Annotated in this window: 114 protein-coding genes and 8 pseudogenes (2 of these 122 cut by a window edge); 49 read left to right on the top strand and 73 right to left on the bottom strand. The window is 70.4% G+C overall.

All coding sequences use genetic code 11. The features are described from left to right. A protein-coding gene (locus tag JNO44_RS05045; protein WP_205361772.1) for a Mut7-C RNAse domain-containing protein crosses the window boundary here: on the top strand, positions 1 to 248 show its 3' end. 478 nt of this gene lie to the left of the window's left edge; the window shows 248 of its 726 coding nt (coding positions 479–726); its start codon lies beyond the left edge, outside the window; it ends in the stop codon at positions 246 to 248. A gap of 16 nt (positions 249 to 264) precedes the next feature. On the opposite strand, the gene JNO44_RS05040 is transcribed toward JNO44_RS05045, so the two are convergent. Further along, positions 265 to 660: an HAD-IA family hydrolase gene (locus tag JNO44_RS05040; protein ID WP_205361770.1), complete on the bottom strand. Its 396-nt coding sequence runs from the start codon at positions 658 to 660 to the stop codon at positions 265 to 267. A gap of 775 nt (positions 661 to 1435) precedes the next feature. Between JNO44_RS05040 and JNO44_RS05035 the strand changes: the two genes are divergently transcribed. Both JNO44_RS05035 and JNO44_RS05030 read left to right on the top strand, forming a co-directional pair. Continuing rightward, positions 1436 to 2191 (top strand): hypothetical protein, encoded by a 756-nt coding sequence (locus JNO44_RS05035; RefSeq protein ID WP_205361768.1) that lies wholly within the window; start codon positions 1436 to 1438, stop codon positions 2189 to 2191. Between the two features lie 177 nt (positions 2192 to 2368). Beyond that, positions 2369 to 3067, top strand: coding sequence for a class F sortase (locus tag JNO44_RS05030; protein WP_205361766.1), 699 nt, complete (start codon positions 2369 to 2371; stop codon positions 3065 to 3067). A gap of 153 nt (positions 3068 to 3220) precedes the next feature. On the opposite strand, the gene JNO44_RS05025 is transcribed toward JNO44_RS05030, so the two are convergent. Then, positions 3221 to 3934 carry a hypothetical protein gene (locus JNO44_RS05025; RefSeq protein WP_240167420.1) on the bottom strand — a complete coding sequence of 238 codons (714 nt, stop codon included), beginning with the start codon at positions 3932 to 3934 and terminating at the stop codon, positions 3221 to 3223. A gap of 156 nt (positions 3935 to 4090) precedes the next feature. Here JNO44_RS05025 and hemC point away from each other — a divergent pair, with 156 nt between their 5' ends. Then, positions 4091 to 5026, top strand: coding sequence for a hydroxymethylbilane synthase (hemC, locus tag JNO44_RS05020; RefSeq protein ID WP_205361764.1), 936 nt, complete (start codon positions 4091 to 4093; stop codon positions 5024 to 5026). 458 nt (positions 5027 to 5484) lie between these two features. Then, positions 5485 to 5958 carry a carboxymuconolactone decarboxylase family protein gene (locus tag JNO44_RS05015; protein WP_067355734.1) on the top strand — a complete coding sequence of 158 codons (474 nt, stop codon included), beginning with the start codon at positions 5485 to 5487 and terminating at the stop codon, positions 5956 to 5958. A gap of 60 nt (positions 5959 to 6018) precedes the next feature. Here JNO44_RS05015 and JNO44_RS45450 read toward each other — a convergent pair whose 3' ends face one another. Then, complete coding sequence (locus JNO44_RS45450) at positions 6019 to 6096, bottom strand: 50S ribosomal protein bL37 (RefSeq protein ID WP_466870480.1); 78 nt, start codon at positions 6094 to 6096, stop codon at positions 6019 to 6021. A gap of 287 nt (positions 6097 to 6383) precedes the next feature. Between JNO44_RS45450 and JNO44_RS05010 the strand changes: the two genes are divergently transcribed. The 3 genes from JNO44_RS05010 (at position 6384) to lpdA (ending at position 11232) form a co-directional block, all read left to right on the top strand. Further along, positions 6384 to 6938, top strand: a complete 555-nt coding sequence (locus JNO44_RS05010) for a MarR family winged helix-turn-helix transcriptional regulator (RefSeq protein WP_067355735.1) — start codon at positions 6384 to 6386, stop codon at positions 6936 to 6938. Further along, positions 6935 to 9514 (top strand): MFS transporter, encoded by a 2580-nt coding sequence (locus JNO44_RS05005; RefSeq protein WP_205361763.1) that lies wholly within the window; start codon positions 6935 to 6937, stop codon positions 9512 to 9514. Before JNO44_RS05010 ends, JNO44_RS05005 begins: the two co-directional genes overlap by 4 nt. 317 nt (positions 9515 to 9831) lie before the next feature. Next, the gene (lpdA, locus tag JNO44_RS05000; RefSeq protein WP_205361762.1) at positions 9832 to 11232 is read left to right on the top strand and encodes a dihydrolipoyl dehydrogenase; all 1401 of its coding nucleotides are present in this window, start codon (positions 9832 to 9834) and stop codon (positions 11230 to 11232) included. 1432 nt (positions 11233 to 12664) lie between these two features. Here the strand turns inward: lpdA and JNO44_RS04995 are convergent. Both JNO44_RS04995 and JNO44_RS04990 read right to left on the bottom strand, forming a co-directional pair. After that, positions 12665 to 12886 carry a GntR family transcriptional regulator gene (locus JNO44_RS04995; protein ID WP_240167939.1) on the bottom strand — a complete coding sequence of 74 codons (222 nt, stop codon included), beginning with the start codon at positions 12884 to 12886 and terminating at the stop codon, positions 12665 to 12667. A gap of 483 nt (positions 12887 to 13369) precedes the next feature. Then, a complete protein-coding gene (locus tag JNO44_RS04990) occupies positions 13370 to 13591 on the bottom strand; it encodes a CarD family transcriptional regulator (protein ID WP_205361760.1) in 222 nt (73 codons plus the stop codon). 213 nt (positions 13592 to 13804) lie between these two features. Here JNO44_RS04990 and JNO44_RS04985 point away from each other — a divergent pair, with 213 nt between their 5' ends. Continuing rightward, a complete protein-coding gene (locus tag JNO44_RS04985; RefSeq protein WP_205361759.1) occupies positions 13805 to 14821 on the top strand; it encodes a DNA-directed RNA polymerase subunit alpha in 1017 nt (338 codons plus the stop codon). Between the two features lie 207 nt (positions 14822 to 15028). Here the strand turns inward: JNO44_RS04985 and JNO44_RS04980 are convergent, their stop codons facing one another. From JNO44_RS04980 to JNO44_RS04965, 4 genes and pseudogenes are all read right to left on the bottom strand, one after another. After that, on the bottom strand, positions 15029 to 15403 hold the full coding sequence (locus tag JNO44_RS04980; protein WP_205361758.1) for a GntR family transcriptional regulator: 375 nt from the start codon (positions 15401 to 15403) through the stop codon (positions 15029 to 15031). Further along, positions 15400 to 16161 carry a hypothetical protein gene (locus JNO44_RS04975; RefSeq protein WP_205361757.1) on the bottom strand — a complete coding sequence of 254 codons (762 nt, stop codon included), beginning with the start codon at positions 16159 to 16161 and terminating at the stop codon, positions 15400 to 15402. Before JNO44_RS04975 ends, JNO44_RS04980 begins: the two co-directional genes overlap by 4 nt. 149 nt (positions 16162 to 16310) lie before the next feature. Further along, positions 16311 to 16571: pseudogene (locus tag JNO44_RS04970) on the bottom strand (transposase family protein); the annotation flags it as partial. 2 nt (positions 16572 to 16573) lie between these two features. Then, positions 16574 to 16672: pseudogene (locus JNO44_RS04965) on the bottom strand (aldo/keto reductase); the annotation flags it as partial. A 266-nt stretch (positions 16673 to 16938) separates the two neighbouring features. Between JNO44_RS04965 and JNO44_RS04960 the strand changes: the two are divergent. The 6 genes from JNO44_RS04960 (at position 16939) to JNO44_RS45040 (ending at position 19114) form a co-directional block, all read left to right on the top strand. Continuing rightward, entirely contained in the window at positions 16939 to 17145 is a 207-nt protein-coding gene (locus JNO44_RS04960) for a hypothetical protein (protein WP_240167419.1), read from the top strand. Positions 17146 to 17150: 5 nt separating this feature from the next. Beyond that, positions 17151 to 17504 (top strand): ArsR/SmtB family transcription factor, encoded by a 354-nt coding sequence (locus JNO44_RS04955; protein ID WP_205369389.1) that lies wholly within the window; start codon positions 17151 to 17153, stop codon positions 17502 to 17504. A 5-nt stretch (positions 17505 to 17509) separates the two neighbouring features. Continuing rightward, on the top strand, positions 17510 to 17989 hold the full coding sequence (locus tag JNO44_RS04950) for an ATP-binding protein (RefSeq protein ID WP_240167418.1): 480 nt from the start codon (positions 17510 to 17512) through the stop codon (positions 17987 to 17989). A 202-nt stretch (positions 17990 to 18191) separates the two neighbouring features. Then, entirely contained in the window at positions 18192 to 18371 is a 180-nt protein-coding gene (locus tag JNO44_RS04945; protein WP_205371442.1) for a DUF6126 family protein, read from the top strand. 42 nt (positions 18372 to 18413) lie between these two features. Then, complete coding sequence (locus JNO44_RS04940; protein WP_240167417.1) at positions 18414 to 18926, top strand: hypothetical protein; 513 nt, start codon at positions 18414 to 18416, stop codon at positions 18924 to 18926. 53 nt (positions 18927 to 18979) lie between these two features. Beyond that, positions 18980 to 19114, top strand: a complete 135-nt coding sequence (locus tag JNO44_RS45040) for a pyridoxamine 5'-phosphate oxidase family protein (protein WP_420882738.1) — start codon at positions 18980 to 18982, stop codon at positions 19112 to 19114. Positions 19115 to 19537: 423 nt separating this feature from the next. Here JNO44_RS45040 and JNO44_RS04930 read toward each other — a convergent pair whose 3' ends face one another. The 8 genes from JNO44_RS04930 to JNO44_RS04895 all read right to left on the bottom strand — a co-directional run bounded on the left by JNO44_RS04930 (position 19538) and on the right by JNO44_RS04895 (position 27796). Continuing rightward, positions 19538 to 19924 carry a BlaI/MecI/CopY family transcriptional regulator gene (locus JNO44_RS04930; RefSeq protein ID WP_205361754.1) on the bottom strand — a complete coding sequence of 129 codons (387 nt, stop codon included), beginning with the start codon at positions 19922 to 19924 and terminating at the stop codon, positions 19538 to 19540. A gap of 193 nt (positions 19925 to 20117) precedes the next feature. Next, positions 20118 to 21635, bottom strand: coding sequence for a hydrogenase large subunit (locus JNO44_RS04925; RefSeq protein ID WP_240167416.1), 1518 nt, complete (start codon positions 21633 to 21635; stop codon positions 20118 to 20120). 3 nt (positions 21636 to 21638) lie between these two features. Continuing rightward, entirely contained in the window at positions 21639 to 23156 is a 1518-nt protein-coding gene (locus JNO44_RS04920; RefSeq protein WP_205361753.1) for a proton-conducting transporter transmembrane domain-containing protein, read from the bottom strand. Further along, positions 23156 to 23857, bottom strand: coding sequence for a hypothetical protein (locus JNO44_RS04915; RefSeq protein ID WP_205361752.1), 702 nt, complete (start codon positions 23855 to 23857; stop codon positions 23156 to 23158). Before JNO44_RS04915 ends, JNO44_RS04920 begins: the two co-directional genes overlap by 1 nt. 5 nt (positions 23858 to 23862) lie before the next feature. Next, positions 23863 to 24816 (bottom strand): respiratory chain complex I subunit 1 family protein, encoded by a 954-nt coding sequence (locus tag JNO44_RS04910; RefSeq protein ID WP_240167415.1) that lies wholly within the window; start codon positions 24814 to 24816, stop codon positions 23863 to 23865. Continuing rightward, a complete protein-coding gene (locus JNO44_RS44345) occupies positions 24813 to 26846 on the bottom strand; it encodes a proton-conducting transporter transmembrane domain-containing protein (protein WP_205361751.1) in 2034 nt (677 codons plus the stop codon). The genes JNO44_RS04910 and JNO44_RS44345 overlap by 4 nt, the downstream gene beginning before the upstream one ends. After that, positions 26843 to 27325: an NADH-quinone oxidoreductase subunit B family protein gene (locus tag JNO44_RS04900; protein WP_205361750.1), complete on the bottom strand. Its 483-nt coding sequence runs from the start codon at positions 27323 to 27325 to the stop codon at positions 26843 to 26845. The genes JNO44_RS44345 and JNO44_RS04900 overlap by 4 nt, the downstream gene beginning before the upstream one ends. A gap of 111 nt (positions 27326 to 27436) precedes the next feature. After that, positions 27437 to 27796: an ArsR/SmtB family transcription factor gene (locus JNO44_RS04895; RefSeq protein ID WP_205369385.1), complete on the bottom strand. Its 360-nt coding sequence runs from the start codon at positions 27794 to 27796 to the stop codon at positions 27437 to 27439. 166 nt (positions 27797 to 27962) lie between these two features. On the opposite strand from JNO44_RS04895, the gene JNO44_RS04890 reads away from it, so the two are divergent. The 3 genes from JNO44_RS04890 (at position 27963) to JNO44_RS04880 (ending at position 28859) form a co-directional block, all read left to right on the top strand. Then, positions 27963 to 28163, top strand: coding sequence for a hypothetical protein (locus JNO44_RS04890; RefSeq protein ID WP_205361749.1), 201 nt, complete (start codon positions 27963 to 27965; stop codon positions 28161 to 28163). Further along, positions 28160 to 28402 carry a hypothetical protein gene (locus JNO44_RS04885; RefSeq protein ID WP_205361748.1) on the top strand — a complete coding sequence of 81 codons (243 nt, stop codon included), beginning with the start codon at positions 28160 to 28162 and terminating at the stop codon, positions 28400 to 28402. Before JNO44_RS04890 ends, JNO44_RS04885 begins: the two co-directional genes overlap by 4 nt. Before the next feature lie 112 nt (positions 28403 to 28514). Next, positions 28515 to 28859 carry a YunG family protein gene (locus JNO44_RS04880; protein WP_205361747.1) on the top strand — a complete coding sequence of 115 codons (345 nt, stop codon included), beginning with the start codon at positions 28515 to 28517 and terminating at the stop codon, positions 28857 to 28859. Between the two features lie 30 nt (positions 28860 to 28889). Here JNO44_RS04880 and JNO44_RS04875 read toward each other — a convergent pair whose 3' ends face one another. The 4 genes and pseudogenes from JNO44_RS04875 to JNO44_RS04865 all read right to left on the bottom strand — a co-directional run bounded on the left by JNO44_RS04875 (position 28890) and on the right by JNO44_RS04865 (position 32066). Continuing rightward, on the bottom strand, positions 28890 to 29285 hold the full coding sequence (locus JNO44_RS04875) for an STAS domain-containing protein (protein WP_205361746.1): 396 nt from the start codon (positions 29283 to 29285) through the stop codon (positions 28890 to 28892). 304 nt (positions 29286 to 29589) lie between these two features. Continuing rightward, a complete protein-coding gene (locus JNO44_RS43095) occupies positions 29590 to 30138 on the bottom strand; it encodes a pyridoxamine 5'-phosphate oxidase family protein (RefSeq protein ID WP_420882737.1) in 549 nt (182 codons plus the stop codon). After that, a pseudogene (locus JNO44_RS04870) lies at positions 30112 to 31653 on the bottom strand (SulP family inorganic anion transporter); the annotation flags it as partial. The gene JNO44_RS43095 and the pseudogene JNO44_RS04870, both read right to left, overlap by 27 nt. A gap of 71 nt (positions 31654 to 31724) precedes the next feature. Then, the gene (locus JNO44_RS04865) at positions 31725 to 32066 is read right to left on the bottom strand and encodes an ArsR/SmtB family transcription factor (RefSeq protein ID WP_205361742.1); all 342 of its coding nucleotides are present in this window, start codon (positions 32064 to 32066) and stop codon (positions 31725 to 31727) included. Between the two features lie 158 nt (positions 32067 to 32224). On the opposite strand from JNO44_RS04865, the pseudogene JNO44_RS04860 reads away from it, so the two are divergent. Further along, positions 32225 to 32533: pseudogene (locus JNO44_RS04860) on the top strand (zinc ribbon domain-containing protein YjdM); the annotation flags it as partial. A 188-nt stretch (positions 32534 to 32721) separates the two neighbouring features. Here JNO44_RS04860 and JNO44_RS04855 read toward each other — a convergent pair. Then, a complete protein-coding gene (locus tag JNO44_RS04855) occupies positions 32722 to 34293 on the bottom strand; it encodes a DUF2079 domain-containing protein (protein WP_205361741.1) in 1572 nt (523 codons plus the stop codon). A 204-nt stretch (positions 34294 to 34497) separates the two neighbouring features. On the opposite strand from JNO44_RS04855, the gene JNO44_RS04850 reads away from it, so the two are divergent. The 4 genes from JNO44_RS04850 (at position 34498) to JNO44_RS04835 (ending at position 37535) form a co-directional block, all read left to right on the top strand. Next, positions 34498 to 35196 (top strand): response regulator transcription factor, encoded by a 699-nt coding sequence (locus JNO44_RS04850; RefSeq protein WP_205361740.1) that lies wholly within the window; start codon positions 34498 to 34500, stop codon positions 35194 to 35196. Beyond that, positions 35177 to 36748 carry a sensor histidine kinase gene (locus JNO44_RS04845; RefSeq protein ID WP_205361738.1) on the top strand — a complete coding sequence of 524 codons (1572 nt, stop codon included), beginning with the start codon at positions 35177 to 35179 and terminating at the stop codon, positions 36746 to 36748. The genes JNO44_RS04850 and JNO44_RS04845 overlap by 20 nt, the downstream gene beginning before the upstream one ends. A 305-nt stretch (positions 36749 to 37053) precedes the next feature. Then, positions 37054 to 37368: a transposase gene (locus JNO44_RS04840; protein ID WP_205361736.1), complete on the top strand. Its 315-nt coding sequence runs from the start codon at positions 37054 to 37056 to the stop codon at positions 37366 to 37368. Next, on the top strand, positions 37365 to 37535 hold the full coding sequence (locus JNO44_RS04835; RefSeq protein ID WP_205361732.1) for a hypothetical protein: 171 nt from the start codon (positions 37365 to 37367) through the stop codon (positions 37533 to 37535). Before JNO44_RS04840 ends, JNO44_RS04835 begins: the two co-directional genes overlap by 4 nt. 448 nt (positions 37536 to 37983) lie before the next feature. Here the strand turns inward: JNO44_RS04835 and JNO44_RS43090 are convergent. Further along, a pseudogene (locus JNO44_RS43090) lies at positions 37984 to 38111 on the bottom strand (glutathione-dependent formaldehyde dehydrogenase); the annotation flags it as partial. Between the two features lie 291 nt (positions 38112 to 38402). Here JNO44_RS43090 and JNO44_RS04830 point away from each other — a divergent pair. Together JNO44_RS04830 and JNO44_RS04825 are read left to right on the top strand one after the other, a co-directional pair. Beyond that, positions 38403 to 38642, top strand: coding sequence for a hypothetical protein (locus JNO44_RS04830; RefSeq protein ID WP_205361731.1), 240 nt, complete (start codon positions 38403 to 38405; stop codon positions 38640 to 38642). 45 nt (positions 38643 to 38687) lie between these two features. Further along, positions 38688 to 39476, top strand: coding sequence for an SAM-dependent methyltransferase (locus JNO44_RS04825; RefSeq protein ID WP_205361730.1), 789 nt, complete (start codon positions 38688 to 38690; stop codon positions 39474 to 39476). Positions 39477 to 39569: 93 nt separating this feature from the next. On the opposite strand, the gene JNO44_RS04820 is transcribed toward JNO44_RS04825, so the two are convergent. Next, a complete protein-coding gene (locus JNO44_RS04820; RefSeq protein WP_205361727.1) occupies positions 39570 to 40085 on the bottom strand; it encodes a GNAT family N-acetyltransferase in 516 nt (171 codons plus the stop codon). Between the two features lie 41 nt (positions 40086 to 40126). Here JNO44_RS04820 and JNO44_RS04815 point away from each other — a divergent pair, with 41 nt between their 5' ends. Together JNO44_RS04815 and JNO44_RS04810 are read left to right on the top strand one after the other, a co-directional pair. Beyond that, complete coding sequence (locus JNO44_RS04815) at positions 40127 to 40714, top strand: methyltransferase family protein (RefSeq protein ID WP_205361725.1); 588 nt, start codon at positions 40127 to 40129, stop codon at positions 40712 to 40714. Between the two features lie 212 nt (positions 40715 to 40926). Beyond that, the gene (locus tag JNO44_RS04810) at positions 40927 to 41094 is read left to right on the top strand and encodes a tyrosine-type recombinase/integrase (RefSeq protein WP_240167414.1); all 168 of its coding nucleotides are present in this window, start codon (positions 40927 to 40929) and stop codon (positions 41092 to 41094) included. Between the two features lie 315 nt (positions 41095 to 41409). Here JNO44_RS04810 and JNO44_RS04805 read toward each other — a convergent pair whose 3' ends face one another. From JNO44_RS04805 to JNO44_RS04790, 4 genes are all read right to left on the bottom strand, one after another. Continuing rightward, the gene (locus JNO44_RS04805; RefSeq protein WP_268825815.1) at positions 41410 to 42396 is read right to left on the bottom strand and encodes a 1-phosphofructokinase family hexose kinase; all 987 of its coding nucleotides are present in this window, start codon (positions 42394 to 42396) and stop codon (positions 41410 to 41412) included. After that, a complete protein-coding gene (locus JNO44_RS04800; RefSeq protein ID WP_205361721.1) occupies positions 42393 to 42830 on the bottom strand; it encodes a type I glyceraldehyde-3-phosphate dehydrogenase family protein in 438 nt (145 codons plus the stop codon). The genes JNO44_RS04805 and JNO44_RS04800 overlap by 4 nt, the downstream gene beginning before the upstream one ends. 544 nt (positions 42831 to 43374) lie before the next feature. Then, positions 43375 to 45228, bottom strand: a complete 1854-nt coding sequence (locus tag JNO44_RS04795; protein ID WP_240167413.1) for a molybdopterin-dependent oxidoreductase — start codon at positions 45226 to 45228, stop codon at positions 43375 to 43377. Between the two features lie 492 nt (positions 45229 to 45720). Further along, positions 45721 to 46596, bottom strand: a complete 876-nt coding sequence (locus tag JNO44_RS04790) for a universal stress protein (protein ID WP_205361718.1) — start codon at positions 46594 to 46596, stop codon at positions 45721 to 45723. A 430-nt stretch (positions 46597 to 47026) separates the two neighbouring features. Here JNO44_RS04790 and JNO44_RS04785 point away from each other — a divergent pair, with 430 nt between their 5' ends. Together JNO44_RS04785 and JNO44_RS04780 are read left to right on the top strand one after the other, a co-directional pair. Beyond that, complete coding sequence (locus tag JNO44_RS04785; RefSeq protein ID WP_205361716.1) at positions 47027 to 47926, top strand: pyridoxamine 5'-phosphate oxidase family protein; 900 nt, start codon at positions 47027 to 47029, stop codon at positions 47924 to 47926. A gap of 337 nt (positions 47927 to 48263) precedes the next feature. Next, positions 48264 to 48710, top strand: a complete 447-nt coding sequence (locus JNO44_RS04780) for a universal stress protein (RefSeq protein WP_205361715.1) — start codon at positions 48264 to 48266, stop codon at positions 48708 to 48710. 265 nt (positions 48711 to 48975) lie between these two features. On the opposite strand, the gene JNO44_RS04775 is transcribed toward JNO44_RS04780, so the two are convergent. Next, positions 48976 to 49119, bottom strand: coding sequence for a hypothetical protein (locus JNO44_RS04775; protein ID WP_205361713.1), 144 nt, complete (start codon positions 49117 to 49119; stop codon positions 48976 to 48978). Beyond that, positions 49116 to 49427, bottom strand: a complete 312-nt coding sequence (locus JNO44_RS04770; RefSeq protein ID WP_205361711.1) for a hemerythrin domain-containing protein — start codon at positions 49425 to 49427, stop codon at positions 49116 to 49118. The genes JNO44_RS04775 and JNO44_RS04770 overlap by 4 nt, the downstream gene beginning before the upstream one ends. A 301-nt stretch (positions 49428 to 49728) precedes the next feature. On the opposite strand from JNO44_RS04770, the gene JNO44_RS04765 reads away from it, so the two are divergent. Continuing rightward, positions 49729 to 50208, top strand: a complete 480-nt coding sequence (locus JNO44_RS04765; RefSeq protein WP_205361709.1) for an Hsp20/alpha crystallin family protein — start codon at positions 49729 to 49731, stop codon at positions 50206 to 50208. A 137-nt stretch (positions 50209 to 50345) separates the two neighbouring features. Here the strand turns inward: JNO44_RS04765 and JNO44_RS04760 are convergent, their stop codons facing one another. From JNO44_RS04760 to JNO44_RS04750, 3 genes are all read right to left on the bottom strand, one after another. After that, entirely contained in the window at positions 50346 to 51008 is a 663-nt protein-coding gene (locus JNO44_RS04760) for a CBS domain-containing protein (protein WP_205361707.1), read from the bottom strand. A gap of 157 nt (positions 51009 to 51165) precedes the next feature. Further along, on the bottom strand, positions 51166 to 51414 hold the full coding sequence (locus tag JNO44_RS04755; protein ID WP_205361706.1) for a CBS domain-containing protein: 249 nt from the start codon (positions 51412 to 51414) through the stop codon (positions 51166 to 51168). 225 nt (positions 51415 to 51639) lie between these two features. Next, complete coding sequence (locus tag JNO44_RS04750) at positions 51640 to 52071, bottom strand: DUF2267 domain-containing protein (RefSeq protein ID WP_205361701.1); 432 nt, start codon at positions 52069 to 52071, stop codon at positions 51640 to 51642. Positions 52072 to 52580: 509 nt separating this feature from the next. On the opposite strand from JNO44_RS04750, the gene JNO44_RS04745 reads away from it, so the two are divergent. Continuing rightward, positions 52581 to 53993: an RtcB family protein gene (locus JNO44_RS04745; RefSeq protein WP_328285821.1), complete on the top strand. Its 1413-nt coding sequence runs from the start codon at positions 52581 to 52583 to the stop codon at positions 53991 to 53993. Positions 53994 to 54340: 347 nt separating this feature from the next. Here JNO44_RS04745 and JNO44_RS04740 read toward each other — a convergent pair whose 3' ends face one another. Then, a complete protein-coding gene (locus JNO44_RS04740; RefSeq protein ID WP_205361697.1) occupies positions 54341 to 54778 on the bottom strand; it encodes an archease in 438 nt (145 codons plus the stop codon). A gap of 487 nt (positions 54779 to 55265) precedes the next feature. On the opposite strand from JNO44_RS04740, the gene JNO44_RS04735 reads away from it, so the two are divergent. Next, on the top strand, positions 55266 to 56669 hold the full coding sequence (locus JNO44_RS04735) for an AAA family ATPase (RefSeq protein ID WP_338058556.1): 1404 nt from the start codon (positions 55266 to 55268) through the stop codon (positions 56667 to 56669). Between the two features lie 289 nt (positions 56670 to 56958). Here JNO44_RS04735 and fdhF read toward each other — a convergent pair whose 3' ends face one another. From fdhF to JNO44_RS04710, 5 genes and pseudogenes are all read right to left on the bottom strand, one after another. Beyond that, positions 56959 to 59667 carry a formate dehydrogenase subunit alpha gene (fdhF, locus tag JNO44_RS04730; protein ID WP_205361693.1) on the bottom strand — a complete coding sequence of 903 codons (2709 nt, stop codon included), beginning with the start codon at positions 59665 to 59667 and terminating at the stop codon, positions 56959 to 56961. Further along, positions 59664 to 61349: an NAD(P)H-dependent oxidoreductase subunit E gene (locus tag JNO44_RS04725; RefSeq protein ID WP_205361691.1), complete on the bottom strand. Its 1686-nt coding sequence runs from the start codon at positions 61347 to 61349 to the stop codon at positions 59664 to 59666. The genes fdhF and JNO44_RS04725 overlap by 4 nt, the downstream gene beginning before the upstream one ends. Positions 61350 to 61412: 63 nt before the next feature. Beyond that, positions 61413 to 61961, bottom strand: a complete 549-nt coding sequence (locus tag JNO44_RS04720; RefSeq protein WP_240167411.1) for a CBS domain-containing protein — start codon at positions 61959 to 61961, stop codon at positions 61413 to 61415. Between the two features lie 286 nt (positions 61962 to 62247). Then, a pseudogene (locus JNO44_RS43085) lies at positions 62248 to 62837 on the bottom strand (NAD-binding protein). A gap of 242 nt (positions 62838 to 63079) precedes the next feature. Continuing rightward, positions 63080 to 64135, bottom strand: a complete 1056-nt coding sequence (locus JNO44_RS04710) for an NAD-dependent epimerase/dehydratase family protein (protein ID WP_205361681.1) — start codon at positions 64133 to 64135, stop codon at positions 63080 to 63082. Between the two features lie 253 nt (positions 64136 to 64388). Here JNO44_RS04710 and JNO44_RS04705 point away from each other — a divergent pair, with 253 nt between their 5' ends. Further along, a complete protein-coding gene (locus tag JNO44_RS04705) occupies positions 64389 to 65699 on the top strand; it encodes an APC family permease (protein ID WP_205361679.1) in 1311 nt (436 codons plus the stop codon). 76 nt (positions 65700 to 65775) lie between these two features. Beyond that, complete coding sequence (locus tag JNO44_RS04700; protein ID WP_205361677.1) at positions 65776 to 66273, top strand: DoxX family protein; 498 nt, start codon at positions 65776 to 65778, stop codon at positions 66271 to 66273. Between the two features lie 159 nt (positions 66274 to 66432). Here the strand turns inward: JNO44_RS04700 and JNO44_RS04695 are convergent, their stop codons facing one another. The 3 genes and pseudogenes from JNO44_RS04695 to JNO44_RS04685 form a co-directional block, all read right to left on the bottom strand. Continuing rightward, positions 66433 to 66741, bottom strand: a complete 309-nt coding sequence (locus tag JNO44_RS04695; protein ID WP_205361675.1) for an Rv3488 family transcriptional regulator — start codon at positions 66739 to 66741, stop codon at positions 66433 to 66435. A 305-nt stretch (positions 66742 to 67046) separates the two neighbouring features. Continuing rightward, positions 67047 to 67667, bottom strand: a pseudogene (locus JNO44_RS04690) (phosphoribosyltransferase); the annotation flags it as partial. A 248-nt stretch (positions 67668 to 67915) separates the two neighbouring features. Further along, entirely contained in the window at positions 67916 to 68143 is a 228-nt protein-coding gene (locus tag JNO44_RS04685; protein WP_205361671.1) for a DUF1918 domain-containing protein, read from the bottom strand. A 304-nt stretch (positions 68144 to 68447) separates the two neighbouring features. Between JNO44_RS04685 and JNO44_RS04680 the strand changes: the two genes are divergently transcribed. Continuing rightward, positions 68448 to 70202, top strand: coding sequence for a sensor histidine kinase (locus JNO44_RS04680; RefSeq protein WP_205361669.1), 1755 nt, complete (start codon positions 68448 to 68450; stop codon positions 70200 to 70202). Between the two features lie 49 nt (positions 70203 to 70251). Here JNO44_RS04680 and JNO44_RS04675 read toward each other — a convergent pair whose 3' ends face one another. The 3 genes from JNO44_RS04675 to JNO44_RS04665 form a co-directional block, all read right to left on the bottom strand. Continuing rightward, on the bottom strand, positions 70252 to 70923 hold the full coding sequence (locus JNO44_RS04675) for a CBS domain-containing protein (protein ID WP_205361667.1): 672 nt from the start codon (positions 70921 to 70923) through the stop codon (positions 70252 to 70254). Between the two features lie 457 nt (positions 70924 to 71380). Beyond that, positions 71381 to 71800 (bottom strand): CBS domain-containing protein, encoded by a 420-nt coding sequence (locus JNO44_RS04670; RefSeq protein ID WP_205361666.1) that lies wholly within the window; start codon positions 71798 to 71800, stop codon positions 71381 to 71383. 340 nt (positions 71801 to 72140) lie between these two features. Next, positions 72141 to 72755 (bottom strand): Rv1733c family protein, encoded by a 615-nt coding sequence (locus JNO44_RS04665; protein ID WP_205361664.1) that lies wholly within the window; start codon positions 72753 to 72755, stop codon positions 72141 to 72143. Positions 72756 to 73420: 665 nt separating this feature from the next. Here JNO44_RS04665 and JNO44_RS04660 point away from each other — a divergent pair. The 3 genes from JNO44_RS04660 to JNO44_RS04650 all read left to right on the top strand — a co-directional run bounded on the left by JNO44_RS04660 (position 73421) and on the right by JNO44_RS04650 (position 75241). Next, positions 73421 to 74299, top strand: a complete 879-nt coding sequence (locus JNO44_RS04660) for a universal stress protein (RefSeq protein WP_205361662.1) — start codon at positions 73421 to 73423, stop codon at positions 74297 to 74299. Positions 74300 to 74391: 92 nt separating this feature from the next. Then, positions 74392 to 74820 carry an SPFH domain-containing protein gene (locus tag JNO44_RS04655; protein ID WP_205361660.1) on the top strand — a complete coding sequence of 143 codons (429 nt, stop codon included), beginning with the start codon at positions 74392 to 74394 and terminating at the stop codon, positions 74818 to 74820. 76 nt (positions 74821 to 74896) lie between these two features. Continuing rightward, positions 74897 to 75241 carry a hypothetical protein gene (locus tag JNO44_RS04650; protein WP_205361658.1) on the top strand — a complete coding sequence of 115 codons (345 nt, stop codon included), beginning with the start codon at positions 74897 to 74899 and terminating at the stop codon, positions 75239 to 75241. Here the strand turns inward: JNO44_RS04650 and JNO44_RS04645 are convergent. Further along, a protein-coding gene (locus tag JNO44_RS04645; protein WP_420882600.1) for an IS3 family transposase occupies positions 75208 to 76394 on the bottom strand; the annotation gives its coding sequence in 2 pieces (ribosomal slippage) (positions 75208 to 76121 and positions 76121 to 76394; 1188 coding nt in all). The two genes, JNO44_RS04650 and JNO44_RS04645, sit on opposite strands and share 34 nt — an antisense overlap. Positions 76395 to 76608: 214 nt before the next feature. On the opposite strand from JNO44_RS04645, the gene JNO44_RS04640 reads away from it, so the two are divergent. Further along, positions 76609 to 76962: a hypothetical protein gene (locus JNO44_RS04640; RefSeq protein WP_205361656.1), complete on the top strand. Its 354-nt coding sequence runs from the start codon at positions 76609 to 76611 to the stop codon at positions 76960 to 76962. Between the two features lie 192 nt (positions 76963 to 77154). Here the strand turns inward: JNO44_RS04640 and ppsA are convergent, their stop codons facing one another. Then, entirely contained in the window at positions 77155 to 79593 is a 2439-nt protein-coding gene (gene ppsA / locus JNO44_RS04635; protein WP_205361654.1) for a phosphoenolpyruvate synthase, read from the bottom strand. 396 nt (positions 79594 to 79989) lie between these two features. Next, complete coding sequence (locus tag JNO44_RS04630; protein ID WP_205361652.1) at positions 79990 to 80874, bottom strand: universal stress protein; 885 nt, start codon at positions 80872 to 80874, stop codon at positions 79990 to 79992. A gap of 492 nt (positions 80875 to 81366) precedes the next feature. Between JNO44_RS04630 and JNO44_RS04625 the strand changes: the two genes are divergently transcribed. Then, complete coding sequence (locus JNO44_RS04625) at positions 81367 to 81804, top strand: Hsp20/alpha crystallin family protein (protein ID WP_205361650.1); 438 nt, start codon at positions 81367 to 81369, stop codon at positions 81802 to 81804. 147 nt (positions 81805 to 81951) lie between these two features. Here the strand turns inward: JNO44_RS04625 and JNO44_RS04620 are convergent, their stop codons facing one another. Next, on the bottom strand, positions 81952 to 82227 hold the full coding sequence (locus JNO44_RS04620; RefSeq protein WP_205361649.1) for a DUF1876 domain-containing protein: 276 nt from the start codon (positions 82225 to 82227) through the stop codon (positions 81952 to 81954). A 315-nt stretch (positions 82228 to 82542) separates the two neighbouring features. Here JNO44_RS04620 and JNO44_RS04615 point away from each other — a divergent pair, with 315 nt between their 5' ends. After that, on the top strand, positions 82543 to 83421 hold the full coding sequence (locus JNO44_RS04615; protein ID WP_205361641.1) for a universal stress protein: 879 nt from the start codon (positions 82543 to 82545) through the stop codon (positions 83419 to 83421). Between the two features lie 48 nt (positions 83422 to 83469). On the opposite strand, the gene JNO44_RS04610 is transcribed toward JNO44_RS04615, so the two are convergent. The 11 genes and pseudogenes from JNO44_RS04610 to JNO44_RS43080 form a co-directional block, all read right to left on the bottom strand. Beyond that, entirely contained in the window at positions 83470 to 84099 is a 630-nt protein-coding gene (locus JNO44_RS04610; RefSeq protein WP_205361639.1) for a V-type ATP synthase subunit D, read from the bottom strand. Then, complete coding sequence (locus JNO44_RS04605; RefSeq protein ID WP_205361637.1) at positions 84096 to 85496, bottom strand: V-type ATP synthase subunit B; 1401 nt, start codon at positions 85494 to 85496, stop codon at positions 84096 to 84098. Before JNO44_RS04605 ends, JNO44_RS04610 begins: the two co-directional genes overlap by 4 nt. After that, entirely contained in the window at positions 85493 to 87241 is a 1749-nt protein-coding gene (locus JNO44_RS04600) for a V-type ATP synthase subunit A (RefSeq protein ID WP_205361635.1), read from the bottom strand. The genes JNO44_RS04605 and JNO44_RS04600 overlap by 4 nt, the downstream gene beginning before the upstream one ends. Then, positions 87229 to 87762 (bottom strand): V-type ATP synthase subunit E, encoded by a 534-nt coding sequence (locus tag JNO44_RS04595; protein WP_205371440.1) that lies wholly within the window; start codon positions 87760 to 87762, stop codon positions 87229 to 87231. Before JNO44_RS04595 ends, JNO44_RS04600 begins: the two co-directional genes overlap by 13 nt. Then, positions 87759 to 87989, bottom strand: a complete 231-nt coding sequence (locus JNO44_RS04590; RefSeq protein WP_235092262.1) for a hypothetical protein — start codon at positions 87987 to 87989, stop codon at positions 87759 to 87761. The genes JNO44_RS04595 and JNO44_RS04590 overlap by 4 nt, the downstream gene beginning before the upstream one ends. Beyond that, entirely contained in the window at positions 87986 to 88408 is a 423-nt protein-coding gene (locus tag JNO44_RS04585; RefSeq protein ID WP_205361633.1) for an ATP synthase subunit C, read from the bottom strand. Before JNO44_RS04585 ends, JNO44_RS04590 begins: the two co-directional genes overlap by 4 nt. Continuing rightward, entirely contained in the window at positions 88405 to 89793 is a 1389-nt protein-coding gene (locus JNO44_RS04580) for a V-type ATPase 116kDa subunit family protein (protein ID WP_205361631.1), read from the bottom strand. The genes JNO44_RS04585 and JNO44_RS04580 overlap by 4 nt, the downstream gene beginning before the upstream one ends. Further along, entirely contained in the window at positions 89780 to 90700 is a 921-nt protein-coding gene (locus JNO44_RS04575) for a hypothetical protein (RefSeq protein ID WP_205361622.1), read from the bottom strand. The genes JNO44_RS04580 and JNO44_RS04575 overlap by 14 nt, the downstream gene beginning before the upstream one ends. Next, positions 90697 to 91176 carry a hypothetical protein gene (locus JNO44_RS04570; protein WP_205361620.1) on the bottom strand — a complete coding sequence of 160 codons (480 nt, stop codon included), beginning with the start codon at positions 91174 to 91176 and terminating at the stop codon, positions 90697 to 90699. Before JNO44_RS04570 ends, JNO44_RS04575 begins: the two co-directional genes overlap by 4 nt. Before the next feature lie 94 nt (positions 91177 to 91270). Beyond that, positions 91271 to 92125: a universal stress protein gene (locus JNO44_RS04565; RefSeq protein ID WP_205361618.1), complete on the bottom strand. Its 855-nt coding sequence runs from the start codon at positions 92123 to 92125 to the stop codon at positions 91271 to 91273. A gap of 22 nt (positions 92126 to 92147) precedes the next feature. After that, positions 92148 to 92363: pseudogene (locus tag JNO44_RS43080) on the bottom strand (DUF1918 domain-containing protein); the annotation flags it as partial. Between the two features lie 377 nt (positions 92364 to 92740). Here JNO44_RS43080 and JNO44_RS04555 point away from each other — a divergent pair. Together JNO44_RS04555 and JNO44_RS04550 are read left to right on the top strand one after the other, a co-directional pair. Beyond that, positions 92741 to 93202 carry a cyclic nucleotide-binding domain-containing protein gene (locus JNO44_RS04555; protein ID WP_067343307.1) on the top strand — a complete coding sequence of 154 codons (462 nt, stop codon included), beginning with the start codon at positions 92741 to 92743 and terminating at the stop codon, positions 93200 to 93202. A gap of 373 nt (positions 93203 to 93575) precedes the next feature. Beyond that, on the top strand, positions 93576 to 94022 hold the full coding sequence (locus JNO44_RS04550; RefSeq protein WP_205361613.1) for a CBS domain-containing protein: 447 nt from the start codon (positions 93576 to 93578) through the stop codon (positions 94020 to 94022). Positions 94023 to 94072: 50 nt separating this feature from the next. Here JNO44_RS04550 and JNO44_RS04545 read toward each other — a convergent pair whose 3' ends face one another. The 4 genes from JNO44_RS04545 to JNO44_RS04530 all read right to left on the bottom strand — a co-directional run bounded on the left by JNO44_RS04545 (position 94073) and on the right by JNO44_RS04530 (position 97155). Beyond that, positions 94073 to 94798 (bottom strand): helix-turn-helix domain-containing protein, encoded by a 726-nt coding sequence (locus JNO44_RS04545; protein WP_205361610.1) that lies wholly within the window; start codon positions 94796 to 94798, stop codon positions 94073 to 94075. Next, positions 94795 to 95331: a universal stress protein gene (locus tag JNO44_RS04540; protein ID WP_205361609.1), complete on the bottom strand. Its 537-nt coding sequence runs from the start codon at positions 95329 to 95331 to the stop codon at positions 94795 to 94797. Before JNO44_RS04540 ends, JNO44_RS04545 begins: the two co-directional genes overlap by 4 nt. Next, positions 95328 to 96044: a CBS domain-containing protein gene (locus JNO44_RS04535; RefSeq protein ID WP_205361607.1), complete on the bottom strand. Its 717-nt coding sequence runs from the start codon at positions 96042 to 96044 to the stop codon at positions 95328 to 95330. Before JNO44_RS04535 ends, JNO44_RS04540 begins: the two co-directional genes overlap by 4 nt. 250 nt (positions 96045 to 96294) lie before the next feature. Further along, entirely contained in the window at positions 96295 to 97155 is an 861-nt protein-coding gene (locus JNO44_RS04530; RefSeq protein WP_205361605.1) for a universal stress protein, read from the bottom strand. Between the two features lie 253 nt (positions 97156 to 97408). On the opposite strand from JNO44_RS04530, the gene JNO44_RS04525 reads away from it, so the two are divergent. Continuing rightward, the gene (locus tag JNO44_RS04525; protein WP_205369381.1) at positions 97409 to 97873 is read left to right on the top strand and encodes a universal stress protein; all 465 of its coding nucleotides are present in this window, start codon (positions 97409 to 97411) and stop codon (positions 97871 to 97873) included. 317 nt (positions 97874 to 98190) lie between these two features. On the opposite strand, the gene JNO44_RS04520 is transcribed toward JNO44_RS04525, so the two are convergent. Next, positions 98191 to 98844, bottom strand: a complete 654-nt coding sequence (locus JNO44_RS04520; protein WP_205361603.1) for a hypothetical protein — start codon at positions 98842 to 98844, stop codon at positions 98191 to 98193. A gap of 185 nt (positions 98845 to 99029) precedes the next feature. Then, a complete protein-coding gene (locus tag JNO44_RS04515; RefSeq protein ID WP_205361601.1) occupies positions 99030 to 99920 on the bottom strand; it encodes a universal stress protein in 891 nt (296 codons plus the stop codon). A 251-nt stretch (positions 99921 to 100171) separates the two neighbouring features. On the opposite strand from JNO44_RS04515, the gene JNO44_RS04510 reads away from it, so the two are divergent. Further along, a complete protein-coding gene (locus JNO44_RS04510) occupies positions 100172 to 100591 on the top strand; it encodes a CBS domain-containing protein (protein WP_205369380.1) in 420 nt (139 codons plus the stop codon). A gap of 32 nt (positions 100592 to 100623) precedes the next feature. Here JNO44_RS04510 and JNO44_RS04505 read toward each other — a convergent pair whose 3' ends face one another. The 6 genes from JNO44_RS04505 to JNO44_RS04480 all read right to left on the bottom strand — a co-directional run bounded on the left by JNO44_RS04505 (position 100624) and on the right by JNO44_RS04480 (position 106709). Continuing rightward, positions 100624 to 100869: an acyl carrier protein gene (locus JNO44_RS04505; protein WP_205361599.1), complete on the bottom strand. Its 246-nt coding sequence runs from the start codon at positions 100867 to 100869 to the stop codon at positions 100624 to 100626. Continuing rightward, entirely contained in the window at positions 100866 to 102275 is a 1410-nt protein-coding gene (locus JNO44_RS04500) for a 2-oxo acid dehydrogenase subunit E2 (protein WP_205361597.1), read from the bottom strand. Before JNO44_RS04500 ends, JNO44_RS04505 begins: the two co-directional genes overlap by 4 nt. Before the next feature lie 2 nt (positions 102276 to 102277). Then, the gene (locus JNO44_RS04495; protein WP_205361595.1) at positions 102278 to 103273 is read right to left on the bottom strand and encodes an alpha-ketoacid dehydrogenase subunit beta; all 996 of its coding nucleotides are present in this window, start codon (positions 103271 to 103273) and stop codon (positions 102278 to 102280) included. 2 nt (positions 103274 to 103275) lie between these two features. Further along, positions 103276 to 104304, bottom strand: a complete 1029-nt coding sequence (gene pdhA / locus JNO44_RS04490) for a pyruvate dehydrogenase (acetyl-transferring) E1 component subunit alpha (RefSeq protein ID WP_420882614.1) — start codon at positions 104302 to 104304, stop codon at positions 103276 to 103278. Continuing rightward, positions 104301 to 106094 (bottom strand): acetate--CoA ligase, encoded by a 1794-nt coding sequence (gene acsA / locus JNO44_RS04485; RefSeq protein ID WP_205361593.1) that lies wholly within the window; start codon positions 106092 to 106094, stop codon positions 104301 to 104303. The genes pdhA and acsA overlap by 4 nt, the downstream gene beginning before the upstream one ends. 159 nt (positions 106095 to 106253) lie before the next feature. Further along, positions 106254 to 106709 (bottom strand): pyridoxamine 5'-phosphate oxidase family protein, encoded by a 456-nt coding sequence (locus JNO44_RS04480; RefSeq protein ID WP_205361591.1) that lies wholly within the window; start codon positions 106707 to 106709, stop codon positions 106254 to 106256. Positions 106710 to 106967: 258 nt separating this feature from the next. On the opposite strand from JNO44_RS04480, the gene JNO44_RS04475 reads away from it, so the two are divergent. Next, positions 106968 to 107840: a universal stress protein gene (locus tag JNO44_RS04475; protein ID WP_205361589.1), complete on the top strand. Its 873-nt coding sequence runs from the start codon at positions 106968 to 106970 to the stop codon at positions 107838 to 107840. A 186-nt stretch (positions 107841 to 108026) separates the two neighbouring features. Here JNO44_RS04475 and JNO44_RS04470 read toward each other — a convergent pair whose 3' ends face one another. Further along, entirely contained in the window at positions 108027 to 108794 is a 768-nt protein-coding gene (locus JNO44_RS04470) for a SpoIIAA family protein (protein WP_205361587.1), read from the bottom strand. Between the two features lie 368 nt (positions 108795 to 109162). Between JNO44_RS04470 and JNO44_RS04465 the strand changes: the two genes are divergently transcribed. The 3 genes from JNO44_RS04465 to JNO44_RS04455 all read left to right on the top strand — a co-directional run. Next, positions 109163 to 109954 carry a slipin family protein gene (locus JNO44_RS04465; RefSeq protein WP_205361585.1) on the top strand — a complete coding sequence of 264 codons (792 nt, stop codon included), beginning with the start codon at positions 109163 to 109165 and terminating at the stop codon, positions 109952 to 109954. Positions 109955 to 110120: 166 nt separating this feature from the next. Next, the gene (locus JNO44_RS04460) at positions 110121 to 110981 is read left to right on the top strand and encodes a universal stress protein (RefSeq protein ID WP_205361583.1); all 861 of its coding nucleotides are present in this window, start codon (positions 110121 to 110123) and stop codon (positions 110979 to 110981) included. Positions 110982 to 111038: 57 nt separating this feature from the next. Beyond that, positions 111039 to 111361: the 5' end (the start) of an MBL fold metallo-hydrolase RNA specificity domain-containing protein gene (locus JNO44_RS04455; protein WP_205361581.1), read on the top strand. Its footprint extends 1114 nt past the window's final position; the window shows 323 of its 1437 coding nt (coding positions 1–323); it begins with the start codon at positions 111039 to 111041; the stop codon falls past the right edge of the window.

Here is a 111361-nt window from a genome sequence, read left to right as displayed (position 1 = left end):
ACCAACTCCGGGACGTGCTGGGTCGGTTCGCCCCCACGCTCGCCCCCTGGACCCGCTGCACCGCGTGCAACGGCCGCCTGGCAGCCGCCGACAAGGACGCCGTCCAGGAGCAGCTCCAACACGGCACCCAGCGCACCTACGACGTCTTCGCGCAGTGCACCGCGTGCGGCCGGGTCTACTGGCGCGGCGCCCACCACGCCCGCCTGGAGGCGATCGTCGAAGAGGCGCTGCGGGCCGCCACCGGCTGAACCGCGCGCCCCCGCCTCACCCCGCGCCCACCGCCCGCACGAATTCCTCGATCCGGGCGAGCGCGCCCCCGGTGTCGATGTGCAGATGACCGGCCATGCCCAGCGCCCGCGCGGTGCGCACATGGCCCGCGGTGTCGTCGACGAACAGGGCGCGCGCCGGATCCGCCACGCCCGCCCGCCGCAGCGCACCGGCATAGACGCGGGGGTCGGGCTTGGCGCATCCGACCTCGCAGGACAACACGGTGCCGGCGACGACGTCCAGCACCCCGGAGGCGGCCAGGGCGGGGCGCGTCTCGGGCCAGGCATTGCTCACCAGCACGGTCCTGGCCCGGCCGCGCAGCGCCCGCACTCCGGCCACCAGGTCGGCATCCCAACGCCGGCGGGCCGCCAGATCCCGCCGGAGCTCCGCCATCAGGCCGCTGTCGGCCCCCAGTCGCCGTCGGACGAGGCGCTACCAGCCTTCCTGCCCCATCCTGCCGATCAGCACCTGGTCGTCGTTCCCCGCGAACAGCGCCGCGAGAAAGGCGTGTTGGGGAATTCCCAGTCGGTGGCCCCACTCGGCGGCGGCCGCCGGCGGGTGATCCGGCGCGAGCGCGCCGCCGATGCCGATCAGGATCGCGGGTGGGTCCGGATCTCCGGATCTCCCGGACGTCCGATGGCCATGCTCCGTCCTCCGGCGTTGATGTCGCGTCGGCACCTGGTGCGCCCGGCCCCAGTCTCTCCCGGACTGTCCGACCGGCTTGCCAGTTGACGTCACATCAGGAGACGCCCGGTCAGGCGTCCCACGGCGTGGACGTCGGTGATCCCGCCCGGCCGGTGACTGGCACGCCGTGCCGACGCCCGACCCGGTCCCGTCCGCCCGCGACGACGGGGCGTGGCGCGACCGACGGGCGGCGGGCACCCGCACCGCCCCCGCCGCGGGACCCGTCGCGCCGGCCGGCCGCCCGCTCCGGGCCCCTTTAGACCCCCTCTAGCCCACCTTGATGACGACACGCCGGAGCCACGCGCCGTCCAACGGGTGAATACCTCGTCTCCCGCCACCCGAAGAGCCGACGTTGTCCCCCGAATGCGGCGTTCTCCGGTGGTGCCGAGCCCGATTCCGACTGACGGTGATCACGTCGCTACTGCGATCCGATGTGCCGACGAAGTGTCAGCCTTCGCAGTCGCGCCGAAAGGAACATGACTCCATGCGCACTGCCCGCACTCTGTTCGCATCCGCCGCCATCACGGCGGTGCTCACTATCACCGCACCCACCGCGAGCGCCATGGGCCTGGTCCAGGACTTCGCGCCGGGCAGCGGTACCTCTGTCAGCGGCGACGACCACGGCCGGGGCGACAACGACCACGGCCGAGGTGGGGGCCGCGACCACGGCCGCGGCGGCTACGGCCGCGGTGACGACGGCTACGGCCGTGGCGATGGCGGCTATGGCCGCGGTGACGGCGGCTACGGCCGTGGTGACGGCGGCTACGGCCGTGGCGATGGCGGCTACGGCCGCGGTGGCAACCACTGGGGCCGCCGTCCGCACGGTGGCGTGCACACCGGTGGAGGCGCGCTGGCCACGTCCGTGATCGGTGACTGGGACAACGAATCCGGCGACGACCACGGCCGGGGCCGCGACCACGGCCGCGGCGGCCACGGTCACGGTCGCGGTGACGGTGGCTATGGCCGTGGTGACGGTGGCTACGGTCGCGGTGACGGTGGCTATGGCCGCGGTGATGGTGGCTATGGCCATGGTGACGGCGGCTACGGCCGCGGTGACGGCGGTTGGGGCCGTGGCGGCGACCACTGGGGACGTCGCCCGCACGGCGGTGTCCACACCGGTGGCGGCGGCATGGCAATGTCCGGCAGCGGCCTGGCCGCCGGCTCCGTCCTGATGCTCGGTGGTCTGGGTGCTGGTGCCTACATGCTGCGTCGCCGCAACACGTCGGGCACCGCGGCCTGATAAGGCTGCCCCTCCGGAGGTCGATGTGCAGTCGCGGCCACCGTCCTCGCCGGACGGTGGCCGCGGCGATTCCGGGTCCGCCGCCGAGGTGCCGCGCGCCCCGCGATGACCCGCGTGTCGTCCGACGACGCCGCCCCCACGCCGCACCGTGCCCCACCCGCTCACGAAAGGCCCCTCATGACCGCCCAGCAGTCGCCCCAGCCGAATCCGAACCCCGATCCCGCTCCACCCAAGAAGACCGCCACAGCCCTCCCCGTGGGACGCGGTGCGATCTGGGCCGCGGGAGCCTTTCTGCTGGGTGCCTTCCTCATCTACAACTCCGTGGACACCTCGGCGGACGCCAAACCGCAGTCCCACCACGCGCCCGCCGCCACCGGGCACCACACCAGACCAGCCACCGACCTGACGCTGCCCCGCTCCGTACCGAAGCGGCTGACGATTCCGGAGATCGCCGTGGACGCGCCGTTCACACCGCTGACCCTGGCCGAATCCGGGCAGCTCAACCCGCCCCCGGCCGGCGAGAAGAACCTGGTCGGCTGGTACCAGGACGGCGCCTCGCCGGGCGAGCGCGGCGCGGCGATCGTCGCCGGGCACGTGGACACCAAGACCGGACCGGCGGTGTTCCTGCAGCTGGAGACGCTCAAGCCCGGCGCCACCGTCGAGATCACCCGTGAGGACGGCATCGTCGCCACGTTCCAGGTCGACTCCGTGGAGACCTTCAGCAAGGCGAGTTTCCCGAACGACAGGGTCTACGCGGACACCCCGGACGCCCAGCTCCGCCTGATCACCTGCGGCGGCTCGTACGACCGGAAGGTGAAGGACTACATGGCCAACGTGGTGGCCTTCGCCCACCTCGTCTCGTCGAAGCGCGCCTAGCCGATCCACCGCGTCGCGGGGCCGCCCGCAGCCCGACGGCCGGGAGCCCGGGCCGGTCCACCGCCGGTCCGGGCTCCCGGCCGTCGGGACGAGCGGTCAGGGCGCACCAGGCTTCGACGGACACGCGGCCGCAGCGCCGCGGCGGCCCCGTCGTCACGACCGTACGCGGCCGTCCCAGCGCCACTGCGTGCGGCGCGGATGCCCGGGGAGCGCGGTGCGCCCGGTGGCCCAGAGCAGCGTCGGCCAGGGATCGGCGCCGACCGGGGCGTCCGGGAACAGCCGGGCCAGGACCCGCGCGCACACCCCGGCCGGCGGATCCCAGTCGAGCCCCAGCCCCGCGGCCAGATCGTGGGTGTGGACGACCGTCTCGACGATCCCCATCGCCGCGAAGCCCTCCGGGTCCGAGACGCCGAAGACATGGTGGGCGCGCACCTGCGGGGGAGTGGTGCGCACCATGGCCACCAGCAGCGCGCCGCACGCCTCCAGGGTCTGCAGGAGCCCGGCGGCACGATCGGCGTGCACCGCGTTCGCCGGGCCACCGGGGCGCTTGCGGTGCCAGGAGAACGGCACCTCGCGGTCCAACGGCGGTGTTCCGGGCCCCAGTTGGGCGGCGTAGGAGAACAGGTCGTCACTGAGGTGCTCGACGGTTTCCCAGCAATCCCAGTGCAGCGAGCCGGCCTTGGCGCCGTTCTCCCAGGCAGAGGTGGGCGCGCCGCGCAGGAGTTCCACCGCGAGCCGCACGGCGTCGGCGAGGTCGTCGGCGGTCACCGGGCCGTCGGCGGTGACGGGAGCCGGGGCGAGGGGATCCGGGCGGACGGGAGACGACGGTTGATCTCCTGCGGTCCGGCCGCTACTTGAACGAGACATGCCGGGACGGTACCGCGGGTGACTGGCGCGGGGCGGACCGGGCCACGTGGCCCCGCAGGTCGCCCGTCCGCATACCGGAGCAGGGGTGGCGCGACGCACTCGAACTCCGACGCGCTGTCGGTAACTGTCCGTATTTGACGGTCTATCATCGGCGCCATGCCCGCCCCAGAACTGATTCGCATCGTCTCCCGTGACTCGCCGATGGCCCTGGCCCAGGTGGAGCGCGTCCGCACCGAACTGGCCGCGCTGCACCCCGGCGTCGCCACGGAGGTCGTCCCCGTCAAGACGACCGGGGACCGGTGGATGGGGGCGCTCTCCCAGGTGGAGGGGAAGGGGGCGTTCACCAAGGAGGTCGACGCCGCCCTCCTGGCCGGCGAGGCGGACCTCGCGGTGCACTGCGTCAAGGACATCCCGGGCGACCGCCCGCTGCCGGCCGGGACGGCGTTCGCCGCCTTCCTCAAGCGCGACGACGTCCGTGACGCGCTGATCCACCCGGGCGGGCTCACCCTCGACGAGCTGCCCGCCGGCACCCGGATCGGCACCTCCGCGGTACGCCGGATCGCCCAGCTCGCCGCCTCGCACCCGCATCTGGAGTGTGTGCCGATGCGCGGCAACGCCAACCGCCGCATGGAGAAGCTGGCCGCCGGAGAGGCCGATGCCCTGCTGCTGGCCGTCTCCGGACTGGAACGGATCGGCCGCACCGACGCGATCACCGAGATCCTGCCGGTGGACGTGATGTGCCCGCCCATCGGCGCGGGCGTCCTGGCCCTCCAGTGCCGCGAGGACGACACCGCCACCATCGACGCCGTCAGCGGCCTCGGCGACCCCGCGACGTACCGGGAGACCATGGCGGAACGGATGCTGCTGCACGTCCTCCAGGGCCACTGCAACAGCCCGATCGCCGGGTTCGCCGCCACCGACCGGAGCGGTGAACTCTCCCTGCGGGCCAGTGTCTTCACGCCCGAGGGCAAGACCGTCCTGAAGGCGCACGAGTGGGTTGGCCCGCTGACCCCCGAGACGCTGGGGACCTCCGTCGCCGTGGCGCTGCTGCGCCAGGGCGCCCGCGAACTGATCGACGGCATCGCCCACTGACTGTCACTGACTGTCGTACCCGCTCGGCATCGAGCGGGGTACGACCTCTGGATGCGGCACCCGGGCATCGGGGCGGCGCCGTGACCCTGCGTGTCGGCCGGCAGCTGCGCTCGCACCTGCCGGCGGTGCGACCGGCTGGTCACGGTCGAGGCGGGAAGCCGTAATTCCTTTCTGTGCGCGGGGTGTTGGCGCCTTCGCGCCCGTCGCCCGCCGCCGGGCCCTGCTGGGGGGCGGCTCACATCCGGCGACGAGCGTTCGCGCGTGCGATTCTGGGCTTAGCGCGCGCTGCGGTGGATCCGGTCGGTGGCCGGCCGGCAGTGGGCCCGAACGCCGGCGGCGTCGGCGGCCCCGGCTGCGGCGCAGACGGGGAGACGCAGCTCACATTCTCGACGGTGTCACAACATGCGGGAGCGAGGGGTCTAAGGGGCGTAACCGCGAACATCGACAAGGAGTGCACCATGGAAGCTCGGTTGAACGTCATGGCCAGCCCGGTCGCGGCCAAGGCCATGAAGCACATCATCGCGGCGCACAAGGCGCTCGACGATTCGACCCTGCCGGCCTCGACGCGTGAACTGGTGATGCTCCGCGCCAGCCAGATCAACGGCTGCGCCGGATGCATCGACATGCACACCAAGGATGCCGCCGCGGCCGGGGAGACCTCGGTGCGCCTCAATCTGGTCGCGGCCTGGCGCGAGGCCACGGTCTTCACCGACGCCGAGCGCGCCGCGCTGGAGCTGGCGGAGGAGGGCACCCGCATCGCGGACGCGGCCGGCGGTGTCGGCGACGAGGTCTGGGCGAACGCCGCCAAGTACTACGACGAGGACCAGCTCGCCGCCTTGGTGACCCAGATCGCCGTGATCAACGCCTTCAACCGCGGGAATGTCATCACCCGGCAGCCCGCAGGTGACTACCAGGCCGGTCAGGTCCACTGACGGGGCGCCGCGGCCGGCGGTGCGGCCCGACGCCCCGCCCTCGTCGGTCGTGGACCCGGTTCAGGACTGTGGGCGCTTGCCGTGGTTGGCCGCGTGCTTGCGTCGGGTCTTCTTCTTGCGGCGACGCTTCGACGACATGGGATTCTCCCTTCCGTTCGAGGGGGCCGATTTGGGTATTTCGGCATATCTACCACTTCGCCGAGATTTTCCATCGGGGGAGCGGTGAGGGTGTCGGACGGTGCGTGACGGGCGGTCCGCGCTGTCGTACCCCGCGATGCTGTCGCACCCCGCGAAGAAGTGGACCCGTGGTCAGAGGTACACTCGCGCAGCCCGCTATGCTTGCTGGATACAAGCAATGTATCCGGTGGTTTCGACTGGATCACGACAATCACGCATGCACGTATGTAGTGCGAAGGATCACGACGATGAGCAACGGCGCGGTCCATGCCTGCGATGGGGCGGGGGTCTCGGAGATCACCGTCGCGTCGAGCCTGGATGAGGCGGCCGCAGGGCTGGGGACGGAAATGGTCCGTTTCACCCGGCTGATCGCGGCCTGGAAACAGCGGGTCAAGCACGACGCCGGCGCCGCCGACCGGGTGCTGCTGGCCAGGTTGGTGTGCGGAGGGGACCAGCGGGCGACCGATCTGGCCGCCGACGCGTTCCTGGACCTGTCCACGGTCAGCCGGCAGGTGCGCTCGCTGGTGGAACGGGGGCTGGTCGCCCGACGCCCGGACCCGGAAGACCGGCGCGGTTCGCTGCTGACCGCCACCGAGGCGGGGCGGGCCCGCTTCGAGGACTACCGGCGTCAGCGCGACGCCGAGCTGGCCGGGATCCTCGAATCCTGGTCGCCGCAGGACCGGGCCGACCTGATCCGGCTGATGAGCCGGCTCAACGCGGACCTGGCAGAACGTCAACACGCACGGCCGGGCCCCGGGGGAGACCAGGGCACCACCGTGGAACAAGGAGAGATACGTAGATGAGCACAGCCACCTCTCCGCCAGGGGCGCAAGCCAAGGCGATACCGGGGGCGGGGGTCCTCAGCCACCGCCAGATCCTCACCATCCTCAGCGGTCTGATGCTGGGGATGTTCCTTGCCGCGCTCGACCAGACGATCGTCAGCACCTCCATCCGCACCATCGCGGACGATCTGCACGGACTCAGCCAGCAGGCGTGGGCGACCACGGCGTACCTGATCACGTCGACGATCGCCACCCCGCTGTACGGCAAGCTGTCCGACCTCCACGGCCGCAAGCCCTACTACCTGGCCGCGATCAGCATCTTCGTGGTGGGCTCGGTGCTCTGCACCTTCTCCACCTCGATGACCGAACTCGCCGCGTTCCGCGCCATCCAGGGCCTGGGCGCCGGCGGTCTGATGTCGCTGGCGCTGGCGATCATCGGTGACATCGTCCCGCCCCGCGAGCGCGCCCGGTACCAGGGCTACATGCTCGGTACGTTCGCCACGTCCAGCGTCGCCGGCCCGCTCATCGGCGGCGCGCTGGCCGGCCAGGCCACCCTGCTCGGCATCACCGGCTGGCGCTGGGTCTTCCTGGTCAACGTGCCGATCGGCATCATCGCGCTGTTCGTCGTCGCCAGGGTCCTCAACATCCCGCACACCCGCCGGAACCGCCGCATCGACTGGTGGGGCGCGCTCACCATCACCCTCGGCGTCGTCCCGCTGCTGCTCGTCGCCGAGCAGGGCCGGGAGTGGGGCTGGACCTCGACGCGGTCGATCACCTGCTACGTCGTCGGCGTGGTCGGGATCATCGCCTGGGTCCTCGTGGAGCGGTGGATCGGCGACGACGCGCTGATCCCGATGCGGCTGTTCCGCAACGGCACCTTCAGCAAGACCAGCCTGCTGTCCGTGCTGATCGGCATGGGCATGTTCGGCGGGATGCTGATGATCCCGCAGTACCTCCAGATCGTGAAGGGCGCCAGCCCCACCAAGTCGGGCCTGGAGATGCTGCCGCTGATGGCGGGCATGATGATCGCCTCCATCGTGTCCGGCCAGATCACCGCCAAGACCGGTCGCTACAAGATCTTCCCGATCGTCGGCACCGCCCTGATGGTCGCCGCCATGCTGCTCTTCCACTACCGGGTCCAGTGGGACACCGCGCTGTGGGAAACCATGGTCTACATGCTGGTCTTCGGCCTCGGCCTGGGTGGCTGCATGCAGACCCTGGTGCTGGCCGTGCAGAACGCCGTCCCGCCGCAGGACATGGGCGTGGCCACCGCATCCTCCACGTTCTTCCGCCAGATGGGCGCCACCGCCGGTACCGCGATCTTCCTCTCGGTGCTGTTCAGCACGGTCGGCGACAAGATCGGCGACGCGTTCAAGAGCGCCGCGTCCACCGCGCGCTTCCAGGGCGCGCTCAAGGACCCCGCGGTCCTGCAGGACCCGGCCAACAAGCCGGTGCTGGACATGCTCAAGCACCCCAGCGGCGGTGGCTCCTCGGGCGTGCTGAGCGACTCCTCGTTCATCCAGCACCTCGACCCGCGGCTGGCCGAGCCGTTCAAGCGCGGCTTCGCCGACTCCATGCACACCGTCTTCCTGATGGGCGCCGTGGTCGTCGCGCTGGCCTTCGTGCTGATGTGGTTCATCAAGGAGGTGCCGCTGCGGCAGATCTCCGGCCTCCAGGCACGGGCCCAGGCGGAGGCCGAGGCCAACGGTGAGGTTCCGCCGGCGGCGGAGACCGCGCCGGCCACCGCACCGGCCACCGCGTCGGAGCCGGCGGCGGTCGCCCCCGCTGCTGTGGCCGCAGTCAGTGCCCCGGACGCCGGAGTGAACGTGTCCGGTCCCCTGATCAGCGGCACCGTGCGCGACAGCGGCGGCCGGCCGGTGCCGCAGGCCGCGGTCACCCTGATCAGCGTCGGCGGGCGACAGCTCGGCCGCACCACCACCGACGCGGACGGCGGCTACGCGCTGCCGACCACCGGCGCCGGCACCTACGTCCTGATCGGCTCCGCCGGCGCCCGCAAGCCGCAGGCGCTGACCGTCGTGGTGGGCGCCGAACCGGTCGTCTTCGACCTGACCCTCAGCGGCGCGGCCGGGCTGTCCGGCGAGGTCCGCGAGGAGAAGAACGACGACCCGGTGCCCGGTGCGCTGGTCGTCGCCACCGACGTCCGCGGTGAGGTCGTGGCCTCCGGCGTCGTCGGCCAGGACGGCGGCTTCGCGTTCGACGAACTGACCCCGGGCAGCTACACCCTCGCGGTCAGCGCGGAACGCCACCGTCCGTCCGCCCTCCAGGTGGAGGTGACCGCCGGCAGCCGCAACTGGTACGAGATCCGGCTGACGCTGGGGGCCCAGGTCCGCGGCACCGTCCGCACCGCGCAGGGCGGCGCCGTCAACGACGCCCGGGTGACCCTGCTGGACCCCACGGGCAATGTCGTGGGCACCGCCACCAGTGGCCAGGACGGCGAGTACGTCTTCGCCGACCTCGACAGCGGCGAGTACACGCTGATCGCCAGTGGCTACCCGCCGGCCGCCGCCCCGCTGAGGCTGTCCGCCTCCGGGCAGGCCCAGTGCGACATCGAGCTCAGCCACGACTCGGTGAACTGACACCTGGCGCAGCGGCACCGGCCGTCACGGCACCAGCCGTCATGGCCCCTGCCGCACTGGCACCGGCCCAGGCCCGGCGACTTCGGTCGCCGGGCCTTCGGCGTAGGGAGGCGGGTCACCGACGCGTGCATGTCGTCGACCGACTCCGGCCCGGCCCCACAGACACCGCGCCGCGCCCCCCGCCTGGACCGCGACGCGCTGCGGGCCCGCCCGCCCCCGCCTAGGCTGCCGAGCATGAGCCAGCGAAGCCAGCAGAGCGAGCGAACGGGACGATGCACGCCCCGCGCGTGCGTGGGCGAGCGAAGCGGACCCGCGGCATGAGCACGCACTTCGACGTGGTGGTCCTGGGCGCGGGCCCAGGGGGATATGTCGCGGCCATCCGCGCCTCCCAGCTCGGTCTGCGCACGGCGATCGTCGAGGCCAAGTACTGGGGCGGTGTTTGTCTCAACATCGGATGCGTGCCGTCCAAGGCCCTGCTCCGCAACGCCGAGATCGCCCACATCGTGGGCCGTGAGGCGAAGACGTTCGGGATGCGGGCCGAGGGGCAGGTCACGTTCGACTACCGCGAGGCGTTCCTGCGCAGCCGCAAGGTGGCCGACGGCCGCGCCAAGGGCGTGCACTTCCTGATGAAGAAGAACAAGATCGAGCAGTTCGAGGGCGTCGGCGCCTTCATCGATCCGCACACCCTGCACGTCACCCTGGGCGACGGCCGCACCGAGACGCTGTCCTTCGGCCACGCGATCATCGCCACCGGCTCGGTCACGCGACTGTTGCCAGGCACCTCCCTCAGCCGCCGGGTGGTGACGTACGAGGAGCAGATCCTCTCCGACGAACTGCCGCGCAGCATCGTCATCGCCGGGGCGGGCGCCATCGGCGTCGAGTTCGCCTACGTCCTCCACAACTACGGCGTCGAGGTCACCCTCGTGGAGTTCCTCGATCGCGTCGTACCACTGGAGGACGTGGAGGTCTCCACCGAACTGGCCCGCCGCTACCGCAAGTTGGGCATCAACGTGCTGCCCTCCACCCGCGTCGAGGGGATCGACGACTCCGGGGAGCGGGTGCGGGTGACGGTCACCACCGGCGGCCAGCGCCAGACACTGGAGACCGACCAGGTCCTCCAGGCCATCGGCTTCCAACCACGGACCACGGGCTTCGGACTGGAGAACACCGGCGTCCGGCTGACCGAACGCGGCGCCATCGACATCGACGGCCGGTGCCGGACGAACGTGCCGCACATCTTCGCCATCGGCGATGTCACCGCCAAGCTGATGCTGGCGCACGCCGCCGAGGCGATGGGCATCGTGGCGGCGGAGAGCATCGCCGGCGCGGAGACCATGGAACTGGACTACGTCATGATCCCGCGGGTGACGTTCTGTCAACCGCAGATCGCCAGCTTCGGCTGGACCGAGGCGCAGGCCCGCGACCGGGGCTTCGACGTCCGGGTGGCCAAGTTCCCCTTCACCGCCAACGCCAAGGCGCACGGCATCGGCGAGACCGCGGGCTTCGCCAAGATCATCAGCGATGCCCGCCACGGGGAGATCATCGGCGCCCACCTCATCGGCCCCGAAGTGACCGAACTGCTCCCGGAATTGACGCTGGCTCAGAAATGGGACCTGACCGTCCACGAGGTGGCACGGAACGTCCACGGCCACCCCACCCTCGGCGAGGCGATCCAGGAAGCGGTACACGGCCTCGCGGGCCACATGATCAACATGTGAGCGCAGCGTACCTTCCCCATCGCGCTGACCAGCGAAAAGCCGGCTTACGGGAGGGGCGGAGAGGGCCTGTGGGACTTCTCTGGGAGATTGGGACGATACGTGCGGCGTCCGCAGCCCTGACGCCGCCTCGGCTTCACGTGCGCCGCGCTCCCGTACGGCGCAGGCGACGGCACAGGCGAGGCCGAGTCCCTGCGCATGAAGCGCGCTCCCTGCATGAGGTCCGGTAGGAGCCCGCCAGGGCGCCTGTCGTAGCAAGGTGTCGTGGACGTTGTGCGGAGCCAAGCGCAGTCACGTCCTGCTGGCAGCAGTTCCTGAACAGTCGTAACGAGCGGCTTTCCTGCCGGCTGGTGCGCCATCGGGTGTGCCAGAAGCAGGTTGCTCTCACCAGACTCTCTTGTCTTATGGCAGCGAGAAATCATTGGCACCTCAGAGGCAGCTGCGAAACATAGCCGACGATCGCCGGTTAGCCAAACCGGCGTTTCCTCAGACGACGGGACGGTCGCCGCCTACTCGGTGCGGCAACAGTCGGTTGACCTGTTCTTCGATGCCCGCGGAGGCCCCTCCATGACTGCTTTCTCGTCAGTTTCTTCCCTGGTCGAGGGTGACTGTGTCTCCGGAAAGAATGCCGCCACGCCGAGAGGATTCCTGACCGTGAGAGGCGCGGCGTCATATCTCGGCCTCTCTCCCCGGACGCTCTATGTCTGGCGACATCGGCGCCAGGGCCCCCGAGCTTTCGTATGGGGCCTCGGGGTCCGCGGTGACGAACCGTCGGCCGTCAAACCCAAGGTCATAGACATAGTCCGCCGACGAATCAGGCACCTCGTCCCGCACGTGCCGAACGTCCTCGATCACCTGCTGACAGACGTCGCATAACGCATCACCTGCTGCCACCCCACGTGCCTACCCGAACAGACTCGCCAGCCACCCGGCAATCACCGAACGAGGGACGTTCCGTGGGCTCGGAGTCGGCGATGGCCGCCGCCGGGCCGTCGGCATCCACGCAGAACAGCGCACACCGAATCGAAACGATCGCCCGCAGAACTTCGGTCGTCGGTCTTCGTCGGACAGCTGCGCGTTCCCACGGTGCAACAGAACATGGGCCCGCGGCTTTGGCAGCGGGCCCGATCCCGATGGGTGTTGCGGAGATCAAGGTACCGTCGCTCCGCTGCACATGCGCACGGCTGAGCTGATGGAGCCCCAGCGTCATCCAGGTGGGGCTGAACATCCCCCTACAAGCTTCCAGATGACTGCAGCGCATCGACTGCACCAGTCGTTCACATCCGGTGGAAACGGGAAGCCCGGTTCGGGCGGCGGCCGGATGAGCTGACCCGCGTTCTCTCAGAGACGAGCTCGGCCGAGTACCAACGGCCTCGTTGGTACTCGGTCGCCCCGCACCTGAGGGCTATCCAGTGAGGCTGTTCTCGGAAAAATCCTAGTGCGGTGATCCGGCTGAACCGGTCGGGGGTCCGCCGGCCACGTATGACCCTCGCCCCCACTCGGCGACGATGAGCCCGCGCTCCCGCGGTACCCGCACCGCCCGGCGGACAGTCTCCCGCGCCGCATTGAACCGGTCGCATAGCTCGGGCTCAGAGGGGATGCGATCACCGGGCTTGTACCGCCCACCTCGAATGTCTGTGGTTAGTGCATCCAACACCCGCACATAGGGGGGCGTACGGGGTGTGCGGGCCGTTGAGGCGATCGGGCATGGCAACGAGCACAGACCGGCGACTGGACCGGCGGTAGTGGTTCCTCCCGGACCGCGCCATTGCGCCCGCGCGGGCAGACTGCTGCGGCCGCGACGGGCCGCAGGCGGAGTCAATCCCCTTGCAGACTCGGCCGGCCGAGCGAGGCTGTAGCAGGCGGCCCGCAAACGCGTCGGCGACCAGTGCGGTCCGCAGGCGATCTGCGGTGGCCCAGCCCACAACGCGGCGGGAAGCGATGACGATGACAGTGGCCAAGGAGCGAAGACTTTGATACCTGCGGCCAGTTGGATCACCTCCGGGCAGGCGGCAGGCGGCAGGGAGCTTGGGCAGGAGCTCGTGTTGCTCGGCCTTGAGGTTGTCGGGTCTGGTGAGCAGTATCCGGGCGTGCCGGCGCGGGGTGATGTGGCGATGGCGATCGTGTACGTGTTGCGGCCCTACAGCTTGGTCATCCTGTCGTACGGGCTCAAGATTCGCATTTGCGCGGTGCCGAAATCCACGAGCGCCGCGGTTCCGTCCTCGATGCCGATCACCCGGCCGAGGCCGTACATGTCGTGTGTGACCTGGTCGCCCACGGCGAAGTGCTTGGGAGCCGGGGCGATCGGTGCTTTGAAGGGGCTGGTGGGCAGATGACGCTTCGGTGCGGCAGGCTTTGTCATTGCCCCCAGTATGCATCTGCGAACTGCGCTGGTTGACCCTGGAGGCCAGAAGTGGCTGACGTCGGACTCCGCTGCAGCAAGAGCCGTGCCTGCCGAACGGCCAGCAGGCGGCGGCATACGGGTGGTTCGGCCTCTCGGAGGCCGAACCACCCGTACCCTTCGTGGTGTCTACGGCGTCACATAGCGGGCGCCAAACACTGGAGGCAATACCTCGTGCTGATTGCTCAGCGTCCGTCACTGACCGAAGAGGTCGTCGACGAGTTCCGCTCCCGGTTCGTGATCGAGCCGCTGGAGCCGGGCTTCGGCTACACCCTCGGCAACTCCCTCCGCCGCACCCTGCTCTCCTCGATCCCGGGTGCGGCGGTCACGTCCATCCGCATCGACGGCGTGCTGCACGAGTTCACCACCGTGCCGGGTGTCAAGGAGGACGTCACCGACCTGGTCCTCAACATCAAGCAGCTGGTCGTCTCCTCGGAGCACGACGAGCCGGTCGTGCTGTACCTGCGCAAGCAGGGCCCGGGTCTGGTCACCGCCGCCGACATCGCGCCGCCGGCCGGTGTCGAGGTGCACAACCCCGACCTCGTCCTTGCCACGCTGAACGGCAAGGGCAAGCTGGAGATGGAGCTGACCGTCGAGCGCGGTCGCGGCTACGTCTCCGCCGTGCAGAACAAGCAGGTCGGCCAGGAGATCGGCCGGATCCCGGTCGACTCCATCTACTCGCCGGTGCTCAAGGTCACGTACAAGGTCGAGGCGACCCGTGTCGAGCAGCGCACCGACTTCGACAAGTTGATCGTCGACATCGAGACCAAGCAAGGAATGCGGCCGCGTGATGCCATGGCCTCCGCCGGCAAGACGCTGGTCGAGCTGTTCGGTCTGGCCCGTGAGCTGAACATCGAGGCCGAGGGAATCGACCTGGGCTCGTCACCGACAGACGTTGCCCTGGCCGCCGACATGGCGCTGCCGATCGAGGAGCTGGAACTCACCGTCCGCTCCTACAACTGCCTCAAGCGTGAGGGCGTCCACTCCGTGGGCGAGCTCGTCGCGCGCTCCGAGGCGGACCTGCTCGACATCCGCAACTTCGGTGCGAAGTCGATCGACGAGGTCAAGGCGAAGCTGGCCGGGATGGGTCTCGCGCTCAGGGACAGCCCGCCCGGATTCGACCCGACTGCCGCCGTCTTCGATGCCGATGACGATGTGAGTACCGGTTTCAAGGGGCCCGAGCAGTACTGAACCCTGCTCTGGGGCATGGGGCGGGTCACTGTGCGTCAGCAGGTGTGATGTGGCCCGAGGTTCTCTGTATGGGCGAGACCGTGGCCGCCGTGCTGGATCAGCCCGGATCACGTCGCCCTCCCTCCTCCAACCTCGACCGCTTCAGGGCAGGGCGCATCTTCGACGGACTGCTGGGTGAGGGGGCGTTCTCCGGTAGGGTTTTCCGCCCTAGTCCAGGGCCTTGCGGACGGCGGCCAGGATGGCCTGGGTGTCGGCGCCGAGACCTCGGGCAGCTGAGGTGAAGTGCCGGGCCAGCGTGGCGAGTTGGTCGGGGTTTGGATGCTTGGGTTCGGAGGGTAGCTCCGCGACCCGGGTGCCCGCGCCACGGCGGGTGCGGATCAGCTCGGCGGCCTCCAGCTCGCGGTAGGCGCGCGCCACGGTGCCCGGGGCCAGGCTCAGGTCGGCAGCTAGCTGACGCACGGTCGGCAGACGTTCGCCCTCGGTGAGTCGGCCAGTGACGATCAGGGCGGCGAGCTGGGCGCGGATCTGTTCGTACGGCGGTACCGGGCTGGTGGTGTCGACGCGGATGACGGGGCCAGTCACCGTTGGGCCGCCCGGGGGGCCACCACGGTGAACAGGCACCAGGCCAGGGCAGCCAAGCTCAGCAGGCCCAGAGGGTAGATCAGCAAGGCAGTGACGGTGCCCAACGTGCCGGCGCAGCTCGTGTGCATCAGCACGGTGGCCATCATGAGAACGACGAGGAGAAACTGGGGCGCGACCAGCAGTCCCCAGGCCGCCGTGATCGTCCAGGAGCGGTCGCGGCGCTGCTGGTCGCTTCCGGGGCGGTAGGCGATACGGCGCAAGGCCCAGGCGCAGGCGGCGGTTCCGAGGATGAGTGAGGCCAGGATGGGCGTGGCGTAGAAGATGCCGGGCCAGGGGCCGATGGGCCTGGTCGCGCCGTCGCAGGTGAGAGTGAGGGCCCGGCCCGTCCGGCCTATGGCGTCGGGGGAGGCTGTGGCCAGCCCGATCACCAGCAGCACGACGAGGGACACCGCCAGGAGGAGAAGCAAAGGGGCCATACGCGGCGGCACATGGTCTCTGACCTGGCGCGGGGCGAGGTCGGCGGTGCGTACCGCCTTGTGAGGGCGGGGAGTGAGGGCGTCACCGAGCAGGACACCGCCCACCGCGCAAAGGCCGAAGCCGGTGATGGCGAACACGATGGGCATGCTGTAGTCGTCGCCGAAATATCTGGTGGGCATGGTGGCCAACAGTGGCGCGGCCACGGCACCCGAGGCCAGGCCGGACCAGCGGGCGTAGCGGTCGGCACGGCGGGGGGATGCGGGTGGGGCCGTATCGAGCATGTGGGGACCTCGGTGAGTGGTGTGGGCTGCGCGGGATGTACCCAGCGGGGCGCTGCTCTGCCGCATGCCGCGATTGAATCAAGTGGTTGGTACAAGATGCCGCCACCAGGATCTTGTGTCAAACGCTCGATACAAGTCGAGGCGAGCGGCTACGGCCAGTGGGCAGGCCAGGGGCGGGTTGGTGCCGGGCCTGTTCCTTTGGCGAGGGCAAGGTTGTGCAGGTGCGCAACGGCCTGGACTGCCTTCTGGAGGCCGTTGCCGCGCTGCCGGCAGTCGCGGAGGATCTTGTAGTGCTTCATGCGGGCGAAGGTGTGCTCGACCCGGGCATGCACCCGGCGATGCTCGGCGTTGTCCGCTTCCGCAGCTGGCAGAAACCGGCGTCCTGGGCGTTTGCGGTGCGGGACGACGAGCCGAGGGCCCCGAAGTGCTCGCTGATCGAGTCCTGGCCCATGAGGCGCAGGTTGACCGCGTCGAGGTGGTCGCGGCCGAGCTGACGCAAATTCGCTTCCGGCGGACCTTGGGCGTCGTGCCGACGACGGGGGCCGGCTGCTGGGCCGTCGGGTGGTGGGGGCGGCAATTGGCCATCAGGGAGCAGGGTTCGGTCGTCGTCGAGAACGGCGGTCGGGTCGTCACGGCGCTCCTGAAGGTCCGCAGGCGGTGCCCGTGTCGACTTCCGCTGCGGAGATGTCCCCGTATGTGTCCCACGCGGGGGTGCCGCAGCCTAGACTTGCAGAGTTCTTCAATTCGCTAGTTGTCGTTGCAGTGAACCGTTTGCGTGTGGAGGTTTGGGTGGGCGGCTTCGCCGAAGCAGTGCTGGAGCGGGTGCGTCGGGCGCGGGCCGCAGTCGCGGAGGCGCGCGAGGCCGAGGACGCGTACGCGGTGGCGGTTGCTGAGGGCGAGCTGGACGATGCGCTGCGCATAGCGCGCGGCCTCGGTGTGGAACCCGGTGTCGCTTCGGAGGGTGAGGACGGGGGCGCGGCATGAATGGGGTGCAGGTTCCGCTGTATCAGGCGAAGGCGGAGTTGTTCCGGATGCTGGGGCATCCGGTGCGTATCCGTGTGCTGGAGTTGCTGCAGGACGGGGCGATGCCGGTGCGCGACCTGCTGGCGGCGATCGAAATCGAGCCGTCCAGCCTTTCGCAGCAGCTGGCGGTGTTGCGCCGGGCGGGGATCGTGACCGCGACGCGGGGCGGCTCGACCGTGGTGTATGAGCTGGCGGGTGGGGATGTGGCGGAGCTGCTGGGGGCGGCGCGGCGGATCCTCGTGGAGTTGCTGGCCGGGCAGCAGGACCTCGTCGCCCAGTTGAGGGAGTCCGGCGCGGGTGTGCAGGAGGGGGCGTCGTGAGGTGGGTGGGTCGCTTCCTGCCGCGGCGGCGGGAGATCTCGCCCACCGCTGCCTGCGAGCACACGTTGCCGCAGGTGCGGCGGCATGTGTTCACCGTGCCCGTCGAGCCCGGTGCAGTGCGCATGGCCCGGCGGGAGGCGGACGCGAAGCTCGCCGAGTTCGGTATCGCCAAGAATTCGGTGCTTTCGGATACGGCGCTGCTGGTGGTCAGCGAGCTGGTGGCCAATGTGCTGCGGCACGCCGCGAACCGGTCGCCCACGGCGGATGTCGGGGTCACGGTCGGCGCCGGGCAGCTCGTGATCGGCGTGGCTGATCGAGACCCTCGGATCCCCGACGTGGAAGGCGATGGGGTGGGCGCGGGGCTGCGGACTGTTGCCGAGCTGACCGCGCGATTCGGCGGCACGCTCACCGTCGAGCCCGACTGGGCCGGCCATGGCAAGGACGTCCTGGCTCGCTTCTTCATCCCCGATGCTGATGCCCGATGAACCACGGTGAAAAGAAACCCGGGGTTCCGGCACTGTGAGATCACGTACCTGCATGCTGGCGGCGACTGCCCCTCACAGGGGACGGGCCTCGACGAGATCGCCCTGTTGGCCGAGCGGGCGGGCCGGACGGGAGTGCCGGTCCACATGCACTCCGTCACCGGACTACCGAGCCGTGATACCCGACACACCCAGGAGGGCATCCATGCCTGACGACCAGGTCAACGACCAGTCCATACCCGAACCGTCCTTCGGCGGTGGGATGTCCGAGGAGCGGAAGGAGCGGGGGGCGTCCTTGCGGGTGTTCCTCTACATCGCGGGCAGTCATCTCCTGCTGGGGTTCATGGCGCTGCTGTTCTATCTGGGCAGTCACGCTGGCAAGTAGGCAGCCGATGCCAGTCGTACGGGAGAGGGGAAGGGGAGGACGGTGATTGCCGTCGTGGGCCATGTGGATCTCACTCCGCAGACGCTGAAGCCGCTGGAGGCCGAGCTGAGCGGCAGACTGAACCGTCTGGCCGAGCCGGGGTCGATGGTCCTGATACGGGCCGGTCGGGGCCTGCCGGTCGTGGCTGGTCGGGCAGCGCGCATGGCCGGTCTGCCGCTGGTGGTCGTGCTGCCCTCGCAGGGATCGGTGCCCGCACTGCTCCCGGGCCCCGACCGGGCGGCGGCCGGGGAGTTGCTGTTCCTCGCCGCGCATGTGCGCCTGGTTCCGTACGACCCAGCGGACCGAGGCGCATGTAGGAGCGCGGATGAACGTCTCGTGTGCTCCAGTCGCCGACTGCTGGTGGTCCGGGACGGGTCGGCGTCCCATGGCCAGGACGTCACAGCGCACTTGATCGCCTACGCCCGCAGCCGTGGCATCGTGACTGAGACTCTCCGAGCTCCCGACTGCCGCCGTCGCGACGCGCAGCCCCCGGCCTTCCCTGGTGAGTCCTCGTGAACTCCGCGCCGACCGGCTCTGCCCGCAGGATCACACTCTCCCGTGCGGAGTGCATGGAGGCGCTGGCCGGGGTCACGGTGGGTCGGGTGGCCTTCTCTCAGCACGCGCTGCCCGCCATTCGCCCGGCCAACCACCTTGTCGCCGACGGCTGGTTGGTGATCCGCACTCGGCAGGAAGCGTCCCGTTAGGATCGGACGCGGTTTCCGGTGCTGTCGCGGATGAGGCCGACGAGATCTACCAGGCCGCCTGGGCCGGCTGGTGCGTGGTCGTTACCGGTACGGCGAGTTTGGTGAGTGGCCTTGCGGAACTGGCCCGCTACCGAGCCTGTTGACTCGGTGGGGCGACAGCGACGGTGGCATGGACCAGGTCGTGCGCATCAGCCTGGACATCGTCACCGGCTGTCAACTGGTCCGTACCAGGCCCGCGCAGGCATAGCGATCCAACGGCGGCAAGCTCACAGCCATATCTAGAACCCCTGGGTTCGCCGATCTTACGAATGACCAGACCAGGCCAACGTTTGGCAGGTCGGACAAGCTTTGGCGCAAGCTATTGGCCTCGGCTCGCGAATCTATTTTCCGAGCCTATTTCCCGTCTATTTTCCGGGCGCTGCCTTACTTTCCCTTTGCTTCGGCCTGATCGTCGGCTTGTGCCACCCTTATGGCGTCGCGGAGGGCTTGTCGTTGTTCTGGCGACATCATGCCGAAGAAAGCGACGAGCGCGACTGCGGGGTTGTCGCTGGTGGACCATGCTTCGTTCATCAGCGCGGCAGCGTAGGCGGCGCGAGTGGAGACCGCCTTGTACCGATAGGCGCGGCCTTCGACTTCGCGATGGACCGAGCCCTTCTGGCGCAGGTTGTCCAGTACGGTCATGACCGTGGTGTAGGCGATCGGCCGTTCCTTCTGGAGATCCTCCAGAACTTCTCGAACGGTGGCCGGGCGGTTCCACTCCCAGATCCGCGTCATTGCCGCGCCTTCCAGTTCACCCAAGGGTCTCGGCATGCACGGAGAATGGTTGGAGGCGTCGTGAATTCCGATTATTTTCGTTGTGTTTGGCCCGGAGGGAAGTGGAGTCTGGGGTGGTGAATCTCAGGCTGCACGGAGAGGAAACGATGTCTTGAGCCTCGCCGATGCCCAGGGCGTGATCGTCTGCGGAGTTCTTCGGTGTGCGCCCGCGCACCCGCTCGTGTCGTGGTCACAGGTCGTTGCCGGCGTAGGAGAGGTTGAAGCTTTTGTTGGTCAGGGGGAAGTCGGGGACGATGGTGTCGGCCAGGGCCAGGGGCAGGGCGGGCCAGTTGAAGAAGGACGGGTCGACGGGTTTAACGCGGGCCAGGGTGTGGTCGGCGTTGAGTTCCACGCGGGTGGTGATGGTGCCGCGCCAGCCTTCGACGATGCCCACGCCGGACCCCGGTGCCTCGGTGCTGGAAAGTGGAGGCCAGGTGGTGGTCGCGCCGGGGTGCAGGCCGGCGGTCAGATCGGTGATCAGGGCTGTGGAGGTGTCGATTTCCTCGGCGCGGACGAGGAAGCGGGCCAGGACGTCGCCGTGGGTGTGGACGGGTGGCGAGGGTGGCTGGTCGTGGGTGTGGAAGGGGTGGGCGGTGCGGGCGTCGGTCGGCAGGCCGCTGGCGCGGGCGATGTAGCCGAGGCAGCCGAGGTCGCGGGCGGCGTCGGTGGTCAGTTGGGCGGTGCCGGTGAAGCGGTCGCGGATGGTGGGGTGGGCCAGGGCGAGGTCGGCGATCTGGCGGAGGTCGTCGCGTACGGCGCGCATCCGGGCGGGGTCGGGGATTGCGCGGAGTACGGCGCCGCCGGGGATGACTCCGCCGCGCAGGAGGCGGTGGCCGGTGATCTCGTCGTTGAGGCGCAGGAGTTGTTCGCGGACGCGTTGGGCTTGGGCGTTGAGGATGGAGTGGCCGACGTCGTTGCACAGTGCGCCGAGGTCGGCGGTGTGGTTGTGGAGGCGTTCGAGTTCCAGGAGGAGGGCGCGGGCGCGCTGGGCGGGCTCGGGGACGTGGGTACCGGTGGCTTCTTCGATGGCGAGGCAGTAGGCGAGGGCGTGGCCGACGGCGGTGTCGCCACTGATGCGTTCGGCAAGGGGGAGGCCGTGCTCGACGGTGCGGCCTTCGAAGAGTTTCTCGATGCCTTTGTGGACGAACCAGAGGCGGGCTTTGAGGCGGAGGATGGTCTCGCCGACGACGGAGAAGCGGAAGTGGCCGGGTTCGATGAGTCCGGCGTGGACGGGGCCGACCGGGATCTCGTAGACGCCGTCGCCCTCGACCTCTAGGAAGGGGTAGGGGCCTTCCTGTTCGGCGAAGGGCGGTGGGGGGCCGGCGTCGGGGCGCATGGGGTACCAGCCTTTGGGCCAGTGGAAGTGGCGGACCAGGCGCTGGGGCAGGGGGTGGTCGAGGGGGACGATGCCGTGCAGGTCGCGCATCTCGCGTTCGAACCGGCCGGTGGGAAAGGAGAGGTGGGCAAGGGTGGGCAGCTCGGGCCGGTCGGCGTCGAGGCGTACCTGGAGTTCGGTGCGGGTGTCGGGTGGGCCGGAGGTGAAGAGGTAGACCACGCGGACGGCCCGGCCGCCGGGGGCCTGCTCGGTGTCGTGGTGGGCGGCGACCAGGGCGATGCGATGACCTGCTGCGAACAAGTCGCCCGCGTATTTGGGCAGTTCGGATGCGGTGATGTGGGTGATCTCGCGGATGGCGGGGTGTTGTGGCACCGGTCAGTGCCCTCCAAGGATCGTGGTGGCGGCGGTGAGCAGGTCGGTCAGCGGCCCGGCGGATACCCCCAGGGCGGCGCAGGCCAGCAGCCCTACGGCGAGCGGCAGTCCGGCTGCGGGCCCCAGGCGTACGGGGACAGCTGGGGTGCCCGGCGCGAGGGGAAGCGGGCCCAGCAACATCCGGGTGGTGCGCAGGGCGAGGGCGGCGAAGGCGGTCAGCACCAGGAGTAGGGCGAGGGCGGTGAGCCAGCCCAATCCCGCGGTGAATCCGGCTCGTACGATGCCCAGTTCGGATGCGAAGAGGCTGAAGGGAGGGAATCCCAGCAGCGCAACGACGGCCAGGCCGAAGGCGGCGCCCAAGCCGGGTGCACGGGCCAGCAGGCCCCGCACCCGGCCGATCCGTGTGGTGCGCCGCAGGTGGAGGATGTGGCCCGAGGAGCAGAAGGCCACGGTCTTGGCCAGCCCGTGCCCGGCGATGTGCAGGAGCACGGCGGCTCGCGCGAGTGGGGTGCCGATGGCGGCACCGAGTGCAATCAGGCTCATGTGTTCCATGCTCGAATACGCCAGCATCCGCTTGTAGTCGCGCTGGCCGAGCAGCAAGGCCGCGGCCAGGGCCAGGGTGAGCAGGGCGGCGAGGGACAGCAGGGTCTGGGCGTAGCCGGGGCCCAGTGCCGCATCCGCGATGACCTTGCCGCGCAGGACGGCGGCGAAGGAGACGGCGAGCAGGACCCCCGACATCAGGGCGGATACGGGAGCGGGGGCCTGACTGTGGGCGTCGGGGAGCCAGGCGTGCAGCGGCACGAGACCGGCCTTGGCGCCGAAGCCGAGGATCAGCAGCGCGATGCCCAGGCGGGTGACCGCGGGGTCCAGACGGTCTGCGTGGGCGACGAGGGTCGGCCAGTCCAGGGCGGTCGCTTCGGGGATGCCTGCTGCTCGTGCCGCGTAGTAGAGCAGGACGATGCCCAGGAAGGCCAGCGCGATCCCGGCCGAGCAGATCACCACGTACTTCCAGGCGGCTTCGACGGATGCGCGGGTGCGGCGGTGGCCGACCAGGAAGGCGGTGACGATGGTGGTGGCCTCGATGGCCACCCACAGCACCCCGAGGTTGCCGGCCAGCACCGCCGCGCACATCGCGCCCAGAAAGGCGTGCACGAGCAGGTGGTAGGCGCGGGCGGTGCCCTGTGTGGCGTGCCCGGTGGCACGCTCGTGCGCCAGGTAGGCGGGACCTGCGGCGCAGGCGACGGCCGCGACCGCGCCGACCACCAGCAGCATCCACACCGTCACCGCGTCCGCGCGCAGCACACCGCCGTAAGCGTTGACCGCACCGCCGCCGGGCATCGCATGGGCCAGCACGACGCCGGAGGCCAGGATCGCGGCGGGTGAGACCAGGCTCAACCAGTCAGTCGGCGCATACCGCCGGATGGCGGCGTAGGTGGCGCCGGTGGCCAGGGGCACCGCGATGGGGACGGCAAGGATGAGCGCGGAGGCGGTCGTTCCCAGTGAACTCGGCGATGTCGGCATCAGTCGTGCAGCTCCCGCAGGTCGTCGATGTCGGTGGTGCCGAAGGCCGTGCGCATGCGGGTGGTGAGGATCTGCAGCACCAGGACCGCGAGCAACACGTCGAAGGAAACGCCGAGTTCGACGATCAGCGGCACTCCGGAGGCGGCCAGGAAAGCGGTGGCGGTGATGCCGTTGTCCAGCAGCAGGAAGCCCACCACCTGGGCCAGCGCCCGGCGCCGGGTGGCCAGGACGAACAGGCCGATCAGCACCACCGCCAGACCGACCGGCAGAGCGCGGGCGGCCGGGCCCGGGTTGAGGGCGACCAGCGGCCGGGCGACGGCGTAGGCGAGCAGGGTCAGGGCAGCTGCGGTGAGCAGGGAGGCAGCGACGTTGACCAGCGGCTGGGTCTCGCGGGCCTCGCTGACGTCCTCCTCGTAGTGATGCTCCTCGCCCCCCGACGGCGTCAGGGCGGCCAGCGCCCGGCGCATCAGATACGGCAGCAACCCGGCCCGCAGCGCGCCGATCCCGGTGGCGACCGCGATCAGCCCCCAGCGTTGCTCGTGCAGCCCGATCAGGAGGGGGATGGCGGCGAGCGCGATGCCCTGCAGGGCGAAGGTCCGTACGATCGCGACCAGTTCACGTCGCCACAACACCACCACGGCCGCGAGCAGGAAGGCCCCGCAGGCCAGGTCCAGGAGCTGGGTGTACGTGCCTGTGCTCATCGGCCTCATTCACCGCTCAGGAAGTACGAGGAGGTGACCGCGAGCAGCGCCAGCAGGAAGGACCCGGCCAGCAGCTCCGGCACCCTGAACAGCCTCACCTTGGCCCAGAACACCTCGGCCGCCGCCAACACGGCCCCCAGGACCGCGACCTTCACGACGAACGCCGCCAGCGCCACCGCCAGCGCCGGCCATGAGGCGTCGGTGGCGATGCCCCACGGTGCGAACAGCGAGGCCAGCAGACCCAGCAGGACCGTCAGCCGCATCTGCGCGCCCAGTTCGACCAGCGCGAGGTCGGGACCTGAGTACTCCAGCACCATGGCTTCGTGGACCATCGTCAGCTCCAGGTGGGTTGCGGGATTGTCCACCGGGATCCGGCCGGTCTCCGCCAGCACCGCCACCGCCAGCGCCGCGGTGGCCAGCAGCCCGGCGGGCGAGGCCAGCCGGGACGGCTCACGGACCGCGCCGGCCACGATCGCGGCAAGATTCGTCGACCCGGCCGGTATCGAGAACGCGAACACCGCCACCAGGATGGTCGGTTCGACCAGCGCGGCCACCGTCATCTCCCGGGACGCGCCCATCCCGCCGAACGCCGTGCCCGAATCCAGCCCCGCCAGTGCGAGTGCCACGGTGCCCAGCGCCAGCAGCGCCACGACCAGGATCAAGTCCGCGTGGGCGCTGACGGGTGTGGTGGTGGACAGCAGCGGCACCAGCGCAGCCACTACGGCCGTGGTGGCGACCAGCAGCGCAGGAGCGGTACGGAAGGCAGGGCCGGTGCCGATGGGGGTGATGGGCTCCTTGCGCAGCAGCTTGCGCGTATCGCGCCATGGCTGCAGGACCCCGGCGCCCGCCCGGCCCTCCATCCTCGCCCGCACCTGCCGCATCCATCCCGCCAACAACGGAGCACCGCTGATGACCACGACGATCTGCGCGGCCACCGCAGTCAATCCGGTCCCGCTCACCAGCCCACCGCCAACACCAGCAACAGGGCGACCAAGCCGAAGAAGCCATAGCCGAGATAGAGATGCACGCTGCCGCCCGCCAGCCGCCGCGCCGCCCCACCCAAGCGCGCCAACGCGGCCAACATCGGCTCATACAAGCGGTGTTCGATCCGGTCGGGCACCCGCCGCTGGTAGCGCACCCGCTCCACCAGGTAGGCGGATTCGCGTACGGGGGTGACGTTCACGTCCTGCTCCGGAGCCAGCACATCGTCGAAGACCCGCTGCAGGGGCTCGGCGAACGAGGTGGCCGTATAGGCCATGCGCGGGGTGGGTGCGCCCCCTCCGCAGTCCCACAGCCGGGCATTCTTCCGCCGCCTGCGGCGACGCCCGATCAGGCGGGGCAGCCCCGCTGCCACCGCCAGCGCCGCAGTCAGCGCGATGACCACCCACAGCGGCGCCAGCGAGGCCGGCACCTGTTGCAACCGCACCTGGAGCCCACCGCCGGACAGCGCCTTGGCGCCCGTCAGACCGGCCGCCGAGGCAGCCCGGTCCAACCCGCTCCCCAACACCCCCGGAACCAGGGCCAGTCCCGCGCAACAGGCGGCAAGCAACCCCATCCCCGCAAGCATCGCCGGTGGACTCTCCGCCGCCCGCTCCGCCTGCTTGCTGCGCGGCCGGGCGGAGAATCCCACCCCCAGTGCCTTGACGAACACCGCTGCCGCCAGCCCGGCCGACAGCGCGATCACCGCGACTGCCAGCGGCAGCACGATCGCCGTGGCCACCCCCGGCACCACCAGACCGTGGATCAACGACTGCAACAGCAGCCACTCACTGATGAACCCGTTCCCCGGCGGCAGCGCCACCGCCCCCAGCGCCCCCAGCGCGAACAGCCCGGCCGTCACCGGCATACGCTGCCGCAGGCCCCCCAGCCGGTCCAGGTCCCGCAGCCCCGTGGCCCGCAGCACCGACCCGGCCGCGCAGAACAACAGCGCCTTGAACGCCGCGTGGTTGATCATATGCAGCAGCGCAGCCACCAGCGCGAGCGCGGCCAGCGGTCCGTTGCCGGATGCCGCGAACAGCCCGGCCGCTCCCACCCCGACCAGGACGAGTCCCATATTCTCGCTCGTCGAATACGCCAGCAGCCGCTTGAGGTCCGAAGCCATCGCCGCCTGCAAGATCCCGTACACCGCCGACACCGCGCCGACCGCGATCAGCCCCAGCCACCACCACATCGGGCCCCCACCCAGCAGATCGAAGCCCACTCGCACGATCCCGTAGATCCCGAGGTTGACCATGGCTGCGCTCATCAACGCCGAGACGTGGCTGGGGGCTTCGGGGTGTGCGCGCGGCAGCCAGGCGTGCAGCGGGACCCCGCCCGCCTTCGAGGCGAACCCCGCCGCCACCGTCACGAACACGACCGCGCGAATCCACGCCGACATCCCGGCCGCTCCGGCCCGCAGCGCGGCAAAACTCTGACCCCCGGCCCGCGCGGCGAACAATGCCAGCCCCGCCAGCAGCAGCACTAGCCCCAGGTGCGTCATCACCGCGTACCAGAGCCCGGCGCGCCGTACCTCGGCCCGCTCCCGGTGTTCAGACAGCACCAGCAGCAGCGAAGCCAGCGCCATGACCTCCCACAGCACCAGGAACGTGGAGACCGAGGCCGCCGCCGGGACCAGCACCAGCGTCAGGGCGAAGAGCGGGAGTACGGCCTGCGCCCCGCGCGACGAGGCACCGTGCGCACCCCGCCCCGTGTACCCGATCCCGTACACAGCAACGGCGGCGGCTACCGCGCCGGCTACCGCCATGAACAGCCCCGACAACGGGTCCACGGCCAGCCGCACTCCGGCCAGCGGCAGCAACCCCGGAAGGCCGATCGACCACCGCGCACCGCCCAGCGCCGCGACACCCGCGACGAGTCCGGCGCCCCCCGTCCCCGCCGTGCAGGCTCCCACCGCCGCTGACCGCCCCCATGCCGGTACCAGCATGCCGGCCGCGACGCCCGCACCGGCCAGCGCGGATGCCGCACCGAGCGCGGGCCCGATCACGTTCACCGGCCGGTCACGGTGCGCAGCGCCGCAACGATCTCCTCAGGGCGCGGCGGGCATCCGCGCACTTCCAGATCCACCGGCACCACATCGCCGACCGCCCCCTCGACCCCATACGCCCCGGCGAACTCACCGCAGTTGACGGCGCAGTCCCCCACCGCCACCACCACCCGGGGCTCGGGCATCGCGGCAGTCGTGCGGCGCAGCGGCTCGGCCATGTTCCGCGTCACCGGGCCCGTCACCAGCGCCACATCCGCGTGCCGAGGAGAGGCCACCATCCGGGCGCCATACCGCTCAGCGTCGTACACCGGCCCGAAGGCCGCCGCGATCTCGATCTCGCAGCCGTTGCACGAGCCCGCGTCCACACAGCGCACCTGCGCGGAGCCACCCAGATCCCTGGCCGCGGGTGGAGGTGCGGCCTGGGGTCGTGGCGGAGCGGGCTCCGCCACCCGCCCGGTATCACGGATCTTGCGCAGCAGGCTCATCACAGACTCCTACACGTCAGCGATTCCAGTGCCTCACCAAGCGCGAAGCGGCCGCCCCCTTGCTGCCACCAGAGCGCAGGGTTGCGCCGGGGACGGCCGCCGTTTGAGGGGCTACGACGGTGCGCGCCCAGGCTTGCCCTCCGCGGTCGCGGCTCGCAGGTCCGCCAGCAGCTCGGCCTGCCCGGTCAGCACCCCGGTCAAGATGGTGCGCGCCACCTTCAGCAGCTCCGCCACATGAGGACTGGTCAACGAGTAATAAACGGTCGACCCCTCCTTGCGGGTCACGACCAGATTGGCGCGCCTAAGAAGCGCGAGCTGCTGGGACAGAAACGCCGGCTCCACATCCATCTGCGTCAGCATCTCCGAGACCGCATGCTCACGCTCGCTCAGCAGCTCCAGCGCCCGAATCCGCACCGGGTGCCCCAGAGTCTTGAAGAACTCCGCTTTGAGCTGATACAGCGGCGCGCTCACCGGACCGGCCTCCTGCCAGCCCTCGACGGCCACAGTGACCGCTCTTCCACGCATCGCGTCCACCCATTCGTCAACGTCATGCGGCCATCCTCGCCCAGCTTGCCCAGGGGCACGGCCTCGTGAATTGCTAAAGTTAGCAACTCTAGAAGTCTTCGGAGGGAGATTCGTGCGGATCGCACCCCTGCGCGGCGCGGGCGCCACTCGCCTCAAATGCCCCGCCTGCAGCCTGACCTGCCACCCCACCGCCCTGACCGCGCACGACCACTGCCCCGACTGCGGACACGAACGACTGATCCGGCTGCACCTCACCCGGGGCGGCCGCGGGGCCGTCTCCGCCACCTCACCGAACCGTCAGGCGCGGGCATGAGCCTGGACTGGCAGTACGCCACCCGCCGCGACGTGACGATCCTGACGCTGACTGGCCACCTCGGCGGCGAAGCCGCCGTACTCGACGCCGCTTTCCGCCTCGGCACCCAGGAACAACCGCTCGCCCTGTGCGGCGTACGGGACCTGCCCACGGCCGTACTCACCGCCACCGAGGCCATCCCGCTGAGCATGTGCCCCGACCTCGACACCGCCCTGGACACTCTCGCTCCCCAGGGCTGAGAACCTCCTCTTTTCCGTGGGGAGAAGGAGAGGAGGCCATGCCCGGCAGTGACCTGCTCCCGAGTTGCTGCCGGGCATCTGGTTGCGTTCGGTAGAGCCGCGTGCTGCGGACGTGCGTGAATGTCGGTCCTCACCCGATGATGTCGCCAACTGGCAGCCGGGCAACCCCGCCTGGGGGCAATGCGACATCGCCGCTCTCGTCGTCCATGACCCCTTCGGCGGCGACCTCATGTTCGGCGACGTGCACCACGCTGGAGAGCCGGCGGGCTACCACTGGTGGAAGCGCCTGCCCAGCGGCATCGAACTCGACCTCACCTTGGAGCAGTTCACTGACGGTCGGTCCGTCACCGGCGCCCGCATTGCCAAACGGCCCGTCGGCCCGCTGCCTCGCCGCTGGAACGAGTACCTGCTCTTGCGCGACCGCGTCGCCGCCAGGCTCGGCCCCCTACCCGGGTAGCCTACGGCCCCGCAGGCCAGCATGGGCTGATCAGGACATCGTCGGCCAGCTGGCGGTGCACCACTGCTGGCGCACCCCCGGCGCCCCCGCAGTGGAGTGGGCAGCCACAGCACTCTTCAGGTCGTGATGCACCGGCAGGGGCGGGCATGTGTCATCGGGGACGAGGGAGCCGTCCGCGGGAATCGCGGCGAGTTCCAACGTCCTGCCGTGCGTGGCCAGTTGTCGGGCGGCCTCGTCGATTGCGGCCTGCCCCGCCGGCGTCCACCCCTCCAGCGCGGTCAGGTCAAGGATCACCGGACCTCTTCCCCGCGCGAGCGCCCAGGCGACCGCTCCGCCGAACCGGCTGGTGTCCTCACGGTCGAGACGACCGACCAGTGACAGGATTCCCATGTGATCGTGGGTGGTGTAGCGCCATTGGATCGTCATGGTGTCTCTCCACGTCTTCTTCTCTACGGGGTCGATGAGGCCAGGTCACAACGGCACGTGATCCATACGCTCGTGCTTGCCGCGTAGGTGACGGTGATCTGAGGTGAGTCCGTGGCCGCGTGCCGGACGCTGTTGGAGACCAGTTCGCTCAGGACAAGGAGGGCGGGCCCCAGGACGGGATGTCTGGGATTGATACCCCAGCCCGTATATGTCATCTCAGCGGTTTCACGGGCCAGTCGGACCGAGGCAGGCTCGTTCGGCGCGACGAGCACACAGCGGAACGGCACGGCGACGGGCTGGCTGATCACCGAGACGCGGGCCTCCCCGCGCCGCGCGGCGCCCCGCCGGAGCCAGCGGCATGAGCGAAGCGGTAGCCGGCGACGGTCTGCGGGTGGATGCGCAGCAGTGCGTCGTGCGGGCCGTGGGCCCAGCCGGACAGGGTGCGCCGGTAGTGGGCAGCCTCGCCCTCGTCGGTGACGGCCTCGGCGAGACCGGATGCGGTCACCGCCCAGCCGGTGCCCGTTGTCGGGTTGATCTGATCGGCGTGGTACGTGACGGCGACCCGGGCGGAGAGGGCCGCCGAGGGAACGGGAGTACGGACGATAAGTCGCCCGTACTCCAGGACATGTGAGGCCGGGCGAATGGCGATCGCTTCCCGCTGCTCGTACACCAACCGGCCCAGTGAGGCGCCTCCGAGCAGGTACAGGGCTTCCTCGCCGGAGATGTCGACCATGCGGCGCGCGGAGGTGGGCGGGGTGGTCATCGGGGGGACTCCTCGGTGATCACGGGGGCGGGGGCGGTCTTCTGGACGGGGATCGGGAGGACCCCGGCCCTCGTGGCGCAGCAGGTCCAACGCGCCTACGGAGCTGAGGACTTGCCGCTGTCCGGGCCGTATGCCCGACGTCATCACGACGATGCCGCGCCGGTTCAGGTTCTCCACGGCGTCCTTGAGGACGAGCGCCCCCGTGGCATCGATGGTCGCCACCCGCGACATGCGCAGGATTACCACGCGGACGTCGGCGACCTCGGCCAGTTCCAGCAGGAAGCGGTGCGCGCCGGCGAAGAACAGCGGCCCGTCGATCCGGTAGGCGACGATGTGCTCGGCCAGCAGGGCGTGTTCCTCCTCGCGGTCTTCGCCCGGCAGGTGCGGTGCGAAGGAGACCTGTTCCATCCGCGCCTGCTTGGCCACCGCCCGCAGTGCCAGCGCGCCCGCCACTACCAGGCCGATGACGACCGCATACACCAGATCCAGTGCGAGGGTGGCCACCGCGGTCAGCACCAGGACGACGGCGTCCGAGCGGGTCGCCCGCGCTATCGCCCGCAGTGATCCGACCTCGACCATGCGGACCGCGGTCGCCAGCAGTACACCGGCCAGCGCAGCCAGCGGGATCCGGGAGACCAGCGGCGCAGCCGCGAAGACGATCACGGCAAGCACGGCCGCGTGGGTCAGGGCAGCGAGCCGCGAGCCCGCACCTGTGCGCACATTGACGGCAGTACGGGCGATCGCGCCGGTGGCCGGGACGCCGCCGAACAGCGGGGCGGCGAGGTTTGCCAGGCCCTGCCCGAACAGTTCCCTGTCCGGATCGTGCTTCTGGCCGACGGTCATGCCGTCCGCCACCGACGCCGACAGCAGCGACTCCAACGCGGCCAGCGCCGCCACCGCCACCGCCGGGGCGAGCAGGGAGCCGAGCGCGCCCGGGTCGAGGAAGGACAGCGACGGTGTGGGCAGGCCGGCCGGAAGGTCACCGATCGGCCTGGCGGCGTTCAGGTGGAAGAGCTGTGCGGCGAGAGTCGCAGCGATCACCGCGACGATCGAGAAGGGGACGGCCGGCCGCCATCGGGCGCCGGCCAGCATGAGCGCGGCCACGGCGAGCGCAAGTCCGACGGCTGTCCAGTTGGGGTGCCGTACAAACTCCTCGACCGCGCGCCAGGTCACCACCAGGACCTTGTCACCCTCCGGCTTGGCCACGCCCAGCGCGCCTGGTACCTGCTGCAGCCCGATCACGCAGGCGATACCGAGCGTGAAGCCCTCCACCACCGGGGCGGGCACGTACTGCATATACCGACCGGCCCGCGCCACGGCAAGGGCGATCAACATCAGCCCGGCGATCAGCCCGACGGTGAGCACCCCACCCGGCCCGTACTGCGCGACGATCGGGACGAGGACCACTGTCATCGCCCCGGTCGGCCCGGACACCTGCAGGTTCGAACCACCGAAAAGCGCGGCCAGTGCGCCCGCTACCACCGCGGTCGCCAGCCCGGCCTCCGCCCCCAGCCCCGAGGAGACACCGAAACCCAGCGCAAGGGGCAGGGCCACGATGGCCACGGTCAGCCCAGCCAGCAGATCCCGCCGCGGATTACGGCCCATCGCCACCAGACCAGCGCGACCAGGCAGCAGAGCACGGACCGAGCCCCAGGCCCGGCCCAGCAGTGGAGTGCTCACTCGGCGCCGACCTCGGCTTCCCGCAACTCGGCCAGCAGCTCGTTCCGCCCGGCCAGCATCTCGGTGAGGATCCGCCGCGCCGCCCGCAACAGCTCCGCGACGTCGCCGCCCGCCAGCTCGTAGACGACGGTGGAGCCCATGCGCGCCGAGGTGACGATGCCCGAGCGGCGCAGCACTGCCAACTGCTGCGACAGCGCCGCCGGCTCGACCTCGATCTCTGCGAGCAGACCTCGTACCGGCATCGGCCCGTCCTGCAGCAGCTCCAGCACACGGATGCGCACCGGATGCCCCAGCATCCGGAAGAACTCGGCCTTGGCCTGATACAGCGGGACCCGCACGAACACCCTCGATCACTCAATACACAGCCCCGCCAGTAGGCGGGACACTGCTTAAGTGCCGTGCCCGCGGCTACTACGGGCACGACCGCTACAGCATGTAGGCAATTGCATATTTTTGCAATTTACAATCTTGCTGCGACCTCAAATGCACCGTCCCCGTGACCGAGAATCCGCCGCCGTGCCCCGAGTGCTCCAGCGTGTACACCTACGAGATGGGCACGCTCCCGATCTGCCCCGAGTGCGGGCACGAGTGGTCACGCACGTCCACTGAACCCGCCAGTGACACGGGGGACAAGGTGATCCGGGATGCAGTCGGGAACGTCCTCGCCGACGGCGACTCGGTAACCGTGATCAAGACCTTGAAGGTCAAAGGCAGCCCCACCGGGATCAAGGCGGGCACCAAGGCGCGCACCATCCGGCTCGTGGACGGAGCGGACGGCCACGACATCGACTGCAAGATCGACGGGCAGGTGCACAAGGGGAGCGCGTTACGGTACGGCGTCTCGGCAGAAGTCGAGGTAGCCGGTCAGCGATGCGGTCGGGTTGCCGAGGGTCACCGGGGTTCTGAAGAAGGTTCGATTCTGTGGACCGCGGTGGGGGCGTGAGGCTGCAACTGAGCGTTCCTTCCGCGTCTCTTGCCGGCCTTGCCGGAACGTCATTGTTGCTGCGCTGAACCGGTTCGGCAGGAGTCAGTCGAGGCCCGCGTTGTGCTCAACAGGGGATTGGCAGGCGCGTCAGACGGATCAGCGCGGCGCAGGACGACATACCCCTGGTTCGCGAAGACGCGGTGGTAGCCGGCGGCCGTGGCTCGGTTCACGACGGCGCGGGCCTCACCGGCGGGCCAGCCGTCGGAGGTGTCGGCGACGATCCAGTCGGCGGGGTGCCGCTGCGGGTCCAGGTGGCGTTCGAGGACGCCTTGGGTGGTGAGGTGGACGGTCGTCCGGTCGGTGAGGTGGGGAGCGAGGCTGTTGCTCGCGAGGACGTGGGCGCCGTCCGGTATTCGGGCCAAGGCGGCGCGCGCTGCGGCCGTGCGCGGGGTGTCCTGCCACAGTCGGGGGGTGAACAGCTGTGACAGTGGGAAGGCGAAGGTGAGCGCGGCGGCGATGGCGAGTGCCAGGCCGGGGACGACTGCGGCGGCCCGTGAGTCGACACGCGGCGTCAGGGGAGTGCGGGCACGTGCGTCGGACAGGGCGACGGCGTGTGTTCCGTCTGGTTTCCGCCCGGTCCGTGCCAGGGCGTCGATCAAGGCGGCGTAGACGATCGGTGCCAGGACCGCCGAGTAGTGGTATTGCGTTCCCCAGTAGGCCGGGTTGTCGGAGGCCAGGCGCCAGCCGAGCGTCGGTATGGCGGTCAGCAGCAGGGGGCTGCGCAGGGCGAGGAAGGCCGAGGGCAGCAGGATCATGAACACGGTGAGGGCCTTGGTGCCCGGGGTGAAGAGCCGCAGCACCGCCTCCCAGGCGTGGGAGAGCAGCGGCGCCAAGCCGCCCCCTGCACCGGTGGAAGCCTCGGCGGTCAAGTAGCCGTACGTCCCTTGGGGATTGAAGTGCGGGATGATCGCGAAAACGGTCAGAGCCATCGCGGTCGGGCCGAGGATGCACAGCACGACTCCGGCTCGCCGGTGGCGGCGCAGGAGGAGAAGGCCGAAGGCACACACGGTCAGCCCCATGTCTTCCTTGACCAGGAGGAGGATCGAGGCCCAGCACGCGGCCCGGACCCAGCGTCCGTCGAGGAACGCGGTCAGGGCCAGAGCCAGCAGCGGCACGGCGAAGGCGACCTCGTGGAAGTCGAAGCCGATCAGTTGCTGGAGCGGCCAGGACAGCGCGTAGGCGGTGCCCAGGCAAGGGGCGGCCCACCTGCCGAGGTGGGCGAGGTGGCGGGTGGCGGCGCGGGTGAGTGTGTATGCCGAGGCGGCCACCAGCGCTGCCTGTGCGAGGAGCAGGACTTCGACGTGCGGCAGCAGTCGGTACACCGGGGCCAGCAGCGCGAGGATGGGGTGGAAGTGGTCGCCGAGCAGCGGGAAGCCGTCCGCTGTCAGGCCGGGCCCGCCGGTGGCCACGCGGATCTCGGAGACGGGCAGGTGCCCCTGGGCGTAGGAGCGGACGGCCTGGCCGAAGATGCCCAGGTCGTAACCGGTGGTGCGGAACTGGGCGTGCCGGCGCAGCGCGAGCACACTGTAGATCACGAACGCGGCGACGGCGACGGTGGCGGCGACGCCCCTGGACGGCACGGCCGGCCGGGACCCTGCGGGCGCCGGCTCCGGGGCGGTCGGAGCACCGCGCCGCGGGGCGACTGTTGCGGGGGCCGTGGTCACAGGACACCTCACAGGAGCGGGGGATGGGCCCCGAGGGTCTCCCGACCTCCCTGAGATGACGCTGAAGCATCCTGAAGATCGCTTCAGGATGGGCGTGCCGTCGCCGGTGATACTGGTGGGGTGCGCTTGCTGGTGATCGAGGACGAGGAGCGGCTGGCCGCTGCCCTCAAGCGGGGGCTGGAGGCGGCCGGGTACGCCGTGGATGTGGCGCACGACGGCCGTGTTGGTCTGTACATGGCCCGTGAGCACCCGTATCAGGCGATCGTGCTCGACATCATGCTGCCCGGCCTGAACGGCTACCGGGTGTGCGCGCGGCTGCGCGCGGAGGGCATCGACACCCCGATCCTGATGCTCACAGCCAAGAACGGCGAGTACGACGAGGCCGAGGCGCTGGACACCGGCGCCGACGACTACCTGGCCAAACCGTTTTCGTACGTGGTGCTGGAAGCCCGGCTGCGTGCCCTGCTGCGCCGCGGCGGCGCGCGCCGCCAGGCGGTTCTGTACGTCGGCGACCTGTGGCTGGACCCGGCCGGCCGAGCCTGCGGGCGAGGCCCGACGCGGATCGAGCTGACGGCCAAGGAGTTCGCGGTACTGGAGTGCCTGGCCGAGCGGGCCGGCGAGGTGGTGACCAAGACCGAGATCGTCGAGCAGGTCTGGTCGGCGGACTTCGACGGCGATCTGAACATCGTGGAGGTGTATGTGAGTGCGCTGCGCCGCAAGATCGACGCGCCGTACGGGCGCGCCTCGATCACGACCGTACGCGGCAGCGGCTACCGGCTCAACGGACAAGGGCACTCCCATGACCAGCGCACCCGCTGACCGGCTGAGCGCGCGAATGCGACGGGCGGTCGGCCGGCCACGGGCCCGGGCGGCGCTGACCGCCGCAATCCTGGCGGTGCTGGCCCTGGGCGCGGGCATCACCTGGCTCCAGTACGCCGATGCCGCTGCGGGCCCACCGGGCGCCACCCTCGTGGAACGGCTCAAGACCGAACGAGTCGGCCGCCAGCTCGACCAGGCCGTGCTGCTGGGCGTACCCCTGACCGGAGTGCTGGTGACCGGCGCGACCTGGGTGGCGGGCAGGGGCGTCGAGGCCGTGGCGCGCCTGCGCGCCGCCCTGACGGCAGGGGCCGCGGCCGCCCTGCTGCTGCTCGCCGACGGCCTGTGGCTCCAGGACCTCGATGCCACCCGTCCCGACTACACGGCCCAGGCCGCCCTGTACTGGGGACTGCGCCTGGGTACCCCGACCATCGGACTCATCACCGGCGCCACCGCCTGGGGCTTCGCCCGACCCTCCGGCCGCAGCCTGCCCCTACGGACCGGCTCCGCCCTCCTCGCCGGAGCCACCGCCGCACTCCTGGTCCTCCTCGCGCTGCTGTGGCTGCGCCACGTGAACACCTCATACCCCGTGTTCAGCGTCGACGCCGCGCTGACCTGGGGCACCCTCGTCGGCACCCCGGCCGTCGGACTCCTGGTCGCCGCCACCGCCTGGGCCGCCGCCGGCCGCGCGCTGCGCCCCGTCGACGCGATCCGCCGCGAACTCGACGACATCACCGCGCACTCACTGGACCGCCGGGTCCCCGTACCGACCTCCGGCGACGAGATCACCAAGCTGGCACGCTCCACCAACGCGACCCTGGACCGCCTGCACAGCGCCGCAGAACGCCAGCAACGCTTCGTCGCCGATGCCTCCCACGAACTGCGCAGCCCCCTCGCCACACTGCGGGCCAGTCTCGAAGCGGCCCTGGCCCACCCCCACGGCGTCGACTGGCCCGAACTCGTACGCGGCGCACTCACCGACATCAACCGACTCCAGGACCTCAGCGAGGACCTGCTCCTGCTCACCCGCCTCGACGCCACCACCCCACCCGATGGCGGCACCGTAGAGCTGACCGCGCTCGCCCACGACCTCGTGGCCGAGTACCAGCATCGGCGTCACTCCCGCCCCCTGGACATCCGTTGCATCGCCGATGGACCCGTCCACGTACGCGGCAGTGCCCTCCAACTGGAACGGCTGCTGCGCAACCTGCTCGACAACGCCTGCCGCTACGCGCGCACCACCGTCCAAGTCACCCTGCGCACCGAGCACGCCGACCACACCCCCTGCACCGACGCCGACGGTCGCCCCGCGCTCCGCCTCGACGTGCTCGACGACGGCCCCGGAATCCCACCGGTCGACCAGGAGCGCATCTTCGAACGCTTCACCCGCCTTGACGACGCCCGCAGTCGGCACACCGGCGGTGCCGGCCTCGGCCTGGCCATCGCCCGCGAAATCGCGGTACGCCACGGCGGTACGCTACGGGCCACGGACAGCTCCCAGGGCGCACGCCTCGTGGCGGAACTGCCCCGGCACCGCCCCGAGGTACACAACTGACTGCGGCTACACACACTTCATCAAAGGCAGTACCAGCACGCACGAGCAGCCGCTGACTGTCTGGGCCGACACCGTCGAACCTGGCCGGGCCGCCCTGCCCCACCAACTCCACCACGACCTGCTTGCATCGAGTCCTTGAGCACGAAATGCGGCCGTACCTCCCTGACCGCCGACACCACCGTTCAAAACGCCGCCCCAGAAGAAGGTGCGCACGGTCGTTGCCACGGTGCACCGCCCGCCTTGAGGATGAACCTTAGGAGCGGACACCCGGACAATGGATCTTGGTGGTCCAGGGGGATGTCCAGGTGGGACGCAAGTCTCCGTATCCGGAGGAGTTCCGGAAGGACGCCGGCGCGCTCTACCGTGCCGCGGCCGGCAGGCGTACGTACGCGGCGGTGGCCGCGGATCTCGGCATCACTGCGGAGTCGCTGCGGACGTGGGGCCGCAAGGAAGAGGACCCGGCGACGCCCAAGAGCCGCGACGTCGGGGCGAGCGCGGTGGAGGAGCTGGCCCGGCTGCGAGTGGAGAACTCACGGCTACTGAAGGCGGAGAAGGAGGGGCAACTGGAACGCGAGATCCTGCGTCAGTCAGCCGCCTATGGTGGCCGGGAGATGAAGTGAGCCCCCACTGCTGGGACTTCATCTCCAACAACCGCGCTGACTTCGGCGTCAAGCGGATCTCTCGCGTGCTCGGAGTCTCCCGCGCCGGCTCCTACCGGCATCTGGCCACCGCTCAGGCCCGTGCCGAGCGCCGTGCCGAGGAGAAGCAGCGCGGCTGCCTTCGCTGAGGTCTGCCGCCGCCACGGCATCCGCCGCAGCCTGGGCCGGGTCAGCTCAAGCTACGACAATGCCTCGCCGAGTCAGTGGACTCCAGCTGCCGGCGGGCGGCTATGGAGGCGAGGACGAGGAACGCCTCGATCATGCCGAACGTGTCGCTGATGCACCTGCGCGCGCCCTCGGCGAAGGGCAGGAGGGCGCCTGGAGCCCGACCGGCCTGCGGCACCGAAGCGTGTCGCGCCGGGCCACAGTCATCTTGCTGTCTCCATGCCTGCGCTGTGGTGTGCGCGGCGGGGTGTGGGCATCCCCGGAGATGCAGGGGCGGCACACGAGCCGGCCGGAGGCGCGACGCGACTCGGGGCCGTGCTCGGCGCAGATGCACGTCCTTCGCGTGTGGTGACCGCGACGCGGTTTCTCGGCGCACGAACTGGTCCGAGGCGCGCGACGTTGACCGCACATGCCGAACGGAATCCGCAACAGCTCGGCCTGCCCGTTGGCACCTGGCGGTGGTGCTTGGAGCACCCGAAGAGCGCGGCGCCCACCCCACATCCAGTGACCTGGGCGGTCACACACTCCGAGTGGAGTCCTGACTTCCTCGGTGACGTCGCCAATTGATGAGCGGCGCCCCGGGCCGCCAGGGCTGACCCGGTCCCCGGCCGGGATCGGCACGCGCAGCAACTTCGTGAGTCGGGGACCTCGGGGTCGGTCACCACGTGCGTCGTCAGTGCCTGCGCGGGTTCGTGCCGACCGCACACCGGAAGGAGGATGCTGCACCGTTCGGGTGACGGTGTTGTCAGGGACGGGATTGCGGTGGCGGGGTGGGTGGGCGCGGGGTGCAATGGCTGTGTCCGAAGCCATTCCTAACCCGAGGAGGAGTCATGTCCCCTGCGGTGGTGGAGTTCATGGAAGACCTTGCGACGGACGTTGCCAAGCAGCACGCGTTCAGCGAGGCGCCGGCACAGTACCTGGCTGCGTCCCGGCTGTCGGAGCAGGAGCGGCAGGCGCTGCTGTCAGGTGATGCGGAGCAGGTGCGGTCGATGATGGCCAACCACACCTCGGTGAAGGAGCAGCCCGACGCCCACGTCATCATCATCTACGCGCCGGACGAGGAGAACTGAGCGACGGCACGCGGTGGATTCGAACATCGAGAGGTCGGTGGCCCGGTGACTGTGACCAACGGAAGGGCGGAGCTCATCGTCGTTGGGACCGGTTACCGGGCCGTCGGCGATCTGACGCTGGAGGCGAAGGCCTGCCTCGAACAGGCCGATACGGTGCTGTGCCTGGTCGGTGACCCCATGGTCATCGGCTACCTGGAACGGCTGAACCCATCGGTGCGCACGCTGGCGGGCTTCTATGCCAAGGGCAAGCACCGGTCGGAGACGTACGAGGAGATGGTGCAGGAGATCCTGTCCGAGGTCCGCCGGGAGCGGTTGGTGTGCTGCGCTTTCTACGGGCACCCTGGAGTATTCGCCTATCCGGGGCACGAGGCTGTGCGCAGAGCACGGCTGGAAGGGATCCCCGCGCGGATGCTCGCCGGCTCCTCCGCGGAGGACTGGCTGTTCGCCGACCTTGGGTTGGATCCGGGGACGTGCGGTTGCCAGAGTTTCGAGGCGAGCGACTTCCTACTGCGCCGGCGTGTCTTCGACGCCACCAGCCTGCTCGTGCTCTGGCAGGTCGGTGTGATCGGCATGACCGACCGCGACCCGGATTTCGACGCGCGCGTCGGCGCAGCGCTGCTGGCCGAGCGGTTGGCGGGGGCGTACGGCGTTGATCACGAGGTGGTGGTGTACGAGGCGTCCCCGTACCCGGTGACATCGCCGCGGATCAGTCCGGTGCCACTTGCCAAGCTGGCGGATACGCAGCTGACCAACAAGTCCACGCTCGTGGTGCCACCGTTGCCCGCCCGTCCCCCTGACCGCGAGATGGCGGCCCGCCTGTGCGTGCCGGTGTGACCGGGGAGCCAGGCAGGTCGGCTACCGCGCTGCTGGTACGGGGCGCAGGCGAGTGGGCGGCGGCCCTGCGCCTCATTACCGCGCGGACGTGGGTTATGCCGGGCGGAGGTCCTCACGCAACAGGCCGTACAGGCACACGTCCCGCCAGGCCCCGTTGCGGAACGCGGCGCCGCGCGCCATGCCCTCATAGACGAAGCCGACCTTCTCGATCCCCATGCGCGACGGAATGTTCTCGGCGTCGATGTGCGCCTCCAGGCGGTTGGTCTGGGTGTGCGCGAACAGGTAGTGAACCAGCCACCGGGCCGCCTGCTCACCGCTTCCCCTGCGGCGTTCTTCAGGCAGCATGCACAGCCCGATGTTCCAGGCGTGAGAGGCGGCGTTGTAGGCCGCCTTCCGCCAGGAGACCACTCCGACCGGCTCGCCCTGGTCCACCACGGCCAGCGCTCCGCCGTCGTCGGTCAGCAGCCCCGTTTCCGCCCAGCGGCGACGCAGTCCACTGCTGAAGCCCGTCCACGCGTACGGGCCGAGCACCGTGGGGTCCTCGGCGACGCCGTCGAGCAGGTGCAGGTCCTCCTCGCGAAAGGGCCGACAGTGCAGATTCTCGCGCATGATCGAACGTTAACCGCATTCAGGATGAAAAGGAACAAAAGATGATGAACTGGCGGGTCGGCGTCTGGACTGTCGCCGGGTTGACCTGCGCCACCTGGTACGGGGTGGAGGCCGCTTGGATGGCCAGACGACGAGGGAGCGGCAGCAGGCCGTTGGCGTCGGAACGGCGCAGCACTCTCGTCCTGCTCGGTACGGGCGTACTCGGCGAAGCCGGCGCGGTTGCACTCGCCTGGCGCAGGCCGACCGTGCCCCTGGTCGGCGACCCCGCAACGGCGGCCCTCGTCGCTCTCCCTGCCGTATGGGCTGGCCTCGCCGTGCGCTGGTGGGCCGTACGCACCCTCGGCACCCACTTCCGCGCCACCATCGACGTCCGCGACGACCAGCCCGTCATCCGCACCGGCCCCTACCGGTATGTGCGCCACCCCTCCTATGCGGGCGGCCTGCTCGCCGTGGCTGGCGCCGCCACGGCGCTCAACGACGTCCCCGCCTGGCTGGTACTCACCGGCAGCACCCTGGCTGCACTGCTGTACCGCATCCGTACCGAAGACACCATCCTCATCCACCATCTCGGCCCCGATTACACCGACTACGCCGCCACCACCCCCCGCCTCATCCCCAGAGTGTGGTAACCGGCACGCGAGACCACGGTGCCCGCCGCCATCAGCGCGCGCAGACGAACGCAGCAGTCCGCCACCACCTTTCGCCGGCTTCGGGGCAGCGTGCCTCCGTCTTGCGGCCCCGTCAGGTCGCGATCTACGACTGGAGTATTTAGGTGCCTCAGAGTGGGCGCATCACCCACCGTCGAGGCGAAAGGGCGTTTGTACCGCCTAGCAAGATCACCGTGGATGAGTGGCTCGACCAGTGGCTAGCCATGAAGGCTGAAGATCTGGAAGAGGCCACCATCTACAGCTACCGGATCACTCTCGACCGGGTGCGGGGGAGGCTGGGTCAGGCCCGCCTTCAGGGCCTGACTGAAGAGGACGTAGAACAGTGGATGCAATGGGGTTGAGGCCGTGGGGCGTTCCCGAGGTGCAGGCATTTATGGCACAGGTTGTAACGGCCGTCCAGGAGTATCCAGCAGGTCCAGGGCGAGCGCATAGTGACAGGCCAGGGCTCGTATGTCTGGGGGCGGCCCAGTTGGTGAGACATGCGAGAGAGCGCCTCTCGCCGCCGCCGGCGGCCTCGCCCTCGGTCTGATGGCCGCACCGGAATTCGCGGCTCCCGCTGCCTTCACCTCTCCGGCCACGGCGCAACTCGCTGGAAGGGCTGGCATATCAAGGACGAGGCGGAGAGCAGGGGAACGATGCGGCGGTAACGTTCCCGATCACGAGCTGGTTCGGAACCTGATCCCCACGTCGCGGCGGAGGGACTCGGCCACCTCCCGGTCGAAGGGCTCGGTGCCGGGGGTGAGTACCGACGCGGCGGCCACGGCCACCCCCAGCGCGCAGGCGCTGACCGGATCGTCGCCTGCGGCCAGCCGAGTGGTGAGCGCGGCCACCATGCTGTCTCCGGCCCCGGCGTCGCTGAGCAGCTTTCCGGGCGGCGATGGTGCATGCAGTTCGGTGTGGCCGTGGCGGGTCGAGCAGAGAGCGCCCAGGTCGCCGATCGTGGTGACGGCGATCTCGGCGGCGCCTGTGGTGAGCAGACGCTCGTTGACGGCTCGGGCATCGTCGAAGCTGCGGACGGTCCGTCCGATGAGGTCGGCGGCCTCTGTCCGGTTGCACCTGAGCAGGAAGACGCCTTCCGACAGCCCCTGCCGCAGCGCCGGACCTGACGTGTCCAGCACCAGCCGGGCTCCGGCCGCCCTGATCCGGCGGGCGACGGCCGCGTAGAAGTCGTCTGGCAGGCCGCCGGGAAGGCTGCCGCTGGCCACGACGTAGCGGCTGGTGCCGATGGCCTGCTCCAGCACATCCAGGCAGCGCCATCCCTCGTGGTCGTCGAGGCGCGGACCGGGCGGGACGATGTGATGGCTGCGGCGCGACTCGGTCTCGAACAGTACGAGTGCTTCGCGGGTCTCGCCGTGGATCTCGACGGCGATGTGGTCGATGCCCTCTTCATCCAGCAATCTGTTCAGGCGCCGGCCGACCTCGCGGCCGGCGGTGTGCACGGCGGTGGCCCGTCCTCCGAGGCGCACCACAGCACGGGCGACGTTGATTCCACCGCCCCCGCCGGCCACAGACCTGACCCGGGCGCGGTTCTTGCCGATGTCGGCAAGGTGGCCGACATCCCAGCACATGTCGACGGTAGGGTTCATCGTCAGGGTGAGAACCGGCCCGGCCGAGGCGGGATCCGGCGCGGCTGCTGCGCTCATCGCGAAGGCGCGGCCTGGCCCAGCACGGCCGGTGTCTGGCGCACCGTCTGCTGAGCACCGCCCCACTCGTTGTCGTAGCCGGCCATGACCGCCCGCAGACTGTCGTCGGCAGAGGCGGTCCGCGTGCGCTCGACGGCGGATGCCCGCAGACCCGGCACGGTGCTGCTGGGCACCGGGGGGTCGTCCTTGATCTCCAGACCATCCCGGTAGCGGCCAGGTGCGGCCTCCTGCCGGAAGATGTCGTTGGCCTCGGCGTCGGTTGTCTTCCGTCTGATCACGCTGACGATGCCGGCCGCGTCGAGGGCGTGATCGGTCAGCGTCGACCGGGCGATGCGGCTGGGCCCGTTAATGGCAACCCGGGCGGTCATGGTTCGCTCCCCACGTTCTTGGCCGAACTGCTGAAGGAGCGGTCCGGCGCCTGGGGTCTTGGTCATGCCGATCGCGGTCGGCTCCCACTCCACCAGCCGGCCGGGCGGTGATGGCTCTCACCGGCTGGGGCCCGGCTACGACGCTAACCCGTCCGGCAGCCCGGCGCACCTCGTCGCGTCACCGGCCGGTTGCCGGCGGAGATCATCGGCGCGGCGCCCGGCGCCCGGCGTGATCCATGGCATCGCGCGCACCGTGGTGCAACGGTCGGAGGAGCGCCGCCTGCTGTCGCTTTATCACTTCCGGGCGCCTGCTCAGGTGCGCGCTCCCGCCTTCGCTGGGGCGGGGCGATGGCCGAGTCAGCGAGTGGCACCCGCCCGACGTGAGGGCGAAGCGTTCGACGGCGTTGAACGCCTTGGACGCGGCGCCGAGGATCTCCTTGTAGGGGTTGAGGCCGACGGTGTCCTTGGCGGCGCCTCCCAGGAGGCCGCCGCCGATGCCGCTGATGACGTCGTGTCCGGCGGCGAGCGGCTTACCGGCCAGGTCCAGGACACTGCGCGGGAGGCCCGCCAGGTCGGCGTACTCATACGGTGCCCGCTTAAGGTCCGTCGCTCAAAGGGGCTGCCGGTAGCCGAAGAATTCGTGGTCCTGGTTGTAGCCACCGTGGCCTCCTCCGATATCGGCGAAGTCCGCGACGAACTCGATCCCACCGATCCACTTGACCTGTTTGAAACCCAGCTGTACCTCGTTGCGCAACCGCAACGGGGCTCCGTGCCCGTAGGACAGCGGTTCACCGTTCATGTCGTAGGCGAGCATGGTGAGGCGGTGGCTCATCTGCTCGATGGGGTGGGCGTCGTAGTACAGGCCCTTGTCGGGGCCGTCGCCGAGAGAGTAGAAGACGACCCACCTGGCCTCGGGTCGGGGCTCGACCAGGTCCAAGATGGTACGCATGGACACGCCGCCCCACTTGGCGACTCCCGACCACCCCTGGATGCAGAAGTGCTGCGTGATCTGTTCGTGGTAAGGCATGGCCCGAAGCTGGCGCAGATCGAGGGCGACGGGGTTGTCGACCAGGCCGCCGATCTGCAGCTGGTAGCCGGCGAAGTCGCTCTCGAACAGCTTCCGGTACTCCGGCGAGTCCGGATACTGCCCGTTGTGCCAGAAGTAGGGAGAGATGTCCTTCTCGGTGTATTCGCCGGGGCTGGAGTCCACATGCTCGAAGAGATGCTGAACAGGGCCGATGAGGGCGTGCCCGAGGCGCTGCACGGTGCGAGGATGCCGCAGCGTGAACGGGGTGGCCGTGATCCAGCCGGCAAGGACGACCATCATGGACGCCAAGAAGACGTAGAAGCCGGTCCAGTCGCCACCGGCTCGCGCGGCGTAGACGTGGTTGAGGTTGCGCAGCAGTCCGGTGGTGAACACCAGGCTGACATGGACGATGGTGAAGAGCACGAACCACACCAGCACCAGGAAATGCAGCGACCGTGCGGCCTGGATGCTGAGTACCTTGCTGATCCGCTTGAAACGGGTGGACAAGGCCGGGGACATGCCCAGGCCGGTGACGAGTGCGGCTGGAGCAGCGACGAAGACCGTGATGAAGTAGGCGATCTGCTGCAACCCGTTGTAACCAACCCAGGCGGTCTCGGTCGGCCAGTCAAGAGACATGTACTGGAGCAGGGCCGAGACGGCGTGGGGGAAGACGACCCAGCTCGTGGGCACCACCATCCGCCACTGGCCGGTTGCGAAGAGCAGGGCGTAGAAGACCAGGCCATTGAGCACCCACAGGACGTTGACGCCGAGATGCCACCACCGGGCCAGCCCGATCGAGTGCCGGATGCCTGGCAGTCCGACCTGGCCCGGCAGACTGATCGAGCCCTTCTTCGCCGTCCACAATGGGTCGGCGGGAACCGGCTTCTGTGCGCGGAACCACTCCCTGCCCGGAGTGCTGTGCCGGGTCCAGTACAGCCGAGGGTGATCAGCGAAAATCTGCAGCCCCGCACGCACGATGAAGAGCATCAAGAACAGGTTCAGAAAGTGCTGTACCCCGGTCCAGGCGGGCAGACCACCGGTTCGAGTCAGGCCAGCCGACGTGACCGTGCCGGGGTAGTGCTCGATGAAGTGCCGTACCGCAGGGACGTGGCGAAGGCCCTGCGCGGCGGCGACCGCGCTGATCAAGATGACCAGCCCCAAAGGCAGGAGCCACAACAGGTTGAACCAGCTGCCACGGCCGGTACGCAGCCGCGGGGCGATACCGTGCGCCTGCGGCACCGATCCGGCCCAGGTGGCCGGATCGACAGTGTCCTCACCAGTTGTCAGGTGCGTCCGATAGCTTCGCACGGCCTCTGGCGAGATGGATGTGCGCGACGGAGTAGCCAGATCAGCGGGTCCGGAGTGGCCAGCGTTGTCGGCCATCGAACATGTCACCTCCCAGGGCGGGTGGTACGACGGCGTGATCAGCGCGGCCATGATGTCCCAGGCGTTATGTCGAGGCCGCATAACGCGCGCTGTGAACCTTGATGTCATACCTTCAGCGGCGTGACAGCTTCCGAGGACGCCTTGTCGGCTCCCTCCCCGGACGCATTCGGGCACGGCGTCCGACACTGGTCGCAGGACCTCCTCGACCGCAAGATCCTGCCGCCCGCCGCCTCCTGACGCGAACGCCATGTTCCCGGCCGGCACTCGTGTTGTCGGGCAGGAGCCGGGTGCGATCGTCCGGGCCGCTCCGCACCTGAGCGGGAAGGAAACTGCCCATCGCGGGAGTCAACAGGCGCCCCGATCAACTCTGTTGGGAGGCGACAGGCTGAACGGCGGTAAGGAACGCTCGCGAGGGCATGGCTCTGGCAGTTCGGCAGGTTGACGACCGCGCTCCGGCGCAAGGGCTCAACCCCAGTCTGCCAGGGCTGGCACTGGCAGACTGCCGCTGCAGGGCCGGGCCCTGCTGGTCACCGATGACCCGGTTCAGTCATGGGGCACGACGGCGAGCGGGCAGCGCGCGTGGTGGATGGCGGCCTGCGCTACGGGGCCCAGCCGTGGCGCCAGGACGGCACGGTGCTTACGTCGTCCTACGACCACGAGCCCCGCCCCCTCGGCAGCTCGTACGACGGCCTGGGCCGGGCTTTCGAGATCGATGATGTCGGCGACCGCCACGCCCGGAAACTTCTCGCGCCAGCGGCCGAGGACCCAGTTCAGGCGCTTCCGTACGTCCTGCGTGATCTCTTCGGTGACGGTGTGGTCCACACCCCAGGGGGCGTAGGCATGAAGCGGCACACTCCGGCCATGGACGACCCGAAGGGGCACACCCCTGGCCGCGGCTGCACCGAAGGCGAATGCGAGCAGGTCGTCGCACGGTCCGTGGAGCTTCAGTGCCACCACGACACCACCTGCCGCAGGCGGGACGGGAGAAGTCCCTGGTTCGCCCGTGCCGGCACGCACCAGGACCACCGGCCGCTCGGCCCGCGCCACGACGGCCATACTGATGTCACCCAGGAAATAGCTCTCCACGGGCCCCAGCCCTCGCGAGCCGAGCACCAGCATCTCGGACTCCGATGCTGCCTGAAGCAGCGCGTTCTGGGCATCGTCAGCGATCAGGTTGCCGATGATGGTGAGGGCGGGGTGGCGCGCCTGGAGTTCGGCACGCGCATTGCGCACGATCCGCTTCGCCCAGTAGTTCTGATCGACCTCCGCGGGGGCGCGGGTCGGTTCCGGCGCCAGCAGGGGCCAGGCATGGAGCAGACGTAGTGTGAGCTTGCGCCGCTCGGCCTCCTCGGCGCCCCAATGAGCGGCGGCGAGGCTTTCGGGCGAGCCGTCCAGGCCCACCGTGAGGACTGGCTCCATGGCGACTGCCTACCTCTCGTGAGAACCCGGAATGGCGGCGGAGCTCGATGCCGCCCCCATGCGCCGGCGGCCGCGCAGCCGACGATGACAGGCACGCGACGGGCGAGCGCCGCCGCCGGCGAGCTGAAGAGTGTGCTGCCCATTCGAGGAATACCCTCAATACGCCTGCGTCGCATGCGGTTGGCGTGCAACCGGCGGCAGGGATGGCATGCGCGGGACAAGTGTGTGTCGTGATTCCCCTGGTGCTCGGCACCGATGGAGCGGAGGCGGTCCTCGAAGCGGTGTACCAGGCAGTCGGAAAGGAGCCCGCAGCGCGAGACCGGCCGTCCTGCCGCCCGGACCAGGGTCCCTGAGCCCATGCGGTGGCACGGTACGCGTGGCACCGTTGGGTACAGCAACAATGTGAGGCCGTGAGGAAACGGTGGCCGTCATGCGCGCTCAACTCGGCGATCAGCTCATTGTCGAAAGCCCGTCCACTGGTGTCACCAAGCGCGACGGCGAGATCGTCGGACTCCACCACTCGGACGGGACCCCGCCCTACGACGTGCGCTGGTCGGATACGGACGAGGTGACGCTCGTGTACCCCGGACCCGACGCGCACGTCCGTCACATCGAGCACCGGCCCGCAGGACAGGAAGAACAGGTGGGGGACAGGTCCGGCAGGACCCGGCTGGTCGGGGCACCCGACTCCGGTGGCATCGGCCGACGCATCGCTGCGGAGCGCAGGCAGCAAGGACTGACCCGAGCGGAAACCGCTCGCCGTGCCAGAATGGCGCCGGACTACCTGGCGTACCTCGAAGAACGGCCGGTCGCCCCGAGCCTGGCGAGCCTGATCAGACTGGCCTCGGCGCTCGGCACGAGCGTCGCAGCCCTGCGCGGGGGCGGTGCCGATCTGCCTCCCGGCCAGGGCCAGGCGCTTCTCCACCCCCAGCTGCGAGACCTCGACCCCGACGAGTGCCGCGCCCGGCTTTCCACGCACGGGGTGGGGCGCGTCGCGGTGTCGACACCCGACGGTCCGGCCGTGCTTCCGGTGAACTACGAGGTCATCGACGAGGCGATCGCGTTCCGGACAGCCCCGGATTCGGCCCCTGCGTCGGCAGTGGGGACGGAAGTCGCCTTCGAGGTGGATCACGTGGACGAGACCATGAGTCAGGGTTGGAGCGTGCTCGCCGTCGGCCCGGCGCAGGTCGTCACTGATCCCGACACGGTGCGACGCCTGGCGGAGCTGGCTCACAGCGAGCCGTGGGCCGGTGGCGAACGCGAGATGTGGGTGTCGATCCAGCCCGTGCGCCTTACAGGGCGACGCATCAGTCCGGCCGATCAGGAGTAGCCACCCCACGGCGCTGAGCCCTGTGGTTCGGAAGGTTGCCGAGACGGCCGGGACGGTCGCCAGACACGACGGCTGTCTGTGGCGGTGTCGGCTATGAGGCGTGGCAGTGTCGGCTGCGCGGCACACTCACCGCGATCGGTCCGCGATGGCTTGGAGCGGGGGAACTTCCGGGGCGCCGGCGGCCGCCGCTGCGGTGCCCGAGTCGCTGGGTGAGGACACGGCGTTCAGTATGGGAGGCGACCGGGCCCATGCAGCGGAGGCGAGCCCCGCCGAGTGGCACCGACAAGTGCGCTGCGTGGAGGCGGAGTCGGCGGCGGAGGGACCAGGGAGGTGCGCGATGAGCAGGGCACCCGGCCGTCGAATCGTCGTCGGTGTCGATGGATCAGCGCCGTCGAAGGCCGCCCTGGGGTGGGCGGTCGGCCAGGCCGAGCTGACCGGCGCCGCTGTTGAGGCGGTCTACGCCTGGCAGTTCCCGTACTCCTGGTGGGGGTGGGCTCCTCCCACCGAGGAATCCTTCAACTTCGAAGACAACGCGCGCGCAATTCTGACCGAGGCAATCGACGGTGCCATCGGCCCCGACCGGCACGTCCCGATCACGCCGCGCGTCATCGAAGGCAACCCGGCGCGTGTCCTGCTCGACGCCGCGCACGGGGCGGACCTGCTGGTCGTGGGCAACCGGGGGCATGGCGGGTTCAGCGAAGCGCTGCTGGGTTCGGTCGGCCAGCACTGCGTCCAGCACGCAGTGTGTCCGGTCGTCATCATCCCCGGCCCGGGAACCCGGTGAGCCAGTCCCTCTCGGCTAGCGGCGGGACGGTGGTCCGGGGGCTGGAGGAGGTGGTCGGCGGCGTCGCGCGGGTGGCAGCGGCTGCATGTGGGTGCTGCGAGGAGAGCGGGGGAGTCCTACGCCCTGCTGGTGGCAGAGCCCACGGCCCGGACAACGCAGCCTTCACCACCGCGGAACTCGCCCATGGCGGGGTCCCGGTGCGTTCGTCAGCGTGACCCTGCAGCGAGGGGCGTATTTCTCCGGGAACCCTGCGAACGACGCCCGGCTATCTGGCGCCCTTCTGCATGACGCGGAGTTTCTTGGCCAGACTGTCCAGCACGTAGGGGTGGACAGCCAGCCGGAGTTTGGGGAAGAGATGGTTCTCGTCGACGTCGACGTGCGCGCGGAATTCGCTGTGTAGCTGGCTCACCAGGCGCGGTCGAAGTCGGAGTCGTTCGGTTCAAGGTCCCGCAGCCGTTCCAGAAGGCGTCGCATCCGGTCGTGGTCGTCGCTTTCCTGAGCCGTCAGTTCATCACCCTGGTCCAGGTGTTCGCACATCACCGGATGCAGGTGCTGCTCCTCGAAGGTCAAGTGCCTCATCAGCTCGATCACGAGTGTGTCGACCAGTCGCTTGCGGTCCGTACTCCCGGGCTGCGCGTCATTGAACTGCATGAAGAACCCGTCGAACATGCGGTGATCGACTGTCAGCTCATCGACGACGTCGGCATCGCCTCGCACGACGCTTCCTCCATCACGGATACGGCAGCCGGCCGGTCCGACCGCGGCACCATCTCTTCCCGCCCGGCCCGCTCCGTAACAAGGAGCTGGGGCGGTGGGCTCTACCAGCCGGGTTCGGCGGAGAGTGAAAGGACCGGCGCCGGGAGACTGACCAGGTATTCCCACCGGAACCGCCGCGCATGTACAACAGGCCGCCGGTCGCTGTCGAGCGGATCACCCGGGTGGCTGAGTCGCGAGGAATGTGAAGGCGGCCCAGCATGGAGGGTGACCTGATTCCGTCGCTTCGCGGAGGTGAACCGCGATGACTTTGCCCGTACGTCACCGTCCCGGCTGGCTCCTGGAACGGCATTTCCCCACCATTCGCTGGGAAGAGCCCTTCGCCGCGGAGTTCAGTGATCTGTTCCAGCGGATGAATCAATTCCTGGAGAACGCCGGCGACACGCCCTCCATGGCAGGGGCCTGGGTGCCGCCTGCCGACATGCACGAGACGGACGACACCTATGTGGTCGAGGCCGAACTGCCCGGGATCAAACGCGAGGACATCGACGTCGAGGTCGGTGAACGACAGCTTCACATTACCGGCGAGTACAAGGAGTGCGAGCGGGAAGGCGTCCTGCGCCGCAGCACCCGGCGTACCGGCCGCTTCGAGTACCGGGCGCTCCTGCCCACCGAGGTCAAGGCCGACGACATCACCGCCAACCTGACCGACGGGATACTGACCGTCACCATCCCCAAGAGCCAGGGCACCAGGCCGCGGCACATCGAGATCACTCAAAGCTGAGGACGCGCTGTCGGCGGCGGGGCGCCATCCGTCCCGCCGCCGGGGACCAACGACGACGCTGCCGGCATGCGAGAGATGCATGATGGCGAACGAACCGTGGGCCGTCGACGGATACGGGACACGGTGTGGCGGCACGCCTATGCGGCCGTGTCGTCGACGGTGTAGTCGATCATTGGCCTGACGGTGACGACGCCGTCCACGCCCTTGGCGAGCCGTTCGGCGATCTGGGCGGTGCTACGGTTCTCGACCTCGCCGCGCAGGGTGACGACACCTTCCTGGACCTGGACCTGTACCTCTGTTCCTCCCAGCCGCAGGATCCCTTCCAGTACGTCATCGCGGACCTCCTCCTGGATCTCCTCGTCGGGGCGTAGGAAGACTCGTAGGAGGTCCGAGCGGCTGACGATGCCGATGATGCGGTCCGTTTCGTCCACGACCAGCAGCCGCCTGACGTGGCGGTGGTCCATTGTTCGGGCCGCCTGGGCGACCGGCCAGTCGGCGTGAGCGGTGACCACGGGCGTGGTCATCAGCCCGGCGGCGTTCTCCGCGCGTGCCTTGGCCTTCTCGTGCGGCCATCCGGGTGTCGCCGGGTCACCGTACTTGTCGGGCTGCGCGGCTTGCTTGCGGAGTAGGTCGGTTTCAGAGACCAGCCCCATCGGCGCACCTCGTGCGTCGGCCACGGGAACGGCGCTGAAGCCGTGGGCGGACAGTACGGACGTGATCTCTTTGAACGGGGTATCCGGGTCGACGGTGACGACATCGTGTGTCATGACATCGTTGACGGTGCTGTGTCGAGTGGTCATCTCCGCACTTCCTTCCTGCGTGCGTCACGCCTATGTCGATTCGCTTTCCCCTGTCACTGGGCTCCTTCCATGGTGCGTCGCTCCGAGGCCGATTCTCCAGAAGGCGGGCGCCGTTCCCAGGGGATGCGGAGGACGCCGGCTTCACCGGACCGTTTCGCTACGCCACCCCGACGCGGGTCGCGGGGGACGAGGACACGATCGTTTCGACTCGGGTGCGAGGAGGTAGTTTGCGGGCCGTCGCCCGCACCACAAGATCCCGATCGGTCACGATGCCGATCACTGTGTCACCATCCACCACAGGCACGGCACCCACGCCGACATCGGCCATGTGCCGTGCGGCATCCTGAAGTGACTCCGTCGGGAGCACTGTGGCCGGCGGGGTGTTCATCAGGTGCTGGATCAGCAACCTTGCCCCCTGCCCTCGATGGTGCGCGTCGGTGGCGGTGGTGCGCCTCGCGCCCGGTCCGTGGAGTCCGTGGCCGGTGGAGAGCCGTACGTCGTGGGGACGAGGTTGCCGTGCGGCGCGACGGTGCGGGACCCCTCCACGACCCGCACACCGTGCGAGGGGCGTGCCCGCCGGGTTGGTCGGCAGTCCCCGGCTGTGGCGATGCGCGCTGTCTCGTGTCGTCGGTCAGACAGTTGGCTGGAGAAGCAAGGCACGGACGTCGTGGGGGAGTTGTTCCAGTACCGCTTCCAGGTGCCCGGGTGAGACGTGCTTGCGTACGACGCCGGTGACCGCGGCGGCGATCCGGGGGACATCCTCAGCGGTGACCCTGGCCTCCCGGACGAAGCGGTCGATGTAGCCCTGCCGGTCGTACTTGACCGGTACGACACTGGGGTCCCAGCCGTCGTAGTAGACGCCCCGCAGCAACTCGGGCAGTTGCGCGGCGAAGTGCGCGGCCACGTCGACGGTGAGCCTGTCACGGCACGTGTGCAGCCACGTGCGCAGGACGCGATGAGCGAGGTGGCGGTTGTCCGTCTCCAAGGCTTCCGACACCGCTTTGAGCCAGATGTTCGCGCTGTGGATGGCGTGCTCGAAGTCAGCTGTGTGCGTAGGGGGCATGGACGTTCCTTCCCCGGTCTGCCGACGGAACCCATCTGCTCCGCCGAATGCGGAGCAGCCTCCTCCACAGACGCGAAGGCTGCCCTGCTCAGAAGGACAGGGCAGCCCAGACCCGGAGGAGTCCCCCATGAGCATCGATGGTGTCCTGGTGGCTTCTCGTTTCCCCTGCCCAGGGCTCCATGCTAAGGCGGGCCGAGCTGGTTGGCAGCCGCATCGTCCGCACGGCACCACCGGAGCCGGGCCGCCGGAGCGTGGAACGGGCGCGCACAGGCGTCGTGCGTCGTGTTCCGAGCGGGGGCACAGTGGAAGAAAGCCGGCTGCGCGCACTTCGAGTGCGGACAGGCGGGGGACGTCGTGAGCTTCAGGCACCCGGGCCGTCCGCGCAGGAGTACTTCTCACGGACGTCGTCCGGTCACGTACCGCGGCGAGGTATGCGTGAGCCACTCACCTCTCCAGCCGGCCCCTGAGGCGGGCCAGGAAGACTCGGCGAGCACGGCATGGACGTCACGGTGACTGAAGAGGGCCCTTTCCGGTTCCGCATCGACGGGCGGGGTGCCATGCGCGTGCCCGGTGTCGTCTTCGCCAGCCGTGGGCTGCTGCCCCAGGCAGCCGGTGACAGAGCGCTGGAGCAGGTCGTGAACGTGGCGACGCTGCCCGGCATCGTCCGTGCCTCCTTCGCCATGCCCGATGTGCACTGGGGGTACGGCTTTCCCATCGGCGGAGTCGCCGCCACGGACGTCAACGCGGGCGGAGTGGTCTCGCCGGGCGGCGTCGGCTTCGATATCTCCTGCGGTGTCCGACTGCTGGCCGCCGGCATCCAGCAGGCCGAGCTGGCCCCTCACCTGAGCGAGCTGATGGACATACTCGGAGACACCACCCCGCGCGGCATGGGACGCGGCGGACTGTGGAAGTTGTCCGGACGCGCGCAGATGGAAAAGCTGCTCACCGGCGGTGCCCAGTACGCGGTGGAACGCGGCCACGGCGTCCCGCGCGATCTGGACCGCTGTGAGGACCATGGAGCGCTGGCGGGTGCCGACCCGGAGCAGGTCGGGCAACGTGCGGTGGAGCGCGGGCTGCACCAGGTGGGCAGCCTCGGCTCGGGCAACCACTTCCTGGAAGTCCAGGCAGTGGACCGGATCTACGACGAAAGGACGGCGGCCGCCTTCGGCCTGCGGGCCGGCCAGGTCTGCGTGATGATCCACTGTGGCTCCCGCGGCCTCGGACACCAGGTGTGCACCGATCACGTCCGGGTCATGGACCACTCACTGCGCGCCTACGGCATCGAGGTCCCGGACCGGCAGCTGGCCTGCGCGCCCGTCGTCTCCCCACCCGGCCGCGACTACCTCGGGGCAATGGCCGCCGCCGCCAACTACGGCCGTGCCAACCGGCAGCTGCTCACCGAGACCGCACGGCGTGCGTTCACCGCCACCACCGGTGTGAGCGTGGACCTGGTGTACGACGTCTCCCACAACATGGCCAAGATCGAGACCCATGAGGTGGACGGCGTGCCACGCCAGCTCTGCGTCCACCGCAAGGGCGCCACCCTCGCCCTCCCGCCCGGTCACCCTGGCCTGCCGGCGGACCTTGCCGAGGTCGGCCAGCCCGTCCTCGTGCCCGGCACGATGGGCACCGCCTCGTACGTCATGGTCGGCACGCCCGACAACGACGCGTTCTTCTCCGCCTGTCACGGCGCGGGACGGGTGTGGAGTCGGCATCGGGCACTGCGCGAAGTCCGCGGGGAGCAGGTGCGAGACGCACTCGCGTCCCGCGGCATCGCTGTCCGGCCTTCCTCATGGCGCGGTCTCGCGGAGGAGACACCCGCCGCGTACAAGGACGTCGACGCGGTCGCCACCGCCACCGAAGGCGCCGGGCTGGCCCGGCTGGTCGCCCGGCTGATCCCGCTCGGCGTCGTCAAAGGATGACTCCAGGCGGCACGCCCACATGGCGCCACCGGCGGGCAGCCGTTGCCCACTGTGCCGGCAACCGCGCCGTGCGGGCATCCGTCCGGGGCGCACCTGCTGCCCGGCGACCGAGCCAAGGCGCATGCGTCGTGCGGCGAGACGTCACCATCACCGAGGAGACCAGGGCCGACGTCCTGACCCGCGCCCTCGGCCCGGACCCCGCCTCGGTCGCGGTCCGGGGCACGGGCGGGTGGCGCTCAGCGGGACTGACGCGGACAGCGGCCCGATCCGACCGGTCTGCCGCTGAGCCGAAGAGGCGGTAAACAAGGCCGACAAGGGTAAGGGTGTGGAGACGAGCGGTCACACGGTCACACGTCGAGGGTGACCGAGCACCGCCAACCATCCGGCCCGCGATCGAAGGCCAGCTCATGGAGGGTGACTGCTTTCGGCGCAGCCCCCGTCACCGGAAGCGATCCGATGTCCGCCATGCACAGCCGGGCCTGCAGCCCATCGTGGACGGCGGTCAGCTCCACCTCGATCGGAACCTCGTCGTGGGCGTCAAGCCAGTAGATGACCTCTTCCAACAGGGCCACCAGCACGTCCTCGTTCGTGTCCCCGCGCACCAGGACGTCCCTCCGGCGCACACCGACCGCGCCCGCCAGGTCCAGGAAGGACTCGCAGACGCCCCGCACGGCCTGCGCCAGGCACACCTCACGAGTCGGGCCCCATGCCTCGACCCGCAGATCGGCGGTGTGTGGAACGTCGCGGTGCCCGCCGAGCCGCGCGGGGTCTTCTGGCCGTACCATCCGCGCCTCCCTCGTGTGATGGTCCACCCTCAGACCGGCGACCCGGCCGGGTCGCCGGCTGACGGTAGCCGGGCCGCGGCCGAAGGCGCCCGGAAGCAGCCAGTCACAGCCAACGATGAGTTCTACGACCCTTGCACCATGCCACGCGCCGCGTCCCCACGGGGAGTGGCACGGCGGTGACCGAGTGGCCGCGGATCGACCAGGCCAGGACCGGTGACATCGAGGTGATCTACCGCCGGAACCACAGTCCGGAATCCGACCGGGCACCGCGACGCCCCGGTGACCACACCGACAGCCCCTCGGGTACCTCGGACGGGCCAGCCGGCTGGGCGCGGCTCGGGCGCCGGAGCTGTACTGGACGTACCGCAACGCCGTCGATCGCCGAACGAGGGAGCGGTCCGTGTCGCCATCGGATGCTGCCGCCCACCTGGCGAAACCCGATCGGGTGTTCGATCGAGAGGTCGAGTGGGCCGCTCTGGCTGACTTCGTGAGTGATCCGCGCCCTGGAGCCGCGCTCGGCCTCGTCTCGGGACAGCACCGGCAGGGCAAGACCTTCCTGCTGCAAGCCATCGCCAAGGCCGCCGAGGGCTTCTATTTCGACGGGCAGGCGGTAGCAGAGGCCGAGACGCTGCACCGCCTGGCAGAACGTTTCGGGGAGCACACCCGGGCGACGCATCCTCCGCGCTGGCAGCGCTGGGAGGATGCCGTGGACGCACTGCTGGCGCTGGGCGACCAGCGCCCGGCCCCGGTGATCATCGACGACTTCCCCGACCTGGTGGGCCCCAGCCCGGCACTGCCCTCCGTCATTCACGGTGCATACCGCCGTCTGCACGAGGTGCGGCAGCACAACCGGGCCCGTCTCATCCTCAGCGGAGGGGCTCCATCCCTGATGCGGAGGCTCTTCTCCGGCCCGTCCTCCCTGCACCGGCTCGCCTCGCTGGAACTCCTGATTCAGCCCTTCGACTTCCGCGAGGCAGCGCGATTCTGGGGCATCCGATCCCCACGGCTTGCCGTCCAGGTACATGCCATCGTGGGCGGAACTCCCGCCTATCGAGGCGACCTTGCGTGTGACGACACCCCTGCCGGCCCGGATGACTTCGACGCCTGGGTGTGCAGAACCGTCCTCAACCCACGCGTCCCCCTGTTCTGGGAGGCGCGCAATCTGCTGGAGGAGGAGGAGAACCACGCGGACCGGGCGCTGTCCCACTCCGCGCTGGTCGCGATCGCCGCCGGCCGTTCCACACCCGGCGGGATCGCCGAATGCGTCGGAGCCCAGCTGCCTGACGTGTCCCATACCCTGGCCGTGCTGCGGAACACTGGTCTCCTGCACGCAGAGCCCGACGCGTTCCGGCCCGCGCTGACGCGCTACCGCATCGTCGAGCCGCTACTGGCCTTCGAGCACGCCGTCGCATGGCCCCATCGCGCCTTGATCGAGCAGGAGGACGCCGCCGGTGTGTGGCAACGCGTCCGTCCCGTGTTCGACTCCTTGGTTGCCGCGCCGCACTTCGCCCAGCAGTGCCGGGACTGGACCACCGAGTACGCCGCCCCCGACACCTTCGGAGGGGAACCCACGACGGCCGTGCGCGGCACTGTCTCCGGCCCTGCGGGGCACCCCCCTCTCGATGTCGACGTGGCGGTACGAGGGAACGTCGAGGGGCGGCCCGGTGTCCTGCTCTCGGTCGGACTCGCCCGCTGGAACGAGACCATGGACATCCAACACCTGGAACGGCTGCGCCACGTGCTGTCCGTCCTCGGAGCTTCCGGCGAGGACGTCAGCGGGGCTACGCCGGCGTGTTACAGCGGGATCGGGTTCGGCCCGGAACTGCGGGCCGCGGAAGCCAGGGGAGAGGTCCTCTTGGTAGACGTCGACAGGCTCTACCACGGCGAGTGACCGACCGTGACGCGGTCAAGGAGCCGGCGGACCAGGACGTTCTCTCCTGATCGTGGGCGCGGGTGCCCACCGCCGCGAAGACCACGATCACCACGGCACTGCGCAGCGGCCCGGTGCCTGGCGCGCGGCAGCATGCCGGGGACGTGGCGGTCCCGCCGCGCCGCGGCCTCCGCCACGGCAAGTCCTCGCGGCTAGGCACCCAGAGCGGCGAAGGCATCCCCCGTCGGTCGGGCAGCGCGGAGGGCCGTCCGCTCCGGCTCCGGAGCCGGCCCCCGGTCCCCGACCGCCGTCACCTGGGGGGAGCAGCTGCGTCTTGCTGTGCGGCGTCCCGGGTCACCCGTACGGCGGTGACCTTGTATTCGGGGCACGACGTGACGGTGTCCGCACGGCTGGAGGTCAACCGGTTCACTCCGTGCGCCGGAAAGTGGAACGCGCAGAAGACCTGACCCGGGTTCACCTCACTGCTGACCCGGGCAAGGAGCCGCGCCCGGCCGTGGCGGCTTTCCACCGTGACCGGTTCGCCGTCCCGCAGGCCGTAGCGGTCAGCGTCATCGGGGTGGAGGTCCAGCCAGTCAGCGGACTCCAGCAGGAGGTTGGCCGTGCGCCGGGTCATGCTGCCGGAGTTGTAGTGGGCCAGCCGCCGCCCGGTGACCATGATCAGCGGGTAGTCGTCGTCAGCCTCCTCACCCGGCGGCAGGTAGGGGCAGGACGCGAGGTGTGCACGTCCGTCCGCGGTAGCGAACCGTCCCGTGTACAACGTGGCCTCGCCCGGCCGGTCGGCGTCCGGGCAGGGCCACGGGATCGCCCCCTCGCGGTCCAGCCGGCCGTGCGAGAGTCCCGCGAAGACGGGAGCGAGCCGTCCGCACTCGTCCAGTGCGGCGGCCGGGGTAGGGCAGCCGAGATCGACGCCCATGGCACAGGCCACCGCGTGCACGGTCTCGAAGTCCGTACGGGCCTGCCCCGGTGGCGCGACGGCTGCACGGACCCGCTGGAACCGGCGGTCGAAGTTGACGAAGGTGCCGTCCTTCTCCAGCCAGGAGGCGACCGGCAGGACGATGTCCGCGTGGAGCGCGGTCTCGGAGAGGAAGAGTTCGTTGCAGATGACGAGCGGGCAGGCGCGCAGGGCTTCGGCGACCCGGTTCGTATCGGGGTCGGTGGCACAGACGTCCTCCCCGATGACCCACAGTGCGCGCAGGTCCCCGGCTCGTGCCGCCGCGAACATCTGCGGGATCCGCAGTCCGGGGCCGGCCGGGACCCGTGCCCCCCATACTTCCTCGGCACGCGACCGGACGGCCGGGTCGGTCACCTTCCCGTACCCGGGGAGGGTGTCGGGCAGTGCGCCCATGTCGGAGGCGCCCTGGACGTTGTTCTGGCCGCGCAGCGGGTTGACGCCGCATCCGCGGCCGGTGCCGACCGCCCCGCGCAGGATCGCCAGGTTGGCCAGGGCCCGTACACCGTCGGTGCCGTGCAGATGCTCGGTGACTCCGAGGCCGTAGACGATGGCGGGCCGCTCGGCGCGTCCGTAGAGGCGGGCAGCCGCGACCAGGTCCGCGGCGGGGACGCCGGTGATGTCCGCGACCCGGTCGGGTGGGTAGTCGGCGAGCAGCTCGGTGAATTCCGGCAGTCCGGCGGCCCGTTCGTGCAGGAACCGCTCGTCGATCAGCCCTTCGGCGAGCAGGACGTGGGCGAGCCCGTGGCACAGCGCGACATTGGTGCCGGGGCGCGACCGCAGGTGCACATCGGCGTACCTGGCCAGGCCGACGGAACGGGGGTCGGCGACGACCAACCGGGCTCCGCGCAGCGCGCGTTGCAGCAGGCGCGCGCCGACCACCGGGTGGGACTCGACCGGGTTGGCCCCTACCACGAGCACGCAGTCGGCCCGCTCGACGTCGTCGAAGGAGTCGGTGCCACCGGGGAGCCCGAAAGAGGCCGTCAGGCCGGCGGCGGACGGGGAGTGGCACAGTCGCGAACAGTTGTCGACGTTGTTGGTACCGATCGCGACCCGGAGGAACTTCTGGACGAGGTAGTTCTCTTCGTTGGTGGCGCGGGCCGAGGAGATCGCCGCCACCGCATCGGGGCCGCCGGTGGCGACGGCCTGCTTCAGTCCCCGGGCGATCTGGTCCAGCGCCTCGTTCCAGCCGGCCGGTTCCAGGCGGCCGTCGCGGCGCAGCAAGGGCTGGGTGAGCCGTCCGGGCGAGGTCAGGAACCCGTAGGCGAAGCGGCCCTTCACGCAGGCGTGCCCCCGGTTGACCGGGCCGTCCCGGGCGGGCAGCACAGCGGTGACCTCGCCCTCCTCGGTGACGACGTCGAGGGAGCAGCCCACTCCGCAATAGCCGCAGGTGGTACGGGTAGTGCGGGCCGTCTCGTGGTGCGCGGAAGTGAGTCCGCGCGCCGGGCCGGGCTCGGTGATCGCCCCAGTGGGGCAGGTGTCGACGCAGCCCCCGCAGGCGACGCAGTCGGACTCGGCCCAGGGGCCGCCGGTGCCGGGTGCCACGACGGTATCGGCTCCCCGGCCGACCAGGGTGAGGGCGAAGGTGCCCTGGACCTCGGAGCACATGCTCACGCAGCGGCCACAGGCGATGCACAGGTCGCGGTCGAGGTGGACGTAGGGGTGAGAGGTGTCCTCGCCACGTCCACCGAGGCCCCCGGCCACCTCGGATCCGATCCCCAACGACTGGCACACATATGCCAGTTCACTGCTGCCCGCGGTGAAGGCGCGGGGCGGCAGGGCGGAGGCGATGAGCTCCACGGCATCGCGCCGCAGCGCCCGCAGGTAGTCGGTGGAGGTCTCGATTCTCGCCCCGGCGACGGCCGGGGCGACACAGGCCGCGGTGATGCTCCCATCGGCCCGCACGAGGCAGGTCCGGCACGAGCCCGCCGGCCTGATCCGGTCGTCGTGGCAGAGAGTGGGCAGCTCGACTCCGGCCGCGCGGGCCGCCGTGAGCAGTGAGGCTCCCTCCGGCACCTCCACACCGACGCCGTCCACCTCGACCCTCACCGGTCCCACCCCGCAAGCCGGTCACCGTACGCGCGGGCCAGGCTGCGCACCGCCTCCGGAATCCGCCGCCCGAAGGCACACAGGCTGGCTTCGGACAGCACCCGCAGCAACCGCTCGTACTCCTCTCCGGGCTGCCGACCGGCGCCTGCCAGCTCCAGCCCCCGGCGGGAGCCGACCCGGCAGGGTGAGCAGGCGCCGCAACTCTCCGCAGCGGCGAATTCCCATACGTGGCGAAGTATTTCCCGCGGCTCCACGCTGCGATCGAAGGCCACCAGGCCCGCGTGCCCCAGCGCGGCGCCATTGTGCGCCAGTCCTGCCTGCGTCAGGGGTACGTCCAGCCGGTCGGCGGCGAGGAAACCGCCCAGCGGTCCGCCGACCTGAAGGACCGCCAGTTCGGCACCGCCCCGCAGACCGCCACCCAGCTCCGTGACGATCCGTTCGACTGATGTACCGAGTTCCACCTCGTAACAGCCCGGGCGGGCGAACCGCTCGGACAGACAGACCAGCTTCGTACCGGGCTCGCCGGGCGCCCCGCGCCGGGCATAGACGGCGCCACCGTGCGCGACGATCCACGGGACGGCCGCCAGTGTCTCCACGTTGTTGACCACCGTCGGCGCATCCCACAAGCCACGGTCCGCGGGATACGGGGGACGCGGCCGGGCACAGCCCCGGCTCCCCTCCAGGCTCGCGATCAGGGCGGTCTCCTCGCCCGCGACATACGAACCCGCACCCCTCGCGACCTCGACGTCCAGTGTCACCCCGCTGTCGTGCACTGCCCCACCGAAGTGCCCGTCCTCATAGGCCCGGTCGACCGCTTCCCGCATCCGGGCCAGCGCGCGGGGATACTCCGAACGCACCAGCACCACGGCCCGCCGGGCGCCACAGGCGAAGCAGGCCAGTGCCAGGCCCTCCAGTACCCGGGCCGGATCGCGCTCCATCAGCAGGCGGTCGGCGAAGGAGCCCGGATCGCCCTCGTCCCCGTTGACGACGACCACGGTGTGGGGTGACCGGCCTGTCGCGGCCCACTTCGCGGCCACCTGGAAGCCGGCGCCACCGCGCCCCCTCAGCCCGGATGCGGCGACCTCCGCCTGTACCTCGTCGGGAGTGCGCGCGGTCACCGCACGAGGCCACACTTGCCAGGCGCACTCCCCGGCCAGGACGTCACCGAGCAGTACAGGGTCTCCGGTGCTGTCGAAGGCCGGGATGTCCGGCGCCGTCGGTTCTTCCCGCCCGGCGAGCTGATCGGCCAGCGTCGCGCCGGTGCACGGAGTCTCACCGTCGAGGGCGGCGGGCCCGGCATAGCAGTAACCCAGGCAGCGGACGGCCTGGAGCGAGACCGACCCGTCGGGGGCGGAGCTTCCGGCGTCGACACCCAGCGCACGCTCCGCCTCCACCAGGTGCAGGCCGCCGCTCGCGGCGAAGCAGGCCGTGGCGGCGCACACCCGTACATGGCGGTGGCCGTGCGGGGTGGTCAGGTCCGCGTAGTACTCGGCCGGCCCGAGCGCGGCAGCGGCCGGCAGGCCGACTCCGGCCGCGACGGCCGGCGCCCAGGTCTCAGGACTGTCCGCCGTTCCTGCCCTGGCCCGGGCCAGGTGTTCCATCAACCGGCCTCCGGGCCTCCCCCGCCGGTCGGCGAGAGCCCGGAAGGCATCGAAACGGTCGGCGGAAGGGACGGGCACCATGCCCTCATCGTCATGGTGGTCGCGGGGCGCCGCATCCGGGGACCGGCACGGCCCAGGCGGCACTCAGCTCTGATCCGTGGTGCACGACCCGGCTGGTCCCTCCACCATGCTCCAGGCAACCGGGCCCAGCAGATCGCCCACCCGCTGGAAGACGTCCATGAGCAGGTCGTCCACGGTCAGCATGCCCACGGGCCGGTGCCCGTCCAGTACGGGCAGGCGGCGAACCCCGGAGTCACGGAAGGCCCGGTATGCGTCGTGAACGTCGTCGGTCACCTCCACCGTGATCACGGGCAGGGTCATCACCGCATCCACCCGCTCCTCCGCGTCCAGCCCCCTGGTCAGCATGCGCACCGCGAGGTCGCGGTCGGTGACGATGCCTTGCAGCCTCCCGCCGTCCGTGACCACCAGGCAACCGACCCCGTACTCTTCCATCTGGCGGGCCACTTCCCGCAGGTGCGTCCCGACCGGAACGGCCACAGCCGGAGCACTCATCAACGTTGAGACCTTCATCGGCCGGCTCCTTCCGGTTTCGACCACGATCTCCCTGGCGGAACGTGCAGTCGCGTACCCCACGAACACGATGAGCGAAGGCGGCCTGGCACGTTCGGCCATGGCCCGTCGTCCGTGCGGGCGACGAGGAAGTCGGCGCTGTCCACCAGTGTACTGAGGTACGGGGTGGCCTGGCCTTGTCAACGATCCTGCCCCCACGTCGTTCGCAGAGGGCCCCGATGAAGCTCGGGAAGTCGCGCGAGTCCACACCAGCGCGCCACCGAGGTGATCCGTCCGCGACCGATGGCTGACGCTGACCGTCGTGGGCAACAGGGTGGGCGTCGTCCCCAAGAACAGCGGCCTGCGCGCCGACGGGCGGCGGCACCCGGCTTGTCTGGTCGGTGCCCGTTCACGCACGGGACTGCGGCGTGATCGCGGTTTCGATGCCATCGACGCCAGCCTTGCTGAGGCGGAGCAGTGCGACGGTGTCAGTGGCACCGGTGGCCTCTTCGATGAGGGAGATCAGCGGGGTGGCGGCGGGCACGGGGACGTCGACGCCCCAGCGGTGGTCGAACAGCCAGGTGTTTTCCGTGTCGTTGACGCGGGCGGCGATCCGCGGAACGGCGAACCGGCGCTTGGCGAGCAGACTGATGAGGAGGTTGTCCGCCCAGCGGACACTGGCGACGGTGGGAATGCCGAGTTCGCGGTAGATGTCTGCGCGGCCTGGGGGTCGTAGCCGCGGGCGAGCACGAGGGGAACCCGGTAGGTCTCCTTGGCGGTCCGCGCGCTGGCGATGGTGCTGCCGTCCATGGCGGCGACGGCGACGAACGCATCGGCGTGCTCGATTCCGACGACCTCAAGTACCGTACGGCTGAAGCCGCTTCCTTCGTGGAACCGTCCGGGGAAACCGACGGGCAGCAGTCTGCGGGCCGGTATCGCCGCAGCCACCACTTGCGGGTTTCCTCGGCGGCCAGCAGCAGCCCGCCGAACGCCGCCCACGCGGCGAGGTGTCCAGCGCGACGAAGACCTCTACCGGCGGCACAGTCTGTAGGAGGGGGCCAGCCGGGCCGGTTGCGGCGACGGACTCCCCGGCCGCCGTCACCGGGAGTCAGGAGCCGGGCCATGCCGTGTGCGGTGCCGGGGTCTCCGTGCGGCGGTGAGCCCGTACTCGGGGCAGGCCCCCAGCGGCTCCACCCGGGCCCGCGTCCCCGCCCACCGTGCCGCCCCCGGCGGCTTCATGATCAAGCGCCGACCCGGGGCTCGGCCCAGCGGGAGAGCCCGGCCGAGGAGGCCAGCGGTGGGGTGGGCAAGCTCGCGTCCTCGTGCAGACCGGACAGCCACTCCCGCAGCGTTTCTTGGGCTGTGTGCCGGGGCGTCCAGTCCAGTTCCCGCTGCGCCCGTGACGTATCCATGATCGGGAAGTGCAGGACGGCGTCGAACAGGGACGGAGGCGTGCGCAGCAGGTGCGTGCGCCAGGCGGCGGAGACCGCGGCCCGAGCCGGCCAGCCCGGCATCGGGAAAGTGCGTGCGCTGAACATCTCGCCCAACATGACCGCGTCCACGACCGGTTCGGCCGCCAGGTTGAACGCGCCGTGGACCGGGCGCACGGCGGCTTGCCGGAACGCCTCGGCCGCATCGTCGGTGTGCAGGGCCTGGTACCGCATGCCGGGGATGGCCGGGAACGCGGGCATGTGCTCCGGCCGGGTCAGGCGCTTGGGCACCAACGGGCCACGGAAGAGGCGGTGCTGCTCGCCTGCGGATTCGCGCTTGAGCATGAATCCGGGCCGCAACCGCACCACCCGGGTCTTGGGATGTTGGAGTTCGAAGGCGTCCAGGACACGCTCGACGTACGCCTTCTCCCGGCACAGCATCGACTCCGGCCAACCGTCGGTGGGCCAGGACTCGTCCACGGCACGGTCCTTGGGTCCGGGCGAGTAGGCTCCGACGAAGGACGCGTAGACCAGGGCGGGAACGCCGGCCGTGGCCGCGGCCTCGAAGACCCGAGTACTGCCCTGCACGTTCGTGCGCCAGGTCGTCGCCGGGTGGTGCGTGGGCTGGAACAGCCACGCCAGGTGGATGACGGCGTCGGCGCCGACGAAGTGACCGGCCAGGTCCGTGTTGTCGTCCGCGATGTCCACGCTCGCCCACCTGGTCTTCGTCGGAGACCACCGCGGGAGCCGTCGGGCCAGCCCCAGGATCGACTCGATGCCCGGCTCCGCACCGAGCGCCAGGATGACGCTCGTGCCTACGTTGCCGGTGGCTCCGACGACCACCACCCGCATGCCAGGAGATGCCATGGGTATCGCCCGCCTTTCGGCGTGGGGTGAAGACTCGCGCCCACCCCCTCACTGCCACCGTAAGACGACAGCGACGGCGTCGCACGATCTCACAGCGCCCCGCAGGCCGCACGTCTCCACGGGCTGTCCGGGCCCCGCACCAGTGCGGCGACTTGTTTCCTTGCGGCATGCGTCGCATCGGCAGCCCGTGGGCATATATCGTGTGCCGATATCGGATGACGTAATTGTTCGCATGATGCGGAGGGCAAGCCGTATGAGCACGTCATCGACCGCGGCCGGGCCGTCGGGGGAGCTGCTGCGGCGGCTGGGGGTGTTCGACGCTGTGGTCATCGGCCTGGGGTCGATGATCGGGGCGGGGATCTTCGCCGCTCTGGCCCCGGCCGCGCGCGCCGCCGGTTCCGGCCTGCTGCTGGGGCTGGCCTTGGCCGCCGTGGTCGCGTACTGCAACGCGACCTCATCGGCACGGCTGGCCGCCTGTTACCCCGCCTCCGGTGGGACGTATGTCTACGGGCGGGAGCGCCTCGGCGACTTCTGGGGGTACGTGGCCGGGTGGGGGTTCGTGGTCGGCAAGACCGCTTCCTGCGCGGCGATGGCGCTGACCGTCGGCTCGTACGTGTGGCCCGGCCAGGCGCACGCGGTGGCGGTCGCCGCAGTGGTGGTGCTGACCGCCGTCAACTACCGAGGGGTGCAGAAGTCGGCCTGGCTCACCCGCGTGATCGTCGCCGTGGTGCTCGCCGTGCTCGCCGCGGTGGTGGTGGCCGCCCTCACCTCGTCCGGCACGGATGCCGGGCGGCTGGACATCGGAGCCGACGCCTCCGTCGGCGGGGTGCTCCAGGCAGCGGGCCTGTTGTTCTTTGCCTTTGCCGGGTACGCGCGCATCGCCACCCTCGGCGAGGAGGTGAGCGAACCGGCGCGCACCATCCCTCGTGCGATCCCGTTGGCGCTGGGCATCACGCTCGCCGTCTATGCCGTGGTCGCCGTCGCCGCCCTTGCGGTGCTCGGCCCGACGGGGCTCGCGCAAGCGCCCGCGCCGCTGACGGACACCGTACGCGCGACGGGCATCGACTGGCTGGTGCCCGTCGTCCGTGCCGGCGCTGCCGTGGCCGCGCTCGGCTCCCTGCTGGCACTGGTCCTCGGCGTCTCCCGCACCACGTTGGCGATGGCCCGTGACCGGCACCTGCCGCACGCCCTGTCCGCGGTGCACCCGAGGTTCGCGGTGCCGCACCGGGCCGAGATCACGGTCGGTCTGGTCGTGGTGGTGCTCGCGGCCTTGGTGGACGTGCGCGGGGCGATCGGCTTCTCATCCTTCGGGGTACTCGTGTACTACGCCATCGCCAACGTCTCGGCGTGGACGCTGTCTTCGGATGAGGGACGCCCGCCGCGCATCGTCCCTGCCGTCGGCCTGGTCGGCTGCCTGGTGCTCGCCTTCGCCCTGCCGGTCTCCTCGGTGATCTATGGTGCGGCGGTCGTCCTGGTCGGCGCCGCCGCCTACGGGGTCCGGCGCGCGCTCGGCGCGCGGCGGCAGCGGCGGGCCGGTGCGGCGGGGTACGCCGAACGGGCGTGACGACCGCCCGCTCCCGGGCACGACGCGGGACGATATCGGCATCCGATACGCCTTCGACGGCGAAGGGGCCGACGGCATGGCACAGCTTGGCGACTGGATGGCGAAGCTCACAGGGACCACCGCACCAGCCTCGGTCGTCCTTATCCGCCTGTACGTAGGGGCGGTCTTCCTTGTCGAGGGGATCCTGAAGTTCCTGCGCTCCCATGCGCTGGGCACGGGCCGGTTCGACAAGGCCGGCATTCCCGCGCCGGACTTCTTCGCCCCGCTGGACGGGGTGTTCGAGATTGTCTGCGGGGTGCTGGTCCTGGTCGGGCTGCTCACTCGGCTCGCGGTGGTACCCATGGTCGTGGACATGCTCGGCGCACTCCTGATCACCAAGGTGCCGATCCTGTGGGGCGGTTCCGGGCTGTTCCGCGGGGAGCCGGGCTGGTGGGACTTCGCGCACGAGGCCCGTCTGGACTTCGCGCAACTGTGCGGCAGCCTCTTCCTGCTCTTCGTCGGCGCAGGCGCCCTCTCCCTCGATGCGAGCTTGCACCGCCGTGGCGTCCGTCCTGCCGCCGCCCGGCAGGAGTGACGCACAGAGGCCGAAGCCACGTTGCGCGGGCGTTGGTCCGTCGGCCAGGGCCGCTTCCCCGGGAGCCCGCGTGAACCTTCGCGTCCCCTCACGCCCCGCGCTGCGCAGGTCGGTCTTGGCGCGTCACCCTCGCCTACGCGTCAGTCGATTCGGTGCTCGTTAACGCACCTCGTCGTCGCCGAGGACTTCGCGGGCCAGCTCGCGCAGTGCCTTGCGGTCCTCGGCCAGGGCTTTCCGGCCGGCGGCGGTGGCACGGTAGATGCGTCGCATGCGGCCGTCGACCACACGCTGCTCGGATACCAGCAGGCCGTCCGCCTCCAGCCGGTGGAGCGTCGGGTACAGCGTGCCCGGGCTGATCTGGTAGCCGTGGGAAGCCAATTCCTCCGTCATCCACGCACCGTGGACCTCCCTTTCGGCCGCGTGATGCAGGATGTGCAGCCGCACGGCTGCCCGCTGGAACTCCCTCACCCTGGTCCTGCCTCCCCGCCTGTCCCGGCTATGACGAAGCCGATATCGGCATCCGATCTTACGCCGGGCCAGGCCCGGTCACCGGCGTGGCGCGGGCCGGGTGAGGCTCCCGGTGATGCGCCGGGCCTCCAACGGATGACCAGCCTCAGCCGGTGGGGCTGGGACCAACGGTTGGCCGGCGGTTTGGTGCCGGCCAACAACTTTGCCGCCCGTCACCAGCCCAACCTCTTTTCAGGGGCAAGCAGCTATGGCACAGCATGACCCGGCGGAGTTCGGCGGGTGCTCACCGGGCGGGGGAGTCTCTCCTCCAGGCAGGCGACGACCTCGTCGTCGTCCGTCTGGGAGAAGTCGGCGTAGGACTGCCCGATCGCGTAGAAGGTCCACGGCGTGTGCATGCACAGCAACTCGTCGGCGTCCCCACCCAACCGTGCGGTCCAGCCGTGAGGTGCCACGGGAACTGCCAGCACGATCCGTACGGCTCCGCGGGCGCGGGCGATCTGACAGGCCGCCCGAGCCGTCGACCCGGTGGCCACCCCGTCGTCGACGACCACCACGGTGCGGCCGGTGAGAGGCGCCGGTTCACGTCCACCCCGGTAGTGCCGGGCGCGGGCCTCCAGGGCCTCCCGCTCACGTGCCTCGACCTGGGCCAACTCGTCCGGGGTGACACGGGCGGCGCGCACCACCTCGTCGTTGATGACGCGGACCCCGCCTTCACCGATCGCCCCCATCCCGAGTTCCGGTTGGAACGGCACGCGCAGCTTGCGCACCAGGCAGACGTCCAACGGCGCGCCCAGCGCCCTGGCGACTTCCGCGGCGACCGGGACGCCTCCGCGGGGCAGCCCCAGGACCACGACGTCGGCGCCTTTGAGGTGTTTGAGTCTTGCCGCCAGCTGTCGACCGGCGTCTCGGCGGTCTGTGAAGAACACGATCCGGCCTCCTTGCCGGGGGGACATGGCGGAGCACGGCGGGCAACGTCCCCGCATGTCCATCCTCACTCTGGTGGAGAACAAACGTGTGTCGCTGCGGCGCGCGTTGCTCTCTCGTTCTGGATCCGGAGCGTTCCTTCCTGCGCGCGAAGGGGGAATGGAGGTTCTAGACGTCGGCAAGTCGTCACGGTCGGGCTTGGCTCCACAGGCAGGCCGAGCGGACGTGCTCCCGCCATCGGCGAGCGCGGTCATCTCCTCTCCCGATGCGGCTGCCCGAACGAGGCATCGTGTGCTGGATGGGTCTCGATCACGCAACCGGGTCCAGGGAAGATCTCTGCCTCGTGACCGTCCTCGTAGCGAACCTGATAGGGCGGTTCGCCGTTCGGGCCCAGCACGCGTACGACGGTGGCATGGTGTTCGGGCGTTCCCACGGTTCTGCCGGTGAACCGCAGCACGTCCCCTTCATGCGCTCGCATCGTGGCTCACCTCGTTTCCTGTCTCCCTTTCCTTTCTTCTCTGCGTCCAGGGTGACTCCGGGAGGTGGGTCGCGCAGATGGGCCGTCCGGGCACTTGCGGGGGCTATGAGGCCATGCCGAGGTCGGAGCCAGATGCCGAACGGCTCATGCCGCAGGGACGGGTGTGGCCCGTCGGGCAGACGCTGTCCTGCCGTCGCTGTGCGGACCGAGCGGCAACGTCTCCGATGCCGCTTCGTACTACCGAGTCGGGCACATATAAGGACCTCGGCCGTCAGGTGCCCGTCGGCTCGTCGCACTACCGTGAATGGTGTGGCAGGACCACCGATTCCGACTGCAGCGGAGGCTTGTCGTGGGCGAGGATTCCGGCCGAGCGCAAAGTGCACCTCCACTCCTGCACGCACTGCCGGACGAACTGCTGCAGCGCCTTCGCACGGTGGAGAAGACCACAGGCCATTCGCATCATGTGCTGCTCGAAGCGGTGCTGGCGGTGGGAACGGGGCTGGAGCTGCCGCAAGTTCTCCATCGCATCGTCGAGGCCGCCGTTGTGCTTGCCGACGCGCGGTACGGCGCGCTCGGCGTGGTTGGTGCAGACGTCCGACTCAGCCAGTTCCTTCCCGTCGGTGTCACCGGGGAACAGATCGTCGGCATCGGCCCGTTGCCGGCCGGACACGGACTTCTCGGCGAGCTGATCCGCCACCCCGAGCCGCTGCGCCTGGCCGAACTGGGTGACCACCCCGCCTCGTACGGATTCCCCCCGAACCACCCCGCGATGCACTCCTTTCTGGGCGTGCCGATCAAGGTTCGGGACAAGGTCTTCGGGAACCTGTACCTGACCGAGAAACGCGGCGGCGGGGCATTCACCGCCGAGGACGAGACGCTGCTGTCGACGCTGGCGGTGGCGGCGGGGGTGGCCGTCGAGCACGCCCGGCTCTACGAGGAGGCCCGTTACCGCCAGCAGTGGCTGGAGGCCAACAGCGAGATCGTCGCAGGGCTGTTGCCGGGTGCCGAGGAGACCGATGTGCTCGCGATGATCGTCGGCCACGCGGTGCGCATCCTCTCCGCCGATCTCGGCGTCCTGGTCTTGCCTGTCGACGGCGACCGTCTGCGCGTGGAGCTGGCGTCCGGTGTCGACGCCGAAGCCCACCGAGGTCTGGTTCTTCCTCGCTGTGGGTCGTTCGCCGGAGCGGCGATCACCGCCAAGGGCCCGTTGATCAGCCATGACATCGAGCACGATCCCAGAGTCATGGTCGGTCCGCCGCGCTGGTCGGGGCTGGGGCCCGCCGTCGCGGTCCCGATGGCCACCGGTGAGCGGGTCCGCGGAGTCCTGCAACTGGCCCGGCTGCAGGGACGTGAATCGTTCACGGAGCCGGAGACGGGGCCGCTGCTGACCTTCGCCGGTCAGGCCGCGCTCGCGATGGAGCTGGCGGAGCGGCGCATCGCTGCGGGGCAGGTGGCGCTGCTCAAGGACCGGGAGCGGATCGCCCGCGATCTGCACGACCTGGCGATCCAGCGGCTGTTCGCCACCGGGATGACATTGCAGAGCGCGATCCGGTTCGTCGACGACCCGGAGGCGAGTGATCGGCTGTTGCGCGCGGTGGAGGACCTGGACGAAACCATCAAGATCATCAGGTCCACCGTCTTCGGACTTCGTACCCGCGATCCGGTGCGCGGCAGGAAAGGGCTTCGATCCCAAACCGTCCATGCGACGGAAGACGCGTCACACGTACTGGGGTTCACGCCGTCCCTCCACATGGAGGGGCTCCTTGATACGGACGTACCGGATGGGCTTGCCGAGCACGTCCTCGCGGTGCTCGGGGAAGCGTTGAGCAACATCGCCCGGCATGCGCACGCGAGCGCGGCGGACGTGGCCCTGATCGCGCGCGATCGCCGACTCACCTTGACGGTCGCGGACGACGGAGTGGGTATCGCCAAGGACGGTCGGCGCAGCGGTCTGCTCAACCTGGCCAAACGGGCCGAGAGCGCCGGTGGCGAGATGGCCGTCGAAGCGCGGCCGGCCGGTGGCACTGTTCTTGTCTGGTGGGCACCGTTTCCGGGGTAGTGTCTGCGGCTGCCCACCGAACGTCGGAGTACCGAGGAAGCGTGAGCGGTTATGGCTGCGGTGTGCCCCGCGTGTCATCGACGTCGAAGCCGAGGTGGTTCGTGACGTCGACGACGCCGTCGACGCCTTCACACAGACGTATGGCGATGCGAACGAGACTGCTGTGCGGCACCCTCCCGCTGAGCGTCACCCGTCCGTCCGTGACCTGGACCATGACCGAGGCGGGGTCCAGGCCGAGGGTTCGAGTCAGGACGTCGGCCCTGATCTCCTCTGCGATGGTGATATCCCGTCGCAGGAAGACGTGCAGCAGGTCGGATCGGCTGATGATGCCCACCAGCCGGTCGGCGTCGTCCACGACGGGCAGCCGTTTGACCCGGTGGCGGGCCATCGTGCGGGCCGCCTCCACCGCCGACCACTGCGGCCGTGCCGTGACGGCCGGGCTGGACATCAGTCCCTCGGCGGTCAGCGCATGTGCCTTGGCGCGGTCCCCGGGCGGCAGGTGCGCCTCGGGCTGATGCCCCCCTGGATCCGGCTGGCTTTGCTGTTTGCGCAGCAGATCCGCCTCCGACACCACGCCGATCGGGCGGCCCTGGTTGTCGACGACCGGGACTGCCGTGACGTCGTGCTCCGCGAGATGCTGGGCGATGTCCTTGAAGCCCGTGTCACGCCGCACGCTCACCACGGACGTCGTCATGAGGTCTCCGACCTTCCGGTGCAGCATGTGCCCGCTCCTTCCTCACGTGCTGAGGGTGCACGTTCTCCCTTCACTGTCCGCCCGGTGCGGAGTCGTTGCATCGCCGACGCCTTCGGGGCACGTCAGGCAGGGACAACGCGGCGCACACCCTCGAAGGTCCCATCGATCGGAGCCGTTCGGAGATCGCCCGGAGCGGGTCGGCAGCCAGAACCACAGCTTCACGGACAGCCACGGTTTCCGTTTGCCGACTGATGAGGAGACGTGCCATCCGGCTGCTGTTCCGGATCAACGGCCTACGACAGGACAACGTTTGGCCGGTGGCCCCCAGGCGCTATTTCTCTCGTGACCTGGACTGGCATCCGGCCGCCTGGGAACTGCGGCTCCTGTGGCAGGCGGTCCTACCGCAACCTTGCACCCCGCCGAAGCCAGGAGTTCCCTCGCCCCTCAGGCGGCTGATCAAGCTGACAAGTCGGCACTGCACCGGTTAGGCGGTCGCGCAGACGGCCTCTACGAAGTGGCCCACCTGGTCCTTCGGCAGGCGATGCGCGAGGTCTGCCTCGCTGATCATGCCGACCAGGCGGTGGTTGTCGGTGACCGGCAGGCGTCGGATCTTGTGTGCTTCCATCGTCTGTAGGACCTCGTCGGCGTCGGCTTCGGCGTCAACGGTGATCGGCTTGCCTTGCTCAAGCTGACCGGCCGTCATGGTCCGGGGATCCTTGCCCTTGGCAAGGCACTTCACCACGATGTCACGGTCCGTGATGATCCCGTGGAGTCGGTTGTCCGGTCCGCAGATCGGCAGGGCGCCAACGTCCAGTTCCTTCATCCTCCGCGCCGCCTCCTCCAGAGTCTCGCTCTCCTGAACGCAGGTGGCGCCGACATGCATGATCTCCCGAGCTGTGGTCATGGCCGCCTCCCTAGGACTTCGCGATCTCGCGGGGAGAGCCCACTGGGCCCGGCTTGCCCCGACAGGAACTTCTTCGGCCCAGTGTGGATTGCTCGCTTCCCGTACGCATGCCGGAGCAGCTGACGGTTCAGCCACCGCTGTGGCGCTGGCTCCGACATCACACCGCGGTTGCGCGTCTTGGAGCTTTGACGGGTGCCTGTGGCGGGGAGCCTGGGCCCCGGCCGAGCCTGGAGACGCAGGACGGCGTGCCTGGCCGACGAAACCGCGTCGCGTGGAGGCTTCCAGGTCCTGCGGCGATTGACGCGGTGCGGAGGCCGGCTTCCGTGTGCTCTTCGACCTGTCACCGACGGAAGCGTGCGGACCAGCCGGGCTCCACCGCTTCCCACTCGGCGTCCCACTGCGCGTACCTTCTGCGGTCGAGCACCAGGCGCATGCCCGCTCGAGCGGCGAGGAGCCCGGAGGCCACCCCGACCGCCGTCATACTGCCCACCAGCCAGCCGGTGGCCTTCGCACCGTCCACGGTCATCGGTGGGTCGCCGAGGGTTCCGTCCTGGTTCAGCCAGATCCGGATGGTGGCTCCCTTGGGGGTGCCAGTCTGCACGAGGGTGGTTCCGGTCTGCTGCTTGCCGGTCTTGTCAGTCCAGCGGACCTGAGCCTGTTGCCATGCGTCTTCGGCACTGCGCTGTGTTCCTTTGGCATCCGTCGTCAACCAAGCGGTGGTCTCCCGCCGGTCTGCCGACTGGGTGTGCACGGCGCGCAACGACGAGTGGTATGCCATCAGCCCCGCATTGATCGAGGCCACCGGCACTCCGAGGACGAGTACGAGCATCAGAAAGCGGAGGAACCAGGATTCGATCCGGTCGGATGTGCGCCTCAGCGGGTTCGTTCCCTTGGCGGAGAGTTCCCCGTGCGGTGGATGCGGACTGGATGCGGATGGCGAGCCTCGTGCACTCATGGCCTGGCCTCCAGCGTGTTGCTGGTCCGTTCTCCCACCACCATTCACCGACGACAGAGTCGGTCACAGGGCCGAAGGGCCCTGGTGGGTGGTCCTCCAGGCTCACCTTCACGCTGGGGACGCCGCGCCGGATGGGCCGACAAGGGCGAATGGTCGGGGCGCTTCGGCCTGGATGTCGAAGGCCGATCCCGGTGTGAAGACCGTGATCAGCCGGTCGATCAGTGGCGGATCGGGCGGGGCGGGTCGCTTCCGAGGTCGGCGCGCCATGGTGTCCAGTGTCGACTCGGCTCGACGTGCCGCAGTGGCGTCCCCACCGTCCACCGGCCGTGGGCGATACGCGCTGCGGCACCACAACCAGCCCCGTGCCCCGTACACATCACAGCGCGGAGATCCGTCAAAGCGCCCTGGACCGACAGGCTCCTCGTGGAAGCCGAGGGTGCCGCACCGCACCGGAGTTGCTTCCGACGGGCCGGTCTCCGTGGCCCGCGCGCCAACGTGGAGCTGCACCAGGAGTCGCGCGGGGACGTGGAGCCGCAGGGTGACAGCCTGAGAACGCGGTGTCGCCCGGCCGTACTCACACCATGTCCTGCCGTCACCGCACGTCGAGACACCTCATGCCGATGGAGTCATGCTGGAGGGGCAAGACGTGGAGGTGTAGCCGGGAGATGACGACGACCCCAGCACAACTGTGCCGACCAATCGTGGTCGGTGTCGCCCCGGACACCTCTAAGCGGATGGCTCTGGCCTGGGCAGCGGACGAGGCGGCCCTGCGCCAGGTGCCCTTGCACCTGGTCCACGCTGTGACAGGGCCTGCCGGCGGCTACGGGAATGCGGCCGGGGAGCACGTGGCCAAGGAGGCGCTGGCCTTTGCCCAAACGCGGCAGCCGCAGGTGGAGCTCTCCAGCCTGCTGGCCGAAGGGAAGCCGGCATGGGTGCTGCAGGAGGAGGCTCAGGACGCTGCCATGGTGGTGCTGGGCTCCTACCACCTGAGCCGGGTCCAGGAGGTGTTCAGCCCGCTTTCGGTCGCGCTGCCGGTGATGGCGCACGCCCGTTGCCCGGTGGTCGTGGTGCCCGAACCCGAACACCTCACTCAGCAGCCCTGGTATTTCGTCGTCGGGGTCGACGGCAGCGAGCACTCGGCGGTCGCCGTCGACGTCGCTTCCCAGGAGGCAGCCCTGCACGGCGCCGCCCTGCGAGCACTGTACGTAAGGCATCCGCACCGGCTCGGCGTAATGGAAGAGCCCGCAACGGAGCAGGAGTGCCGCCGCCTGCTGTCAGAGACCGTGGCCAGCCGTGCCGAGTCCTGGCCCGAAGTGGAAGTGCACCACGAAGTCCTCACAGGCCATCCCGTGGAAGAGCTCACCAAGGCGTCCGTCCATGCACTGGGTCTGGTGATGGGAACCCGGGGGCTCGGCGGCTTCACCGGCATGCTGCTGGGCTCGGTGAGCCAGGGCGTGCTCCACTACGCCCGCTGCCCTGTCATCACCGTCCCGCTTCCCGGACAGCCGGCACGTGAACACGAGCATGTGCCCGCCGCCCACTGATCGACGAAATTCTCTGCCTGGGGGCTCGCTTCCCGCATCTGACGCCGGGCCTGGTCGGTGCGCGCCTGTTTCGCGAATTCGGAGTCCTGCTGGTGGAGCTCAAGGACATCGAGTTGCCGCCCACCATGCAGCGCGCGATGGCACGCCAGGCCGAGGCCGAGCGGGAGAAGCGCGCCAAGATCATCGCAGCCGAGGGAGAGGCACTGAGCGCGGACCGCCTCGCCGAGGCCGCTGACGTCATCAGCGCCCACCCCGTCGCCCTGCAGCTGCGGAACCTGCAGATCCTCTCCGAGATCGCCGCGGAGAAGAACTCGACCATCGTCTTCCCCGCCCAGTTCCTGGAAAGCGCCCGCGCCCTGGCCCGATTCATTGAAGAGGAAAGCAGACGCGCCACTGCACCGTTGCCGCGACTCGATCCGCGGACGGCGCCGGCGGGTAGCGGAAGACCCACTGCAACAGGAGCCCGCGAACCGACACAGCCTGCGACCGCGCACCGGCCAGGGCACGCACCCTTCAGCTGACCGGGTGCCTGGTGTGAGCAGGTCAGCAACGCGTCCCGGGGCAGCGGTGTCCGCTGGGCTGGGCCACAGTAGCTTCATGGGCGTGCTGCGTGTCATCGATGGTCGGACCCACCACCTGGTCGAGCTTCCCGTTCTGCGCCGGGGTGTGCTGCGGATGTGCGTCCACCTGTCATGCCCCGGCTTGGTCATCGGCGCCGTCGACCTTCGCGCACTACTCGTCGGCGATGTGCTTTTCCGTGCCGCGGAGACGGCCGGGGTGCAGGCGCGCCACAACCTGGTCGTACCGGAACTGCCACCCGAGCAGGTCAAGGCCCTCGACCGCGCCACGGCCGCGCTGGGCATCAACCTGAGCTGCCCCGAGTTTCGTAGCGGCCGGTTTGCGTGTTTTCAGGCGGCGTTGGGGTTCGCCTGGGATCGGTAGTAGTGGGCCTCGAATTCCTCGGGTGGAAGGTAATCGAGGGCGGAGTGAAGGCGCTCGGTGTTGTACCAGCCGACCCACTGGACGACAGCGCGTTCGACCTGGCCAGCGTCGTGCCAGGGCCCTTGGTGTTCGATCAGTTCGGCCTTGAAGGTGCCGTTGAGGGCCTCGGCCATGGCGTTGTCATAGCTGTCGGCGACGGAGCCGACGGACGCGGTCGCGCCGGCCTCGATGAGCCGTTCGCCGTAGCGGATGGACACGTATTGCGAACCGCGGTCGCTGTGATGAATGAGACCCGAGCCCTTCTTGATCCCGCGCCGCCACAGGGCCATCTCCAGGGCGTCCAGTGGAAGATCGGTGCGCATGTGGGTGGCAAGCTGCCATCCGACGATCATCCGCGAGTACACGTCCAGGACGAAGGCGACGTAGACCCAGCCCGACCAGGTGCGGATGTAGGTGAGGTCGGCGACCCAGAGCTGGTTGGGGCGGTGGGCGGTGAAGTGCCGGTTGACCAGGTCCGGCGGTCTGGGAGCGGACGGCTCGGGGATGGTGGTGCGGCGCCGCTGCCCGCGGATCACGCCTTCCAGGCCGTCCTCGCGCATCAGCCGCTCGATGGTGCAGCGGGCCGCGGCGATGCCCTCGCGCCCCAGCTGGCGGTGGATGCGTCTGGCTCCGTAAGTCTCGCCGGAAGCAGCGTGGATACGGCGGATGCGTTCGGTGAGGTGTGCGTCGCGCTGGCGCCGGGCGGACATCGGGCGCTTGCGGCGGGCGTTGTATGCCGAGACCGACAGGTCCAGTTCCCGGCATACGGGCTCGACCCCGAAGTCGTCGCGGAGGTGGTTGATCACCGCGTCGGCCTCGTGCGGGGCTGGTCGAGCTCCTTCGCGAAAAACACGCTGGCGGCCTTCAGGATCTCGTTCGCCCGTCGCAACTCGGCTATCTCTTTGCGGAGTTGGGCCAGCTCAGTCCGCTCGGCCGTGGTCAGCAGGTCGGACCGGCTGCCCTGGTCGGCCTCGGCCTGGCGGACCCAGCCACGCAGGGCTTCCTTGTGGATACCGAGGTCACGGGCCACGTGAGCGACCGGACGGCCTGAGGTCTGGACTTCGCGGACGGCTCGCTCGCGCAGCTCGTCGGGGTACTTCCGTGGTGCGGGCATCGGACCTGCGTTCTCCCATCTGCCGAGGCGATCATGCCTGGCTTCAGGGCCGCTACAAAATCCGGTTCAGTTCAACCCACCCGTCGCGGCCGGTTTGGCGGCCGCCGACGTCCATGTGTCCGATAACGAAGGAACGGATTCCGAGCATTGCGTGTGGATCGAGGTCGGGCCTGTGCAGCAGCGCCTCACGGCGATCCCAGGACTTCACGGAGGGGTGAGCGCAGACCCGCTGGCCCTCCGGCTGGCGCTGTTGAGCCAACCTCACCATGAGCCGATCACTCTTACCCCCGGCATGCTGGCCGACGCCGAACAGACGCTCGCCGACTGGCGTGGCCGGGTAGCCGAATGGGCACGGTCGCCGTCCAGGCCGATCCCCGAGGGCGTCCTTTGCCGGGCCCACAGCGCACTCGCCGACGACATCGGCATTCCCGGGGTCCTGACCGTGCTGCGCCATGTCGCAACGGAGCAAGAGATCCCGGACGGCGCCAGGTTCGAGGCATTCGCCTACCTGGACCGTGTCCTCGGCCTGGAACTCGTCCGCGATGTGGGCCGCGACCACCAGTCGTGATGTCAGCCCTGGACCGGTGAGCCGTCCGCGCCTGCTCGGTACCTGGCGTGCCGTTCCGGCAGGTTGGCCCGACGCTGACCCGCGCCAATACTGCGGCACGGAGGACGGTCTCGGCGCGGACGGCTGGGCGCCGGGTGCCGCCCGCATACCTCGCGTTCCTGGCCTTCGGCACTGTGAGAACGCGGTGCTTCATCAGCTCGGGACTTCGGCGTCTTCCGCTCCGCGCTGTTTCTGCTGCTCCGGGGCGCTCTCGGCTGCGGCGACGTTGTGCTTCACGAGCAGGAAGCTGTCGGGGGTGACGGAGATCGAGTCGATGCCGGCGCGTACCAGTATGCGGGCGAAGTCCGGGTCGTCGCTGGGACGTTGGCCGCACAGGCCGACCTTGCGGCCTGCGCGGTGGGCCGCGTCGATCAGGGTCTGGATGCTCTCGGTGACGGCAGGATCGCGTTCGTTGAAGAGTTCCGACAGTCGTTCGGAGTCGCGGTCGACGCCGAGGGTGAGCTGGGTGAGGTCGTTGCTGCCGATGGAGAAGCCGTCGAAGCGGTCGGCGAACTGTCCGGCGAGGATGATGTTGGACGGGATTTCCGCCATCACATAGGTCTCCAGGCCGTCCCGCCCGCGGACCAGGTCGTGTTCGGCCATGGTCGCAAGGACGCGGTCGGCCTCCTGGAGGGTGCGGCAGAACGGGATCATGACGATGGTGTTGGACAACCCTATGGCGTTCCTGACCCGGTGGAGGGCGCGGCATTCAAGACCGAATCCTGCCCGGTAGCCCTCGCTGTAGTAGCGGCTCGCGCCCCGCCAGCCCAACATGGGGTTCTCTTCCGGTGGTTCGAATGCCTGTCCGCCGATGAGTTTGGCGTACTCGTTGGTCTTGAAGTCGCTCATCCTGACGATGACCGGCTTCGGCCACCAGGCCGCGGCGATGCGGGCGATGCCGTACGCCAGGCGGTCGACGAAGAACTCCGCCTTGTCGTCGTAACCGGGGGTGAGTTCGGCGATCCGTTGCCGGATGGCTTCGTCGTCGAGGTCGTCGTAGTGGACGAGGGCCATGGGGTGGATCTTGATGTGGTTGTTGACGATGAACTCCATCCGGGCCAGACCCACCCCGTCGGCCGGTAGCCGCCACCAGCGGAAAGCCGCCGAGGGGTTGGCGATGTTGAGCATCACCTTGGTCGTTGTGGCGGGGACGCGCGTCAGATCGATGTCGCGCTCGTCGTAATCGAGGATGCCCTCATAGACGTGGCCCTCCTCGCCCTCCGCGCAGCAGACGGTGATCTGTTGGCCGTCGGTGAGTGTGGTGGTGGCGTTTCCCGTGCCGACGACGGCGGCGACTCCTAGTTCGCGGCTGACGATGGCGGCGTGTGAGGTGCGCCCGCCGTGGTCGGTGACGATGGCGGCCGCCCGTTTCATGATGGGTTCCCAGTCCGGATCGGTGGCACCGGTGACAAGCACGGCACCGGTCTCGAACCTGCCGATCTCCTCGGCATCGCGGAGGTTGCAGACCTTCCCGGCGGCGATGGCGTCGCCGATGGCCAGTCCGCTGATCAGCCGCGTGCCGTGTTCATTGAGCCGGTACGAGCGCAGCGTGGCGGACCGCTTGCGGGCTTGGACCGTCTCCGGCCGGGCCTGGACGATGTGGAGATCGCCGCTGATGCCGTCCTTGGCCCACTCGATGTCCATGGGGCGGCCGTAGTGCCTCTCGATGGCCACGGCCCACCGGGACAACTGCAGGATTTCGCGGTCGTCCAGGACGTGGGCCGCCCGTTCCTCACTGCTGGTGTCGACGGTGACTGTGGGCTCGTTCCCGGACCGACCGTAGACGATCTTGCTCTGTTTCCCGCCGACCGTCTTCGAGATGACCGGTGTGAGCTCCGTCCGCTCCAGCAACGGCTTGAAGACCTGGTACTCGTCGGGGTCCACGGCGCCTGAGACGACCGACTCGCCCAGGCCCCATGACGCGTTGACCAGCACCACACGGGGAAAGCCGCTGTCGGTGTCAAGTGAGAACATCACGCCTGCTCCGGCCTTGTCGGAGCGGACCATCTGCTGCACTCCGATCGACAACGCCACCTTGAGATGATCGAACCCATGGTGCTCGCGGTAGCTGATCGCCCGGTCCGTGAACAGCGACGCGTAGCAGCGCTTGCAGGCGTCCAGCAGTGCCGCCTCCCCGGTGATGTTCAAGAACGTTTCCTGCTGGCCGGCGAAACTCGCCTCAGGCAGGTCCTCGGCCGTGGCGCTGGAGCGCACCGCCACATCCGGGTTCCCCTTGTGCAGGGCGGCGCCCAGCTCCCGGTAGGCGTTCCGGACGGCCTCGGCCAGGGGTGGCGGAAGCTCGGCGGCACGGAACATCCGGCGGATCTTTTTGCCCACCTCCGCGAGATCGGCACCCTCGTGCAGGGCGTCGATCTGTTCGCGGATACGCGAGTGCAGGCCGGCCGCCTCCAGCAGCTCCCGGTAGGCGTGCGCCGTGGTGGCGAATCCGCCGGGGACGCGGACGCCCTGCGACGCGAGGTTCCGGACCATCTCCCCGAGCGAGGCGTTCTTGCCGCCGACCACGGCTGTGTCGCCCACCGTGATGTCCTCGAACCACCGCACCAGGTCGCCTTTGCCGTTCTCAGGAGTCATGATCTTTTCCTTACGGATGGGTCGAGCCGGTCATCGGCGGGCCCGGGGCACACGGTGTGCCAGCTTCCGGATACGGAGAGCCCGGTCACTGTCCGCCGGGGTAGCTTCCGTTGTGCCGTGGCATGTCGGCTGAGGGCAATGGGCTGGGTGGCTCTACTGGGGACCGGGTGGCCTCCGATCACGACGCCCAGCAGCCGTTCGTCGGAGCCGGCCATCCCGCGCACCGGCGGGCATCCGTGGCAGCCTGTACGGAGAGAGGCAGGCGCCTTTGGCAGTCCGCTGAACGGGATCCTGCCGCACACACCACGCGTCGTGCCCCGTCGCTATCGCCCCCCACGACTGGCGACTTCTGGGACTGGGGTACACCCACGGCGGCCTGTGCCCGCCCTGCAATGCTCAGCTGTGTGGGACGACGGCGACCGGGGCGGGGCAGTGGTGCAGGACGGCGTCCGCGGTGTGCCCGATGTGGGGCAGCGGGGACAGCGTTGCCCGGCGGTGCCGTCCGATGACGACGAGCGCGGCATGTGCTGCCGCGTCGAGCAGGTGGTGTGCGGGCTCGCCGATCACGGCCTGAGCCACGACCTCCACACCCGGGTAGCGTTCCCGCCACGGCTGTAGCGCCTGGCGTACGGATGCGCGTTCCTCGGCCGAGAGGTCGGTGCCGAACTTCAATGCCGCGCCGAGTCCATAGAGGCGATACGGCGGTGGGTTCCAGCCGTGCACAACCACCAGGGGCGCGGCGCGCACGTTTGCGGCCTTGAAGGCAAAGTCGACTACTTCGCCGCAAGGGCGGCTGAGATCCAATCCGAGCACCACTGGAGGGGGCGGTCCCGGTTCCGCACCGGGAAGCGGCTGTCCTTCTGAAACCCCGGTCCGCACGAGGACGACGGGTGCTTCGGCGTGGGCGACGGTGGCCATGCTCACCGAGCCGAGCAGGAAGCCGGCGAGCCTGCCCACTCCGGCCGCGCCGACCACCAGCGCTTCGGCTCCCTTCGAGGCTCGGCACAGTACGTCGCGCGGTGGGCCGATGATGTGGTCCGCCGTGATGTCGAGGCCCGGGTAGCGACGCCGCAGCCGGTCGGTCACCACCAAGGGAATGCCCTCCGACCAGCGGCTGGGGGCCGCCGGCCCGGGAAGCGAGGTGTGCGAGTGGTGCTGCCGTTCCCAGGCGTGGATCAGTCGCAGAGGCAGGTCTCTGAGCAGCGCCTCGCGGGCACCCCAGTCAGCGGCGGCCAGGCCCGCGGGCGAGCCGTCGACTCCAACGGTCACGGGGCGTGTCATGGCTGCCTCCCACGCGACGGACGCGCGCATCGTGTCTCCCAGACTGCGCAGTGCGCGCGCTTCGCGGGAGGGCCGGTCGGTCCCCGCGACGCCGGATGCTCTGGCCGGTCGGCCGGAGGGAGAGCCGGACGACCCCTGACAGAGGTGGGCTGGCAATCCAATCGCACCGTGAAGGTGTCGCAGCCCCGTGTCGTGCGACAACGCGCGCGCAGCTGCGTGCGCACCCCGTCCGTCCGGCAGCCGTCCGCGCCCCGGCACGCTCCCCACCGCGGCCGGTGTACGTGGCTCGGCCACCCCACCACGGTAGTGCGAGCGGCCGACGGGCAACTGACGCACGGAGCGCTCACCTCCGTGATTCGTCGCCGCGCCGTGGGCCGTTCGGCCCGGGATCAGCGCCCATCGGCTCATTGGCCGGCCCAGGGCCGAGGCGCAGGCTCGACAACGAGGGGCAGCGTTCCACCGCCCCGTGGCCGTCTTGACTGAGGAGCAACGATGGGCAACGTACTGCAACGCCACCCGGCACGGACCCTCTCGATGCAGGACGTGTTCGACCGCTTGGAAGGTGGCATCCTCGGCGGGCCGTGGCACTTCGGTACCCATGAGATCCGCATCGAGGAGCACCTGGAGGCGGACGCGTACCAGGTCAAGGCGGAGCTGCCGGGCATCGAACCGGAGAAGAATCTGGAGATCGACGTCACGGGCGATTTCCTGACGATCCGCGCCGAGCGCGAGGAGCGCAAAGAAACCAAGGAGAGCTCGGAGTTCCATTACGGCTCGTTCGCCCGCGCGGTGCGGTTGCCCGCAGGGGCCCGCGGCGACAGGGCGACCGCGGATTACACCGACGGCATCCTCACCGTCCGGGTGCCGCTGGAGGCAGCGAAGGGCGAGACCACCAAGATCCCCGTTACTCGGGGGACGCGGCCCAACTGAGCCCGCAGCGCAAACGGAGAAGTTGCGCCTGCAGAGCGACGGGAAAGCGGACCAGGGCCGAGGAGCCGGTCGAGGAGCCGGTAGTCGAGCAACGGCTCCGGGCCCCGCGTCACGTCAGCCCCGCGTCACCGCCACGTCAGCCCCGCGTCACGGGGTCACCTTGGCCGAGCGCCGCAGCGGCTCCCGTAGGCCCTCCAGGTCGTCGGACGCGGTGCGCGCCAGCTGTCCGGCCAGGTCGTTCATGGCGCGGCTGGCGGCCAGTTCGTCGCCGATCTCGGGCACGTTCGGGTCGTGCGGATTGCACTGTGCCGTCCCGTGTCCGGTGAGCGTGTTGGTCCCGGTATCGAGGACCACATGGGCCTTCGTGGTACTTCCTTCCTCGAAGAGGTGCAGCCGTACCTTCCACTCAAGAGTCCTGGCCATGACGTACCTCCTGCGGCGGTCTCCCAGCACCAGGTTCGGCCCGCGCCATGAGACTCCGGCAGGGCTGAAGCGTCTCGATCCATGAGCCGACCGGCCCTTTCGTCGACTCGTCCCGCGACCGCGCGAAGGGTGCTGACCTCGACGTCCGAATTCCCGCCGCGGCGGGGCGCGAGGTCCTGCTCGCGCCGTGCGACGAGCGGGGTCCCGTGCGGTGCCACCCGGCCCTATCGGTGTCGGTGGCCCGCGCGCCAAGCTGGGAACCACAGGGTGCCTGTCGGGCCTCTCCGGCGGTCCGTCTCCGGAAGGGGATGAAGCATGAGCAGCAACGATCCGCGTAAGCCGGTGATGGTCGGGGTCTCCCGTTCGTCGACGGCCGCGAGTGCGGTGGCCTGGGCGGCGGACGCCGCGGCCCGACGTCGCCGGGAGCTGTGCCTGGTGCATGCCCAGGAATGGCCCGCCGGAGCCGCGCCGAAGCATCGGCATGACGCGCCGGATCAGGTGTGGGCCTCGCATTTCCGGGCCGTGGGACGGGACCTTTTGCAGAACCACAAGGACAGTGCGGCAGAGCAGGTTCCCGGCCTGCGGATCACTACGCGTCTGGAGGACGGCGATCCGCCAGCCGTGCTGCGGGAGGCGGCGGAGGGCGCCGTCCTGCTGGTGATCGGCTCCCGTCAGGTGTCCGGCCCGGGGGAGGCGGTCACCTTCACCACGGTCGGCCGGTCCCTCGTCGGACACCCTCCGTGCCCGGTGGTGCTGGTCGTCGGCGACACCGCGCGCTACGACCCGCTCGGCCCGGTGATGGTCGGCGTGGACGGTTCGCCGGCATCGGCGCCGGCGGTGGCCTTCGCCTTCGAGGAAGCCGCGTCGAGCGAGGCGGACCTGCTCGCGGTGCAGGTGCGACGGCCGCGCCGTGGCGACTGGCCGGAGGCCGTCGAGGAGTCCTTCGTCGACGTGTCGGAGGCACTCGCCGGGTGGCGCGAGAAGTACCCGCAGGTCGTGGTGCGGGAGAAGGTCGTGATCGGGCAGCCGGCGGTGCAGCTGGCCGAGGAGGCCACAGCGGCACGCTGCCTGGTGGTCGGGTCCCGTGGCCTGGGCGGTTTCCGCGGGATGGTGCTCGGCTCCACCAGCCGCACCCTGGCGCACTTCGCGCCGGGGCCGTTGGCGGTGGTGCCCCAGGAGGCCCGTACGGGCTGAGGGACGGGCCGGGGGAGCAGTGCGGGCCGCGGTTGTCAGGCTGCGGTGTCAGCCGCCGGGGGCCGGACCGGTGCGCCGCGCCGCCCAGCGACGCCGGACGGCGTCCTCGTGCTCCGACTGCTCCAAGGCCAGCTCGACGACGGTGAGCTCCTGTTGGAGACGGGGTATACGGAGCCGGCGCAGTGCCCTGACCCGGACCGTGGTGTCGCGCAGCCGGACCTCGACCAGGCGTGCGGCGGTCGAGGCGGTGCCGTACCGCGCGGCCGCCTCGACCGCCGCGCGGTACGAGGTACCGGCGTGGACCAGAGCGGTGTTGCGGGGGGCGGCGTCGGACGCGTCCGTGACGCCCAGGTACACGGCGGTCCGGCCCGGGTGGCGCACGCCCAGTGAGTCCTCCCACGCCACGGTGACGTCCGCGGGCGGCACGTGCGAGGCCGTCCGCAGGGCGTCCTCCCCGCTGATCAGCAGTCCGCGCAGCAGCCAGGTCCGTGCCTCCCGCACCCGTGCCTCCCACTCGTCACGGGCCGCGGCCTCCGCCTGCCGCAGCTCCGCGAGTTCGGCCCGGAGGAGATGGAGCTGCCGGTCGAGCAACTCCGCACCGCGGGTGGCGACGTGAAGGGTGCGGAGCAGCCGCAGCCGGGCGGCCCGGCCGACGGGAGGAGGGGCGGCCGCCGTCACGCCACGGCTCCCGGAGAGCCGTCGGAGTTCCGTGCGTCCAACAACGCCGTCGGGAGCATGCCCAGTTCGCCGGGCGGCAGTGTCAGCAGGACCCGCCAGGCACGCTCCAGTGACTCGTCCAGGGCCAGTGTCCTGTCGCGCTCCTGGTGCAGGAAGTCGTGGAGGTACCTCGGATACATCGCCAGGTAGCGGCGGTCGGCCGGGCTCAGGGCGGATTCTCCGGCGAGTTCGGCGAGTTCACCTGCCTGCCGGGCGCGGGCGAGCGCGGCGGTGAGCTGTGCCGCCACGTCCAGGTGGTCGCCCCGGGTCCGACCGAGTCCGGCTCCCTTGCGCATCAGGCGGGAGAGGGAGGACAGCGCGTCCACGGGCGGGTACACGCCTTCGGCGTGGATCTGCCGGGCGAGGACGATCTGTCCTTCGGTGATGTAGCCGGTGAGGTCGGGGACGGGGTGGGTGATGTCCCCGGCGGGCATGGTCAGGACGGGCAGTACGGTCACCGAGCCCGGCCGGCCGACAATGCGGCCGCACCGCTCGTACAGGGAGGCCAGGTCGCTGTAGAGATAGCCGGGGTAGGCCCGGCGGGCGGGCACCTCCCCGCGGGCCGCGGAGACCTCCCGCAGCGCCTCGGCGTAGGAGGTCATGTCCGTCATGATCACCAGGACGTGCCGCCCGCCGTCGAACGCGAGGTGTTCGGCGACCGTGAGCGCCAGCCGCGGTGTGAGGATGCGCTCGATCACGGGATCGTCGGCGGTGTTGAGCAGCAGGCACAGTTCACCGGCGGCGGCGCGTTCCGCCAGCGCCTCTTGGACGAAGAACGCGTCCGCATGGGTCAGCCCCATGCCGGCGAAGACGACGCTGAACCGCTCGCCCGTCGTGGTGGCCTGGGCGGCGATCTGCACCGCGAGTTCGAGGTGCGGCAGACCGGCGGCCGAGAAGATCGGAAGCTTCTGCCCGCGCACCAGGGTGGTGAGCACGTCCACCGCGGCGATGCCGGTCAGCACCGGCTCACCGGGTGGCTGCCGGCGCACGGGGTTGACCGCCATCCCTTCCACCGGGGCGGAGGTCCGGCCGAAGACGGGCGGCCCGCCATCGCGCGGAGCCCCTCTGCCGTCGCAGGTCCGACCCAGCCAACCCTCCCCGACCGGGACCGTCAGCGGGCGACCGTCGAACGCCATTCGCAGCCCCGCCGGATCCATGCCGCCGGTGCCTTCCAGCACCTCGACCACCGCGAGGTCGTCGCGCACCTCCAGGACGACGCCGTGCCGTCGTTCCCCCGAAGCGAGAGTGATCGTTGCGAACTCGTCCCAGCCGACCCCGCCGACCCCCTCCACCACGATGAGCGGCCCGCGCAGTTCGCGCACCGAGGTGTATTCGACCGGTGTGCGTTCGGGGCTCATCGGAGTTCCCCCAGGACGGCGAGAACGGTGTCGCGGGCGGCCCGCACGGTGGCGGCGTCGCCCGGCCCCGCCTCCTCGCGGGCCCGCAACAGGGCCGTGAAGTCCGCCTGTTCCACGACGTCCGGCGGGGTACCGGATGCCACCAGGGATCGGCACCGCTCGATGACGGCGAGCACCGCGTCGGCGAGCGCGGCCGTCTTCGCCGGGGTGCAGTGCGCGTCGTTGGGGGAGAGGGCGCTCTGCTGGAGCAGTCCCTCCCGGATGAGGCGGCCGGCCAGCACGCTGACCCGTTCCGGTGCCGGCAGCGCACCGACGCCGACCAGCTCGACGAGGTCCGCCAAGCGGTCGGCCGCGGCCAGCAGTTCGGCCACGGCGGCTCGACGGCCGGCGGTCTCCTGTCCGTCCCGGCCCGTACCGAGGACGTCGGTATCTCTGGAGAACGAGTGCGACCACGACACCGCGGGGTAGTGGCGCGCGTAGGCCAGATCCCGGTCGAGCGTCCACCGGCCGCGCACACAGCGTTCGGTGTGCGCGGTGACCGGCTCGGCCAGGTCACCGCCGGGCGGGGAGACGGCCCCGAGGACGGTCACCGAGCCGGGCCCCGCACCGAGCGTGGTCACCGCCCCGGCCCGTTCGTAGAAGGCCGCGAGGGCCGAAGCCAGACCGGCCGGATAGCCTTCCTCCGCGGGCAGCTCGCCGGTCCGCGAGGCGAACTCCCGTAGCGCCTCGGCCCAACGGGAGGTGGAGTCGGCGATGACCACCACGTCGTGCCCCATGTCGCGGAAGTACTCGGCGACGGTGGCACCGGTGTGGATGCTCGTCTCCCGGGCCATCATCGGCATGTTGGAGGTGTTGGCGATGATCACGGTGCGGTCCGCCAGGCGCCCGCCGGTCCGGGGATCGGTCAGCTCGGCGAACTCCGTGATGACGTCGGCCATCTCGTTGCCGCGCTCACCACAGCCGATGTAGACGATCACGTCGGCGTCGCACCACTTGGCGATCTGCTGGAGCAACAGCGTCTTGCCCGTGCCGAAGCCCCCGGGTACCGCGACGGTGCTGCCCCGGGCCACGGGGAAGAGCAGATCGATCACCCGCTGTCCGGTGGTCAGCGGTGCGCGCGCGGGGACCCGTTCCCGGACCGGCCGCGGCCGGCGCACCGGCCAGTCGGTCACCGACCGGATCTCGGTGCCGCCGACCACGGCCAGTACCGTGTCCTCCGGGTGCTCGGCGGAGTCGGCCACATACGTGACCTCGCCCGTGCAGCCCGGCGGCACGAGAATCCGGGTCCGCGGTCCGCCCGGGTTTCCCGCCTCCCCGATCACCGTGCCCTCGTCCACCTCCTGCCCCTTGACGACGGCCGCGTCGAACGCCCAGCGGCGTGCCGGGGGTTCGTCCGTCCCGGTGCCCGGCGCGAGCCGGTCGCCGAAGTCCGTCAGCGGGCGCAGCAGCCCGTCGAACACCCCGCCCAGCAGGCCCGGAGAGAGCCGCGCGCAGACCGGTGCGCCCAACGGGAAGCCGTGCCGGCCCGGTGCCAGACCGCCGGTGTACTCGTACGCCTGGACGGTGACCCGGGATGTGGTGATCGCGACGACCTCGGCCGGTACCCGCTCCGCGCCGAGCAGCACCAGATCGTTCATGGCGATCCCGCCGACGTTCTCCAACTCGACGAGTGGCCCGGCCACCCGCAGGATGCGGGCGGTGGCGACCGGACGGGCAGGCGGCTCCGCCGCCGTCAGGTCCGCCACAGCGACTCGATCCCGGCACCGGCGCCGTCGAACACGCGGAGGGCCAGGGCATCCAGGCTCAGATCCACGGTCCGCCCGCCGGCCGTGCCGATCACCCCGCCCCGCGGGTGCTCGATGACGACGGCCTCCGGACCGAGCAGCAGGCGTGCCTGGTCGGACAGCTGCTCCCGCGCGGCGGGGTATCCCGGTTCCCGCCGGCACAACCGCACCTGGGCCAGGACCGTCCGGCGCAGTTCGTCGTATGCCTCGGCCTGGGCGCGGAGGACCCCGGCACGCACGGCGTGGCGGGTTCGGGCCATGGCGTCGGCCGTGGCTCGCCCACCCTCCTGCTCTCCCTGGCGGCGTGCCTCGCGCAGCACGGCGGTCGAACGGGACCGCGCGGCGGCGACGACGGCCTCGGCGTCCCGGCGCGCCGCGGCCACCAGTTGGTGGGCCTCCTCCTCGGCGGCGCGCAGCAGCGCCGTCCGGACGGGGGCCAGCGGGTCGGCCGGGTCGACCGCGCGGGCCTGTGCGGGCGTCACGGCGGCATCACCACCGTGAGCGGCCCCGCCGCCTTCAGGAGGTCGGGGCCCAGCGCGGCGGCGGCTGCCGGGGTGAGGATGACCAATTCCGCGTCCGCGGGCAGCTCGCGCCACGACATGCGGACCCGGTCGGGCTCCTCGGCGGGCCTGACCTGTACCCCGGCCAGGGCGAATCCCGCGGTCCGGGCCCGCTCCCCGATGGCGACGACGGCGCCCATGACCTTCATGCCCTGCCGATCAGGAGCACGGCGACGACCAGTCCGTAGATGGCGATTCCCTCGGCCAGTCCGACGATCACCATCGCCCGGCCGAAGAGCTCGGGGCGTTCGCTGAGTGCGGCCAGGGCCGCGGCACCGGTGTACGCCACGGCGATCGCCGCGCCGATCGAGGCGCCGGCCACCGCGATGGCCGCACCGATCAGCGCCGCGGAATTGGTGCCCGCTGTGCTGGCCTGCGCCGTGGACGCGGCCTGGGCCGACTGCCCGCTCAAGGCCACGACCAACAGGGCCACCGCCCCCGCCAACAGCACGAGGTTGGCCCCGACGGCACAGCGCAGCGCGCTCTTGCCCCCGCGCTTGCGGAACAGCAGGCGCACCGCCCACCACATCAGGACGACGACGGGCAGCGTGACGAGCCAGGTGATCACGGCACGACCTCCGAACGACGAACGGGCAGGCGCCAGGGACGGAACGGCCGTCCCTGGCCCTCGAAGACCCGGGAGAAGAGCTCGAAGTACTCCAGACGCAGCGCCTGGACGCCCGCCACCAGAGCTTCCAGCGTGAAGACGAGCGCATTGCCCACGGCGAAGAGCGCCACGGCTCCCATCAGCCCTGCCGGGCCGTGCCGGGCGAGGCCCGTGACCCCGGCCCAGACCACCGCGCCGAGCGCCGCATGGGTGAGGCCGAAGGCTGCCAACCGCGCGAAGGACACCACGTTCGACAGGATGCGGACGACGCCGTCGAACAGCTGCACGCCGGTCTGGAACAGCCCGGAGACACCGCGGTCGGTGCCGGCGTACAGGCCGACCGCCGCCAGCGCGGCGCCGGTCACCGCCACCGCGGCCCCCACCGCAACCAGCCACCCCAGATGCCCGACGGCACCCGCCGCCACCCCGGCCAACCCCAGGAAGACACCGCCCCCGGCCATACCCGACAGGGAGTACAGGGCGCCGGAGAGGCCCCGCTCGCGCCACCGGTTCACCATCCCGGCCACGTACGCGAGGAAAAGCAGGACGGCACCGACCGCGACCGCCGACAGCAGCAGCCGAACGGGAGCGTGCAGCGGCGCCAACCACAGGACGGGCAGTACCCCGGTCGGCCCGAAGAACTCCCCATAGGCCAACCCCGCCACGATGCTCGACGCACCCGCGGCGGCCACCAAGGGCCAGACACCGTGCCAGGCAGCCAGTCGGCGGGGCCGCCACACCGCGAGTCCGAACGCGGTCAGGACCAACAAGGCACCGTGCCCCACGTCGCCGAACATCATCCCGAACATCGCCGCGTACAGGGCCGCGGCGCCCCACGAGGGATCGAGGTCCGGGTAGGGAGGAGTGCCGTAGGTCGTCACCAGGGACGAACACGCGCCGCGTACCGGGCCCGTGCGACGCAGCGCCGTCGGCGGATCGATGCCCCGCGGCGCCGCCATCGGCACCAGCGCACCACCGAGCTCGGCCAGCCGTGCCCCCAGCGGCCCGACCTCGGCGCGCGGACACCAGCCCGCGAGCGCGGCGACGTCCCGGCGCCGAACCGCCTCGCTCAGGCGCGCCACCACCTCCTCTTCCCCAGCCACCAGTTCAGCGCGCCCCACTTGTTCCAGCGCGCCCGGTGCGGGAGCGGTGTCGGCGAGCTCCGCCGCTGCCCGGCGATCCGGGTAGGACGGCGCTTGCCCGGGAGACCCGAGGGCGCCGGTCCGGTCGAGATCCACACACCCGGCCTCGGCGAGGCAGACCAAGGCGTCCCGCTCGGCCGACCGCGGCACGACCACCGCCACGCGCTGCATGGGCACCGGGAACAGTGCCTCAGCCCAGGACATCGAAGCCCTCCAAGGTGGAGGCGCCGTGCGCGGCGAGTTCCAGCGCGGCGCGGGTGCGCCATGCGTCGGTCGAGAGGACCGCGACCACGCCCACCACGGGAATCGCGTCGTACCGAGCGCGGCGCGCCATACCCCGGCCGTCCTCCTCGATGTCCCGCCACCACCGCCCCTCCGCCTGCCAGAGATCGGCCGGATCGTCGACGCCATGCAGTGCCCACCGTGCCGACGGGGGGAGCTGACGCGTGAATGCGCGGAAGTCAGGAGCGCGGTAGGCGACACCGACGAGCCGTGCGGCCGGGCCGGTGGCCTGCGCCGGCAGCTCCCGACCGTGCACGAACCGTTCCCGGGCGACGAGCAGGGCGGCGCGGCCCGCCGACCAACGGGCCGCGCAGGGGACCGCCACGGCGGTTCTGGCCGCTGCGGTCAGTCGAAGCCCGACGGCCAACTCGGCTGCCGTACCGCCGAGATCACGCCAGGCCGACGCGGCCAGAGCAGCCCGCAGCCCCTCCGGCCGGGTGGTGTGGGAGAGGCGGCGCCAGGCGGTTGCCAGCGCTCCCAGCTCATACGGCGGCAGCTCCGACGCAGCACCGCTCAGCAACCGGAAGCGGCTCTCGATGTTGGTGATCTCGAAGCCCGACGCCAGCAGCCGCAGACACTCCACCCCGCGTCGCGGCAGCCAGCCGGCGAGCACCCGAAGGTGCCAGAGCAAAGTGGCCGTGACGGCCCGCTGCGCCGCCGGCAAGGACATGCCGACCGCCAGCCGGCGTTGGTAGGGGGTGGTGGTCAGGCGACGCAGGGCCTCGTCCAATGTGCCGCCCGCCGCGACCTGCCGGGCGCCGGCGGTGCCAGGACAGCGGCCCAGCAGCTCGCGCGCCCTGGTCACCCCGGCCACCCATGCGGCACTCACGGGCCGCCGCCCCGCTCCCCTGGAGCACCGGGGAGTTCGGCATGGGTGGTGGGCAGGCCGAGTTGACGACGAACCTCGTCGGTCAACCGGTCCGCCATGGCCGGGATCCGCGCCGCGGCCCGGCGTCTGAGTGCGGCTTCCGTGCGTCGGCCTTCCGCGCGCAGCGCGGCGGCCTCCCGCCGGCCGAGTTCCAGCCGCCGGTCCGCGGTCTTCGTTCGGATGCGCCGGGAGAGGGCGGTCGCGCGGGCCGTGATGACCTCCGCGCGGCGGTCGGCGTCCCGGCGGATGCGGTCGGCCTCGCCGCGCGCCGTGTCACGGACGGCTTCGGCCTCGTCGGCCGTGCCGTCCAGGAGTGCCAGGGTCGGCGTCAGCTCCACGGTCAGCTCCGCGGTGCGATCGGCGGGTATGCCGGTGGCCGCCGGACCCGGGGTGCCGACCGGACGGAAGCGCATCAGCACATCACGCAACCCGGCCATCGTCGATCCTCCCTCCGCCGACTGTGCCGCCGGTGTGGTCGTGCTTCCAGTTTCCCTGGGGTACGGCGGATGGCACGCGGAGAGGCACGACGGCTCACCTCCGTGGAACGACAGCGACCGGGCAGTGGGAGTGGTGCAGGACGGCGAGCACGGACGGCCCGAGGGGCATGGGCATGCGCTGTGTACGGCGCCCGATGATCAGCAGTCCGGCCCGTGAGCAGGCACCCAGCAGCGCCGGCACCGCTCTGCCGCTGACCACCTCCTCGATCACCTGGACGTCGGGGAACTTCTCTCGCCAGGGGGCGAGCCCTGCCGACAGCAGTTCCTGTTCGCTCGCCGTGCCCTCGGCCCCGTCCTGTGGCCGGGCGGTGACCGTGCGCAGAGCGCTGGAGGGCGTCCGGGCTCTCACGACGTGCAGGCAAGCGCCGTGTGCCGCGGCGGTGGTGAAGGCATAGCCGAGTACGGCGTCACCAGCGGCCACTCCTTCGCTCGTCACGCCCACGACGATTTCGGGTCCTGGGCCGACGGACGACTCCTCCTCGCGCACCGTGATCACCGGGCATTCCGCCCGCCCCAGGACGCGCAGGCTCACCGAACCCATCAGGAAGCCGGCGATGCTGTCATGCCCGCGCGATCCGAGCACCAGCAGTGCGGCCTCCCGGCCGCGTTCCGCCAGAGCGTCAGCAGCTTCCTCGTCGACCTGCTCGGCCTTCACCGGAATTCCCGGGTGCAGTTCCTTGGCCGTGGCCTCGGCCCGGCGGAGCACTTCGGTTCCGTACCGGCGCAGCTCGGCGTCCTCCGCTCCTGAGGACACTGACCACGGCTGGGAGGTCCAGGAATGCAGGAGATGCAGCGGGAGGTTGCGGACGGCCGCCTCTTCGGCGCCCCAGCGCACCGCCGGCTCACTGTTACCGGTGCCGTCGAGTCCGACGAGGACCGCGCCGCCCACGTCAGACCTCCTTCGCAGTGGCGGGGCGCGGCGGTGCGTTTCCAGAAGCGCAGTGGAGGTGCCGGACGCGGGTGTCGGGGCCGGGGAAGAAGAGCGAGATCTGATCGGTGTCCGACCAGCGGACGTCGTAGGGCGGGGTGCCGTCCTCGTGGTGCAGCCCGACGACCTCGCCGTCCCGCCGGGTGGTTCCTGTGCTCGGCGACGCGACCACGAGCTGATCGCCTATGTGTGCCTTCACCGCCCTCACCTCACTTGTGCACCGGTGTCCAGTGCCGAACCTGCCACAGGCGGAGCCAGGCGGGTTATGGGGCGAGGTGCCTGGCCAAAGGGTCGTTCGGCCCATGGTGCGGGGGCCGACCGGAACTGTCCCTCGGCAGCGCCACGCGCTTCACTGAAAGTGACAAGGAGGACGGGCAGACGCGGAGAAGCGGAGCGAGACCGCGCACCGCGCAATCAGGGCCTGCGAGAAGTGGGCAGTCCTCCTTGATCGCGAACGCCGGCTCGCCAGTGCGGGCCGGCACGTTCATGGTCCGTCCGCCGGCGGGCCCGCGGTCCCGGTGCCCTGGTCCTCCGGCGGCTGCCTCCTTCGGGCGGCCGGTGATGAGGAGGACCGCCATGGCCACCACGCCCCTGCTCCAGCGGCTCCCGTCCGAGGGACGGGACCGCCTGCTGGCCTTCGCCCACGAGGTGACGTTCCCGGAAGGCGCCCACATCTTCGAGGAAGGCGGGGCGGCCGACCATTTCTGGATCATCCGCACCGGTTCGGTGAACCTGGAAGTACGGCTGGCGGGCCGGCGGCCGGCGGTTGTCGACCTGCTCGGTCCCGGGGACCTGCTGGGCTGGTCGTGGCTGGTGCCGCCGTACCGCTGGCGGATGGGCGCGGAGGCGTTCACCCTCGTGCGGGCCCATGAGTTCGACGCGAGCGGGGTGCGCGCGCTCTGCGAGGCGGATCCGGTCCTGGGGCTGGCGGTGACCCGGCAGGTCCTCGACGTCGTCGCCCGCCGGCTGCTGGCCACCCGGCACCGGCTGATCGACCTGAGTGGCGCGGGCGCGAGCCTTCGACCCACACCGCCCTGAAAGCTCCCGCGGTGCCTGTTCCCGTCAGCCGCGCACGCGGCCGGAAGGTGCGCCACTTCCGCGGCGAGCCGCTGCCGGGCGTCCTCCAGCGGCAGCGGCGACGTACACCGGATCCCGCCCCGCATCGCCGTCCGCAGCAGCGGCACACTGCCGGGCGGCGGCTCCTCGTCCGCCAGGCCGATCACATCGACGCAGCCGGGGCGCCGGAAGACCTGCGGGCCGGGCGGCCGTTCCGCAGTCGTCCGAGGCTGCTCCCCGAGGCGTCGGTGGGCCGAAACCGTGGGCCCTTCGGCTGCCGGCGGGGACGATCGGCCCACGTCTCGGACCACGCTCCCGCGCGACAGTGGGTTCGACGCCGGTGAGGAGGCCAGTCATGCGGGTTCGAGATGTGATGCGGACGCCGGTGGTCTCGGTCGCTCCCGAAGCCACGCTGGGGGAGACTGCGCGGTTGATGCAGCAGCGCACCGTTGGGTGTGTGGCGGTGGTGTCCGGAGAGACGGTTCTCGGCATGGTCACCGACCGGGACCTGGCCGTGCGTGGACTGGGCGCGGCGCGGAGCGCGACCGCGCCGGTCAGCGAGGTGATGACGGTGCCGGTCCATGCCGTCGGTCCGGGTGACGACGTCGATGCCGCGTACCGCACCATGCGTCGTTCGGCGGTCCGCCGGCTTCCGGTCCTGGACAAGGGACGGCTCGTGGGCGTGGTGGCGTTGGACGACTTGCTGATGGACGTCTCCCGGAGGCTCTCCGAACTGCTCGGCGCGGTCTCGTGGTGCGTCCTCGCCGAACCACCGGGCGGACCGATGCCGCGGGCCGGTTGACGCACCGGAGCTTCGTTCGGCGCAGTATCACGCGGTGTGGCCGGTCCGGTTCACGCGTTCGTGCTGTGTTCGGCTTTTCCGGTCGGTGGGGCGGGTGCCCCGGGGACGCGGATGCGCCGTCCGCTGAGGTGCGTCGGCCGGATGGCGATCCACTGGTACCGGCCGCCGCCCACCCAGGGAGGCGAGTAGGCGTGTTCTTCGAATTTGCGGGTCTCGTAGAAGCTGGTGACGATCTCGGCGGGTCCCACGGCCAGGACGCTCCAGCCCTGGCTGAACGCTTCGTCGATGTGGTCCACCTCCAGCGCGGCTTCGTGGCCGGCTGCCGCGGCGGGACCGGAGCCCGCCTGGGTGCGGTAGGCGATCACGTCGTCGATGACGGTGTAGTTGACGGGGAAGACGGCAGGGGTGTCGTTGAGGGTGACGGCCACCCTGCCGATGCCGTGGGTGGAGAGCAGCTCCCGGCATGCGGCGGGGCCGAGCGTCAGCACCTCGGGATGGGCGCCGGCCTTGCCCAGGCCCGTGGGAAGGTCGGTGGTGCCGCCGGTCAGCTCGGCGACCGTGGTGTTGAGCGCACCGGCGAGGCACAGCAGGAAGCCGATGCTCGGCTCGGCCGCGTGTTCTTCGACGTACTGGATGTAGCCGGGTGAGGCGGCGGCCCGGGCCGCGACCTCCTCGCGGGTCAGCCCCAACTGCTCACGGCGCAGTGCGGCGCGCCGTCCCAGATCGCTGCGGGGCCGCCCCGGCTCACCGGATCCGGTTGCTCGGTCGGTCGTCATCGCGCACGTTTCCTTTCTGCCGGCGGTTCCTGCTCCGCCCCTATGGAGCGGGTCACTCGTGCGGCACGGAGGCTGACACCGACCGCGATGCTGCTGCCCTCCTCGGTCGTCGGGCGATCGTGCCTGGCTCGCACCAGGACGACGGGGACGGCGACCCGCGGCACGAGGTCCAGGCCGGTCGCGCCCAGGGTGAAGCGGGCGGCGGGGCCCAGCCCCCGCGACCCCAGGGCCAGCAGGTCCGCTTGCTCAGCGGCCTCGATGAGGGCCTCCAGCGGTGGTTCGCGCACCAGGCGCACCTCGATGGCCACGCCCGGCTCCGCCGACTCGACCGTGGCCCTGGCCTCCTGGGTGATCCGGTCCGGCCAGTGTGGCGGCTCAGCTGCCCAGGGGGCCCGCGGTCTGGCCGTGAGCGGTTGCCAGGCGGTCAGCAGTCGCAGCCGGGACTGCCGCAGCCGCGCCTCGTGCGCCGCCCACTGTGCCGCCGCCAGGGCCTGGGGCGTACCGTCCACACCGACGGTGACGACGTCCTTCATGGAGACGACCGGCCTTCGCCCGCTCGCCCTTCGACCGTCACGACGGACCGGCCGGACCGGTCGCCGGCGGCTGGTGCCTGCTTGACGTCCTCGGAGACCGACACCACGCCGTCGACGCTCGCGCACATCCGCACCAGTACGGGGATGAGCAGTGGATCTGTCACCGTGCCGTGCAGGGCGACCTGCCCCCGATTGACCTCGGCGGTCACCCCCGACGCACCAAGGCGTGCGGTGCGGCCGATGACTTCCCGGGCGATCTCCTCCCGGATCGCCTGGTCCTTGCGCAGGAAGACGCGCAGCAGGTCGCTGCGGCTGACGATGCCCAACAGGACATCGGTCTCGTCGACCACGGGGAGCCGCTTGAGGCGCTGCACCTCCATCAGGCGCGCCGCCTCCACCACCGTCCAGTCCGGATGGGCACACACCGCCGGAGCGGACATCAACTCTCCGGCGGTGCGCCCCTCCGCGCGGGCCTTCTCCCACGCCTCCAGGTGAGGTAGCGGGGTCCGCCCGGACAGGTCGGAGCGGTCGGCGGCCTTGCGCAACAAGTCGGCCTCCGAGACGACGCCGGCCGGTCTGCCGAGGCTGTCGAGCACCGGCACGGCGCTCACCGCGTGGTCGGCGAGCATCTGCGCGATCTCCTTGAAGGGGGTGTCGAGCCGCACGCTCACCACTTTCCGGGTCATCAGCTCACCTATCGTGCGGTGCTCCATCTCCGGCTCCTTCCGCCCCGGCGGCCGGCGGCGCGGCCGCACCTCCAGCGTGGCCGGGCCGCCGGTCGCACCGATATGAGCCACTCGGCCCTCTTGCGCGGCCGGCCGTCCCCGCCGGGCCGACCGGTCACTCGATGCGCAGAGCGCGACGAGGGAGAGAGGAGAGACGGTCCCTGACCGAGGAGGACAGCCGGGCCTTCGACCGGCACCTCAGGACCGCCGCCCGGGTGAGGGACACTCCGACGCCGCCTCACCCACCGGCCGGCTGTACCGGGACGATCACGACGGTGCACGGCGCCTGGTGAAGCATCGCGTGGTTGACCGGCCCGAGTTGCGGGCCGAGCGGATTTGATCGCCGACGAGCCCCCAGTACCAGTAGCTCCGCGCCCTTCGTCGCCGCGAGCAGTGCCGGATGAGCGCGGCCCGCGACGACGACCCGGCGTACCGGAACGTCGGGGTGGCCCGCGACCGACCGTGCCAGCGCCACGTCCAGCCAGTCCTCGACTTCCTGCTCCCGCCGGGCCAGGCCCTCTGCGGACCGGCCGGCGTGGACGGTGGCGTGTACGACGGTGACCCCGTAGCCGTGCAGTGCTGCTTCCGCGAACGCGAAGTCGGCCGCCGCAGGAGTCCGGTGCGGCGCCGCGAGCCCGAGCACGACCCACTGCCCTGCCACACAGCCGGTGTCGAGGCCGGTTCGCACCACCGCCACCGGGCAATGGGCCCGTGCCGCGACGGTCAAGCTCACCGATCCCAACACCACGCCGGACAGGCCGTGCCCCCGGCTTCCGACCACGACCATGGCGGCATGGTCGCTCGCGTCCACCAGCGCGTAGACCGGGTCCTCCTCCCGGACCACGGTGGACACGGTCACCTCCGGCCGCCGCTGCCGGACCCGCTCCTTCGCGCCGGCCACCACGTCCCTGGCCGCGGCGTCCCGCAGTGCTTGCGGATTCCGGGCGGTGGGCATCGCGGAGGTCGCGTAGGACTCCCACAGCGACGCGTGCAGAAGGTGCAGCGGACAACCACGCAGGGCCGCTTCGTCGGCGGCCCAGTCCACCGCGCGCAAGGCGTCCTCGGAGCCGTCGGTGCCGACGACCAGTGGCGTACTCATACGGCTCACCGCCTCACCAGGTGCACGGGTCGGACGGCCGGAGTGCGATGCGGTCTCCGACCGCGGCGTCCACCGTCCCATCCTCGTCCGCTCGTGACACGTGGCACAGAGGTCCAATGGCCGGGCAGGGGCCATGCGGCCCTGGTGCAGCGGACAGGTGGCCCCGTGCGCCATACCGCCCGCGTACGGGACGCTGAGGACGGGCGGCAAGGCGGTGCCGTCGTCGCTGGACGGGCTGACTGTGGAGGTCGCCATGAGCGGAGGGCCGGGGGAGCAGGGCCGCATCGTCGTCGGCGTTGACGGATCGGAATCCTCGAAGGAGGCCCTGCGTTGGGCGGTGCGTCAGGCCGAGCTGACCGACAGCACCGTACACGCGGTGACCGCATGGGAATATCCGCCGCTGTTCGGATCGATCGGCTGGGTCGACGCACCGCAGGAACTGGCCGGGGACATAAAAGGTGCGGCGAGCCGAGCCCTCGACCACGCCATCGAAGAAGCAGTGCCGCCCGAGCAAGTGAAGCGGATCCACCGCGGACTGGCGTACGGCACGCCCGCTGTGGTGTTGCTCGACCAGGCCAGGGGCGCCGACCTGCTGGTGGTCGGCAGCCACGGTCACGGAGGATTCGCCGGTGCTCTCCTGGGCTCGGTCGGCCAGCACTGCACCCAGCACGCGCCGTGCCCGGTCGTCGTCGTTCGGCATGCGAGTGACGGAACGTAGCTGGCCGGGCGATCTCACCACGGAGCGCCTCGTTGGCGAGGTCCGGTGTTCCGGTGGGCTCGCCTCCTTGCCCGGAGCTTTCCCGTCGCCGCGGTCGACAACACGGCTGGTGGTTGCGGCCCACATCACGGACGAGTTCCCGGCCGAGCACACGGTCGGGCAGTTGAAAACCGTGAACTCGGCCCTGTGTGGGATCTCTTGTCCAAAGGTGACGTGGCGCAGCGTGGCGCACGGGTGGGTGCCTTCTGGAGCAGCTGTCCCCTGCCATGGAGCATCATCCGCCGCTTCCGTACGGGAACGGGTGCGCTCCTTGGCGCTCAGGCCCCCTCGTGGATCGTCGCGTACACGTCCGTGATCAGTCGGCACTGGCTGTCGTCCAGACCGCACAGGGCCGTTCCCCCCAAAGCACGGACCGGTCTGCCGGCCAGCTGATTGGGCGGGTACCTGTCCGTGGCCAGTACCGCCGCACAGGCCGCGAGACCCCGCATCCCGACACCGGACACCGTGGCGCGGTGCATGACGAACTCGGACGTGTCGCCGTTGTACGGATCTGCTTCGCACCGGAACATCTCCGGCGCGGCCTCCAGGAAGTCCAGGCCGCCGTCAGGGCCGATCAGTACGCAACGAGCTGTCATCGTCGACATCCCTTTCGGCCTGCGGGTGAGGTGCCCCGCCTCCGCCCTCTGATAGGTGTGGCCTCTCAACACAGGTGCCGAGCCTGCTCGCTCCGAATGCTGGCAGACGTGGCACGACATGGCCTCGGCGATCGACAGAGCCTCGGCCATCACCCCCTGGTCGCGTTGGGCCGCCCAAGCCCCGCTGTCGGGAGCTCCCGCGTGTCGGTGGTAGCGCGGGAGAACGTGGACGATGGGCAGCGCGCGGTGCCGCAAGACGGCCTCGCGGGTAGCCCGCACGAGAGCTCGGACGCTGCGTCCTGAGCCGTCGACACCGACCACGATCGATTCCGTCATGGTCTCTCCTCACCTGCGAAGTCACACCCCGCGTGCACGCGCGAACTCCTCACAGAGAGCTCGCGCGGCCGCTCGCGTCCCCCCACCGGCACGTGGATGCACACGGCCGCCCGTGAAGATCGACGCCGTGCTGACCGGCAGGGGTGAGGGGCGGACACCGGACCTCGGAAGAACCTCGTCCGGCATCAGATGCCGGCTTTCCCGGGCTGCGGTACGGCGATGACGGGGCACTGCGCGTAGTGGAGCAAGCCCTGACTGACCGAGCCCAGCATCATGCCGGTGAAGCCGCCGCGCCCGCGGGTTCCCACTACCAGGCACAGGGCGTGGGCGGATGCCTTGGCGAGCTCTTCCACCGGGTGGCCGAGGACGACCTCGTGGTGCAGGTCCACCTCGGGGTAGGTCGCGGTACGGCCTGCCACGGTCTCGGAAAGCAGGCTGCGGTATTCGCCTTCCACGGTGTCCTCGTCCCGCACACGGAACCGCTCCGGGCTCCGTACGAACATGGCTCGCAGGACGGCGCCGTGCAGGGCGGCCTGCTGGAAGGCGACGTCCACGGCGGCCGCGGAGTGCGGGCTGCCGTCGACCCCGACGACGACGTACGGCGGGTCCTGGGTGACGTGTTCCGATTCGGGTACCACGACGACCGGGCAGGAGACGTGCGCCATGACGGGCAGCGCGACGGAAGCCGGACTGAAGACCTCCTGCACCCGGCCCAGGTGGCGGGAACCCAACACCACCTCGGCGGCATCACGGGCCTGCTCCCGCAGGACCCACGCCGGTCTGCCCTCGGCCAGCAGAGCCGAGAGCCGCACCTGTGGTTGCCGGTCCTCCACGAACGCCACCGCGCCCTCGAGCACGCGCTCGCCGGCTTCGTGCAGAGACTGGTTCCACTCCTCCCACGAAGGCCGTACCTCCGTCTTCCGGTAGCCACCGGTGGGTACTCCCTCGGCATGGACCAGGCACAGCGGCATCCGGCGGCGCGCCGCCTGGTCCGCTGCCCAGGCCAGCGCTGTTCGCTGGGAAGAATCCGGATCCACGCCGACCACGATCGACCGGCGAACTTCCGCTGAGGTCATCGCCCTCTCCCGACCACGCCCGTTGTCAGCCCCTTCTCCAGAATGGCGCCGTCGACGGCGAGTGGCACGACAGACAGCCATGGGAGGGGAGAGGGGGGCCGAGGAGAGCCGGGCCCGGTCCCGGCCTTTCGACTGGTGACCATCCCGCCGTCGGCGCGACACTGGGGGGAGAGATGCTTTGCCACCTGACCGCCCGCCGGCGGGGGAGGCGGCCGGTGAGGTCGGCTCTCGGGACGCGTGGAGGGATGGCCATGACCATCGCACGAGACATCATGCACGCCGGTGGCACCTGCGTGCGGGAAGACGAGACGCTGGAGAGCGCCGCACGCCGGATGAGCGAACTGAATATCGGCTCCCTGCCGATCTGCGGTCCGGACGACCGGCTGCACGGGATCATCACCGACCGGGACATCGTCGTGAAGTGCCTTGCCAAGGGCAAGGATCCCAAGGTCATGACCGCGGGTCAGCTCGCCCAGGGCAAGCCCGTCACCATCGATGCCGAGGCCGACGCCGAACAGGTCCTCCGGGCCATGGAAGGGCACCGGATCCGCAGGCTTCCCGTCATCTCCGACCACCGCCTGGTGGGGATGATCAGCGAAGCGGATCTCGCACGTCATCTCTCGGAGAAGCAGGTCGGTCGCTTCGTCGAGATGGTCTGCACGCCTTCCTGACGGGCCATCAATCCCTTGGTGCCGGTGCCCGTTCACTCGGTTCGGGCGAGGAGAAACCCGGTGCTGTCCGCGAGTGTGGTGAGATGCGGAGCGTCCTCGTCATCGATCCGGACGCCGGTGCGCCTGGTGAGGATCTCGATGAAGCTCAGGAAGTCGAGCGAGTCCATTCCCAGCGCGTCCCGGAACGTCTCGTCGGGGCCCAGGGTGGTGAGGTCTGCCTCCGGCACGACATCGGTCAGTGCCTCCTTCACGATGTCTTCTGCTTCGTCGTGCTTCATAGCTCCTCCGGGCTCTGCAAGAGTCGGTCGACGCTGGTGAGATAGCGGGCCCCGACGGCGCCGTCGGTCGCCCGGTGGTCGGCCGAGAGGCTGGCCGTGACCACCGGCCGTACGCCGAGCAGGCCGTTGACCGCCCACGGTCGTTCGACCACCCGGCCGAAGCCCACCAAGGCCACCTGCGGTGGGTAGATGACACCCAGCACCGCCTCCACCCCTTGATCACCGAGGTTGGTGACCGTGAGGGTGGGATCCGCCACTTCGGAACCGCGCAGTCGGCCGTTTCGGGCGCGGGCGACCAGATCCTTCAACTGGGACATCAGCTGCGGGAGTTCGAGTGCGTCGGCATTCCGTAGAACGGGGGCGACGAGCCCACCGCCGCGCAGGGAGACGGCCACGCCGAGGCGTACCTCCTCGGCGGCGGCGAAGCGGCCGTCGAGCCAATGGCCGTTCAACTCGGGTACCTCCCGGGCCGCCCGCGCCGCGGCCTTGAGCAACAGGGCCGCCGGAAGCAGTCGTTCACCCACGGGGCGGTGGTGGTTGTGCTCGTGCATCCAGTCCAACGCGGTGGCCATGTCGATGCTCGTGGACAGGTAGTAGTGCGGGATCTCCCGGTTGGCACGGCTCATCAGGCCCGCGATGGCCTCCCGCATCCCCTCCTTCCGCCGAACCGCCGAGGCACGCGCCGGCACCCCGCCGCCGGACTGCGGAGTAGGCGGAGTCGTCGGGCCGGGAGCCGCCGCACGGACGTCCGAGGCACGGACGGTGCCGTCCGGGCCGGTGCCTGTCAGCCCGCGGAGATCGACGCCCAGTTCGCGGGCGAGCCTGCGCGCGTACGGGGTGACCCGGGCGGGTGACCGCGCTGCCGCAGCGGCCCGCCCGACATCGGCACGGGTGACACGCCCGCCACGGCCGGTCCCGTGGACGGTGTCCAGGTCGATGCCCGCCTCCTCGGCGAGATGCCGGACGAGGGGCCCTTCGTCGCCGTGGCCGCGATGCTCGACGGCGTGGTCGTGGTCGGGGGGCGGGCCGGTCGCCGTCGGCGCCTGTAGGGGCGTCGGTTTGCGCCGCGAGGGCTTCCGCGCCGTCGATCGTGCCCCCTCCGCCGCCGGTGGGCGAGGGGGCCGCGCGGGCTTTGCGGGTGCTTCCGGCTCTGTGGGCGTGTCGGCCTCCGCCAGCGGCTCGATCCGTGCGAGCGGCGTGCCCACGGGGACCGTCGTGCCCGGGGTCACGAGCAACTGCCCGATCCTGCCCGCCTCGAAGCACTCCACCTCGATCGTGGACTTGGCGGTCTCGACGACCGCGACCGGATCCCCCTTGCGCACGGGGTCACCGGCGTGCACGAGCCACTCCTGCAGCGTGCCCTCATCCATGTCGGCGCCCAGCGAGGGCATCGTGAACTCGGCCATCGTCAGTCCACCGCCCGGTGCGCCGCCGCGATGATGTCGGCGGTCTGGGGCAGGGCTGCCTGTTCGAGCAGCCGTGCGTAGGGGATGGGTACCTCCGCGCTGCATACCCGCTCGACCGGTGCGTCCAGTTCGTAGAACGAGTCCTCGGCGATCCGCGCGGACACCTCCGCCGCGAGACTGCCGCTGCGCCATGCCTCGTCGATCACCACCGCGCGGTGCGTGCGGGCCACGGAGGCGGCCACGGCCCTGCCGTCGAGGGGCCGCAGGGTGCGCAGATCGACGACCTCGGCGTCGATGCCGTCGGCCGCCAGCTCGTCCGCCGCGGTCAGCGCTTTCGGGAGGGAACCGCCGTAGGTGATCAGGGAGACGTCGGTGCCCGGCCTGCGGACCGCGGCGTGGTCCAGGTCCACGGGGCCGGCGGGCGGGCCGAGCTCTCCGGAGGCGTTGTAGAGGCTGCCGTGTTCGAAGATCAGCACGGGGTCGGGGTCGGCCAGTGCCGGCGCGAGCATGTGGCGGGCGTCCTCGATGGTCGCCGGTGCGAGCACGCGGATGCCCGGGATGTGCGCGTACCACCCTTCGAGGCTGTGCGAGTGCTGGGCGGCCAACTGCCGGCCGGCGCCCGTCGTCATACGGATCACGAGCGGTACGGGCAGTTGGCCGCCCGACATGTGCAGGAGCGTGGCGGCGTTGTTGAGGATCTGGTCGAGGGCGAGCAGGCTGAAGTTGACCGTCATGATCTCGACGATCGGCCGCATCCCGTTGAGGGCGGCGCCGATGCCCGCCCCCACGAACGCGGACTCCGACAGGGGGGTGTCCAAGATCCGCTCGGGCCCGAACTCCTCCAGCAGACCGAGGCTCACACCGAAGCAGCCGCCGTACCGGCCCACGTCCTCGCCCATGAGGAAGACCCGGTCGTCGGCGCGCAATGCCTCGCGGAGGGCTTCCCGCATCGCCTCGCGATACGTCGTCTTCGCCGCTCCGGCAGCATCCGAGGCCATGGTCACGTCGCCTCCGTCCGGAGGCTGGTGACGTGCTGCAGCAGGCTCTCGACCGGCTCTTCCGGTGCGCGCTCGGCCCCGTCGACAGCGGCGTCGATCTCCTCGGTGACCTGGCGTTCGGTCTCGCCGAGCAGATCCTCGACCGGCTCGGCGTCCTCCCGCATCCGGTCGGCGAGCCGGGTGACCGGATCGCGCGCCTTCCACCGTTCGACCTCCGCCTTGTCGCGGTAGCGGTCCGGGTCGTACATGGAGTGGGCACGGAAGCGGTAGGTGCGCATTTCGAGGAAATACGGCCCGCCGCCACCCCGAATGCCCTCGGCGGCCCGACGGGCGGCCCGTTCGACCGCTTCGACGTCCATGCCGTCCACCGCCCACGCCGCCATGCCGTAGGAGGCGGCCCGCAGCGCCAGGTCGGTCTGCGCCTCGTGGCGTTGCAGGGCCGTGCCCATGGCATACAGGTTGTTCTCGCACACGAACAGCAGCGGCAGGCCCCACAGAGCGGCCAGATTCGCCGTCTCGTGGAACTCGCCCTCGGCGAAGGCACCGTCGCCGAAGAAGCAGCAGGTGACACGGGACCGTCCGCACATGCGGTCGGCGAGCGCGAGTCCGGCGGCCAGCGGCAGCCCGCCCGCGACGATCGCGTTCCCGCCGTAGAAGTGACGCCCGGCGTCGAAGAGGTGCATGGACCCGCCGCGCCCCCCGCTGCAGCCGGTGGCCCTGCCGTACATCTCGGCCATGATGGCTTCGGCCGGGAGGCCGCGGGCCAGCGCGTGGCCGTGCTCGCGGTAGGTGGAGACCACCGCGTCCTCGGCGGTCAGGGCTTCGTTGACGCCGACGGCGACGGCCTCCTCCCCGATGTAGAGGTGGACGAAGCCGCGGATCTTCGCGGCGCTGTACAGCTCGACGCAGCGCTCCTCGAAACGTCGGATGCGCAGCATGGCGTGCAGCAGTTCGCCGCGGCGCTCGGCCCGGGTCGCCACGTCGGCGCCCATCGTGGCCTTGCGTCTGTGGGTGCCACGGACGGAGGTCATACGGATCCCTCCAGAGTGGACAGGTCGCCGGTGGGCAGCCCGAGTTCACGGGCGCGCAGCAGCCGGCGCATCACCTTGCCGCTGCGGGTCTTGGGGAGGTTCTGGTCGAAGGCGATCTCCCGGGGAGCGACGGCGGGGCCCAGCCGCCGACGGCCGAAGGCCAGCAACTCACGCTCCAGCGAGGCGGTCGGCTCGACACCGGGTCGCAACGAGACGAACGCTTTGACGATGTTCCCGGCCATGGGGTCGGGCCGTCCGATCACCCCGGCCTCGGCGACGGCCGGATGTTCCATCAGGGCGCTCTCCACCTCGAAGGGGCCGATCAGGTGCCCCGCCGACTTGATGACGTCGTCGGCCCGGCCGACGAACCAGTACCACCCGTCCTCGTCCCGCCTGGCCAGGTCCCCGGTCAGGTACCAGCCGCCGGCGAAAGCCGCCTCGTAGCGCTTCTCGTCGTGCAGATATCCGCGGAACATGGAGGGCCAGCCAGGACGCAGTGCCAACTCGCCCACCACGTCCGGTTCGTGCACCGCGCGCACACCGTTGTCGGTGATCCGGGCGCGGCCGTCCTCGCCGCGCTCCAGCACCGTGGCCTCGACACCCGGAAGCGGTCGGCCCATCGAGCCGGGCCGGATCTCGCAGGCGGCGAAGTTGGCGATCATGATGCAACCGGTCTCGGTCTGCCACCAGTTGTCGTGCACGGGCAGGCCCAGCGATTCCTGGCCCCAGACCACGGCCTCGGGGTTGAGGGGCTCGCCGACGGACGCGACGAAGCGCAGGGCCGGCAGGTCGTGCACCGCTCGCCCGTCGTTGGACTGCCGTGGCGGCGCGCCGCGCATGAGCATGCGCAGCGCCGTGGGCGCGGTGTACCAGACGCTCACCCGCTGCTCGTCGAGAATGCGGTACCAGCGCAGGGCGTCGTAGTCCCCCTCGTCGACCACCGCGGTCACGCCATGGACGAGCGGGGCGATGACGCCGTAGGACATGCCGGTGACCCAGCCCGGGTCGGCGGTGCACCAGTACACGTCCTCGGGGTGCAGGTCCAGTGCGTAGGCGGCCGTGGCGTGGTGGGCGACGACGGCTTCGTGGACGTGGATCGCACCCTTCGGGGTGCCGGTGGTTCCGCTCGTGAAGTGCAGTAGCGCCATGTCCTCGGGAGAGGTCGGCGGGATGGCGAAATGCCCGGACGCGGCGGCCATGAGTGCGTCGAACGAGAGCGTACCGGGCAGCTCCTCGGCCCCGGGCCCGACGATGAGGACGTGCGCGAGTCCGGGGAGCTCCGGCCTGCGCTCCGCGACCTTGCGCCGGTAGAGGGCCGCCGTGGTGACCAGCACCAGGGCGTCGCCGAGCCGCAGGCGCTGCTCGACCGGGTCGGGGCCGAACGCGGAGAAGAGCGGACAGAGCACGCTGGTGTTCTTCAACGTGCCGAGCACGACCGTGTACAGCTCCGGACACCTGCCGAGCAAGGTGAACACGGTGTCACCGCGGCCGACTCCCAGCGACCGCAGGACGTTCGCGAATCGTGCCGTGCGGCACGCCAACTCGGTGTACGTGACGGTGGTGACGGTGCCGTCACGCGCGAGACACCGCAACGCGACCTTGCCGCCACGCGTCGTTCCCGCATGACGATCGACGGCCTCGTACGCCATGTTCAGCCCGCGCCCGCAGGGCAGACCGTCCAGGCGCTTCCGCGCCCGGGACCAGGTGAACTCCGCGCGTTCCCGCGCGTAGTCGGCGAGGTTCGGCGCCACCTGCGCAGTGGTGTCCTTGCGTATGGTCTCCCACGTCATCGCGGTTTCCTCCGACGCTTCGCACCCTCTCCAGGATCGCGGACCCCGCTGACACGCGCATGGGGCCGAAGGGCCTGGGACACGGGCCGGCCGGGCACAGGGGCGGTGGGTCGGGCCGTCATGCGCCGAGCCCTCCGGTACGGACGGATGCCACAGCCGTCACGGGACGTCGGCGAGGGACGCCGTGCCCCGCTCGCCGCCGCGCGGGTGCCCGTGCAGGAGGCGACCGCTCACGAGTTCGGGGGTGATCCGGACGAAGGCGTCCTCCGGCACGGCCACCCACGAGCGGAGCCCGACCGCACGCAGCCGTTCTTGTTCTCTCCGGTCGGTGACCAGGCTGGCCCGCCCGGTCACGACGACGCTCCAACCCGACTGCGACTCCTCGTCGAACCAGTCGGTTTCGAAAGCCACGACGGCGCCGTCGACGGCGTGCACCACACGTGACCGCGCCGAGGTCCGGAACACCACCGAGTGGTCCTGGTCGAGAGAGAAGTTGACCGGCAGGGCGGCAGGCAGCGCCTCGTGCGTGTACACGATGCGGCCGATGGGCACCAACGTCAGGAAGCGCAGGCACTCCTGCCGGTCCAGCTGCCGAAGGCCGTTGTCCCACTGCATGCCCTCAGCGTGCGCGCACCGGACGGATAGGGCGTAGGGCCGATGGTCCCCCGTCGTGGGGTGGTTCGGGCCGCTCCGCCGTGCCCGTACGCCGCCGCGTGGCCTCGCCCGCGTCGGCTTCGACGCCTTCTCCACTGCTGTCGGCCCCGATCCTTGGGCCAAGGGGCCCTGTCGCCGGACGGACGGCGACCGCACGCTGGAGGGAAGGAGACGTGTTCGTACCCCGCTCCGGCTCGCGGCGAGAAGGAGGCAACTGCCATGGACCACGCCGTCACCGTGGGTCTCGACGGTTCGGCCGAGAGCCTGGCGGCCGCCCGCTGGGCAGCCGGGGAAGCCGATCGCCGAGGGCTCCCGCTACGCCTGCTGCATGCCTGGCCCATGCTCGCACCGGAGGCCGTCGGACCGTCCCCGGAGGTGGACCAGAACTACTGGGCGAAACGGATCGTGCACGATGCGCAAACGGAAATCCACGAGCGCTACCCGAACCTCCCCGTCGTCGAGGACCTGGTCGCATCTGACGCCGAGACCGCTCTGCTCCGCGCGTCGGCGCGGTCCGAGCTGCTGATACTGGGATCGCGGGGACTGTCCACCGCCGCATGCTTCTTCCTGGGCGACACCAGCATGGAGATCGTGGCGCGAGCGGAGCGGCCGGTCGTGCTGGTGCGCGCCGGCATGCGCCCTGCCTCGGATCCGGCGCACGGCACGGGCGGAGTCGTGGTGGTCGGGGTGAGCCTGCACGGGCGGTGCGACGACCTGCTGGAGTTCGCCTTCGAGGCCGCCGCCCTGCGCGAAGTGCCCCTGCACGCCGTCCACGGGAGGAGCTTGCCGGTGGATAGGTACGTGCCGTGGGCCGGGAATCCCGACGTCATCGAGGAGATCACCGAGGAAGCCCGGCAGCGGCTGGGCGAGGCACTCCGCTCGTCGCGCGAGAAGTTCCCCGGTGTGCGGGTGATCGACAGCGTACTTCTGGAGAGCCCCTCCCGGGCCGTCGTACGAGCGGCCTCGGCCGCCGATCTGCTGGTGATCGGACGCCGTCGGCAACGACCCGCCCTGGCGCCACGGCTGGGCAACGTCGCACATGCCGCCGCACACCACGCGTCGTGCCCCGTCGCCATCGTGCCGCACGACTGACGAATCCGGGACCGGTCCCCAGGGGGCGTACTGGTGCCCCCGAACGCCACCAGCTGCGCCCGGCATGTCATCGGCACAAGAGAGAGGCGAGCGCGAGCAGGCGGGAAGGACCTCCATGGCTCCGGCGGTCGAAGATGCTGGCGTCGGCTCGGACCGAAACACGGCGGGACCTGACGCACATGGTGGTCAACATGCCTTGCCCGGCTGTCGCGTCTCGGCATCGGCGGCCCACGCGAGTGCGTCGTCGAGTTCGTCGTATGCGAAGCGCTGCACCTCGGCATGGACGAAGTGGTTCGCGAGGTGGGGCACCAGCGCGGCGACCTTGCTGTCCGCCGCCAACGCGATCCTTTCGACCTTCCGATGGTGATCACGGATGAACCGCACGTGGCGGATCAGGCTGCCGAGGTTTTCCCAACCGGGAAACTCGTGTGTGTGGATCACGACGCCGGCCAGCGCGTCGTGGGTCTGCAACCAGGTGTCCGCGGTCGCCGCCAGTGCCTCGAAGTCCTGGGCGCGCAGCGGATGTTGGACTTCGACGACGAGCACGCGGGAGTCGGTCAGGAGCCGGTGGGAGATGCCGGGGCCTTCGGGTAGTGACGTCAGCCACTGCAGGGCCTCTTCGCGTTCCTGGGCGCCGAAGACGTGCACGGGGCAGGGCATCAGGAAGCGCAGCAATCGGGTCGTCTCGCGGATCCATCCGGCATCGGTGACAACGGCGCAGCCGTCGCACAGCCGCATGGCACCGGGACCGACCTTGAGGTCCTCCCAGGCCGCAGCCGGGGTGAACGACCGGAACTCCGGCCCGATCTCACACATGATGCGCAGGCGCCGTCCCGCCCGGCGGGCGTCTTCGACGAGTGGCACGACCACACTCTCGTAGTCGCCCTTCGACACGGTGCCGACGGCCCTGACCACATCGACGCCTGCGGGTGTTTCCTTGGTTGCCTTCAGCATGAGGTCGCTCCCTCCACGCGAGGGGCACGGGCTAACGCGGACGCCGAGAGCGGTACCGTGCCAGCCGTTCGCAGACTCGCCCCGTTCCAGTATTCCGCCTTCGCCCAACGCCCTGTGCGCGAAACGGTCCGGGCGGGCGATCGGTCACCTGCCGTAGTCAGGCGTGCGGAGACGCGGGTCGGCCGGGGCCTCTGATCGGCAGGCACTGGCAAGCGGTGACGAATCGCGGACTCTCCCGCAGTGCCCGGGGCAGTCGGGTAGGGCCGGAATGTGGTCGGATCGACCCAGGGCGCAGGGCCGGAGGGCCCAAGCGCCGACGAACCGACATCGGCCACTGTGGAACAAACGCCTTCGAGGAGGTGGGTGGCATGGCGAATCTCGGTGTCGCGATCGTGCGTCAGTACCAACGCGGGGTGGTGTTCCGCTTCGGGAAACTGCACAACGTCCGGAATCCGGGTATTCGCTTCATGATCCCCTTGGCGGACCGGATGTGGAAGGTCACCCTGCGGACGGTGACCATGCCGATCCCCTCCCAACAGGTCATCACCCGCGACAATGTCTCCATCGGTGTCGCGGCCGTCGCCTACTTCCGTCGGGTCGACCCCGTGAAGTCCATCGTGGAGATCGAGGACGTGTCGGCCGCCATCGGTCAGATCGCCCAGACCACCGTGCGCAATGTCGTGGGCCGGTCCCTCCTCGACCAGGTCCTCACCGACACCGAAACGTTGAACACCCAGATCAAGGACATCCTCGACGGGCTGACCCAACGCTGGGGCATCTATGTCCTGCTGGTGGAGCTCAAGGACATCGAGTTGCCGCCCACCATGCAGCGCGCGATGGCACGCCAGGCCGAGGCCGAGCGGGAGAAGCGCGCCAAGATCATCGCAGCTGAGGGAGAGGCACTGAGCGCGGACCGCCTCGCCGAGGCCGCTGACGTCATCAGCGCCCACCCCGTCGCCCTGCAGTTGCGGAACCTGCAGATCCTCTCCGAGATCGCCGCGGAGAAGAACTCCACCATCGTCTTCCCCGCCCAGTTCCTGGAAAGCGCCCGCGCCCTGGCCCGATTCGTCGAGGACGAAACACAGCACACCACTGCCCCACCGCCGACCCGACGTCCGCACCAAGAGCCGACGCCCGTGGGGCAAGCCACCGTGGCATGAGCGCGCAGGAGCGGCAGATGCGTTCGCTCGCCGACGGCAGCGGGGCAGGGCGAACACGGACCGGCCCGGCCGGCCGGAAGCTCCTCCCGCCCCCGCGGCGGAACGGGCTGTGCTCGGGCATACCGGGCGCCGGTCCGGCGCCGACGTTTCACACAAGGGAGTGGCCATGACTGGATCGATCGTCGTCGGGGTCGACGGTTCCGGACGCAGCCTGCGGGCCCTGATCTGGGCGGCCCACGAGGCCGCATCGCGAGGTCGCGCTCTGCACGTCGTGCACGTCCTGCCCCCGGCACACGCACACGCCACCACCCCGGAGGGACGTGCCTGGGAGGCAGGGCAACACGACAGGGGAGTGGTCGACGAGGCCACCACGGTCGCCAAGGAAGCACATCCGGGCCTGGAAGTCACCTCCGCGCTGCCCTCGGGTGCTCCGCCTGCCGCGCTGCTGTCCGAGGCGGAGCACGCGCACACGCTTGTGCTCGGCGCCAAGGGCATGGGTGGGTTCGGGAGCCTGCTGCTGGGCTCGGTCGCGCTACAGGTCGTCGGACACGCGGTGTGCCCCGTGGTCGTCGTCAACTACCTCACCACCGGTCACAACCGCATCGTGGTGGGCACGGACGGCTCGACCCACTCGGACGCCGCCCTGGCGTACGCCTTCGAGCAGGCATCCCTGCGCGGCGTCCCCCTGCAGGTCGTGCACGCCTGGATCCGCCCGGGACTGCACGGTCTTACGACCGCCGGAGCGCTGGACGAGGCGGTCCGAGCGCACCGGAAGGACCTGGAGGATTGGCTGGCCCCACTGACGCGCCAGCATCCCGAGGTGGAGGTGGTGAAGCATCTCCCCGAGGAAGACCCCATGCTCGCGCTGGCCCGTGCGTCCGACCGGGCGGACCTCCTGGTCGTCGGCTCCCGCGGCCGCGGCGGCTTCCGCGGACTGGCCATGGGGTCGGTCAGCCACCAACTCCTGCAGTTCTCCCAATGCCCCTTGGCGGTCGTCCGACCACACCGCACACCCCGTGCCGACTGAAGCCTTCACAGGGCGTGGAAAGTACGCGCCGATGCACGACCGGGAGGCGGAAACCCCATGTCCACCGAACCTGATCCGTCCACGGTCCCCGCGGCGCCCCGGCAGAGGCCGGCACTGCTGACCTTCATGGGCGGCGTCGGCACCGTGACGGGCAGCAAGTTCCTCGTCGAGAGCGGCCACGCACGGATCCTCGTCGACTGCGGGCTCTTCCAAGGTCTCGGCGAGCTGCGCCGCCGCAACTGGCGGAGTCTTCCCCGTGACGCCTCCGACATCGAGGCCGTCGTCGTCACCCACGCGCACCTGGACCACTGCGGCTATCTGCCCCGCCTCGTCCGCCAGGGCTTCCGGGGGCCGATCCTCGCCAGCACGTACACCGCGCG

It is taken from the genome of Streptomyces noursei (assembly GCF_016917755.1).
Taxonomy (GTDB): domain Bacteria; phylum Actinomycetota; class Actinomycetes; order Streptomycetales; family Streptomycetaceae; genus Streptomyces; species Streptomyces yunnanensis.
This window is presented reverse-complemented; position numbering and strand designations above follow the sequence as displayed.

Coding starts and splice junctions, on each gene's coding strand:
- JNO44_RS05005 (WP_205361763.1), top strand. CDS start 6,935: ATGAGCACAGCCACCTCTCCGCCAGGGGCGCAAGCCAAGGCGATACCG.
- pdhA (WP_420882614.1), bottom strand. CDS start 104,304: ATGACCTCCGTCCGTGGCACCCACAGACGCAAGGCCACGATGGGCGCC.
- JNO44_RS04845 (WP_205361738.1), top strand. CDS start 35,177: ATGACCAGCGCACCCGCTGACCGGCTGAGCGCGCGAATGCGACGGGCG.
- JNO44_RS04705 (WP_205361679.1), top strand. CDS start 64,389: ATGAGCACGTCATCGACCGCGGCCGGGCCGTCGGGGGAGCTGCTGCGG.
- JNO44_RS04780 (WP_205361715.1), top strand. CDS start 48,264: ATGAGCAGGGCACCCGGCCGTCGAATCGTCGTCGGTGTCGATGGATCA.
- JNO44_RS04915 (WP_205361752.1), bottom strand. CDS start 23,857: ATGAGCACAGGCACGTACACCCAGCTCCTGGACCTGGCCTGCGGGGCC.
- JNO44_RS04760 (WP_205361707.1), bottom strand. CDS start 51,008: ATGACCACTCGACACAGCACCGTCAACGATGTCATGACACACGATGTC.
- JNO44_RS04630 (WP_205361652.1), bottom strand. CDS start 80,874: ATGACACGCCCCGTGACCGTTGGAGTCGACGGCTCGCCCGCGGGCCTG.
- JNO44_RS04945 (WP_205371442.1), top strand. CDS start 18,192: ATGCCTGACGACCAGGTCAACGACCAGTCCATACCCGAACCGTCCTTC.
- JNO44_RS04520 (WP_205361603.1), bottom strand. CDS start 98,844: ATGACGGAATCGATCGTGGTCGGTGTCGACGGCTCAGGACGCAGCGTC.
- JNO44_RS04475 (WP_205361589.1), top strand. CDS start 106,968: ATGGACCACGCCGTCACCGTGGGTCTCGACGGTTCGGCCGAGAGCCTG.
- JNO44_RS04930 (WP_205361754.1), bottom strand. CDS start 19,924: ATGCCGAGACCCTTGGGTGAACTGGAAGGCGCGGCAATGACGCGGATC.
- JNO44_RS04480 (WP_205361591.1), bottom strand. CDS start 106,709: ATGCAGTGGGACAACGGCCTTCGGCAGCTGGACCGGCAGGAGTGCCTG.
- JNO44_RS05035 (WP_205361768.1), top strand. CDS start 1,436: ATGCGCACTGCCCGCACTCTGTTCGCATCCGCCGCCATCACGGCGGTG.
- acsA (WP_205361593.1), bottom strand. CDS start 106,094: ATGACGTGGGAGACCATACGCAAGGACACCACTGCGCAGGTGGCGCCG.
- JNO44_RS04555 (WP_067343307.1), top strand. CDS start 92,741: ATGGCCACCACGCCCCTGCTCCAGCGGCTCCCGTCCGAGGGACGGGAC.
- JNO44_RS04525 (WP_205369381.1), top strand. CDS start 97,409: ATGAGCGGAGGGCCGGGGGAGCAGGGCCGCATCGTCGTCGGCGTTGAC.
- JNO44_RS04500 (WP_205361597.1), bottom strand. CDS start 102,275: ATGGCCGAGTTCACGATGCCCTCGCTGGGCGCCGACATGGATGAGGGC.
- JNO44_RS04790 (WP_205361718.1), bottom strand. CDS start 46,596: ATGGAGCCAGTCCTCACGGTGGGCCTGGACGGCTCGCCCGAAAGCCTC.
- JNO44_RS04510 (WP_205369380.1), top strand. CDS start 100,172: ATGACCATCGCACGAGACATCATGCACGCCGGTGGCACCTGCGTGCGG.
- JNO44_RS05025 (WP_240167420.1), bottom strand. CDS start 3,934: ATGTCTCGTTCAAGTAGCGGCCGGACCGCAGGAGATCAACCGTCGTCT.
- JNO44_RS04605 (WP_205361637.1), bottom strand. CDS start 85,496: ATGAGCCCCGAACGCACACCGGTCGAATACACCTCGGTGCGCGAACTG.
- JNO44_RS04495 (WP_205361595.1), bottom strand. CDS start 103,273: ATGGCCTCGGATGCTGCCGGAGCGGCGAAGACGACGTATCGCGAGGCG.
- JNO44_RS04470 (WP_205361587.1), bottom strand. CDS start 108,794: ATGCTGAAGGCAACCAAGGAAACACCCGCAGGCGTCGATGTGGTCAGG.
- JNO44_RS04465 (WP_205361585.1), top strand. CDS start 109,163: ATGGCGAATCTCGGTGTCGCGATCGTGCGTCAGTACCAACGCGGGGTG.
- JNO44_RS05040 (WP_205361770.1), bottom strand. CDS start 660: ATGGCGGAGCTCCGGCGGGATCTGGCGGCCCGCCGGCGTTGGGATGCC.
- JNO44_RS05030 (WP_205361766.1), top strand. CDS start 2,369: ATGACCGCCCAGCAGTCGCCCCAGCCGAATCCGAACCCCGATCCCGCT.
- JNO44_RS04750 (WP_205361701.1), bottom strand. CDS start 52,071: ATGCCCCCTACGCACACAGCTGACTTCGAGCACGCCATCCACAGCGCG.
- JNO44_RS04795 (WP_240167413.1), bottom strand. CDS start 45,228: ATGGCCGCGCTGATCACGCCGTCGTACCACCCGCCCTGGGAGGTGACA.
- JNO44_RS04615 (WP_205361641.1), top strand. CDS start 82,543: ATGAGCAGCAACGATCCGCGTAAGCCGGTGATGGTCGGGGTCTCCCGT.
- JNO44_RS04885 (WP_205361748.1), top strand. CDS start 28,160: ATGAGCCTGGACTGGCAGTACGCCACCCGCCGCGACGTGACGATCCTG.
- JNO44_RS04785 (WP_205361716.1), top strand. CDS start 47,027: ATGCGCGCTCAACTCGGCGATCAGCTCATTGTCGAAAGCCCGTCCACT.
- JNO44_RS04540 (WP_205361609.1), bottom strand. CDS start 95,331: ATGAAGGACGTCGTCACCGTCGGTGTGGACGGTACGCCCCAGGCCCTG.
- JNO44_RS04670 (WP_205361666.1), bottom strand. CDS start 71,800: ATGACCACAGCTCGGGAGATCATGCATGTCGGCGCCACCTGCGTTCAG.
- JNO44_RS04815 (WP_205361725.1), top strand. CDS start 40,127: ATGATGAACTGGCGGGTCGGCGTCTGGACTGTCGCCGGGTTGACCTGC.
- hemC (WP_205361764.1), top strand. CDS start 4,091: ATGCCCGCCCCAGAACTGATTCGCATCGTCTCCCGTGACTCGCCGATG.
- JNO44_RS04675 (WP_205361667.1), bottom strand. CDS start 70,923: ATGCTGCACCGGAAGGTCGGAGACCTCATGACGACGTCCGTGGTGAGC.
- JNO44_RS04625 (WP_205361650.1), top strand. CDS start 81,367: ATGGGCAACGTACTGCAACGCCACCCGGCACGGACCCTCTCGATGCAG.
- JNO44_RS04765 (WP_205361709.1), top strand. CDS start 49,729: ATGACTTTGCCCGTACGTCACCGTCCCGGCTGGCTCCTGGAACGGCAT.
- ppsA (WP_205361654.1), bottom strand. CDS start 79,593: ATGACTCCTGAGAACGGCAAAGGCGACCTGGTGCGGTGGTTCGAGGAC.
- JNO44_RS05015 (WP_067355734.1), top strand. CDS start 5,485: ATGGAAGCTCGGTTGAACGTCATGGCCAGCCCGGTCGCGGCCAAGGCC.
- JNO44_RS04975 (WP_205361757.1), bottom strand. CDS start 16,161: ATGCTCGATACGGCCCCACCCGCATCCCCCCGCCGTGCCGACCGCTAC.
- JNO44_RS04900 (WP_205361750.1), bottom strand. CDS start 27,325: ATGAGCCTGCTGCGCAAGATCCGTGATACCGGGCGGGTGGCGGAGCCC.
- JNO44_RS04545 (WP_205361610.1), bottom strand. CDS start 94,798: ATGACGACCGACCGAGCAACCGGATCCGGTGAGCCGGGGCGGCCCCGC.
- JNO44_RS45040 (WP_420882738.1), top strand. CDS start 18,980: ATGGAGGCGCTGGCCGGGGTCACGGTGGGTCGGGTGGCCTTCTCTCAG.
- JNO44_RS04530 (WP_205361605.1), bottom strand. CDS start 97,155: ATGAGTACGCCACTGGTCGTCGGCACCGACGGCTCCGAGGACGCCTTG.
- JNO44_RS04570 (WP_205361620.1), bottom strand. CDS start 91,176: ATGGCCGGGTTGCGTGATGTGCTGATGCGCTTCCGTCCGGTCGGCACC.
- JNO44_RS04740 (WP_205361697.1), bottom strand. CDS start 54,778: ATGGTACGGCCAGAAGACCCCGCGCGGCTCGGCGGGCACCGCGACGTT.
- JNO44_RS45450 (WP_466870480.1), bottom strand. CDS start 6,096: ATGTCGTCGAAGCGTCGCCGCAAGAAGAAGACCCGACGCAAGCACGCG.
- JNO44_RS04725 (WP_205361691.1), bottom strand. CDS start 61,349: ATGGTGCCCGTCCCTTCCGCCGACCGTTTCGATGCCTTCCGGGCTCTC.
- JNO44_RS04820 (WP_205361727.1), bottom strand. CDS start 40,085: ATGCGCGAGAATCTGCACTGTCGGCCCTTTCGCGAGGAGGACCTGCAC.
- JNO44_RS04700 (WP_205361677.1), top strand. CDS start 65,776: ATGGCACAGCTTGGCGACTGGATGGCGAAGCTCACAGGGACCACCGCA.
- JNO44_RS05010 (WP_067355735.1), top strand. CDS start 6,384: ATGAGCAACGGCGCGGTCCATGCCTGCGATGGGGCGGGGGTCTCGGAG.
- JNO44_RS04535 (WP_205361607.1), bottom strand. CDS start 96,044: ATGGAGCACCGCACGATAGGTGAGCTGATGACCCGGAAAGTGGTGAGC.
- JNO44_RS04580 (WP_205361631.1), bottom strand. CDS start 89,793: ATGTCCTGGGCTGAGGCACTGTTCCCGGTGCCCATGCAGCGCGTGGCG.
- JNO44_RS04990 (WP_205361760.1), bottom strand. CDS start 13,591: ATGACAAAGCCTGCCGCACCGAAGCGTCATCTGCCCACCAGCCCCTTC.
- JNO44_RS04800 (WP_205361721.1), bottom strand. CDS start 42,830: ATGACCAAGACCCCAGGCGCCGGACCGCTCCTTCAGCAGTTCGGCCAA.
- JNO44_RS04550 (WP_205361613.1), top strand. CDS start 93,576: ATGCGGGTTCGAGATGTGATGCGGACGCCGGTGGTCTCGGTCGCTCCC.
- JNO44_RS04710 (WP_205361681.1), bottom strand. CDS start 64,135: ATGGCATCTCCTGGCATGCGGGTGGTGGTCGTCGGAGCCACCGGCAAC.
- JNO44_RS04805 (WP_268825815.1), bottom strand. CDS start 42,396: ATGAGCGCAGCAGCCGCGCCGGATCCCGCCTCGGCCGGGCCGGTTCTC.
- JNO44_RS04460 (WP_205361583.1), top strand. CDS start 110,121: ATGACTGGATCGATCGTCGTCGGGGTCGACGGTTCCGGACGCAGCCTG.
- JNO44_RS04685 (WP_205361671.1), bottom strand. CDS start 68,143: ATGCGAGCGCATGAAGGGGACGTGCTGCGGTTCACCGGCAGAACCGTG.
- JNO44_RS04650 (WP_205361658.1), top strand. CDS start 74,897: ATGGGCGTGCTGCGTGTCATCGATGGTCGGACCCACCACCTGGTCGAG.
- lpdA (WP_205361762.1), top strand. CDS start 9,832: ATGAGCACGCACTTCGACGTGGTGGTCCTGGGCGCGGGCCCAGGGGGA.
- JNO44_RS04620 (WP_205361649.1), bottom strand. CDS start 82,227: ATGGCCAGGACTCTTGAGTGGAAGGTACGGCTGCACCTCTTCGAGGAA.
- JNO44_RS04590 (WP_235092262.1), bottom strand. CDS start 87,989: ATGAAGGTCATGGGCGCCGTCGTCGCCATCGGGGAGCGGGCCCGGACC.
- JNO44_RS04665 (WP_205361664.1), bottom strand. CDS start 72,755: ATGAGTGCACGAGGCTCGCCATCCGCATCCAGTCCGCATCCACCGCAC.
- JNO44_RS04875 (WP_205361746.1), bottom strand. CDS start 29,285: ATGACGATCCAATGGCGCTACACCACCCACGATCACATGGGAATCCTG.
- JNO44_RS04920 (WP_205361753.1), bottom strand. CDS start 23,156: ATGCCGACATCGCCGAGTTCACTGGGAACGACCGCCTCCGCGCTCATC.
- JNO44_RS04660 (WP_205361662.1), top strand. CDS start 73,421: ATGACGACGACCCCAGCACAACTGTGCCGACCAATCGTGGTCGGTGTC.
- JNO44_RS04680 (WP_205361669.1), top strand. CDS start 68,448: ATGGTGTGGCAGGACCACCGATTCCGACTGCAGCGGAGGCTTGTCGTG.
- JNO44_RS04515 (WP_205361601.1), bottom strand. CDS start 99,920: ATGACCTCAGCGGAAGTTCGCCGGTCGATCGTGGTCGGCGTGGATCCG.
- JNO44_RS04720 (WP_240167411.1), bottom strand. CDS start 61,961: ATGGCCGAACGTGCCAGGCCGCCTTCGCTCATCGTGTTCGTGGGGTAC.
- JNO44_RS04505 (WP_205361599.1), bottom strand. CDS start 100,869: ATGAAGCACGACGAAGCAGAAGACATCGTGAAGGAGGCACTGACCGAT.
- JNO44_RS04830 (WP_205361731.1), top strand. CDS start 38,403: ATGTCCCCTGCGGTGGTGGAGTTCATGGAAGACCTTGCGACGGACGTT.